This is a genomic window from Streptomyces sp. NPDC052023 (assembly GCF_044548465.1).
In the GTDB taxonomy this organism is placed as follows: Bacteria; Actinomycetota; Actinomycetes; order Streptomycetales; family Streptomycetaceae; genus Streptomyces.
In genome coordinates, this window is sequence record NZ_JBIUBW010000006.1 from 283,261 (window position 1) to 366,142 (window position 82,882).

The 82,882-nt window shown below is 68.9% G+C and carries 83 protein-coding genes and 4 tRNA genes (1 of these 87 cut by a window edge); 45 read left to right on the plus strand and 42 right to left on the minus strand.

Features of this window, described 5'->3' with window-relative positions; genetic code table 11:
* From ACIHCM_RS16150 to ACIHCM_RS16170, 5 genes are all read left to right on the plus strand, one after another.
* Window positions 1-64 carry the final stretch of a hypothetical protein gene (locus tag ACIHCM_RS16150; protein WP_399895320.1) on the plus strand. The gene continues 353 nt to the left of window position 1, outside the view, so 64 of the gene's 417 nt are visible here — the last part of the coding sequence; its start codon lies off the left edge, out of view; the stop codon is at window positions 62-64.
* 131 nt (window positions 65-195) lie between these two features.
* Window positions 196-795 (plus strand): phage tail protein, encoded by a 600-nt coding sequence (locus tag ACIHCM_RS16155; protein ID WP_399895323.1) that lies wholly within the window; start codon window positions 196-198, stop codon window positions 793-795.
* Between the two features lie 90 nt (window positions 796-885).
* Window positions 886-1,176 (plus strand): hypothetical protein, encoded by a 291-nt coding sequence (locus ACIHCM_RS16160; protein WP_399895326.1) that lies wholly within the window; start codon window positions 886-888, stop codon window positions 1,174-1,176.
* Between the two features lie 215 nt (window positions 1,177-1,391).
* Window positions 1,392-1,634: a hypothetical protein gene (locus ACIHCM_RS16165; protein WP_399895329.1), complete on the plus strand. Its 243-nt coding sequence runs from the start codon at window positions 1,392-1,394 to the stop codon at window positions 1,632-1,634.
* Between the two features lie 875 nt (window positions 1,635-2,509).
* The gene (locus tag ACIHCM_RS16170; RefSeq protein ID WP_399895332.1) at window positions 2,510-2,719 is read left to right on the plus strand and encodes a hypothetical protein; all 210 of its coding nucleotides are present in this window, start codon (window positions 2,510-2,512) and stop codon (window positions 2,717-2,719) included.
* A gap of 67 nt (window positions 2,720-2,786) precedes the next feature.
* Here the strand turns inward: ACIHCM_RS16170 and ACIHCM_RS16175 are convergent, their stop codons facing one another.
* Window positions 2,787-3,167 (minus strand): DUF3592 domain-containing protein, encoded by a 381-nt coding sequence (locus ACIHCM_RS16175; protein WP_399895335.1) that lies wholly within the window; start codon window positions 3,165-3,167, stop codon window positions 2,787-2,789.
* 70 nt (window positions 3,168-3,237) lie between these two features.
* Here ACIHCM_RS16175 and ACIHCM_RS16180 point away from each other — a divergent pair, with 70 nt between their 5' ends.
* From ACIHCM_RS16180 to ACIHCM_RS16240, 13 genes are all read left to right on the plus strand, one after another.
* Window positions 3,238-3,888, plus strand: coding sequence for a hypothetical protein (locus ACIHCM_RS16180; RefSeq protein WP_399895338.1), 651 nt, complete (start codon window positions 3,238-3,240; stop codon window positions 3,886-3,888).
* A gap of 31 nt (window positions 3,889-3,919) precedes the next feature.
* Complete coding sequence (locus ACIHCM_RS16185; protein ID WP_399895341.1) at window positions 3,920-5,125, plus strand: phage tail protein; 1,206 nt, start codon at window positions 3,920-3,922, stop codon at window positions 5,123-5,125.
* Window positions 5,122-6,381: a tape-measure protein gene (locus ACIHCM_RS16190; protein WP_399895344.1), complete on the plus strand. Its 1,260-nt coding sequence runs from the start codon at window positions 5,122-5,124 to the stop codon at window positions 6,379-6,381. The genes ACIHCM_RS16185 and ACIHCM_RS16190 overlap by 4 nt, the downstream gene beginning before the upstream one ends.
* Before the next feature lie 16 nt (window positions 6,382-6,397).
* Window positions 6,398-7,318 carry a phage distal tail protein gene (locus ACIHCM_RS16195; RefSeq protein ID WP_399895347.1) on the plus strand — a complete coding sequence of 307 codons (921 nt, stop codon included), beginning with the start codon at window positions 6,398-6,400 and terminating at the stop codon, window positions 7,316-7,318.
* A gap of 31 nt (window positions 7,319-7,349) precedes the next feature.
* A complete protein-coding gene (locus ACIHCM_RS16200; RefSeq protein ID WP_399895350.1) occupies window positions 7,350-8,567 on the plus strand; it encodes a hypothetical protein in 1,218 nt (405 codons plus the stop codon).
* A gap of 19 nt (window positions 8,568-8,586) precedes the next feature.
* Entirely contained in the window at window positions 8,587-9,654 is a 1,068-nt protein-coding gene (locus tag ACIHCM_RS16205; RefSeq protein ID WP_399895353.1) for a hypothetical protein, read from the plus strand.
* 27 nt (window positions 9,655-9,681) lie between these two features.
* Window positions 9,682-10,785, plus strand: coding sequence for a hypothetical protein (locus ACIHCM_RS16210; protein ID WP_399895355.1), 1,104 nt, complete (start codon window positions 9,682-9,684; stop codon window positions 10,783-10,785).
* Window positions 10,782-11,885, plus strand: a complete 1,104-nt coding sequence (locus tag ACIHCM_RS16215; protein WP_399895358.1) for a hypothetical protein — start codon at window positions 10,782-10,784, stop codon at window positions 11,883-11,885. Before ACIHCM_RS16210 ends, ACIHCM_RS16215 begins: the two co-directional genes overlap by 4 nt.
* Window positions 11,885-12,604, plus strand: coding sequence for a hypothetical protein (locus tag ACIHCM_RS16220; RefSeq protein WP_399895361.1), 720 nt, complete (start codon window positions 11,885-11,887; stop codon window positions 12,602-12,604). The genes ACIHCM_RS16215 and ACIHCM_RS16220 overlap by 1 nt, the downstream gene beginning before the upstream one ends.
* 20 nt (window positions 12,605-12,624) lie before the next feature.
* The gene (locus ACIHCM_RS16225; protein WP_399895364.1) at window positions 12,625-13,026 is read left to right on the plus strand and encodes an ATP-binding protein; all 402 of its coding nucleotides are present in this window, start codon (window positions 12,625-12,627) and stop codon (window positions 13,024-13,026) included.
* A gap of 78 nt (window positions 13,027-13,104) precedes the next feature.
* Window positions 13,105-13,965: a peptidoglycan-binding protein gene (locus tag ACIHCM_RS16230; protein ID WP_399895367.1), complete on the plus strand. Its 861-nt coding sequence runs from the start codon at window positions 13,105-13,107 to the stop codon at window positions 13,963-13,965.
* Between the two features lie 10 nt (window positions 13,966-13,975).
* Entirely contained in the window at window positions 13,976-14,218 is a 243-nt protein-coding gene (locus ACIHCM_RS16235) for a hypothetical protein (protein WP_399895370.1), read from the plus strand.
* On the plus strand, window positions 14,205-14,468 hold the full coding sequence (locus ACIHCM_RS16240; RefSeq protein ID WP_399895373.1) for a hypothetical protein: 264 nt from the start codon (window positions 14,205-14,207) through the stop codon (window positions 14,466-14,468). Before ACIHCM_RS16235 ends, ACIHCM_RS16240 begins: the two co-directional genes overlap by 14 nt.
* Before the next feature lie 65 nt (window positions 14,469-14,533).
* Here ACIHCM_RS16240 and ACIHCM_RS16245 read toward each other — a convergent pair whose 3' ends face one another.
* The 10 genes from ACIHCM_RS16245 to ACIHCM_RS16290 all read right to left on the minus strand — a co-directional run bounded on the left by ACIHCM_RS16245 (window position 14,534) and on the right by ACIHCM_RS16290 (window position 27,932).
* Complete coding sequence (locus ACIHCM_RS16245) at window positions 14,534-18,433, minus strand: DNA-directed RNA polymerase subunit beta' (RefSeq protein WP_399895376.1); 3,900 nt, start codon at window positions 18,431-18,433, stop codon at window positions 14,534-14,536.
* A gap of 101 nt (window positions 18,434-18,534) precedes the next feature.
* Window positions 18,535-22,020 (minus strand): DNA-directed RNA polymerase subunit beta, encoded by a 3,486-nt coding sequence (gene rpoB, locus ACIHCM_RS16250; RefSeq protein WP_399895379.1) that lies wholly within the window; start codon window positions 22,018-22,020, stop codon window positions 18,535-18,537.
* A 623-nt stretch (window positions 22,021-22,643) separates the two neighbouring features.
* Window positions 22,644-23,027: a 50S ribosomal protein L7/L12 gene (gene rplL / locus ACIHCM_RS16255; RefSeq protein ID WP_399895382.1), complete on the minus strand. Its 384-nt coding sequence runs from the start codon at window positions 23,025-23,027 to the stop codon at window positions 22,644-22,646.
* 114 nt (window positions 23,028-23,141) lie between these two features.
* Entirely contained in the window at window positions 23,142-23,672 is a 531-nt protein-coding gene (gene rplJ, locus ACIHCM_RS16260) for a 50S ribosomal protein L10 (protein WP_053762845.1), read from the minus strand.
* Between the two features lie 290 nt (window positions 23,673-23,962).
* Entirely contained in the window at window positions 23,963-24,931 is a 969-nt protein-coding gene (locus ACIHCM_RS16265; RefSeq protein WP_399895386.1) for a hypothetical protein, read from the minus strand.
* A gap of 223 nt (window positions 24,932-25,154) precedes the next feature.
* Window positions 25,155-25,880: a 50S ribosomal protein L1 gene (gene rplA, locus ACIHCM_RS16270; protein ID WP_399895389.1), complete on the minus strand. Its 726-nt coding sequence runs from the start codon at window positions 25,878-25,880 to the stop codon at window positions 25,155-25,157.
* A 77-nt stretch (window positions 25,881-25,957) separates the two neighbouring features.
* Window positions 25,958-26,392, minus strand: coding sequence for a 50S ribosomal protein L11 (rplK, locus tag ACIHCM_RS16275; protein ID WP_033528316.1), 435 nt, complete (start codon window positions 26,390-26,392; stop codon window positions 25,958-25,960).
* Window positions 26,393-26,560: 168 nt separating this feature from the next.
* On the minus strand, window positions 26,561-27,391 hold the full coding sequence (gene nusG, locus ACIHCM_RS16280; RefSeq protein WP_399895393.1) for a transcription termination/antitermination protein NusG: 831 nt from the start codon (window positions 27,389-27,391) through the stop codon (window positions 26,561-26,563).
* A 78-nt stretch (window positions 27,392-27,469) separates the two neighbouring features.
* Entirely contained in the window at window positions 27,470-27,754 is a 285-nt protein-coding gene (secE, locus tag ACIHCM_RS16285; protein ID WP_393106315.1) for a preprotein translocase subunit SecE, read from the minus strand.
* A gap of 105 nt (window positions 27,755-27,859) precedes the next feature.
* A tRNA-Trp gene (locus tag ACIHCM_RS16290) sits at window positions 27,860-27,932 on the minus strand.
* Between the two features lie 307 nt (window positions 27,933-28,239).
* Between ACIHCM_RS16290 and ACIHCM_RS16295 the strand changes: the two genes are divergently transcribed.
* Together ACIHCM_RS16295 and ACIHCM_RS16300 are read left to right on the plus strand one after the other, a co-directional pair.
* On the plus strand, window positions 28,240-29,466 hold the full coding sequence (locus ACIHCM_RS16295; RefSeq protein WP_399895398.1) for a pyridoxal phosphate-dependent aminotransferase: 1,227 nt from the start codon (window positions 28,240-28,242) through the stop codon (window positions 29,464-29,466).
* A 148-nt stretch (window positions 29,467-29,614) separates the two neighbouring features.
* Window positions 29,615-30,670, plus strand: coding sequence for an adenosine deaminase (locus tag ACIHCM_RS16300; protein ID WP_399895401.1), 1,056 nt, complete (start codon window positions 29,615-29,617; stop codon window positions 30,668-30,670).
* Here ACIHCM_RS16300 and ACIHCM_RS16305 read toward each other — a convergent pair.
* The 8 genes from ACIHCM_RS16305 to ACIHCM_RS16340 all read right to left on the minus strand — a co-directional run bounded on the left by ACIHCM_RS16305 (window position 30,660) and on the right by ACIHCM_RS16340 (window position 35,716).
* A complete protein-coding gene (locus ACIHCM_RS16305; protein ID WP_399895404.1) occupies window positions 30,660-31,715 on the minus strand; it encodes a UDP-N-acetylmuramate dehydrogenase in 1,056 nt (351 codons plus the stop codon). The two genes, ACIHCM_RS16300 and ACIHCM_RS16305, sit on opposite strands and share 11 nt — an antisense overlap.
* 181 nt (window positions 31,716-31,896) lie before the next feature.
* Window positions 31,897-33,327, minus strand: coding sequence for an MFS transporter (locus ACIHCM_RS16310; protein ID WP_399895407.1), 1,431 nt, complete (start codon window positions 33,325-33,327; stop codon window positions 31,897-31,899).
* 124 nt (window positions 33,328-33,451) lie between these two features.
* Window positions 33,452-34,027, minus strand: a complete 576-nt coding sequence (locus ACIHCM_RS16315) for a TetR/AcrR family transcriptional regulator (protein WP_399895410.1) — start codon at window positions 34,025-34,027, stop codon at window positions 33,452-33,454.
* 129 nt (window positions 34,028-34,156) lie between these two features.
* On the minus strand, window positions 34,157-34,585 hold the full coding sequence (locus tag ACIHCM_RS16320; protein WP_399895413.1) for a MaoC family dehydratase: 429 nt from the start codon (window positions 34,583-34,585) through the stop codon (window positions 34,157-34,159).
* Window positions 34,586-34,589: 4 nt separating this feature from the next.
* Window positions 34,590-35,042, minus strand: coding sequence for a MaoC family dehydratase N-terminal domain-containing protein (locus tag ACIHCM_RS16325; protein WP_399895416.1), 453 nt, complete (start codon window positions 35,040-35,042; stop codon window positions 34,590-34,592).
* Window positions 35,043-35,272: 230 nt separating this feature from the next.
* Window positions 35,273-35,437, minus strand: a complete 165-nt coding sequence (gene rpmG / locus ACIHCM_RS16330; RefSeq protein WP_003948671.1) for a 50S ribosomal protein L33 — start codon at window positions 35,435-35,437, stop codon at window positions 35,273-35,275.
* An 88-nt stretch (window positions 35,438-35,525) separates the two neighbouring features.
* A tRNA-Met gene (locus ACIHCM_RS16335) sits at window positions 35,526-35,598 on the minus strand.
* Window positions 35,599-35,643: 45 nt separating this feature from the next.
* A tRNA-Thr gene (locus ACIHCM_RS16340) sits at window positions 35,644-35,716 on the minus strand.
* A gap of 297 nt (window positions 35,717-36,013) precedes the next feature.
* Between ACIHCM_RS16340 and ACIHCM_RS16345 the strand changes: the two genes are divergently transcribed.
* Together ACIHCM_RS16345 and ACIHCM_RS16350 are read left to right on the plus strand one after the other, a co-directional pair.
* Window positions 36,014-37,291, plus strand: coding sequence for an amidohydrolase family protein (locus ACIHCM_RS16345; RefSeq protein WP_399895419.1), 1,278 nt, complete (start codon window positions 36,014-36,016; stop codon window positions 37,289-37,291).
* A 320-nt stretch (window positions 37,292-37,611) separates the two neighbouring features.
* The gene (locus ACIHCM_RS16350) at window positions 37,612-38,268 is read left to right on the plus strand and encodes an SDR family oxidoreductase (protein WP_399895422.1); all 657 of its coding nucleotides are present in this window, start codon (window positions 37,612-37,614) and stop codon (window positions 38,266-38,268) included.
* Window positions 38,269-38,310: 42 nt separating this feature from the next.
* On the opposite strand, the gene ACIHCM_RS16355 is transcribed toward ACIHCM_RS16350, so the two are convergent.
* Together ACIHCM_RS16355 and ACIHCM_RS16360 are read right to left on the minus strand one after the other, a co-directional pair.
* On the minus strand, window positions 38,311-38,532 hold the full coding sequence (locus ACIHCM_RS16355) for a hypothetical protein (RefSeq protein ID WP_365458367.1): 222 nt from the start codon (window positions 38,530-38,532) through the stop codon (window positions 38,311-38,313).
* Window positions 38,533-38,634: 102 nt separating this feature from the next.
* Window positions 38,635-39,645, minus strand: a complete 1,011-nt coding sequence (locus ACIHCM_RS16360) for a hypothetical protein (protein WP_399895426.1) — start codon at window positions 39,643-39,645, stop codon at window positions 38,635-38,637.
* A gap of 246 nt (window positions 39,646-39,891) precedes the next feature.
* Here ACIHCM_RS16360 and ACIHCM_RS16365 point away from each other — a divergent pair, with 246 nt between their 5' ends.
* Window positions 39,892-40,149, plus strand: a complete 258-nt coding sequence (locus ACIHCM_RS16365; protein WP_399895429.1) for a hypothetical protein — start codon at window positions 39,892-39,894, stop codon at window positions 40,147-40,149.
* Window positions 40,150-42,723: 2,574 nt separating this feature from the next.
* Here ACIHCM_RS16365 and ACIHCM_RS16370 read toward each other — a convergent pair.
* From ACIHCM_RS16370 to ACIHCM_RS16380, 3 genes are all read right to left on the minus strand, one after another.
* Window positions 42,724-43,401, minus strand: coding sequence for a hypothetical protein (locus tag ACIHCM_RS16370; protein ID WP_399895432.1), 678 nt, complete (start codon window positions 43,399-43,401; stop codon window positions 42,724-42,726).
* 1,440 nt (window positions 43,402-44,841) lie between these two features.
* Window positions 44,842-45,930 carry a DNA cytosine methyltransferase gene (locus ACIHCM_RS16375; RefSeq protein WP_399895435.1) on the minus strand — a complete coding sequence of 363 codons (1,089 nt, stop codon included), beginning with the start codon at window positions 45,928-45,930 and terminating at the stop codon, window positions 44,842-44,844.
* 133 nt (window positions 45,931-46,063) lie between these two features.
* Entirely contained in the window at window positions 46,064-47,020 is a 957-nt protein-coding gene (locus ACIHCM_RS16380) for an HNH endonuclease (protein WP_399895438.1), read from the minus strand.
* 520 nt (window positions 47,021-47,540) lie between these two features.
* Between ACIHCM_RS16380 and ACIHCM_RS16385 the strand changes: the two genes are divergently transcribed.
* Both ACIHCM_RS16385 and ACIHCM_RS16390 read left to right on the plus strand, forming a co-directional pair.
* Window positions 47,541-48,491, plus strand: a complete 951-nt coding sequence (locus ACIHCM_RS16385; RefSeq protein ID WP_399895580.1) for a DNA-processing protein DprA — start codon at window positions 47,541-47,543, stop codon at window positions 48,489-48,491.
* 239 nt (window positions 48,492-48,730) lie between these two features.
* Window positions 48,731-49,243 (plus strand): ComF family protein, encoded by a 513-nt coding sequence (locus ACIHCM_RS16390; RefSeq protein WP_399895441.1) that lies wholly within the window; start codon window positions 48,731-48,733, stop codon window positions 49,241-49,243.
* 33 nt (window positions 49,244-49,276) lie between these two features.
* Here the strand turns inward: ACIHCM_RS16390 and ACIHCM_RS16395 are convergent, their stop codons facing one another.
* Window positions 49,277-50,038 (minus strand): serine protease, encoded by a 762-nt coding sequence (locus tag ACIHCM_RS16395; protein ID WP_399895444.1) that lies wholly within the window; start codon window positions 50,036-50,038, stop codon window positions 49,277-49,279.
* A 289-nt stretch (window positions 50,039-50,327) separates the two neighbouring features.
* Between ACIHCM_RS16395 and ACIHCM_RS16400 the strand changes: the two genes are divergently transcribed.
* A complete protein-coding gene (locus ACIHCM_RS16400; RefSeq protein ID WP_399895447.1) occupies window positions 50,328-50,789 on the plus strand; it encodes a GntR family transcriptional regulator in 462 nt (153 codons plus the stop codon).
* 1 nt (window position 50,790) lies between these two features.
* A complete protein-coding gene (locus ACIHCM_RS16405; protein WP_399895450.1) occupies window positions 50,791-51,357 on the plus strand; it encodes an HD domain-containing protein in 567 nt (188 codons plus the stop codon).
* Here ACIHCM_RS16405 and ACIHCM_RS16410 read toward each other — a convergent pair.
* Complete coding sequence (locus tag ACIHCM_RS16410; protein ID WP_399895453.1) at window positions 51,345-51,818, minus strand: NUDIX domain-containing protein; 474 nt, start codon at window positions 51,816-51,818, stop codon at window positions 51,345-51,347. The genes ACIHCM_RS16405 and ACIHCM_RS16410 overlap by 13 nt on opposite strands.
* Before the next feature lies 1 nt (window position 51,819).
* Window positions 51,820-52,587 carry an XRE family transcriptional regulator gene (locus ACIHCM_RS16415; protein ID WP_399895456.1) on the minus strand — a complete coding sequence of 256 codons (768 nt, stop codon included), beginning with the start codon at window positions 52,585-52,587 and terminating at the stop codon, window positions 51,820-51,822.
* 501 nt (window positions 52,588-53,088) lie between these two features.
* Here ACIHCM_RS16415 and ACIHCM_RS16420 point away from each other — a divergent pair.
* The 13 genes from ACIHCM_RS16420 to ACIHCM_RS16480 all read left to right on the plus strand — a co-directional run bounded on the left by ACIHCM_RS16420 (window position 53,089) and on the right by ACIHCM_RS16480 (window position 63,798).
* Entirely contained in the window at window positions 53,089-53,358 is a 270-nt protein-coding gene (locus ACIHCM_RS16420; protein ID WP_399895458.1) for a DUF6284 family protein, read from the plus strand.
* On the plus strand, window positions 53,355-53,690 hold the full coding sequence (locus ACIHCM_RS16425; protein ID WP_399895460.1) for a hypothetical protein: 336 nt from the start codon (window positions 53,355-53,357) through the stop codon (window positions 53,688-53,690). The genes ACIHCM_RS16420 and ACIHCM_RS16425 overlap by 4 nt, the downstream gene beginning before the upstream one ends.
* On the plus strand, window positions 53,687-54,544 hold the full coding sequence (locus tag ACIHCM_RS16430; RefSeq protein WP_399895463.1) for a protein spdB: 858 nt from the start codon (window positions 53,687-53,689) through the stop codon (window positions 54,542-54,544). Before ACIHCM_RS16425 ends, ACIHCM_RS16430 begins: the two co-directional genes overlap by 4 nt.
* Complete coding sequence (locus tag ACIHCM_RS16435; protein WP_399895466.1) at window positions 54,544-54,879, plus strand: RRQRL motif-containing zinc-binding protein; 336 nt, start codon at window positions 54,544-54,546, stop codon at window positions 54,877-54,879. Before ACIHCM_RS16430 ends, ACIHCM_RS16435 begins: the two co-directional genes overlap by 1 nt.
* An 81-nt stretch (window positions 54,880-54,960) precedes the next feature.
* Complete coding sequence (locus ACIHCM_RS16440) at window positions 54,961-57,141, plus strand: cell division protein FtsK (RefSeq protein ID WP_399895469.1); 2,181 nt, start codon at window positions 54,961-54,963, stop codon at window positions 57,139-57,141.
* A 141-nt stretch (window positions 57,142-57,282) separates the two neighbouring features.
* Complete coding sequence (locus ACIHCM_RS16445; RefSeq protein ID WP_399895472.1) at window positions 57,283-57,552, plus strand: hypothetical protein; 270 nt, start codon at window positions 57,283-57,285, stop codon at window positions 57,550-57,552.
* A complete protein-coding gene (locus ACIHCM_RS16450; protein ID WP_399895475.1) occupies window positions 57,549-57,743 on the plus strand; it encodes a hypothetical protein in 195 nt (64 codons plus the stop codon). The genes ACIHCM_RS16445 and ACIHCM_RS16450 overlap by 4 nt, the downstream gene beginning before the upstream one ends.
* Window positions 57,744-57,756: 13 nt before the next feature.
* Window positions 57,757-58,206: a hypothetical protein gene (locus ACIHCM_RS16455; RefSeq protein WP_399895478.1), complete on the plus strand. Its 450-nt coding sequence runs from the start codon at window positions 57,757-57,759 to the stop codon at window positions 58,204-58,206.
* 88 nt (window positions 58,207-58,294) lie between these two features.
* Window positions 58,295-59,398, plus strand: a complete 1,104-nt coding sequence (locus tag ACIHCM_RS16460) for a DNA cytosine methyltransferase (RefSeq protein ID WP_399895482.1) — start codon at window positions 58,295-58,297, stop codon at window positions 59,396-59,398.
* The gene (locus ACIHCM_RS16465; protein ID WP_399895485.1) at window positions 59,395-60,243 is read left to right on the plus strand and encodes a bifunctional DNA primase/polymerase; all 849 of its coding nucleotides are present in this window, start codon (window positions 59,395-59,397) and stop codon (window positions 60,241-60,243) included. The genes ACIHCM_RS16460 and ACIHCM_RS16465 overlap by 4 nt, the downstream gene beginning before the upstream one ends.
* 2 nt (window positions 60,244-60,245) lie before the next feature.
* Window positions 60,246-61,724, plus strand: coding sequence for an ATP-binding protein (locus ACIHCM_RS16470; RefSeq protein WP_399895583.1), 1,479 nt, complete (start codon window positions 60,246-60,248; stop codon window positions 61,722-61,724).
* A 460-nt stretch (window positions 61,725-62,184) separates the two neighbouring features.
* Window positions 62,185-62,370 carry a helix-turn-helix transcriptional regulator gene (locus ACIHCM_RS16475; protein ID WP_399895488.1) on the plus strand — a complete coding sequence of 62 codons (186 nt, stop codon included), beginning with the start codon at window positions 62,185-62,187 and terminating at the stop codon, window positions 62,368-62,370.
* Between the two features lie 60 nt (window positions 62,371-62,430).
* Entirely contained in the window at window positions 62,431-63,798 is a 1,368-nt protein-coding gene (locus tag ACIHCM_RS16480; protein ID WP_399895491.1) for a tyrosine-type recombinase/integrase, read from the plus strand.
* Window positions 63,799-63,962: 164 nt separating this feature from the next.
* On the opposite strand, the gene ACIHCM_RS16485 is transcribed toward ACIHCM_RS16480, so the two are convergent.
* Window positions 63,963-64,044 (minus strand) — tRNA-Tyr (locus tag ACIHCM_RS16485).
* Window positions 64,045-64,269: 225 nt separating this feature from the next.
* Here ACIHCM_RS16485 and ACIHCM_RS16490 point away from each other — a divergent pair.
* Window positions 64,270-64,758 (plus strand): YajQ family cyclic di-GMP-binding protein, encoded by a 489-nt coding sequence (locus ACIHCM_RS16490; protein ID WP_393106292.1) that lies wholly within the window; start codon window positions 64,270-64,272, stop codon window positions 64,756-64,758.
* Window positions 64,759-65,764: 1,006 nt separating this feature from the next.
* On the opposite strand, the gene ACIHCM_RS16495 is transcribed toward ACIHCM_RS16490, so the two are convergent.
* The 14 genes from ACIHCM_RS16495 to ACIHCM_RS16560 form a co-directional block, all read right to left on the minus strand.
* Entirely contained in the window at window positions 65,765-66,031 is a 267-nt protein-coding gene (locus ACIHCM_RS16495; RefSeq protein ID WP_399895495.1) for a GlsB/YeaQ/YmgE family stress response membrane protein, read from the minus strand.
* Between the two features lie 240 nt (window positions 66,032-66,271).
* Entirely contained in the window at window positions 66,272-66,838 is a 567-nt protein-coding gene (locus ACIHCM_RS16500) for an SMI1/KNR4 family protein (protein WP_399895498.1), read from the minus strand.
* A gap of 92 nt (window positions 66,839-66,930) precedes the next feature.
* Entirely contained in the window at window positions 66,931-67,326 is a 396-nt protein-coding gene (locus ACIHCM_RS16505) for a YccF domain-containing protein (protein ID WP_399895502.1), read from the minus strand.
* Entirely contained in the window at window positions 67,323-68,186 is an 864-nt protein-coding gene (htpX, locus tag ACIHCM_RS16510; RefSeq protein ID WP_399895505.1) for a zinc metalloprotease HtpX, read from the minus strand. The genes ACIHCM_RS16505 and htpX overlap by 4 nt, the downstream gene beginning before the upstream one ends.
* Window positions 68,187-68,424: 238 nt before the next feature.
* Entirely contained in the window at window positions 68,425-69,948 is a 1,524-nt protein-coding gene (locus tag ACIHCM_RS16515) for an NADH-quinone oxidoreductase subunit N (RefSeq protein WP_399895508.1), read from the minus strand.
* Window positions 69,945-71,519 carry a NuoM family protein gene (locus tag ACIHCM_RS16520; RefSeq protein WP_399895511.1) on the minus strand — a complete coding sequence of 525 codons (1,575 nt, stop codon included), beginning with the start codon at window positions 71,517-71,519 and terminating at the stop codon, window positions 69,945-69,947. The genes ACIHCM_RS16515 and ACIHCM_RS16520 overlap by 4 nt, the downstream gene beginning before the upstream one ends.
* 6 nt (window positions 71,520-71,525) lie before the next feature.
* The gene (locus tag ACIHCM_RS16525; RefSeq protein WP_399895514.1) at window positions 71,526-73,520 is read right to left on the minus strand and encodes an NADH-quinone oxidoreductase subunit L; all 1,995 of its coding nucleotides are present in this window, start codon (window positions 73,518-73,520) and stop codon (window positions 71,526-71,528) included.
* Window positions 73,517-73,909, minus strand: a complete 393-nt coding sequence (gene nuoK / locus ACIHCM_RS16530; protein ID WP_399895517.1) for an NADH-quinone oxidoreductase subunit NuoK — start codon at window positions 73,907-73,909, stop codon at window positions 73,517-73,519. The genes ACIHCM_RS16525 and nuoK overlap by 4 nt, the downstream gene beginning before the upstream one ends.
* Window positions 73,909-74,520 (minus strand): NADH-quinone oxidoreductase subunit J, encoded by a 612-nt coding sequence (locus ACIHCM_RS16535; protein ID WP_399895520.1) that lies wholly within the window; start codon window positions 74,518-74,520, stop codon window positions 73,909-73,911. The genes nuoK and ACIHCM_RS16535 overlap by 1 nt, the downstream gene beginning before the upstream one ends.
* Window positions 74,517-75,194 carry a 4Fe-4S binding protein gene (locus tag ACIHCM_RS16540; RefSeq protein WP_399895523.1) on the minus strand — a complete coding sequence of 226 codons (678 nt, stop codon included), beginning with the start codon at window positions 75,192-75,194 and terminating at the stop codon, window positions 74,517-74,519. Before ACIHCM_RS16540 ends, ACIHCM_RS16535 begins: the two co-directional genes overlap by 4 nt.
* 2 nt (window positions 75,195-75,196) lie before the next feature.
* A complete protein-coding gene (locus ACIHCM_RS16545) occupies window positions 75,197-76,165 on the minus strand; it encodes an NADH-quinone oxidoreductase subunit H (protein WP_399895526.1) in 969 nt (322 codons plus the stop codon).
* The gene (locus tag ACIHCM_RS16550) at window positions 76,162-77,595 is read right to left on the minus strand and encodes an NADH-quinone oxidoreductase subunit C (protein WP_399895529.1); all 1,434 of its coding nucleotides are present in this window, start codon (window positions 77,593-77,595) and stop codon (window positions 76,162-76,164) included. The genes ACIHCM_RS16545 and ACIHCM_RS16550 overlap by 4 nt, the downstream gene beginning before the upstream one ends.
* Window positions 77,592-78,248, minus strand: coding sequence for an NADH-quinone oxidoreductase subunit B (locus tag ACIHCM_RS16555; protein WP_399895532.1), 657 nt, complete (start codon window positions 78,246-78,248; stop codon window positions 77,592-77,594). Before ACIHCM_RS16555 ends, ACIHCM_RS16550 begins: the two co-directional genes overlap by 4 nt.
* On the minus strand, window positions 78,239-78,646 hold the full coding sequence (locus ACIHCM_RS16560) for an NADH-quinone oxidoreductase subunit A (protein WP_399895535.1): 408 nt from the start codon (window positions 78,644-78,646) through the stop codon (window positions 78,239-78,241). The genes ACIHCM_RS16555 and ACIHCM_RS16560 overlap by 10 nt, the downstream gene beginning before the upstream one ends.
* A gap of 231 nt (window positions 78,647-78,877) precedes the next feature.
* On the opposite strand from ACIHCM_RS16560, the gene ACIHCM_RS16565 reads away from it, so the two are divergent.
* From ACIHCM_RS16565 to ACIHCM_RS16580, 4 genes are all read left to right on the plus strand, one after another.
* Window positions 78,878-80,068, plus strand: a complete 1,191-nt coding sequence (locus ACIHCM_RS16565; protein ID WP_399895538.1) for a sensor histidine kinase — start codon at window positions 78,878-78,880, stop codon at window positions 80,066-80,068.
* Window positions 80,069-80,376: 308 nt separating this feature from the next.
* The gene (locus ACIHCM_RS16570) at window positions 80,377-81,735 is read left to right on the plus strand and encodes a sensor histidine kinase (protein ID WP_399895542.1); all 1,359 of its coding nucleotides are present in this window, start codon (window positions 80,377-80,379) and stop codon (window positions 81,733-81,735) included.
* 107 nt (window positions 81,736-81,842) lie between these two features.
* Entirely contained in the window at window positions 81,843-82,520 is a 678-nt protein-coding gene (locus tag ACIHCM_RS16575) for a LuxR C-terminal-related transcriptional regulator (RefSeq protein WP_399895545.1), read from the plus strand.
* A gap of 177 nt (window positions 82,521-82,697) precedes the next feature.
* A partial coding sequence (locus tag ACIHCM_RS16580; RefSeq protein ID WP_399895548.1) for a hypothetical protein occupies window positions 82,698-82,882 on the plus strand: 185 nt, incomplete at its 3' end.

Sequence of the window (82,882 nt, forward strand, 5' to 3'; positions counted from 1 at the left end):
CTACCTGTACGCGGGGGCCAACCGTTACGTCTGCGTCCTCAAGGTCGCGGTCACCGTCCACTGACCGCGGCCACGTCACACCGCACCGACCCACAGACCGAAGGCCCCGTCACCCGGCGGGGCCTTCGTCGTGCCGGGGCGAACAGCGCCCACGCGCACGGCACTTCACCACCCTCACCACAAGGAGCACGCATCATGGCAGGCACCAACACCTCCGAGATCCGCATCGCCGGCGTCGGCCGGCTCTACGTCGCCAACGCCGACACGGACGTGCCGACCGCGTTCACCGAGGCCAACCCGGCCACCGACTGGACCGGCTGGACGGACCTGGGGTACACCTCCGGCGAGGGCGTCACCTTCAGCAAGAAGGACAAGCTGGAGCCGGTCGACGTCTGGCAGGCCGTGAGCCCGGTGCACTTCGTCTACTCCGACCGGGACCTGACCCTGAAGTTCTCGCTGCTCCAGTTCAACGAGGAGACCCTGCCGTTCTTCATGGGCGGCGGCTCGGTGAGCCAGGTCGGCCAGTCCGGCGACGTCTACAAGTACGACATCGCGGACCGTCCATACGCCAACGTCCGTGCCCTGGGTCTGGAGTTCACCGACGTCCAGGCCGGGGGCTCCGCCGTGACGTACCGCTTCGGCATCCCGCGCGGCCAGGTCACCGCGGCCGACGACATCAAGCTGGCCCGCAAGGCGCCGGCCCAGCTCGGCATCACCTTCACGGCCATGGCCACGCCGGACGGCTCCCCGCTGGCGACCTTCGTCATGAAGGACAGCTCCTACGCGGCGAGCTGACCCTCAGGGGCGGGGCGGCAGTCCGCCGCCCCGCCCCGTACCGCTCCATCGCTTTCCCCAATGTTTCCCGTCACAGAGGAGTACGCCCACATGACCCGTTTCGACGTCAACGCCGCCCGCGCCCAGCGCCTCGAAGCCCTCGGCCGCGCCTGGTCCTTCGACCTGGACGACGAGGCCTTCACCCTGCCCACCGAGCTGACCCGCGCCACCGCCCGCGCCCTGCGTGAGCTCGACGACAACGACGTGGACGGGCTGCTCCGGCTGCTCATGGGCGAGCAGCAGTTCGCCCGCTTCGAACAGCACGAGGTGACCATGCAGGACATCGCCGCCATCCTGGAGGCCTACGGCAAGGAGACCGGGCTCGGCCTGGGGGAAGGCTGAGCCTCGTCGGGTTCGTCGACGAACACGCCGAGGCACTCGAAGCGGACCTGCTCCGCTACTACGGCACCGACCTGCTCGACTGGCACCGCGAACGCCTGAGCTCACGGCGGCTCGCGGCGCTCATCAAGCACCTGCCGCGTGACAGCGCGCTCAACCGCGAGCTGCACGGTGAGGCCGCGGAGTGGTCGGTCACCGACCACCTCCTCGCCGCGGCCGTGGACCATCTCGCCGCCGCCAACTGGATGTTCGCCTGCGTCAACTCGGCGGAGGAGGGCGAGCAGCCGGAGCCTCCGACGCCGGTGCCCCGGCCGGGGGAAGCGCACGCCGACGCGGAGACCGAGCCGGGGCGCGCCACCGCCGCGGGTCGCGATCCCGGGGCGGACCGTGATACCGGCGAAGCTCGGGAAGGAAGCTCGGCACCGCCCTCACCGGCCCAGCTCGCCCACTTCTTCGGGTGAGCCGGGGCCTGCCGGGCTCCGCCGGGCTCGGCTCGACGCGAGCCCGGTTGCCGCTCCGGCTTCTCGTCCTTGCCCTGTGAAGTCGCCACGGGCCCTGCCTTCGAGTTCGTCGGCGAGAGCACGGGCCTTCTCGGACGGCCGGGGCCGGTCCGGCCCCCGAGGCGCCGACGGCTCCGGCCCTTCGGTCCGCACGCGCTCCCGCGTTCCACTGTTCGATTCGCCGGGCCTGGAGAGGGGAGGCACGCTGGGCCGCCCGTTGCGCCGTACCACCCTGCGCCGGCCGGGCGTGACCGTGGCCGGCTGCCGGCGGTCCGGACATCGCGGGCGAAGACGAGGATGTCATCCGTGAGGTCCTTGCCGGAGCCCTCGGCTCGGCCCTCCACCGGTTCCGCACCTTCGACCCGTTCCACACCCTCGACACGACCGGCCACTTTCGGCCAAGGTACGTTCGCGCTCTCCCCGCTCCTCCACGTTGATGCCGTGCGTCAGCAGGCGTCCGCGTCATCCCCGTTGGCCTTGCTCTCGCCCCCTGCCCTTCCGCGCCCCCCAGCGCGAGGACGGCTGCCGTAGCCGTCCACCGTCCTCGGCAGGCCCTTGGTCACTTTCGGGCGCCCGCCTGTTCACTTTTGCGTCACGACGGCAGAACGAAGCCGGATCTTGGTCGAGCGACCTCGGGACACCTTCACCCGCCCTCCACAAGCGCCCACTTGTCGCCGCAGGTCCGGAGCCGGCACACGACCGAAACCTCTCGACAAACGCCATCGGTGTCCAGAGGATTGCTCGTACACTTCGTACACTAGTTCGAACACAGGAACCGAACACCCCCGTAGGCGCCACCTGTACCACCAGCCCGATGGACCCGAAAGCAGGCCGACATGGCGACTCGCACGAGTGACTCCCGACAGCAGCCGACCGACTCCTACGCCCGCCTCGCCCACCTCCTGCACTCCCCCGCCCCCAACCGCGAGGCCCTGCTGGACCGGCTGTACGAAGAGCTCCTCACCCGCGAGTCCCACGCCTACGCGGCCGGCTGGACAGACGCCTTGACGGAGGCCCGCAAGGTCTCCCGCCCGCGCCACTCCTGAGACCGGGAGGCCCGCGAGCGCGTGGGGGATCGGAGCCCCGCCTCCGGCCCCCGCCCCGCAGGTTGCCTCAGAACGCGAACTCGCCCAGCGCCCCCACGGTGACCAGGGTGACGGCCAGCAGGGTCCAGCCCACCCCCAGCGAGATCCACCAGTTCCGCTCGACCCGCCGCACGGCAGCTCCCTCGTTCCGCCTGTCGTAGGCGACAGAAACAGGGGCCCCCACGGCAGGGAAGTCGGGGGCCGCGGGAACGACCCAGCGCATTTCACGGCCATCGGGCGCCACGTACGCGCAGACCAGCCTCCTCGGATTGGCGGCGTACCCCTCGTAGATGTGGTCGACACACGTCGCCGTCACACGCACGGCGTTCCTCTTCATGCTCCAGTCCACGTAGGCGATGCGCAGGCCGAACGGCAGCAGGAGCAGCCCGATCCCCATCAATGCGCTCATATCCGCCGATTCCCCCTCGTTTTATTTCCCCCTGTTGACACGGCGCAGTATATCCAGGCGGAGGACCGGAATGTCGAATGATGAAAAGACCCCGCTCAAAGACCAAGTGAGCGAACTGAAGGGCCAGATCAAGGCTCTTCATGATGCGGTCGACAAGAAGGCCGAGGCGACCGCACTCGCCAAGAAGGCCGATAAATCAGAGCTTGACAAGAAGGCCGACAAGGAGGAGAAGAAGACATTCCTGGGGTTCGACATAACCCACTTCACTCAGGAATGGAAAACCATGGTCGTTGAGGTCATCGGCCTCAAGCTGGCTATGGACGTCATCAAGTTCGAAATCCCCTCCCTCATCAGGTTCAATGAAGAGGCCTTGATGAGGAGGTTCCACCTCGAATACAGGCAGATCGGCGGGGAGCGCGGCGTGGTCGAACGTTGGGCACGCATCCCGCGCGATCAGAGGCCGGCTCCGCCCGTCGACGAAACCGACGCCCAGCGCGCCACCCGGCTGCAGCGCGAGGCACAGCAGGCCCAGACGCTCTTCAACAGCACTCAGGCCCAGATCACCACACTCCAGCAGCAGTCCCAGGCCGCCATGCAGCAGATCCAGAGCAGTGCCACCGGCCTCCAGGAACTGCAGCGTCGGGCGGCAGCCGCGGCGGCCGCCGTGGGCGGCACCGGTGGGGGTGCGGGAGCCGGTGCCGGTGGCAGTGGCAGTGGCTGACAGCGCACAGGCGATCGTCCGGAGGTAATGAATGTCCCTTGCAGATTCCCTCAGGAGAGCCTCGGGCTCTCTGCAAGATTTCAAGAACAAGGCGTCCTCGGCCGCTTCCGCCGCAAAGGCAGTGGAAGCAGCGAGCCAGGCCGGAGCCAGCCGGCTCAAGTCACTGAAAGCTGCCGCACAGGGTTCCGAGAAGGAACTCAAGGACCTCAAAACAGCCTCCGACCAGGCCGAAAAGTCAATCGGTAGAACCGGCAGGACCGGATCCACGGCCGGCCGGAATCTCGGCAAGTATCAGCAGGGGGCCGAGAAGGCCGCCAAGGGCCAGGACAAGATGAACAAGTCGATGAAGGGCAACTTCCTCGGCATGCTCATGGACCTGCTGGCGCCGCTGATCCAGAAGGTCGTCGACATGGCCACCAGGTCGAAGACCATGCAGAAAGTGCTGAAGACGGCCTTCGACGCCATCAAGTCCGTGATCAGCAAGGTCATGAAGGCGATCGGGCCGATCATGAAGAACGCGGCCAAGCTGATCAAGTCCGTCTGGAACGGCATCAAGAGCGCGATCTCGTCCGTGGTGAAGGCCGTAGCCACCGTCATCCGGACCTACTTCAACCTCTGGAAGAAGATCATCACCACCGCGCTGAACGCCATCAAGAGCGTCGTCAGCAGTGTGTGGCGGGGCATCAAGGCCGTCATCTCCCCCGTCGTCAACTGGGTCAAGTCCGCGATCCCGAACGCCTTCCGTGCCGTGAAGGACAAGCTGTCCAGCATCTGGGGCGGCCTCAAAGGCATCGCCGGCCGCGCCTTCGACGGCATCAAGAGCGCGGTGAGGGGCCCGATCAACGCGGTCATCGGCATCATCAACCGTGCCATCGGCGCCCTCAACGGCATCAAGGTGTCCATCCCCGGCTGGGTCCCCGGCGTCGGCGGCAAGACCTTCGGCGTCAACCTCCCCCGCATCCCCGCCCTGGCGGCGGGCGGTGTCGTGATGCCCCGCTCCGGCGGTGTCCCCGCGATCCTCGCCGAGGCCGGTGAGGCGGAGGCCGTACTGCCGCTCAGCAAGCTGGACCGGCTGCTGCGCAGCGCGGCGGCGCGCGGATCGGCGTACGGACCGGCTCCCGCCCTCGCCGGCGGCGCGCTGCACATCGAGAACTACTACGCCACCGAGTCCAGCAGCCCGCAGCGCACCGCCGACGCCCTGATGTACCTGGCGAAGGCACGCGGGTGGCGCGGATGAGTGCGGCAGCGGCACCACCCCTCAACCCGCTCGCCGGAGTCGTCCCCGCCTTCCGTACCTTCCGCACCCGCCTCGACCAGGGCGCGGGTGCCCTCGGCACCCTGACCGCCCGCGTCAAGGGCGCCGCCGGTGCCACCGACCGCATCCGTGCCGCCACCTCACAGGGCGGCACGGCTCTGCGGCAGTTCAAGTCGGGCGCCGAGGCCACCGCCCGCTCCCTGGGAAAGCTGCGCCAGGGCACGGCCACCACCGGCGTGAAGTCCGTCGGCACCAGGGCGCGAGCGGCCTCCCGCGCCCTCGCCAAGCTGAAGGGGGGCGGGCTGCTCACCCTGATCGGCGGACTCGTCTCGGCCGCCGGTGTCGCCGGCGCCCTGCTCGGCGCCTTCGGCACCGCGATGACCATCGGCGCCGGCGTGATGACCGCCATCAACGTCGTGACCCGCGCCAATCCGCTCGGCTTCGTCCTCGGCCTGCTCCTGCCGGTCGCCGGCTGGCTGATCGACCTCGCGCTCAGCTCCGAGACCGGTCAGCGCCTCATGCGGCAGCTCGCCGGCCTCGTACTGAAGTACGTCGAGGGCTACCTGGCGGTCATCGGGCCGGTGATGAAGGCCGTGGGCTCGGTGGTGTCGACGTACTTCCAGGGCCTTCTCGCTCTCGTCAGGGGCGTGATCAGCGGTATCGGCGCGGTCGTCGGCACCGGTTTCGCCGTGCTGAAGGCGCTCACCACCGGCGACACCCGGGCGCTGAGCGGCCGGGTGTCCGCGGTGTGGCGCGGGTTCAAGGACGCGGTCCGGCCCGCCGTGCGCTGGATCAGCCAGGACATCCCCCGGATGTTCACCCGCGTCAAGGAGGCGACCGCGAGGACTCTCGGCGCCATCGGACGGTTCGTCACCACCGGCGCCCAGACCGTCGCCGGTGTGATCAAGGGCCCGATCAACGGCCTGATCGCCTTCGCCAACTGGGTCGTCGACGGACTGAACAGCCTCAGCTTCTCGATCCTCGGCAAGAAGTTCGGCGTCGACCTGGACAGGATCCCGATGCTGGCGGAGGGCGGCGTCGCCGTCCCCGGTGTCGCCCGCCGCGCCGGCAAGGTGCTCCCGCTCACCGCTCTGGACCGGCAGCGGACCCTCGCCGCCCGGCAGCGCGTCCGGCACCCGCACCGCATCCGGGAGTTCCACGAGACATCGGGCGCGAGGAGCACTGCCGAGGACCTGCTCTTCCTCGCGTCGGCACACACAGGCACCCCATCCCCGTAAGTGAGGTGACGGCCCCATGGCCGAACTGTCCACCACCGCGTACACCGACGACGTACCCCCCGGCTCACTCATCACCCGCGACGGGCAGATGCAGTGGGCCGGACTGCTGCTGGGACCCGGCACGCCGTACGAGATCGACCGTGGCGGCCTGACGGGATGGGAGGACCTGCCGGAGTACGACACCGGGGACGCCGACCACCCGACGGCGCACGGCGCCTGGCCGGGCGCCCGCTACGCCAAGCCGCGCAAGATCGGCGGCACCGTGCACACCCTTCCCTCGGGCAACAGCGCCGAGGCCTCCCTGACCGCGACCCGGATCCTCCGCCAGGCCCTGCTGCTGGGCGACGAGGAGCGCTGGCTGGCGGTCCGGCTGCACGGCGAGACGCTGGCCGTCCGGGCCCGGATCAGCCAGCGGGTGCTGGCCGCGGACCGGACGTACGCCACTCAGGGCGTGTCCCGGGCGTCCGTGCAGTGGTACGCCACCGACCCGCGCCGCTACTCGGTCACCGAGCACACGGCTGTCACCGGTGCCCCGCAGCCGGAGAGCGGCCTGACCTGGCCGCTGACCTGGCCGCTGTACTGGGGCGAGGCGGCCTCCACCGGTGACGTGACCACCACCAACGACGGCTCGGCGCCCACCCACCCGGTGCTCACCTTCACCGGCCCGTGCGCGGGCCCCACCGTCACCGACCGCACGACCGGCCGCAGGCTGCGCTACGGCATCACCCTCGCCGCCGGTGACGAGCTGGTCGTCGACACCGCGGCCGGCACGGTCACCCTCAACGGCACGGCCTCCCGCCGCCACACCGCGGCCGCCGACTCCAGCCCCGAGGAACTGTTCGCCTTCGAACCGGGCCGCGCGCAGCTGGCGTTCCGCCCGGACACGTACGAGGCCGGCGCCCGGATGACCGTCCGCTGGCGCGACGCCGAGTGGTGACCACGCCCCCGCCAGAAAGAGGAGAACATCCGTGAACCTGCGCAGCTCCTGGGTGACCGAGACCGGTCAGACCCGCGAGGACACCCGCCTCACCCAGCTGGGAGCCACCACCCCCAGCAACCCCCTGGAGGTCCGCTCCGGCATCCTGCCCGGCTCCTACGACGGCCAGTACCGTGTCTCCGGCTTCTGGCTGGAGGGTGCGGGCGGCACCATGCAGGCGATCCTCCACGAGGGCCGGGCGGTCATCCAGGCCGACAGCAACCAGGGCGCCTACCCGGTCACCCTCCCCGAGACGCTCGGACTCACCTTCGCCGACGGCGACGCGTCGAACAGCCGCGTCGACCTCGTCGTCCTGCGTATCTACGACGACCTGTACGACGACTCCGGCTTCACCAAGGCCGCCGTCGAGATCATCCGGGGAACGCCCGCGGTCACCCCCGCCGACCCGGCGCTCCCGGACATCGCGCTGCCGGTCTACCGGGTCACCGTGCGGGCCGGCACCAGCGCCGGTACCGGCGGCATCAACTGGAACGACGACGTCGAGGACCTGCGCACGTCCGTCGTCGCGATCGGCGGCATCCTCCCGGCGTACGGCGACACCGGCAACGGTGCCTATCCGGGCCAGTACCGGGACTCCGGCGGCTCCCTGCAGCGCTGGGACGGCTCCGCATGGGTCTCCTACCCGAGCGCGCTGGGCGGCATCGCCCCGGCGGGCACGGTGACGACTGCCAGCTACACGGGGCAGTACCGGGACAGTTCCGCCGGCGTGCTGCAGCGCTGGAACGGCTCGGCCTGGGTGTCGTACCAGCAGGTCCCCACCTGGACCGACTACACGCCCGTCTGGCGCACCGACACCGGCACGGCGCCGAGCGTCGGCAACGGCCAGCTGGTGGGCTCGTACAGCAAGACGGGCACCGTCGTGCACGTCCGGATCTACCTCAGGATCGGCACCACGACCAACCTGTCGGCACTGGCGGCCAACGGCAACTGGTCGTTCTCGCTGCCGGTACCGCCGGTGTCCACGAGCTGGAAGCTCGACGGGCGCGTGCTGACCGCGATCGCCTTCGACGCCTCCGCCGCGCTCAGCTACCAGGGCAGCGCGCTGCTGTCGACCGCGAGCGGCGGCACGGCCACCTCCCTGCGCGACGGCCTGGCCCTCACCAACGACATCTGGGACAAGGGGCATCCCTTCGCCTGGGCGGCCGGCGACGTGCTGTCCCTGCACGGCACCTACGAGTCCGCCTCCTGACAGCCCGGAAGGATCCCCCATGAACGCACGCTCCGTGTGGCTCTCCGCCGACGGTCAGAGCCTTGAGGACACCCGCGTCGCTCCGCTCGGCACCCTCACCCCCACCTCCCCCGTCGCCACCCGCTCGGGCATCCTGCCCGGCTCCTACGACGGCCGGCACCGCGTCTCCGGACTCTGGCTGGCCGGGGTCGACGGCACCATGACAGCGACGGTCAGCTCCGGCCGCGCCGTCGTCCAGGCCGCCGATTCCCGCGGCGCCTACCCGGTCGCCGTCACCGAGGGGATACCGCTGACCTTCGCGGACGGCGACCCCCAGTACGGCCGGATCGACCTGGTCGTCCTGCGCGTCCACGACCACGTCTACGACGGCTCCGGCCGCACCGGGGCCGTCGTCGAGATCGTCCAGGGCACCCCCGCCGCGAGCCCGGCCCCGCCGGCCGCGCCGGCGGTGTCCCTGCCGCTGTTCCAGGTGGCGGTCGCCGCCACCACCTCGGCCGGCACCGGCGGCATCCCGTGGGGCACCGCTCTGACCGACCTGCGTTCCGTCACCGTCGCGGTCGGCGGCATCCTCCCGGCGCTCGCCGGCGACGTGACGTCCGGCGCGTACCCCGGCCAGTACCGCGACGTGAACGGCATCCTCCAGCGCTGGAACGGCGCGGCCTGGCGGACGGCGGCGGCACCGCCGGCCTTCACCGGGTCGGTCGACTCCGGCTCGACCACCTCGACCACGTACACGGCGGCCCTGACGGACTCGGCGGTCACGGCCCTGTCCCTCAGCTTCACCGCTCCGCCCAGCGGGGCGGTGCTGATGAGCTTCGGTGCCCGCATGCAGACCGTGGACAGCGCCACCGCCACGGCGTTCATGGCCCCCCAGGTCACCCAGGGCGGCACCGTTGTGTTCACCGCGAACGACGAGTCCGCGGCGGTCTACGGGGGCGCGGTCCCGGGCTCCGTGGCGACCCAGTTCCGGCTGTACGGCCTCACCGCGGGCGACAGCTACACGTTCACCGCCATGTACCGCACCAGCGACGCCGCCGTGACCTGCTGGTTCGACAACATCTTCCTGCGCGTCGAAGCGAGCGCCTGAACTCACCCGCTCCTGAGAGGAGTTGTCATGCCTTTGCACTTCGGCTGGCTGTCCCCGGACGGCCAGACCCGCGCCGACACCCGCCTCACCGCGCTCGGCGCGCTCACCCCCACCTCTCCCGTCGCCACCCGCTCCGGCATCCTGCCCGGGTCCGGCGACGGCCAGTGGCGCATCTCCGGCTTCACCGCCGCCGGGTCGCCGGGCTCCATGACGGCGACCGTGTACCCGGGCCGGGCGATCGTCCAGGGGACGGACGTCCAGGGGGCCTACCCGATCGCGCTGTCGGACCCCGTCACCGTCACGTTCGCCGACGGCGACGCGCAGTACGACCGGATCGACCTGCTCGTCCTGCGGGTCTACGACGACGCCTACGACGGCTCCGGCCGCACCGAGGCCGCGTTGGAGATCATCCAGGGAACCCCGGCCGCGACCCCGGTGGTGCCCGTCACGCCCGCCCTGGCCACGCCCCTGTACGAGGTCCGCGTCCCGTCCGGGGCGGGCGCCGGCTCCGGCGGCCTCGACTGGGACTCCGCCCTCACCGGCCGCCGCACCGCCACGGTCGCCGTGGGCGGCATCCTGCCGGTCACCACCGACACCTCGAACGGCGCCTATCCCGGCCAGTACCGCGACTTCAACGGCACCCTGCAACGCTGGAACGGCACCGCCTGGAAGGACTACCCGGCTCCCACACCGACCTGGCAGAGCTGGACCCCGGCCTGGACCACCGGCTCGGGCACCGCGACGCCGTCGTACGGCAACGCCACCGTGAACTGCCGGTACGTCAAGTTCGGCACTACCGTCCACCTGAACCTGTCGATCGCGTTCGGCAGCACCACCAACTTCGGCTCCGCGCCCACCACGGGCGACAACTGGCGGTTCAGCCTGCCGGTCGCCGCGGCGGCCACCCATGGCGTCGTAGGCTTCGCCGACCTCGGCGCCGGTGCCAACGAGGTCCGCTCCGTCGCCCGGATGTTCCTGCCGACCACCACGACGTTCGAGATGCAGGTCAGCGCGGGCCGGCCGAACGCCACCCCGATGGCCAACTACGGCTCCGTGGACACCCTCACCCCCTGGACCTGGGCCTCCGGCCACACCATCCGGGCCACCGCCACCTACGAGGCGACCGCATGACCATCACCACCCCGTACCGCGCGATCTTCTGCGATCTGCGCACCGACAGCACCATCGACATCCTGCCCCTGCGCGACGTCACCGTCGACGACTACATCGGCAAGGCCGGCTCCCTGTCCGGCACGATCCCGGTCCCCAACGCCGCGATGGCGGCCCGGGCCCGCCGCATCGAGGAAGGCCGCACCGCCGTCTACCTGGAGCGCGGCGGCGATCTGTGGTGGGGCGGCATCATCTGGACCAGCACCCTGCAGAGCAGCGACCGCGGTGTGCTCACCCTCGGCATCCAGGCGGCGACCTTCGACTCGTACGCGGGCCGGCGCCGGATCCGGGCCGACCTGACCTACACGAACAAGGACCAGCTGGAGGTGGTACGGGGGCTGTGGCGCGACATGCAGACGCTCCCCGGCGGCGACATCCGCGTCGGCGAGGGCGCCGAGAGCTCCGGGCAGACCCGCACCGTGGCCTACCGAGACCGCGACGAAACCCTCTACTCCGAGGCCATCGACGCGCTCGCCGCCATGGACAACGGCTTCGAGCACCACATCTCGGTCTACCGCGACCCGGCCACCGGCGCCCGGATCCGGCAGCTGCGCCTGGGCAGTCCGAGGATCCGCACCGGCACCACCGACCTGGTGCTCGACCGTCCGGGCAGCATCCTGTCGTACTCGTTCCCCCGCGACGCCACCCGTGGCGGCACCACCGCCCGGACGCGCGGGGCGTCGGCGAACGACAACCAGGCGGCGGAGTCCCGCCCGGAGTGCAGCGACGTCCAGGTGGCCACCGGGCTGATCACCGACGGCTATCCGCGCATCGACCTGTCCTCGGACCACAACTCGATCACCGACAGGGCCACGCTGAACTCGCTGGCCGCCGCCGAACTCGCCGCGGCCACCGGCGCGGTGGTCATCCCCGAGATCAGCATCCGCATCGACGACCTGGTCCCGCCCGCGCTCCTCGGCCGCACGGTCCGCCTGCGCATCACCGACGAGTGGTGGACCGAAGGTCTGGACGCCCGCTACCGGATCATCGGCGTCAAGGTCAGCCCGGCACAGCGCGGCCGCCCCGACACCGCCGAGCTCTACCTGGAGGAGGCCTCCTGATGCCCCAGCTCCCCGAGGACATCATCGACCGGCTGACCGCGATGGAACGCCGCATCCAGCAACTGTCCACCGCCGTCAACACCCGGCCGGCGCTCAACAAGGTCTCCGGCGGCGGGGTGGAGATCACCGACGGCGGATACCTCGCCGTACGGCCCCCGGACGGCGGGCCCGCGGTGTTCGCGGTCGGCGCCTGGCAGGGCGAGGAGTACGGACTCGCGATCCGCCGCCAGACCGGCACCCTGGCCATGAGCCTGTACAACGGCGACGGCACCAGCACGTCGCAGCAGCCGCTGCGGATCTACGACAGCCAGGCCCGCGAGATCATCTCCGACGACATCGCCACCGGCGGCCTGGCCCGGCCCTGGCTGGTCATGCTGCCCCCGCAGGACACCGCGACCGCCCGCTGGCCGCAGACCACGGCGACGTCGTGGACGACGATCGCGGTGTCGCACAACCCGGTCTGGCAGCCCAAGATGCGGCTGATGCTCAACACCCGCGTCAGCTCCGGCGCCGCCGGACAGGTGCGGGTCATGGTGGGTGGAGCCCAGTGGGGCAGCACCGTCACGGCCGGTTCGGACTGGGACCACACCGCCCTGATCAGCAACGACTTCCCCGCGATCCAGGGCACCACGGTCAGGTTCGAGCTCCAGGCCATGGTGACCAGCGCCTCCGGCACCGTCTACGCGAACCCCGTTCTCATGTACGGCCGCCAGACCTGAGCACCGAGGAGAAGGCACTCATGGACATCGACCCCACCCAGCCCTGGGGCACCGCGATCGACTACGCGGGCCGCGCCACGATCGTCGAGGACGGCCACACCGTCCACATCAACGTCACCGACACCAGCCTCAGCTCCGTCATCGAGCCCGACCCGATCACCGGCCGCCACCCGGCCGTCTACGTCAGTGCCCAGTTCACCGAGACCGGCGACAGCAACGTCGTCCTGCGCGGCTACGGGCAGGTCAGCGTCCAGCCCACCGACGCGGCACCGGTCACGCCGGACCCGACCGCGATCCAGCGGGCCGTCGCCGCGGCGATCGCCGACTTCCGGGCGAACACCGCTGCCTGTGCCGCACTGTGCGCGGCCTGGACGACTCCGGCACCCCCGCCGGAGACCGGCGAGGAGCCGGCACCGGCCTGACCCACCCGCACAGCACGCCCGCACCCCGCGTCATCCACCGGCCCGGGGTTTTCTCATGCCCGAAAGGCACACCACCCCATGGCCAAGCCCCTCACCCCCGACGCCCTCCTCTCCGCCCTGCGGGCCGAGGGCGTCGCCGTCGACGAACACGCCGGCTGGCGCACCAACAACCGCAACCACAAGGGCGCTTGGGGCCCGGTCAACGGCGTGATGATCCACCACACCGTCACGACCGGGACCACCGCCAGCGTCAACCTCTGCTTCAAGGGCCACGCCGGCCTGCCCGGCCCGCTCTGCCACGCCGTCATCGCCAAGGACGGCACCGTCCACCTCGTCGGCAACGGCCGCGCCAACCACGCGGGCGCCGGCGACCCGGACGTCCTCGCCGCCGTCGCCGCCGACCGCGCCGCGCTCCCCGCCCCCGACCAGCGCACCGCCGACGGCAACGCCCGCTTCTACGGCTTCGAGTGCGTCAACCTCGGCGACGGCAAGGACCCCTGGCCCGAGGCCCAGCTCGACGCCATCGTCCGGGCGTCGGCGGCACTGTGCCGGGCGCACGGCTGGAGCGCGGCCTCGGTCATCGGCCACAAGGAGTGGACCAGCGCCAAGATCGACCCGCGCGGCTTCACCATGGCGTCCCTGCGGGCCCGTGTCGCCGACCGGCTCGACAGCAGGCCCACCACCCCCCGTCACCAGCCTTTCCCCGGCACGGCCTGGTTCAGGAACGGCCCGAAGTCGCCCGTCGTCACCGCGATGGGCAGACGCCTGGTCGCCGTCGGCTGCTCCGCCTACACCTCCGGCCCCGGCCCTCAGTGGACCGAGGCCGACCGCCGCAGCTACGCCAAGTGGCAGCGCAGGCTCGGCTACACCGGCGCCGACGCCGACGGCTGGCCGGGCGAGAAGTCCTGGACGGCGCTGCGCGTGCCGTACAGCTCCTGAAGGGATGACCATGTCAGAGGCTGCCAAGCGAACCCTGCGCACCGTCCTGCAGACCACCGTCGGCCTGTGCGTGCTCCTGCCCACCCTTGTCGACGCGGCCGGCCTGCCCGGGACCCTGCCCGGGGTCGCCGGGGCGCTGGCCGCCGCCGGCGTGATCACCCGGGCCATGGCCGTGCCCGCCGTACAGGCTCTGCTGCCTTCCTGGCTGCGCACCACCGAAACCGCCCCGGGAGGCGCCGATGACCGACCCTGATCCGAACGACCCGATCGCCGTCGCCCTCGAACTCGAACGCCTCCGCGGCTCCCTGGAGGCCGGCTTCGCCCGCGTCGACGGTTCACTCGCCCTGCTGGTGCAGCGCAGCGACCAGACGGACAAGCAACTCGCCGATCACGAACAGCGGTTGGACGCCCTGGAGCGCTCCCGCTGGCCGCTGGCCAGCATGGCCGCGCTGGCCGCCGTCGGGGCCGTCGTGGTCGGCGCCTGGGAGCTGGCGCTGCGCTGAGGAACGCCGAAGGGCGGCCACCCCGTACGAAACGGGGTGGCCGCCCTTCCACTCAAGCGACTCGCTTACTGGTTGTACGGACCGTAGTCGTAGTCCTCCAGCGGCACGGCCTGGCCGGAGCCCGTGCCGAACGGCGAGTAGTCGATGTCGTCGTAGCCCACGGCCGAGTACATCGCGGCCTTGGCCTCCTCGGTCGGCTCGACCCGGATGTTGCGGTAGCGGGACAGACCCGTACCGGCCGGGATGAGCTTACCGATGATGACGTTCTCCTTGAGGCCGATCAGGGAGTCGGACTTGGCGTTGATCGCCGCGTCCGTCAGGACCCTGGTCGTCTCCTGGAAGGACGCCGCCGACAGCCACGACTCGGTCGCCAGCGAGGCCTTGGTGATACCCATCAGCTGCGGACGACCGGAGGCCGGGTGACCGCCCTCCTGGACCACACGACGGTTCTCGGTCTCGAACTTCGACCGCTCGACCAGCTCGCCGGGCAGCAGCTCGGCATCGCCGGACTCGATGATCGTCACGCGGCGCAGCATCTGCCGGATGATGATCTCGATGTGCTTGTCGTGGATCGACACACCCTGCGAGTTGTAGACCTTCTGGACCTCGCCGACCAGGTGGACCTGGACGGCACGCTGGCCCAGGATGCGCAGCACGTCGTGCGGGTTGGTGGCACCCACGGTGAGCTTCTGGCCCACCTCGACGTGCTCGCCCTCGCTGACCAGGAGCCGGGCACGCTTCGAGATCGGGTAGGCCGTCTCGTCGCTGCCGTCGTCCGGCGTGATGACGATCTTCTTGGTCTTCTCGGTCTCCTCGATCCGCACGCGGCCGGAGGCCTCGGAGATCGGGGCGACACCCTTCGGCGTACGGGCCTCGAAGAGCTCGACGACACGCGGCAGACCCTGGGTGATGTCGTCACCGGCCACACCACCGGTGTGGAAGGTACGCATCGTCAGCTGGGTGCCGGGCTCACCGATGGACTGGGCGGCGATGATGCCGACCGCCTCACCGATGTCGACCAGCTTGCCGGTGGCCAGCGAGCGGCCGTAGCACATGGCGCAGGTGCCGACAGCGGACTCGCAGGTCAGGACCGAGCGGGTCTTGACCTCGGAGACGCCGTGCCGGATCAGCTCGTCGATGAGCACGTCGCCCAGGTCGGTACCGGCCGGGGCCAGCACCTTGCCGTCCACGACGATGTCCTCGGCGAGGCAGCGCGCGTACACGGACGTCTCGGCGTCCTCCGCCTTGAGCAGCGCACCGTCGGCGCCACGCTCGGCGATCGACAGCCGCAGACCACGGTCGGTGCCGCAGTCCTCCTCGCGGATGATGACGTCCTGGGAGACGTCGACCAGACGACGGGTGAGGTAACCCGAGTCGGCGGTACGCAGAGCGGTGTCCGCCAGACCCTTACGGGCACCGTGCGTGGAGATGAAGTACTCCAGCACGGACAGACCCTCACGGAACGAGGCCTTGATCGGACGCGGGATCGTCTCGTTCTTGGCGTTCGACACGAGACCACGCATACCGGCGATCTGACGCATCTGCATCATGTTGCCTCGTGCACCCGAGTTCACCATCATGAAGATCGGGTTGGTCTTCGGGAAGTTCTCGTTCATCGCCTCGGCGACCTCGTTGGTCGCCTTGGTCCAGATCGCGATGAGTTCCTGCGTGCGCTCGTCCTTGGTGATCAGACCGCGCTCGTACTGCTTCTGGACCTTCTCGTCCTGCGCCTCGTAGCCCTTGACGATCTCCTTCTTCGCCTCGGGAACGACGACGTCGGAGATGGCCACGGTCACGCCGGAGCGGGTGGCCCAGAAGAAGCCGGCCGCCTTCAGGTTGTCGAGCGTCGCCGCCACGATGACCTTCGGGTAGCGCTCGGCCAGGTCGTTGACGATCTGGGAGAGCTGCTTCTTGCCGACCTCGTAGTCGACGAACGGGTAGTCCTCGGGCAGCAGCTCGTTGAAGAGCGCACGGCCCAGCGTGGTCTTCAGGGTGAAGCTGTCACCCTGCTGCCACTCCGGCTCACCCTCCTCGCGGACCGGCGGCACCCAGCCACGCGGCGGGATGGTGCCCACCGGGAAGCGGATGTCGACGGGCGCCTGCAGCGACAGCTCGCCGGCGTCGAACGCCATGATCGCCTCGGCGACCGAGGAGAACGGACGGTCGGCGCCCTTGATGTCGCGGCCCTCGGCGTCCGTGGTGAGGAAGTACAGACCCAGCACCATGTCCTGGGTCGGCATCGTCACCGGACGGCCGTCGGCGGGCTTGAGGATGTTGTTCGAGGACAGCATCAGGATGCGGGCCTCGGCCTGCGCCTCCGCGGACAGCGGCAGGTGCACGGCCATCTGGTCGCCGTCGAAGTCCGCGTTGAACGCGGTGCAGACGAGCGGGTGGATCTGGATGGCCTTGCCCTCGACCAGCTGCGGCTCGAAGGCCTGGATGCCGAGGCGGTGCAGGGTGGGCGCTCGGTTCAGCAGCACCGGGTGCTCGGCGATGACCTCTTCGAGGACGTCGTACACGACGGTGCGGCCGCGCTCGACCATGCGCTTGGCGCTCTTGATGTTCTGCGCGTGGTTCAGGTCGACCAGGCGCTTCATCACGAACGGCTTGAACAGCTCCAGCGCCATCGCCTTCGGCAGACCGCACTGGTGCAGCTTCAGCTGCGGACCGACGACGATCACGGAACGCGCGGAGTAGTCCACACGCTTACCGAGCAGGTTCTGACGGAAGCGGCCCTGCTTGCCCTTCAGCATGTCGCTGAGGGACTTCAGCGGGCGGTTACCGGGACCGGTGACCGGACGGCCGCGGCGGCCGTTGTCGAACAGCGCGTCGACGGCCTCCTGGAGCATGCGCTTCTCGTTGTTCACGATGATCTCGGGCGCGCCGAGGTCGAGAAGCCGCTTCAGCCGGTTGTTCCGGTTGATCACACGGCGGTACAGGTCGTTCAGGTCGGAGGTCGCGAAGCGGCCACCGTCCAGCTGCACCATCGGGCGAAGGTCCGGCGGGATGACCGGGACGCAGTCCAGGACCATGCCCTTGGGGCTGTTGGAGGTCTGCAGGAACGCGGAGACGACCTTCAGGCGCTTGAGCGCACGGGTCTTCTTCTGGCCCTTGCCGGTGCGGATGATCTCGCGGAGGCGCTCGGCCTCCTCGTCGAGGTCGAAGGACTCCAGGCGCTTCTGCAGCGCCGCGGCACCCATCGAGCCGTCGAAGTAGGTGCCGAAGCGGTCACGCAGCTCGCGGTAGAGCAGTTCGTCACCCTCCAGGTCCTGGACCTTGAGGTTCTTGAACCGGTTCCACACCTCGTCGAGACGGTCGATCTCGCGCTGCGCACGGTCACGCAGCTGCTTCATCTCGCGCTCGGCACCCTCACGCACCTTGCGGCGCACGTCGGACTTGGCGCCCTCGGCCTCCAGCTCGGCCAGGTCGGTCTCGAGCTTCTTGGCGCGGGCCTCCAGGTCGGCGTCACGGCGCTGCTCGATCTGCTGGCGCTCGACGGAGACGTGCGCCTCCAGCGAGGGCAGGTCGCGCGTACGGCGCTCCTCGTCCACGTACGTGATCATGTACGCGGCGAAGTAGATGACCTTCTCCAGGTCCTTCGGGGCGAGGTCGAGCAGGTAGCCCAGCCGCGACGGAACGCCCTTGAAGTACCAGATGTGCGTGACGGGAGCGGCCAGCTCGATGTGGCCCATCCGCTCACGGCGCACCTTGGCGCGCGTGACCTCGACGCCACAGCGCTCACAGATGATGCCCTTGAAGCGGACACGCTTGTACTTGCCGCAGTAGCACTCCCAGTCCCGGGTCGGACCGAAGATCTTCTCGCAGAAGAGTCCGTCCTTTTCGGGCTTGAGGGTGCGGTAGTTGATCGTCTCGGGCTTCTTGACCTCGCCGTGGCTCCACTGACGGATGTCGTCAGCGGTGGCCAGGCCGATCCGGAGCTCGTCGAAGAAGTTGACGTCGAGCACTATGCGTCAATCCCTCTCAGGGTCGTAAGTCTTGGGGTCTGAAACGGGGTCCCGGGGTCGGCGGGCCTTCTGCGGTTGTTCAGAAGGCCCGCCGGACTCCGTCAGACCTCTTCGACGCTGCTCGGCTCGCGCCGGGACAGGTCGATGCCGAGCTCCTCCGCTGCGCGGAAGACGTCCTCGTCGGTGTCACGCATCTCGATGGACATGCCGTCGCTGGACAGCACCTCCACGTTGAGGCACAGGGACTGCATCTCCTTGATGAGCACCTTGAAGGACTCGGGGATGCCGGGCTCAGGGATGTTCTCGCCCTTGACGATGGCCTCGTAGACCTTCACGCGGCCGGTGACGTCGTCGGACTTGATGGTCAGCAGCTCCTGGAGGGCGTACGCGGCGCCGTAAGCCTCCAGCGCCCACACCTCCATCTCGCCGAACCGCTGGCCACCGAACTGGGCCTTACCACCCAGCGGCTGCTGGGTGATCATCGAGTACGGACCGGTCGAACGGGCGTGCAGCTTGTCGTCGACCAGGTGGTGCAGCTTCAGGATGTACATGTAGCCGACCGAGATCGGGTCCGGGAACGGCTCACCGCTACGGCCGTCGAACAGCCGCGCCTTGCCGGACGGGAGCACCATGCGCTCGCCGTCGCGGTTCGGGATGGTGTGCTGCAGCAGACCCGCGAGCTCGTCCTCACGCGCACCGTCGAAGACCGGAGTGGCGACGTTGGTGCCGGGCTCGACACTGTCGGCGCCGATGGCCTGGAGGCGCTGCGCCCACTCGTCCGCGAGGCCGGAGACGTCCCAGCCGCGGCTGGCGAGCCAGCCGAGGTGGATCTCCAGGACCTGTCCCGGGTTCATTCGGGACGGTACACCCAGCGGGTTGAGGATGATGTCGACCGGGGTGCCGTCCTCCAGGAACGGCATGTCCTCGATCGGCAGGATCTTGGAGATGACGCCCTTGTTGCCGTGGCGGCCGGCGAGCTTGTCACCGTCGGTGATCTTGCGCTTCTGCGCGACGTAGACGCGGACCAGCTGGTTCACACCGGGCGGCAGCTCGTCGCCCTCCTCGCGGTCGAAGACGCGGACGCCGATGACCTTGCCGGTCTCGCCGTGCGGCACCTTCAGCGAGGTGTCACGGACCTCACGGGCCTTCTCACCGAAGATCGCGCGCAGCAGGCGCTCCTCGGGGGTCAGCTCGGTCTCACCCTTCGGGGTCACCTTGCCGACGAGGATGTCACCGGCGATGACCTCGGCACCGATACGGATGATGCCGCGCTCGTCGAGGTCGGCGAGGACCTCCTCCGAGACGTTCGGGATGTCCCGGGTGATCTCCTCGGGGCCGAGCTTGGTGTCACGGGCGTCGACCTCGTGCTCCTCGATGTGGATCGAGGAGAGGACGTCGTCCTGCACGAGGCGCTGCGACAGGATGATCGCGTCCTCGTAGTTGTGACCCTCCCACGGCATGAACGCCACGAGCAGGTTCTTGCCCAGCGCCATCTCGCCCTGCTGGGTTGCCGGACCGTCGGCGAGGACCTGGCCCTCGATGATCCGGTCGCCCTCGTGGACGATGACCTTCTGGTTGACCGAGGTGCCCTGGTTGGAGCGGGCGAACTTGGCCAGGCGGTACGTGATGTACGTGCCGTCGTCGTTGGCGGTGGTGATGTAGTCCGCGGAGACCTCCTGGACCACACCGGCCTTCTCGGCCTTGACCACGTCGCCGGCGTCGACCGCGGAGCGGTACTCCATGCCGGTGCCGACGAGCGGGGACTCCGCCTGGATCAGCGGCACGGCCTGGCGCATCATGTTCGCGCCCATGAGGGCACGGTTGGCGTCGTCGTGCTCAAGGAAGGGGATCATGGCGGTCGCGACCGACACCATCTGGCGCGGCGAGACGTCCATGTAGTCCACGTCGTCACCGGCGACGTAGTCGACCTCGCCACCACGGCGGCGGACCAGCACGCGGTTCTCGGCGAACCGCATGTCGTCGTTGAGCGTGGCGTTGGCCTGCGCGATGACGAAGCGGTCCTCCTCGTCGGCCGTCAGGTAGTCGACGTCGTCGGTGACCCGGCCCTCGACGACCTTGCGGTACGGCGTCTCGACGAAACCGAACGCGTTGACCCGGCCGTACGAGGCGAGCGAGCCGATCAGACCGATGTTCGGGCCTTCGGGCGTCTCGATCGGGCACATGCGGCCGTAGTGCGAGGGGTGCACGTCACGGACCTCGAAGCCGGCCCGCTCACGGGACAGACCACCCGGGCCGAGCGCGTTCAGACGGCGCTTGTGCGTCAGGCCCGACAGCGGGTTGTTCTGGTCCATGAACTGGGACAGCTGGCTGGTGCCGAAGAACTCCTTGATGGAGGCGACGACCGGCCGGATGTTGATCAGGGTCTGCGGCGTGATCGCCTCGACGTCCTGCGTGGTCATGCGCTCGCGCACGACACGCTCCATACGGGCGAGACCCGTACGGACCTGGTTCTGGATCAGCTCACCGACGCTGCGGATACGGCGGTTGCCGAAGTGGTCGATGTCGTCGGTCTCGACGATGATCGAGCGCCCGGACTCGCCGACCGTCTCGGTCTCGCCGGCGTGCAGCTTCACCAGGTACTTGATCGTCGCGATGATGTCCTCGACGGTCAGGACACCCGCCTCGAGGCCGGTGTCCGTACCCAGCTTCTTGTTGACCTTGTAGCGGCCGACCTTGGCGAGGTCGTAGCGCTTGGGGTTGAAGTACAGGTTCTCCAGCAGCGTCTGCGCGGCCTCACGCGTCGGGGGCTCGCCCGGACGCAGCTTGCGGTAGATGTCGAGCAGCGCGTCGTCCTGGCCCTGGGTGTGGTCCTTCTCCAGGGTGGCGCGCATCGACTCGTACTCGCCGAACTCCTCGAGGATCTGCTCGGTGGTCCAGCCGAGCGCCTTCAGAAGGACGGTGACGGACTGCTTGCGCTTGCGGTCGATACGGACGCCGACCATGTCGCGCTTGTCGATCTCCATCTCCAGCCAGGCACCCCGGGACGGGATGATCTTGGCGGAGAAGATGTCCTTGTCGGACGTCTTGTCGATGGAGGAGTCGAAGTAGACACCCGGCGAACGGACCAGCTGGGACACCACGACACGCTCGGTGCCGTTGATGACGAAGGTGCCCTTGTTGGTCATGAGCGGGAAGTCGCCCATGAAGACCGTCTGGGACTTGATCTCGCCGGTCTCGTTGTTGGTGAACTCGGCGGTGACGAAGAGCGGAGCCGCGTAGGTGAAGTCACGCTCCTTGCACTCGTCGATCGAGTTCTTCGGCGGCTCGAAGCGGTGGTCGCGGAACGTCAGCGACATCGACCCGCTGAAGTCCTCGATCGGGGAGATCTCCTCGAAGATCTCCTCGAGCCCGGACTTGGTGGGGACGTCCTGACCGTTCTCGAGAGCCTCCTCGACCCGACTCTGCCAGGCCGTGTTGCCGAGCAGCCAGTCGAAGCTCTCGGTCTGCAGCGCGAGCAGGTTCGGAACCTCGAGAGGCTCCTTGATCTTTGCAAAGGAGATGCGCAGCGGGGCAGTGCTGGCGCCGTTGTTCGTATTCGCGGTCGAGGCGTTGCGCGAGGCGGCCAAGAGGGGGTCCTTCCGAGGGCTCGGACTCACTACGCGCGTACCGGCCCCTCACCGATACACAGAGACAGATAGTCCCAGGTCAGGGACGGTCCGATCGTCGGTGCTCAAGCGAGGGCATGCCCCTGGTGACGGGCAGGGGACAGCTAACAGGCAGCGCAAAGGGTCAGTGTAGCCACTTGGCACACTGATGTCCAGTGCGGGTTTTCGAAGACCCTCGCTGCCCTCGTTGTCCTCAACCCCTGCGACAAGGCCACGCCCTCAACGCCACGGTGATACTGCCCTCTTCGCCGTCGATCCATGCCTCGGATTCGGATCCTTGTGACGACGCGTCCTGAGAATTGCGCGCTGCGTGCGGTTCGTCAAGGCCCTCTTACCCAAGCCGGGGTGCTGCGCTCGTCACGTGCTGCCTGCACCGGGGGTTCCGAGAGGCACGACGAAGATCACCTTACTCCTCGCGACCACGGGTGCAAGGCAGCCGCCGCCGGGCCCTCGGGAACGCCGAAGAGCGACCACCCGGATGGATGATCGCTCTTCGGTGCGTTCGCGTTACAGCCCCAGGGGGCTGTTCACGGCTCTACGGCCGCGATCGGCGCGCGCTGGAGTCCGTGCGGACCCGAGAGGTCTTACTTGACCTCGACGGAGGCGCCGGCGCCCTCGAGGGCCTCCTTGGCCTTGTCCGCGGCGTCCTTGGCGACCTTCTCGAGGACGGGCTTCGGGGCGCCGTCCACCAGGTCCTTGGCCTCCTTCAGGCCGAGGGAGGTCAGCTCACGCACGACCTTGATGACCTGGATCTTCTTGTCGCCGGCGCCGGTGAGGACGACGTCGAACTCGTCCTTCTCCTCGACGGTCTCGGCGGTGGGGGCGCCCGGGCCGGCCATCATGACCGGCGCGGCAGCGGCGGCGGTGACGTCGAACTTCTCCTCGAACGCCTTCACGAACTCGGAGAGCTCGATGAGGGTCATCTCCTCGAACTGCGCGAGCAGGTCTTCCTGAGACAGCTTCGCCATGGTGGCGGTCCTTCCACTAATTCGGCTGGTGCCGGATGTACATGTCTGGCGGGCGTACGTCTGGCCCGCTGTGACCGTCGCGTTCAGGCCGCGGCGGTCAATGTGCGAGCCGAGTTACTCGGCACCGCCCTGCTCGGCCTGCTTGGCGCGCAGCGCGTCCACGGTGCGGACGAGCTTCGACGGCAGCGCCTGGAAGACGGAGGCAGCCTGGGACTGCTTCGCCTTGAAGGCACCGGCCAGCTTGCTGAGCAGAACCTCGCGGGACTCGAGGTCCGCAAGCTTCTTGATCTCATCGGCGGACAGCGCCTTGCCGTCAAGGACACCGCCCTTGATGATGAGATTCGGGTTGTCCTTGGCGAAGTCACGAAGACCCTTCGCCGACTCCACCGGGTCACCGGTGACGAAGGCGACGGCCGTCGGACCAGCGAAGAGCTGGTCGTCGAGCGTGATCCCGGCCTCGTTGGCCGCAATCTTGGTCAGCGTGTTCTTCACCACGGCGTACTGGGCGTTCTCACCGAGCGAACGACGCAGCGTCTTGAGCTGCGCCACGGTGAGACCGCGGTACTCGGTCAGCACGGCGGCGTTGGAGCTGCGGAACTTGTCCGTCAGCTCGGCAACCGCGGCAGCCTTGTCGGGCCTCGCCATAGAGCCTCGGCCTCCTTCCGGGTGATTCGGACCGCGCGGACCCGAAGGAGGACTGGGGAAAACGAAACGCCCCGGCGCAGGCGCACGGGGCGGACTCGACCGGCCGTGCATACGCTGTCGTACGCACTCCGGGAGCACTTCCACTGTCACCTGCGCGGGTCGTCCGCTATTCAGCGGATCCTTCGGCCACCGCACCCTCTTCCGAGCGCACGGCAACGACCAGCGGTCTTTGGCTTCTGGGGAAGCGTACGGGACCGGATCGCTGTCAAGCAAATCCGGTCCCGGAGCAGCTAGAACTCGGACCCGGTCTCCGGGCCCTCCAGCCCACTCAGATCCATCTCCGGGGCGTCCTCGCCGAAGGCGCCCTCACCGCTCGCGGCCTCGCCCAGCCCCTCGAGCATCTCGATCAGGTCGAAGGTCTCCGCGGCCGGCGGCACCTCCACCTCGGCCTTGGCGCCGTAGTCGGAGAGCTTCATGCTCATGTCGACGTCCCCTGCCGAGGACGTCATGGTGACGTCCATCCGGACCGGCAGGTCGTCCTCGTTGACCCAGACCTCGGTGTCGTAGCCCTTGATGCCGGACTTCTCGACGTTCTCCAGGAGCTGCTTGCGGTCCCCCGGCTCCAGGAAGTCCAGGCTCTTGTTGCTCTCCATCATCTCCTTGACGGTGAGCGTGCCCTTGTAGTGCTCGGCGTCCACGCCGTCGACCTTCTCGCTGCCGACGTGCTTCAGGTTGGGCGACTCCAGGAGCAGGGCGATTTGCTCGGCCGGGCTCTGGTTCATGTTGTCCAGGCCGGACGTCATCTGGCGGGTCAGAGCCGGGTCCCCGGCGGCCTCGGCGGCGGCCTTGAGGTCCAGCTTCATCCAGCTCTTGCCGTCCATCTCCAGGGCGGCCGAGTCGCCCATGTCCATGTACATGACCTCGTCACGCCAGACCATGCGGACCGCGTCTGGCATGTCCGGCTCGGCACCGAGCATGGAGCCCTTCATGGTCACGTCCATGACGGTCGGGTCCCAGCCCATCACGCCGGACATGGTCATGTCGTCCATGCCCGCGGGCATCGACATGGTCATCTCGACCTTGGCGGACTTGGCCTCGGCGGTCTTCTCGTAGGCCACCGTCAGGACCTGCTGGACGCTCCGCGAGCCGGACGCCCCGTCCCCCTTGCCGGCCCCACAGCCGACTGCTCCGCCGGCCAGCGTCAGGGCCGCCAGCGCGGCGATCCCCGCCCTGTTCCTCGTGCGCGCGGAAAGCTTCATCGATTCCCCCCACGGGAAGTCTCTGCACACCCTGTGGATCACATGTATGAACCATGTGTCTCTGATTGAGCTGTGAGCCTATCCCAGGGGTCCGACAGGGCCCCTGGGATTCACCGCTGCCCCGACCGCACGGTGACAGTCCCTCCGCCGCCGCGGACACGCGAACGGGCCCCGCACCTCGAAGGTGCGGGGCCCGTGACCGACTTCAGCGAGCCTTGGGGGCTCAGACCGCGGCCGGGTCCTCCTCGACGAGGAGGTTGCGGGTGCGGTTCGGGTCGACCGGGATGCCGGGGCCCATCGTGGTGGTGATGGCGGCCTTCTTGATGTAGCGACCCTTGGCGGCGGACGGCTTCAGACGGAGGATCTCCTCCAGGGCCGCGCCGTAGTTCTCCACCAGCTGGGTGTCGTCGAAGGACGACTTGCCGATGATGAAGTGCAGGTTCGAGTGCTTGTCGACGCGGAACTCGATCTTGCCGCCCTTGATCTCGGTCACGGCCTTGGCCACGTCCGGGGTCACGGTGCCGGTCTTCGGGTTCGGCATCAGACCACGCGGGCCGAGGACACGGCCCAGGCGGCCGACCTTGCCCATGAGGTCCGGGGTGGCGACGACGGCGTCGAAGTCCAGACGCCCCTTCGACACCTCGTCGATCAGCTCGTCGGCGCCGACGATGTCGGCGCCCGCGGCACGCGCGGCCTCGGCACGGTCGCCGGTCGCGAAGACCAGGACCCGGGCGGTCTTACCGGTGCCGTGCGGAAGGTTCACGGTGCCACGGACCATCTGGTCGGCCTTGCGCGGGTCGACACCCAGACGGAAGGCGACCTCGACGGTGCCGTCGAACTTGGTCGTGGAGGTCTCCTTGGCGAGACGAACGGCCTCGAGCGGGGCGTAGAGCTTGTCCCGGTCGATCTTGGCGTCCGCAGCGCGGAGAGACTTGCTGCGCTTGCTCACTACTGCTCCTGGGTTTCTTAGGAGTTGTGGTCCGGGCCGAGCGGGCCCTGCCACTACTGCTCTGGGGAGGTTGGGGCTCAGCCCTCGACCGTGACGCCCATGGAACGCGCGGTACCGGCGATGATCTTCGCGGCGGCGTCCAGGTCGTTGGCGTTGAGGTCGGGCATCTTGGTGGTGGCGATCTCGCGGACCTGCGCCTCGGTGATCTTGGCGACCTTGGTCTTGTGCGGCTCGCCGGAGCCCTTCTCGATACCCGCGGCCTTGAGGATCATCTTGGCGGCCGGCGGGGTCTTGGTCACGAAGGTGAAGGAGCGGTCCTCGTAGACCGTGATCTCCACCGGGATGACCCAGCCACGCTGCGACTCGGTCGCGGCGTTGTAGGCCTTGCAGAACTCCATGATGTTGACGCCGTGCTGACCCAGCGCGGGGCCGACCGGCGGAGCCGGGTTGGCGGCACCGGCCTGGATCTGGAGCTTGATGAGCCCCGTGACCTTCTTCTTCTTGGGAGGCATAGCTCTCCGGGTCCTTTCGATTCGGGTCTACCCTCCGCCGAGTCGCGTCTCGGCAGAAGGCATACCGCACAACGATAACGGGTATAGATGCGCGGCCAAAAACCGTGCAGGTCAGACAGGCTCCAAAAGCCCACCTGACCTGCGCGGAAGCGGTACGTCCAGAAGGCGTCAGTTCTTCTGGATCTGGTCGAACGAGAGCTCGACGGGCGTCTCCCGGCCGAAGATCTCCACCAGGCCCTTGACCTTCTTGGAGTCGGGGTTGATCTCGTTGATCGTCGCCTGCAGCGTGGCGAACGGGCCGTCCGTCACGGTGACCGAGTCGCCGACCTCGAAGTCCAGCACCTGGACCTCGACCTTGCGCTGCGGCGCCGGCTTGCCCTCGGCCTCGGCGGCCTCGCGGGCGGCCTTCTCCTCCGCCTCCGGGGCGAGCATCTTGACGATCTCGTCCAGGGTCAGCGGGTACGGGTCGTAGGCGTTGCCGACGAAGCCGGTGACACCGGGGGTGTTGCGGACGACACCCCAGGACTCGTTCGTCAGGTCCATGCGGACCAGGACGTAGCCCGGGAGCTTGTTCTGCTTGATGGTCTTGCGGTCGCCGTTCTTGATCTGGACGACCTCTTCCTGCGGCACCTCGGCCTGGAAGATGTAGTCCTCGACGTTCAGCGAGACGGCGCGCTGCTCCAGGTTGGTCTTCACGCGGTTCTCGTAACCGGCGTAGGTGTGGATCACGTACCACTCGCCGGGCAGGGTCCGCAGTTCCTCACGGAGCTTCTCGATGGGGTCGAGCTCCGGCTCGGGCTCGGCCTCCTCCACGGGCTCGGCCTCGTCCGCGAGCTCGTCCTCGACGTGCACGGCGGCTTCCTCAGCCGGCTCACCCGCGGCGGCGTCGGCAGCCTCGGCCTCGTCCAGGTCCTCGTCCGCACCCTCGACGATGTCGAGCTCGTCTTCCACGGACTCGACCGGCTCGATGGCGTCGTCGTTCACGTTCGGGTCAGACACGGTGGCTGCTTCTTCCTGGATACATAGGGGTGGAACACGCGAAAGGGGCGCCGGATCCCGGCGCCCTTCGCTCTTGGCTCAGCCGAAGACGTACTTGGCGGCGTGGTCGAGCCCATAGTCAATCACGGTGATCAGTCCGATCATGACGACGACGAAGATGATCACGACAGTCGTGTATCGCGTCAGCTGCGTGCGCGTGGGCCAGACGACCTTGCGGAGCTCGGCGACGATCTGCCGGTAGAAGAGGGCAAGGCGCTTCAGCGGGCCCTTCTTGGCACGCTTGCCACCCTTGCGGGTCTTCTTGGACTCCGGTGCCTCATCCTGGGCATCAGGCGTGTCGATGGAGCCCACGGCGTCCGTCATTCGTCCTCACCTGGTCCCGGGTCGTGGCCGTGCCGCGCCCGGTTTGAGCCGCACGGCGGTGCATTGCTGTACGTACCTGCGCACACATCCTGGCGGTGTGTGTAGCAGGGCCGGAGGGACTTGAACCCCCAACCGCCGGTTTTGGAGACCGGTGCTCTACCAATTGAGCTACGACCCTTCGTGTGTCCCCCAACGTACCGCATCCAACCGGGTGCTCGGTGTGCACCGGTCGAGCGCGGGGCTCGGTGGAGGCCAACGAGGTGAGAGTGTACGTGGTCATGAGCCGGGCGTCGAACAGAAATGGCCTGTGAGGTCCGCTCTCCCGGCGGATCGCCGCCCTGCGGCGCGCGGACCGGACCGGGGACCGGCCGAAGATCGCCGGAGCCACCCGGGGTATACGGACTGTTGTTCAACGGTATGCCCTGGGCTGTTCAGTCCGTGAAACCCGTGTGCCGGGCCGGTTTCCGGTCTGAAACGATGGACCCATGAGCGCTGCAACCCCACCCACCGAGCGCCGGGTCTCGGCCCGCATCGGCGCGATCTCCGAGTCCGCCACCCTCGCCGTGGACGCCAAGGCCAAGGCCCTGAAGGCCGCCGGGCGTCCGGTGATCGGATTCGGCGCCGGCGAGCCCGACTTCCCGACCCCCGACTACATCGTCGAGGCCGCGATCGAGGCCTGCAGGAACCCCAAGTTCCACCGCTACACCCCGGCCGGCGGCCTGCCCGAGCTGAAGGCCGCCATCGCCGTCAAGACGCTGCGCGACTCCGGCTACGAGGTCGACGCCTCCCAGATCCTTGTCACCAACGGCGGCAAGCAGGCCATCTACGAGGCATTCGCCGCGATCCTGGACCCGGGCGACGAGGTCATCGTGCCCGCGCCGTACTGGACGACGTACCCGGAGTCGATCCGCCTGGCCGGCGGTGTCCCGGTCGAGGTCGTCGCCGACGAGACGACCGGCTACCGGGTCAGCGTGGAGCAGCTGGAGGCGGCCCGCACGGAGAAGACGAAGGTCGTTCTCTTCGTCTCGCCGTCCAACCCGACCGGCGCGGTCTACTCCGAGGCCGAGACGGAGGCCATCGGCCGCTGGGCCGTCGAGCACGGCCTGTGGGTACTCACCGACGAGATCTACGAGCACCTGGTGTACGGCGACGCCTCGGCCGTGTCGATGCCGGCCGTCCTGCCCGAGCTGCGCGACAAGTGCATCGTCGTCAACGGCGTCGCGAAGACCTACGCCATGACCGGCTGGCGGGTGGGCTGGATCATCGGCCCGAAGGACGTCGTGAAGGCCGCGACGAACCTCCAGTCGCACGCCACCTCGAACGTCTCGAACGTCGCCCAGGCCGCGGCACTGGCCGCCGTCTCCGGCGACCTGGACGCCGTCGAGAAGATGCGCGAGGCCTTCGACCGCCGCCGCCGCACGATCGTGCGGATGCTCAACGACATCGAGGGCGTGTTCTGCCCCGAGCCCGAGGGCGCCTTCTACGCGTACCCGTCGGTGAAGGCGCTGATCGGCAAGGAGATCCGCGGCAAGCGCCCGAAGGACACGGTCGAGCTGGCCGCGCTGATCCTGGAGGAGTCCGAGGTCGCGGTGGTGCCGGGTGAGGCCTTCGGCACGCCGGGCTACCTGCGGCTGTCGTACGCCCTGGGTGACGAGGACCTCGTCGAGGGTGTGAGCCGCATCCAGAAGCTGCTGGCGGAGGCGCGCGACTGACGTTCCGCGACGTCTTCGTGGCGCACGCGCGCGTGACGGGCCGTTTCCCTTCAGGGAGACGGCCCGTTCTTTCGTGTTTTCGTGCGAGCAAGACCACTAACGGGGAAAGCGCTGGAGGGACGGGCAAGCCGTACGGCAGGATCCTGGAATGGAACGTGTACGTGATGTCTCCGACCTCCCGAAGGCCCATCTGCACCTGCACTTCACCGGCTCCATGCGGCCGGGCACCCTGCTGGAGCTGGCCGACAAGTACGGCGTCCGGCTGCCCGACGCGCTGACCGACGCCCTGGTCGGCGGGGAGCCGCCGAGACTGCGGGCGACGGACGAGCGGGGCTGGTTCCGTTTCCAGCGCCTTTACGACGCCGCTCGTTCGTGCCTGAGGCAGCCGGAGGACATTCAGCGGCTGGTGCGGGAGGCCGCCGAGGAGGACGTCAAGGACGGCTCGGGCTGGCTGGAGATCCAGGTCGACCCGACCTCGTACGCCCCGCGCCTGGGCGGGCTCATCCCGGCGCTGGAGATCATCCTGGACGCGGTGGAGACAGCCGCGCGGGAGACCGGGATCGGCATGCGCGTCCTGGTCGCCGCGAACCGCATGAAGCACCCGCTGGACGCCCGCACGCTGGCCCGCCTCGCCGTCCGCTACACCGACCGGGGTGTGGTCGGCTTCGGGCTCTCCAACGACGAGCGGCGCGGCATGGCCCGCGACTTCGACCGCGCTTTCGCCATCGCGCGCGAGGGCGGCCTGCTGTCGGCCCCGCACGGTGGCGAACTGACCGGGCCCGCCTCGGTCCGTGACTGCCTGGACGACCTGCACGCCGACCGGGTGGGGCACGGCGTGCGCGCGGCGGAGGACCCGCGCCTGCTGAAGCGCCTGGCCGACCGCGGCGTCACCTGCGAGGTGTGCCCGGCGTCGAACGTGGCCCTCGGTGTCTACGAGAAGCCCGAGAACGTCCCCCTGCGCAAGCTCTTCGAAGCCGGCGTGCCGCTGGCGCTGGGCGCCGACGACCCGCTGCTGTTCGGCTCGCGGCTTGCGGCGCAGTACGAGATCGCCCGCGAGCACCACGCCTTCACGGACGCGGAACTGGCCGAGGTCGCCCGCCAGTCGGTACGGGCGTCGGCGGCGCCGGAAGAAACGAAGAAGAGGCTCCTGGCGGGCGTGGACACCTGGCTGACCTCAGACGGGACCACTGCCGTCAGAGGCTGACGCCCACCGTCACCGGCTCGTTGACGAGGGTGATCCCGAAGGCCTCACGCACCCCGGCGACGACCTCGCGGGCCAGCGCCAGCAGGTCCTCCGTGGTCGCCTCGCCGCGGTTGGTGAGGGCGAGGGTGTGCTTGGTGGAGATCCGGGCGGGTCCGGTGCCGTACCCCTTACGGAAGCCCGCCTTGTCGATCAGCCAGGCGGCGGAGGTCTTGGTGTGCCCGTCCCCGGCCGGGTACGCCGGCGGCGCCACGTCCTCACCGAGACGCTCGCGCACGCGCGCGTGGAACGCGGCGAACTGGGCGTCCGTCAGGATCGGGTTGGTGAAGAAGGACCCGGCGGACCAGGTGTCGTGGTCCTCGGGGTCGAGCACCATGCCCTTGCCGGCGCGCAGCTTCAGCACCATGTCGCGGGCGTCGCCGAGCGGGACCCGCTCGCCCGGCCCGACCCCGAGCGCGCGTGCGGTCTCGGCGTACCGGATGGGCCCGGACAGCCCGCCCGCGTCCTCCAGCTCGAAGCGGACGCGCAGGACGACGTACCGCTGGGGGTCGGCCTTGAAGCGGCTGTGCCGGTACGAGAAAGCGCACTCGGCGTTCGTCAGGGTGACCGTCCCGCCGGCCTGGCGGTCGTAGGCGATCACCTCGGTGATGGTGGAGGAGACCTCCTGGCCGTACGCCCCCACGTTCTGGATCGGCGTCGCTCCCGCCGAGCCGGGGATGCCGGCCAGGCACTCGACACCGGCGAGCCCGGCCTCCACGGTGCGCGCGACGGCGTCCGTCCACACCTCACCCGCGGCGAGCTCCAGCCGCGTACCGGACAGCTCGCAGCCACGGGTGGCGATGCGCAGGGCGGTCCCGTCGAAGCCCTTGTCGCCGATGACGAGGTTCGAGCCTCCGCCGACAACCAGCAGCGGCGTCCCGGCGGCGTCGGCCTCCCGCACGGCCTCGACGACCTCGGCGTCGGTCGTCGCGGTCACCAGCCGGGTCGCGGGACCGCCCAGCCGGAACGTGGTCAGCGGGGCGAGGGGGGCGTCGTGGAGTACCTGCACGCGCCCAAGACTACGAGACGGCACGGACAGGGCCGACAGGCGCGCGTCCACCCGCGGCGCCGGTGGCGGGGCACGCGCGCGCGTACGGCCCCGTCGCTCTGGACGAGGCCGTACGCGCGCGTGCGGTTCAGTTCAGCGCATCAGGTGGGCCCGCGTGCCGCCCTCCGTGGTGTTCCGCGGCTCAGCGAGCCGCCCCCTCGAACACCCGCGACTCCGCCGCCCGCTCGGCTTCCGCCGGTACGCCTCGCCGGCGCGCCGGGATGACCAGGGCGGCGACCCCCGCGAGGCCCACCACGCCGGCACCCACCACGATCGCCGGGCGCAGCCCGTCGACGAACGTCTGAGCGGACTCGTATCCGCCCTGCGCCGCGAAGATCGAGGACATGACCGCGATGCCGAGCGCGCCGCCCACCTCGCGCAGCGCGTTGTTCGCGCCGGACGCGATGCCCTGCTCCACGGGCGTCACACTGGCCATCACCAGGGCGGACGCCGGGGCGAAGAACAGGGCCATCCCGATGCCGCTGAGGATCAGGCCGGGCAGCTGGGCCGCGTAGGACGCGTCGGCCGTGACCACGGACGCGAGGTAGCCGAGCCCGGCGGCCTGGAGGAAGAGCCCGGCGGCCACGACGGGCCGCCCGCCGACCCGGTCGGAGAGGATCCCGGCGAGGGGCGCGACCAGCATCGGCATCCCTGTCCACGGCAGCATCCGCAGCCCCGCCTCGGTCGGCGAGTATCCGAGCACACCCTGCATGTACTGGCTGAGCAGGAAGATCGACCCGAACATCCCCAGGAACATCAGCATGCTCGCCGCGTTGATGCCGGCGAAGGCGCGGGAGCGGAACAGCCGCATCGGCAGCATCGGGTTCCGCCCGCGTGTGCCGTGCAGCACGAAGGCGGCCAGTAGCGCCGCCCCGGCAAACAGCCCGATCAGTACGACCGGCTCGGTCCATCCCTCGACCGGTCCGCGGACCAGCCCGTACACGATCCCGAAGAGCCCGCCGCTGGCCAGCAGCGTGCCGCGCACGTCCAGGGGTGCGCCGGTGCCGTACGACTCGGTGAGCCGCAGCCGGGCCAGCGGCAGCAGCGCGGCACCCAGCGGAACGTTCAGCCAGAAGATCCACTGCCAGGAGATGTGCTCGGTGAGGGTCCCTCCGATGAGCGGTCCGCAGGCCACGGCCAGCCCGTTGACGGCACCCCAGATCCCGTACGCCGTCCCCCGCTTCTCCGCCGGCACGGCCGCCGTCAGCAAGGTGAGCGTCAGGGGCATCATGACGGCCGCTCCGACGCCCTGCACGGCGCGTGCGGCGATCAGGGAGTCGATGCCGGGCGCCAGGGCCGCCGCCGCGGACGCCACCGTGAACAGCGCGAGCCCGCCGATGAACAACCTGCGCCGCCCGAACCGGTCGCCGAGTGCCGCCCCGAACATCAGCAGCACGGCGAAGGTGAGCGTATAGGCGCTCACGGTCCATTCGAGGTCGTGCAGCGCCCCACCGAGGTCCTCCCGGATGGAGGGCAGTGCGGTGGTGACGACGAGGTTGTCGAGAGCCGCCATGAAGCCGGCGACGCTGGTGATCACCAGCGCCCAGACGGCGTGTGCTTTCTGCTGTGACATCCGCTCCCCCAGAGCTGCTGCTCGCTGATTGATTAGTAATCGATGACTAACTTTTTCGGTCACACGAGTTCCAGTGGCACACACCACAGCGCCGGCCCTCGAAGAGCGCCGCTCCCGCGCCCGGCTACTCCGCCTCTCCGAGCCCTCGCAGGACGCGAGCCGACATGTAGAGCCCCTCCCACACCCGATGGCCTGGCGGGAATCCCATGGCCGCCAGGGCGTTGACGAGCATCCCGTACGCCATGAAGGTCGTGATCTCGTCCACATCGCCGCCCAGGGGCAGATGCACGGTGTCCCAGAGTTCCATCCAGCCCTTGCGGACCATCTCGCCGAACTCGCGGTCCCCGGACACCTCCGCCGCGGCCACCGCGAGGTAGATCTGCAACTGCATCTGCAGTAGCTCCGGCCGGTCGGCGAGCTGACGTGTGTACGCCTCCGCCATGGCGTGCAGGGCCTCCTCGCCCTTCAGTTCGCCGGCCGCCTCCTCGAAGAGCCGGCGCACGTCCGCGAGACAGCGCTCGGCGGCCGCGAGGAAGATCGCCTTTTTCCCTGGGAAGAGCCGGAAGAGATACGGCTGCGAGACACCCACCCGCTTGGCGATGGCCTCGGTGGAGGTGCCGTAGTAGCCGTTCTGCGCGAACTCCGTGATCGCCGCGCGGACGACGCTCTCACGCCTCTCCTCTGCGCTCATCCTGACCATGGCGTCAAGTTAGTACTCAATCACTAACCTGGTCAAGGGATCCCCTTCGGGGGGCGGGGGTGCCGACAGTAAGGGGCGCCCGCTACGGCGGGCGCCCCTTACTTGCGCGTACGTGCATCCACGCAGGTCTCAGGCCAGGCGGACGACCGCCCGGGACATCCCCAGCACCTTCTGCCCGGCGCTCGTCGCCGTGAGGTCAACGCGGACCGTGTTGTCGTCGAGCTTGGCGGCCACCTTGCCGCTGACCTCGATCACGGCCCCCTGGTCGTCGTTCGGTACGACGACGGGCTTGGTGAAACGGACGCCGTACTCGACGATCGCGCCCGGGTCACCGGTCCAGTCGGTGACCACACGGATCGCCTCGGCCATGGTGAGCATGCCGTGTGCGATGACGTCCGGCAGGCCCACCTCCTTGGCGAACTTCTCGTTCCAGTGGATCGGGTTGAAGTCCCCGGAGGCACCCGCGTACTGGACGAGAGTGGCGCGCGTCACGGGGAAGGTCTGCGCGGGCAGTTCGGTGCCGACCTCGACATCGGCGTACGCGATCTGGGCGGTCATCTGCTCACGCCTCCTCGGCCGCGCGGGCCACCAGCTTGGTCCAGGCGGTCACTACGTGCTCCCCGGCCTCGTCGTGCACCTCGCCGCGGACGTCCAGGATGTCGTTGCCGGCCATCGACTTGATGGCCTCGATGGTCGAGGTGACCGAGAGCCGGTCGCCGGCGCGCACCGGGCGGCTGTAGGCGAACCTCTGGTCGCCGTGCACGACCCGGCTGTAGTCCAGACCGAGCTGCGGGTCGGCGACGACCTCCCCCGCCGCCTTGAAGGTGATCGCGAAGACGAAGGTGGGCGGGGCGATCACGTCGGGGTGGCCGAGGGCCTTGGCGGCTTCCGGGTCCGTGTAGGCCGGGTTGGCGTCTCCCACCGCCTCCGCGAACTCACGGATCTTCTCCCGTCCCACCTCATAGGGGTCAGTGGGCGGGTAGCTCCGCCCCACGAAGGACTGGTCGAGCGCCATGGCTCGGCACCTCCTGGTTTCTGCTCTGGTCGACCGGTGAAGGGCGGCCCCTCAAAAGGCTCTGCTCAACGAGCACCGCGCCGGGTCAACCGTATAGAAGGCCGCCGCGGCCGATTGCGCTCGGTGGCCACGCCGACCGAAAGGGTGACCGAAAAATGAGACGAGGCCGCCCCCCTGAACAGCGGGGGCGGCCTCGTCTTGACGAGTCGTACGAGATGTACTGGCCTGCGTCAGCGCGTTTCGCGGTGCGCGGTGTGCGCGTTGCAACGCGGGCAGTGCTTCTTCATCTCAAGACGGTCCGGGTTGTTACGCCGGTTCTTCTTGGTGATGTAGTTCCGCTCCTTGCACTCCACGCAGGCCAGCGTGATCTTCGGGCGGACGTCGGTGGCAGCCACGTGAGTGCTCCTTGACGAACGGGTAGGTTATTCAACGCAAGAAAGAGTAGCCGATCGAAGGACCGACCCCGCAATCGGCTACTGTCAGTAGCGGTGACCGGACTTGAACCGGTGACACAGCGATTATGAGCCGCTTGCTCTACCGACTGAGCTACACCGCTGCGATGCGATCGGACCCGCCTGACGGCGGGAACCTCTCACACCAGAGCCCCAAAACGGAATCGAACCGTTGACCTTCTCCTTACCATGGAGACGCTCTGCCGACTGAGCTATTGGGGCGAGCGATGAAGACATTACACGCTCGGCCGCCGTTCACCCAAATCCGTTTCAGCGCCCCCGTCAGGCCCCCGCCGCGCACCTCTCAGCAGCCCCGGAGGCCCCCTCGGCACCGCGCTCGACCGGCGGACCACACCGGTACGACTATTGCGCTCCTCCGCGCCACGGGCCGAACGCCGCCATAGGCTCGACTCACTCTGCGTGATCTTGCGTGATGGCACGGCGGTGGGTCATTGACCCGGTCCGGACCCCGAGCCCTGATCCCGAGCCCCGAGCCCCGAGCCCGATCCCTGGAGCGCGATGCCCGACAGCCAGCCGCAGCCGCCCCCTTCGTCTTCGTTCCCGTCGGGCTCGGGTCAGGGCGACGGGAACTCCCTGCTGTTGTGCGGCGCGCGACTCACCGACGGCCGGACGGTGGACGTCCGATTGGGCGGCGGGCGCATCGAGGCGGTCGGCACGGCCGGCAGCCTGGGCGGGTCCCGCGGCGGTGCCGGCGGCAGCGGCGGTGGCGGCCGGGTGGACCTCGGCGGCTACCTGCTGCTGCCGGCCCCGGCCGAAGCCCACGCCCACGCCGACTCGGCCCTGTCCGCCGACGGCGGTGGTCCGCCGTCGTACGACACCCAGGACGTCCAGCGCCGGGCCACCGAGGCCACGCTGCTGCAACTGGGGCACGGGGCGACCGCCCTGCGGGCACACGTCCGCGTGGGTGACGTTCCGGGGCTGGGCGCGCTGACCGCCGTACTGCGGGCGCGGCGGTCGTTGCGCGGGCTCGCGGAGCTGACGACGGTGGCGATGCCGCGGCTGCTGACCGGGGTCGCCGGGGCGGACGGGCTCGCCATGCTGCGGGACGCCGTGAAGATGGGCGCCTCGGTGGTGGGCGGCTGTCCGGATCTCGACCCCGATCCGACGGGCTATGTGGAGGCGGTCCTGGAGGTCGCCTCCGAACAGGGCTGCCCCGTCGACCTGCACACCGACGGCACCGACCCGGCCCGGCTCGCCCGCCTCGCCGCGATGGCCGGCGGCCTGCGCCCCGGCGTGACGATCGGTCCCTGTGGCGGCCTGGGCGACCTGCCCACCGACGTGGCGTCCCGCACCGCCGACCAGCTGGCGGCCGCGGGCGTGACCGTGGTGTGCCTGCCACAGGGTGGCTGCGGGGGCTCCGACCGGCGCGGGACGGCGCCGGTACGGCTGCTGCGCGCTGCCGGCGTACGCCTCGCCGCCGGCAGCGGCGCCCTGCGGGACCCCTCGAACCCCGTGGGCCGGGGCGACCCTCTGGAGGCCGCCTACCTGCTTGCCTCCCACCACGGCCTGCGCCCCGAGGACGCCTACGACGCCGTGAGCACCTCGGCCCGCGCCGCCCTGGGCCTCCCCGAGGTCCGGGTGGAGGCGGGCTTCCCGGCCGAACTGCTCGCCGTTCGCGGCGACCGGCTGGCCGGTGCCCTGTCGCTGGCGTACAGCCGGATCGTGGTGCACCGGGGGCGCGTGGTGGCCCGGACGAGTGCGGTACGCGAGTACTGCAACTCGGCCGCGTCGGCGGAGCTGGGGCTGCCGCGGCAGGGGCGGGGGGAGCTGTCGTAGAGGGGCGGGGGAGCTGTCGTACAGGAGCGGGGGGAGCTGTCGTACAGGAGCGGGGGGAGCTGTCGTAGAGGCGCGGGGGGCTGTCGCAGAGGCGCGGGGGGCTGTCGCAGAGGCGCCGGGGGCGTAGAGGTGTCGTCCGTGCGCCTTTGGCCACCGCCGCGCCCCCTTGACCACGGCCGTGCGCCGTCGACCACCGCCGTGCGCCCCTAGGTCACGACTGTGCCCCCCCTGGATCCGCTCCCCGTGGAAGCCGGCCCGGCACCCCCCACGCCACCCGCACCACGCGGCGGTTGCGGCCGTTCGGGCGTACGGTCGGAAGCATGCGCATTGTCATCGCTGGAGGTCATGGACAGATCGCGCTGCGGCTGGAGCGGCTGCTCGCCGCGCGCGGGTTCGAGGCGGCGGGCATCATCCGCCGCCCCGAACAGGGCGACGATCTGCGGGAGGCGGGCGCCGAACCGGTGCTGCTGGACCTGGAGTCGGCCACGGTCGAGCAGGTCGCGGCGCATCTGCAAGGTGCCGACGCGGCGGTGTTCGCCGCCGGCGCCGGTCCCGGCAGCGGGGTGGCGCGCAAGGGCACGGTGGACAAGGGCGCGGCGGTGCTGTTCGCGGACGCGGCGGTCCGGGCCGGCGTACGCCGCTTCCTGATCGTCTCGTCCATGGGCGCCGACCCGAACCACCAGGGCGACGAGGTCTTCGATGTCTACCTGCGCGCCAAGGGCGAGGCCGACGCGCACGTCAGCCGCCAGGAGGCGCTGGACTGGACGATCCTGCGCCCCGGCCAACTGACGGACGACGCAGGCACCGGCCTCGTCCGCCTGGAGGCGCAGACCGGTCGCGGCCCGGTTCCGCGCGACGACGTGGCCGCCGTACTCGCCGAACTGCTCGAGACCCCGGCCACCGCCGGCCTCACCCTGGAGCTGATCAGCGGATCGGCCCCGGTGTCGGTGGCCGTGAAGTCGGTGGCCGGAAACTGAGTTCGGACAGCCGCGGGCTGTTGCGGCGGGGCGGTCGCCGCCTCAGAACAGCGGCAGCTGTCCGGGGAACTCCGGCACGACGTGACCGTCCAATGACGGCTGCACAGCACCCAGTTGCGCCTGGCGACGTGACCCGGGACACGAGACGAGCCGGCCGCTCTCCCGGGCACCGGGCGGGTCGTGCCGGGCGAACCGTCCCGCGACGACGGCGATCTCACGACGGCACTCGGGACAGGTCCTGCGGCGGGAGGAGCGAAAGCTCATGGGGCCAGTGTGCCCCGAACACCTCTTCGCACCCAGCACCCGGACACGGGCAGAGCCGTCTGGGGGCCGACCTCCGGACCTCACCGACCACTTGAAGCGCCGTCAGCCGGTCCTGCGCCTTCGGCGCCGTCGCCACTGCCATGCCGCCGCCACACCGAACGACGCCGTCAGCAGCGTGACGGCCAGAACGGGCCAGCGGCTGTCGGCGACCCGCAGGTCGGCGAGGACGACCACCACGATCAGGCCCACAGGAATCAGGAGCGAGACGAGCGCCTTGACCATGGCTGCCGCCATCCCGGGAACCCCCCTCGTGCCCGGGCGGGGTCGCGCGACCCGCTCACCGAAGTAGAAGACGAGGGCACGGTCCAGAAGGCGATCGGTGGCCCGGCTGTACGACCGGCCCACGTACGGCATCCAGACCAGCGGAGCGACCAGACCGACCAGGAACACGAGTCCGAGCAGGACGTAACGCCCCGCAGCGACCAGCCAACGCCGCACGCCCCCTGCCTTGGCCTCGCCCTTCGGCACGATCAGCCCCAGGACGCGCGCCATCCGCAGGGTCAGCTCGAAGAGCGTCGCCGCGTGCCCTCTGCTCGCCCCGTGCGGCCCTCTTTCCGCTGTTCGCAGGGCCTTCTTCGCGGCTTTGTCCTGCCCGGCGAGAGCCGCGTCCGCAAGCGCGGCCCGCGCCTGGTCGACGTCCCCGTACACCCCCTGAAGGACGAGAAGTTCGGCACTGCGGACGGCAGCGGTGGGGTCCTGTCCTCCCAGAGCTGTGAGTTCCAGGCAGATACGCGCCTGGCTGAGCAGTGCCGCGCAGAACGCGAACGGCGCCATGATCATCATGGGCCCGCCGATGAGGGCCCCCTCGGAGACGACCCTGCGCTTGCCCCGGGTGAGCAGCAGATCCTGCAGTTCGGCCATGGTGGCGTCGGGGTGCGCGGCCCGCGTCATGGTCACCGAGCGGGCGGCGGCGGGGCCCATCTGCTTGACGGCGTAGGACGCGAGGGTCTCAGGCAGTCGCTGCGGGTCCGCGACCGCCGCCTTCAGCACGTTTCGCGTGAGAGCGGCGTCCTGGAGTGCGTCCGTGCCGTCGTCGGGGGTGGGGCGTGGCACGGGTCATCCCACCGCACGGGCGCCGGGCCGTCGCCGTCGCCGTACAGAACGGGCAGGGCGGCAACTACGTAGCGTGAGTGGGTGGTGTGGCGGCACGAGGGACCACATAGGCAGCATAACTCGTATCTAGCACAAATGGGACGCGCGGACGGTCGGGGTGCGGGCCGTCCATCTGGTCGCGTGAGCCCCGGTAGCGAGCGGCCCCTCCGTTCGGAGACTGGAAAACCCGTCCCCGAGGAGACCCTCATGGCGGACCACGCGGCCATGGAGCGTTGCTGGACGGCCCACACGGACGGTGAGTTCGTGAATCTGGACCTTCGGGCCACCATGAGCACGATGGCGGACCACCCGACCGTGCTCCACGTGCCCACCGCCATGGGCGCCAGCGGACGACGCGACATCTCCGACTTCTACGCCCGCTGGTTCATCGGCCACCACCCCGCCGACTTCGCCCTCCGGTCGGTTCCCGCACCGTCGGGGACGAACGGGTCGTCGACGAGCTGATCGTCTCCTTCACCCACGACATCGAGGTCCCTGGATCCTCCCGGGCGTGAAGCCGACCGGCCGGGCGGTGCAGATTCCCCTCGTGGCGAGCGTGGGCTTCCGCGACGGCGCCATCGACAGCGAGCACATCTACCGGGACCGGAGGGCCGTACTCGCCCAAGCCGGCCTGATCGCCCCCGCCCTCACCGCGCAGCGGCCGCTACTGCCGGACCAGGTCACCGCCATGGCACCGGCACCGGTTTCAACGAACTGGCCCTGCGTTCCGTGTGAAGCCTCGTGCGGCCAGCAACGAAAAAACCCCCTCCGACCTGCCATGATGGCTGGTCGGAGGGGGTTTTCCCCAGTGTGGCGGCGCCAGGATTCGAACCTGGGAAGGCTGAGCCGGCAGATTTACAGTCCGCGCAAGACATGACACACGACCTGGACCCTTCCTCGCTCCTCGTGCCGTTGCCCCACAACTGCCCCACGACAGCGAGCTGCAGCAACGTCGACCGCGCGGACATCGCCGGAGCAGACGGCTTCGCCGCCGATACATGGTCGCCTGGTGGATGCCACACCAGTCCATCACGGGCATGCTCAGCGGCAGACATCAATGTCCTCACCGGCCCTCTGTGGCGACTTGTTTGAGCCCGCCTTAGGCTGGTGTTATGGCCAAAGACATGGACATCACATATCTCCCAGATTCGACAGACGAGCGGGGGGTCAGTTTCTCTTTGACCGCCGAAAAAATCGGAGACCTAGCCATACGGGAGGTTCACATCGCCGCCCTCCATCCTGGACACGTACGCGGAAATCACTATCACGCCAAGAAGTCTGAACTGATCACAGTCGTTTACAGCGACAAGTGGTCGCTCCACTGGGACACGGGACCAGACACAGAGAGCCACTGCCAGGAATTTCACGGACGCGGAGCAGTTAGCTTTACTATCCCACAACTTTGGTCGCACGCGGTCAAAAACAACGGAGAGCATGAATTGTGGCTCTTTAATGCCGCCGATAGACCATTCGACCGAGCATCCGACACTACAACCACTCGGGATACCTACCCAAGGATAGTGACATCATAGTACCAGCGGAGCGGAGTATGAATACCGACACATTCTCCACCTTCTGCCACATTAGCCAATACGGCGATACAGGATATCGAGCGCTTCCACGAATGATCGCGATGAGTCGACCTTGCCTGTGGGCGCCATCTAGCGCGATTATAAAATCCCCTTCCTGCCCTTTCTCCCCCAAGACCTTTTTGGGCTACCTAGAGGAAGGGAATATCCGGGTATTCGGCCGCTACAACTGGCTCTACGATCCCGCTTGGCGCAACACTCAGCGCTGGCCCGGAACTACTTGGGACAATGAAATCGACGGGCGAATAAAGCAAATATGCGAGGAGGACGTAAGTCTCCCAAAGAATAAGCAGAGAGTCGTGGCGGTACCTCCTGAGCAAGGGTACGCATGGGCCGATCAATACCTCGACGAGCACCCGCAGGAAGTGACCCGCTGGTTCAATGTGCTCCGCGATAAGTCGCGGAGGCGAGCCATCCCCGGTGGCACACGAGAGGCCGCCCTCGTACATATCGACCAGCCTGCCGAAGCCGCGCGGAGGATCCTTCGGGACGCATACAATCATGGACAGGCAATAGCGTTCGCAGAAGTTGACGCCCCTTTCCTGGCGCAGCGCATGCATCGAGATTTTCTGCGTATTCTCGCCAAAGAGCCACCGGGTACCGGGACGAGCACTCCCGTCCAACCCTCCAGCACGAGCATCTACACAGGGCGGGACCCAGGGCTTGGTGAACTTGCTACGCAGATGCTAGATATCCTTGGCGAGTTGGATATACATGCACGGCGTAGGGCCGACCCCAATATCCTCGACAACTTCATTCACAGCGATGGTAGAAATGATTTGATGCGGTGGATGAAGGGCGTATGTAGACACCTAAGAGGGCACAAACCACAAGAGCTAAACGGGAAGCTCATAGAGGAACTAAGCCATCAGATCCATCATAGCGAGTTCACTGGGATATGGAAGCAAGCACTTCATCGCAAAAGATGACGTTGCAGTTAGCTCTATAGGTGTCGCGAGCACGATAATCGAGGTCACAAACGATCCCCAAGTCGTGCAGGATGTCCTTCACGGGGTGTTCAGCGGCACGTCGGAAGTGGGCCTGTTTCTTTCTGTAGTCGCCTCCGTTTATCCGCTCGGCAAAGGATTGGCGCGTCAGATAGGATTCGCTCCAGCGGAGTTCAATGGCCCCCAATGGCCTTTCCTTTACGCGTATGGAACTCGCGCCAAGCGGAGGCAGCTCAGAGAAATCCGCTTTGTCCTAGAGCAACTCCAGCAACGGGGAGCGGGCCCATTGAGCGCTCAGTGAAGCAGTCACCTACCTACTTAGAGTGAACGCCGAAGGGTCTGCGATCAGCATGGCCTGGGGGGGAAGGCTGAGCCGCCAGATTTACAGCGGGCCTGGTCAGTCTCTTCCACCTGCGGGTTCCCGCCGAACAGCCTCCGCTGGGGGGACGCCTGGGGGAACGAGCACACTGACAGCTGCTTCGACATGCCATCGAGGCCACCGTTCATGTACAACGCGGCTCGTGCAATGTCGAGGGGAACACCACCCGGCCGACCTCGGAGGCAACCACTGCTGCCCCCTTCGGTGCCTCCGCTTCCGCGAGGGCCTTCCAGGCGGCGAGGGTGAGTCGGCTGAGCTCTGGTATCCGCTGCGAATGGATGGCGCCGCGAGAGCGGCTTTGCATGAGGTTGCGCGGCTGCCAGTCGCCGGAAGTTCGGCGTCGGCGGCTGTTCAGCGGAGGGGTTGTCGCCACTTGGAGCGTGTGCTCCAGCGCGAGTCCGCAGACCGCGGAACCCATCGCTTCGACCTCCATCTGCTCGGATGCCGGCGCCTCGGAGAGCAGTAGCGGCCATCGGATCACGACCACCCTCTCCCAGACCTCGGGTGGCACCGTGTTGGCCAAGTGGTGGCTCTCGCCCACTGGAAGGTCACGCAGACGACGCTCCGCCTCCTGCGTCTGCCCTACGTAACAAAGCCCTGCCCCTGACGCGAACACTCCGTAGAGCACCGGGCCCACCGTGACGGAGCAGTCTGCACGCGCCTCGGTCAGGAGGGCACCCACTCGGTGAGCGAACTGATAGCGGCGCTCCTGCCACCACGACAGCAGCGAGGCATCCCCCAGCAGAGTCGTCAGCGACGATCGCCAGGCGCGATAGGCGTCCTCATGCACCTGGTCACTCACGGGGGCTTGCCTCAAGAGATCATCCACACGCCGCAGCGTAGACCTTGCGCCAACGCCTCGAAGCAGCTTTCAAGAGCGTCACGATTCGCGAGATGCCCCAGGATTGACCTGTGCAGACATCGTCCGGGCGGCCCACACATGGCCCACGGCCCTCAAGCGGACGCAGGGAGGAGGCCACGCTCACACGACTACCCCACACGCCTTCAAACGGTCCGCATGACCGTACAGGGGCGTTCGTGGACGCACCAGACAAAGACGCAGGACAAAGCGGTGTCAACCGGTAACGGGTGATGATTCTGAGGAACTTGCACGTGGCGTGACTTTCCGGTGGGTACATTGGCCCAATGGCATCTGCAGATTCCCGTAGCAGGAAAAGTCAGCGTCACAGGCGGAGTTCCTCTGCCACAGCAACGAAGATCGTTGCAGTGTTCGAGTGGTGCACGACTGTTCTGGTGAGTGTTCGAACGTTCTTGAATGAAGCGGCGCATGCTGTAAAGGCTTGGGATTCTCTCCGCCGAGCATGGGCAAGTGGCTGACGATCCGCGAGTTGGCTCGGGCGCTGCCCTGGAACCCTGCTCGCGTGAGGGAACTGCTCGGCAAGCCGGATAGCCGCCCCGTCCTACGACTGGCGTGAGACCGCGCCTAGGGGGCGGAAAACAAATACGGCCCCCGACCCACGTTATGCGTTGATCAGGTCGGCTCAAGACTGTGCGCGGGCCGGCTCCCATGGATCGGTGACCTGGAACACGGGAGGACGGGGCCAGGCGGTAGCACTGTTGGCCACAGGATGGCCCGAGATGCTTTGGAAGGGAGTGCTCGTGATCAGACAGCCCCGTCCGCCTCGCCGTCGTCCGTCGCATCACCGGGCTCTTCGCCATTCATGGAGCTCTGAGGCAAGCCTCGCCGAAGGCGCTCGCGTTGGATTTCAGCATCAATCTGCCTCCGCTTAGTCGCGCCTCGCTCCTTCAGCGCTGTGTTCAAGACGCCAGCGGCAGGAACAGCGAGCGCAACGACAATGGCGGCCCATTCCGTCCCGAAAGACACACAGGGTGCGGCGCTCGGCGGGCCCGGCGCCGCATCCCTCCTACAGGCAGAGCGATGTCTGACGTCAGCACACTGGCCCGGCCCGCGGGCACTGTGGCGGGATACCACTTCGTTGGTGGGTCTGCGAGTGTTTGGCGGACCATCCGCAGCCAACCGAGGTGGTTCTGTGCTGCAGACAGCGTGGCACAGTCAACGTCGCGGCGTACGCAGAACCCAGATTCATCACGGCGCCGCACTCCAAGTGCAGCGTCGTCGGCGCGGTACGACCGACCCGAAGGCCATTCGGGTCGGTACAGCCAGCAACCCACCAGCTCTCTTCAAGCCGGAGCCCAACAACGGCAGACACGGCCGTCATTCGGCGGGACATTAGAACGGTCTCCAGGAGATCGCGATGCGTCACGCCCCCACCAGCACCTCGGCGTCAGACGCGGACGCGGCTTGCGCCGGCAGACGGTGCCACCAGTCGAGCTTAGCCAGCAGCTCCTCACTCGGAGGAGACCAGCCGAAGGCAGCGCTCAGGACATGCATGGCCAGCCGCGGCGGTACTGCGTTCCCGATCTGCTGTCCGATGTCACGACCGGACCACGGGTAATCGGCAGGGAACGTCTGAAGACGTCCGGCCTCGGAGTGGCTGAACCGTTCCAGTTCGGTTCCGTCGAGGGAGACGACACGGTTGCGGCGAATCTTGCCAGTCACAGTTGCAGAGGGCTGCGACGAGGACCTGCGCCCACGCAGCTTTGGGTCACCGCCGGTTCCGTAATTCGAGATGACTTCGAAGGGCGTTCCTCGCTCGATTACGTCGCCCATCGTGCGCCAGGGCTCCTTCGACGCGTCGCCGGCATCACGCGGGAACCCCTTGCGGTAGGTCCGATGGGTAGGGGCGGGCAGCTTCACGTCGTGCTCCCCCTTGCGCGCGATCAGTACCGCCCGCTTCCGCGTCTGCGGAACGCCGTAGGCCTCCGTGAGCAAGAGTCCGTAGTCAACCGAGTAACCCTCGTTCCGGAGAGCTCGGGCGTACGCCTCCCATACAGGCAGCACCGCAGGCACCTGCTCCAGGACGACCGCCTCGTAGGGCTTCCTCTGCACGTCGATGGCTTCCAAGATCCATCGGAGGGGCTCCAGTACGAGGCCGGTCCGCTCGTCGTCCAGGTTCGCGAGATCGCTCACAATCTGCTCGCTGTTGACGCGAGCAGTCATTTGCTCAACGAACTTGAGGACATCGTCAAGGGCCTTACGGCCCGCGCCAGTGCCTGCGACCGTGAATGTCTGGCAGGGCGGGCCGCCAGCGAGCACGTCTGCGTCCGGAAAGTCGGCAGGACCGTACTGCCGCACGTCGCCTTGGACGGTGCCCAGGCCAGCAGCGCGGCGGGTCTCGCAAGCATCGGCATCCCATTCGATGCCGACGGTGGGTACTCCCAACTTCTCAGCTGCCACGTCCACGCCACCAGGTCCGGCGAACAAGTCGACGATCTTGACTGGCTGCACGTGATCTCCAGAGCATCAGGGGGCGGTCCAAGCGGCCGCACTGTGCAGTGCAGCGCCATGCGAGCGTACCGGTGACCACTGACAGCCCAGTGCTGCGCGAGTCTCTCGTGGCTCGACGTAACCGTGTGGAGTGCTAGACGTCCCGCAGGTCTGCCTCGTACTCCGGGTTGAGCAACTCATCTTTCGGAGCACCACCCATGAGGGCATGCCGCCCCCCATGGCACTGAATGCAGAGAGTGATCAGATTCTCTTCGTCATTCTTGCCGCCCTTGTGGACTGGCAGAACGTGATGGATCTGCAGCGAAGCACCCTCGGCTGGAGTCCGCCCGCAGTCCTGGCAGGTGCGCTTGTCTCGATCGAGGATCTTGTAACGAAGCTTGATCGCCTCGCGGACGCGCGGCGGTCGCCTCTCCAGGGTCGGGAGCCTATAGGAGCCTGGAGGCAGAGATGGATCATCGACATTGGAGACGATCTGCCAGCCCTCTTCTTCCAGCTCACGCAGACGACGAGGCCATTCCTGGATCTTGGCAACGTAGGCAAGCTGTTCCTTGTCAGCAGGCCGAGGAGAGATCGCCTTGAGGTAGTGGAGGAGCCTGGCGCGGCCAGCCGCGTCCTTGCCTCCGGGCTTCTTGAGGTTTCGTGCTTCCTTGGCCACCCGCCAGCGGTCGGCCAGGTCCTCATCCGGCTCGTCAGCCGTCAGTCTGTAGTGATCGTAGGGGAGGTCATCGCGGGTGACTCCAGATTCGACCGGCCAGCCAAACTCCACCCGCAGTTCCCGCACCCGCCTTGCCCACTCCACGATGCCCGAGACACCGGCGAGGTGGTCGGCTGGCACAGGTTCGCCTACATGGCGAAGAAGGTAGAGCAGTATGGCCTCGCGCGCCGATGCGATACCAAGGCCCTTGTTCGCCTCGTTCAGTCCGTCGCGGAGACGGGCCGACAAGCCTCCCAGCTCTGCGGCGAACTCCAGCCACGCCTCCCTACCGACCGCGGCGTCCTCGGCTCGTTCCAACACCTTCAGGTATTCGCCGGCGGCGACTCGCATGTTCGAAATCGCTTGCGCAGAGCGTGCTTCGCCCTCAGATGGCATGTCCCCTCCCTGTCATCTTGATCGCTGACGCAGCGTACGACAGCAGAGCCGACCTGCAATCGAGGATGCAGTTCGGACATCTGGGCTTGCCCAGCCAACGCGCCACGAGCACGCGGCGAACGGTGCGCTCGTCATGGTCATTGGCTACCGTCGCCCTGCCTGTGGCAACCAACGCCAATGCTGGTCGGGAGCCCAGCAGATTTACAGCGGGCTCCGTCTACTCCCTGTGACCTGCGACTTCTCATCTTCGGGTCACTATCGGGGGACACCTGGGGGCCAAGCACCCCAGACGCCTCTGCTCAGCAGATAGGGACGAAGCCACCGTAAGGGGCGCGCTCTCACTCCCTCACGGCGACTGGTCCTGCCCGTCGCTCAGCCGTCGCATCAGTCACACCAAGGCGCGACGCGTTCCCTCTGCACAAGGAGAACGGCGTGCGCCATGATGGAACCGGCCCCTCGTACGACCGAAACAGCCTTCGAACATTAGGGCCGACGAGTAGAAGGATGCACCGTGATCAAGATGACACGCGAGCAGAGCGACCTGCTCGCCCTCTGCGCACTGCGAGCGGACAGCAAGTCCATCGACTGGAGCCTGCTCGCACGGACCTGCCAGTCCCGCGAGGCACTGGACATCGTGCTCGGCGGAGACCTGCCTGAGGACTCCACCATCGCTCGACGCAACCAGCCGCTTCTGCGTCAGGCCCTGACCTCTTTGGACGACGCTCGCGCGCGCGTCGAAGCCGAATGCAACGCTGCTGACCGTGCAGGCGCACGATTGGTCACGGTTCTCGATACGGACTATCCGGCAAATCTGCGGGTTATCCCGAATCTTCCACCATTCTTGTTCTACCTCGGCTCTCTGGAGGAGCGGGACGCTCGCTCGGCTGCGGTTGTCGGTACTCGCAATGCCAGTGAGGAAGGACTGCAGCGCGCAGCCCGGATGGCGCGGGGCCTTGTGGAGCATGAAGTCGTAGTCTTCAGCGGTCTCGCCAAAGGCATCGATACCGCTGCACACACCTCGACGGTGGAGGCAGGCGGGCGCACCGTAGCTGTCATGGGAACTGGCATCGCATCTAAAATCTACCCCGCGCAGAACAAGCCGCTCGCTGCACGCATCCTTGATCACGGCGGAGCTTTGCTCTCCCAGTTCTGGCCGACTTCCTCAGCTGCAACTTGGACATTCCCCCGCCGGAATATCGTCACATCGGGCTCAACTATGGGCAGCATTGTCATCGAAGCGTCTTCCACCTCTGGCGCAAAGATGCAAGCACGGATCGCGCATGAACACGGTAAGCGCGTCTTCCTATTGCGCTCCCTAGCCACGAAGGAGCCTTGGGCTGCGAAGATGATTGCCGAGCGTAAGGCCGTCGAAGTGGCAGAACTGACTGACGTGCTGGAACTTATGGGCGAAGCCACACGAGTACAGCAGGCAGGACAGCAGCGGCTTCAGCTTGCATTGGCGGGTCTGTGACGTACGCTGCAGACCTTCCTCAGCCGCTGGGCTTCCCTCGATGCCGAGCCTGCGCCTACCTTCGCATAGGATCTCCCGGCGTCTGCGCAGAATGTGCCCAGAAGACGCTGAACCCTCTTGCTGAATACCATTGCGCCTTGTGTAGCCAAACTCTCAGTTCTCCGGGCGACGAGTGCCGAAATATAATCTGCCGATGGACTCCGCAGCAGAGACACTTCACTCGCGTTGACGCCATTGCGATGTTCGCTGGCTCTCTTGAGGAGAAGATCAAACGATTCAAGTATGACGGCTACACTGGCTGGGGACTAATATTCGGTCGCCTGATCGTCGGCTGGCTTAACGCACATGAGGCCGAAGTTCAGGACATCGACCTCATTTTAGGTAACCCGACAGCGAAAGAACGCACGCCCGTGCGCCATATCGAGGTCATGATGAAGGCCGCATACGCCGAAGATGGCACTGGACGCTGGCCCATTGCCAACCCCGAAAGCCCCGTTCTAGTTAAAGATCACGAGACGGAGAAGTCGGCCGGCAGAGGAAAGAGCTGGTCAACTAAAATGGAATCTGCACGTCAGCACGCTGCAGCATTGCGGTTGCGTCAGAGCATAGAGGGTCAGCGGGTGCTGCTCGTTGACGATATCTTCACCACCGGCGCCACTTTCCACACTATAGGGAAGCGACTCATCACCGAATGGGGAGCTACCGAGGTTCGAGGTCTCGTTCTCGCTCGCGTCCCTTTCGGACTCGGCTAATGCGCGCTTCACTGGCTATCTCAGCAACCAGCATCAAGATTCCGTCGCATCAAAATCTTCTCCCCTTTTAAGCCGCTGCAACTTTTCCTCATCAAAGGGGAAAAAGTCTTCAGCAAGACCCCAACCATGCCTCAACTCGAACATCATGTCTGCGTTAGAGGCGGGGAAGATCCGATTCTCGAACAGCATCTCCCATAGAGGCTCGACGGTCAGAGCGGCTCCAAATCCGAGTTCCGGAGCCGCATGGTCCGTGAGAAGCGACGAGGTGATGACTCCAACAAGCCACCCGTCTTCAGTCAGAACCGGCCCCCCGCTGAATCCGCCACGAGCCATCGGCGAAATTACGAAGAGCGGGTCATGAGAGCCGACGTAGGGGTCAATGATGGCGTTAATCTCACCCCGAACTGCCACGAGTCGCGGGCATGGAGAAGTAGGGATGGGCGGGTAGCCGAAAGCAACGACTCTCGTCAGGATCACGGAATCGTCGAGCCAGTCATTAAGGTGACTGCCAATCTGAATATGACTTACCTTTCTCACGTCATCCCGCCCCCAAAACTTGACCCCTTCCATATATGCATCTAGAGAAAAGTTGGTCTTGAGTATCGCAAGGTCGGTGCAAGGGTCGGATGGAAATATCACCTCTACAGAGTCAAGCGACACAGTCCCGGAATCCGCCGGGATTATGTTTGTCAGGTGTCGCCCCTGGATGACATGACGGGCGGTCACAAGGTAGCCATCTCCGATGTGAAACGCCGTCCCTATTCCGACCTCTCCATTCTCGTCTTGCGTCTCCACGCACACCAAGCATGGACTGTAAAGAGAATAGAAGCCCAGTTGTGGAGAACTCACGGCGCGAGGCGACTCAGCGGGACCCATGATTGTAATTCTAGCGTTGAGCAGGGTACTTAAGATCCGAACTCCGATAAGTACCTTTTATGCGCATTCATGCTAGCGGCGGCGGCGCGCCGAACACACGACGAAGGTCGGACCTGCGCTTGTGCGCCTCCTAGTCCGGGCCCCTCCGCAGTGGCGGCGAGTCGTGGGAGTCTTGGCGTGACGATTGGCGAACGGAGAGGGAGAGCGAGTGTCGCAGCAGGCCAACCCTCGAGGAACCTTCCTGAAGATTGCCGACTCCATGAAAAGGCAGATCCGGGACGACCCGGACATGGTGGAGCTGCCGTCTCTGGCTGAGGTCATGCGCGACCACAAGGTGTCCCGGGGGGTCGCCCTCCGTGCGTTCGGCGTGCTGCGTCAGGACGGCGTGGCCGAGCCGGTACCAGGCGAGCGGTGGCGCGTCGTACGCGCGGGGGCGCAAGTCGACCGACGCCCGCTCGATCAGCGGGTGGCAGAGGTCATCGTGACTGACGGACTGAAAGCAGGGGAAGCGTTCCCGAGCGCCTCCGTGCTGGCCGAACGGTTCGGGGTGTCACGTCCGACCGTGACCAAGGCGCTGGAAAAGTTGGAGGCCGCCGGCGTGCTGGCGGGCGGAGGTCAGGGCAAGGTGCGGACGGTCCGCGCCGTGCCGGCGCGAGAGGGGCGTTCGTAGCTTGTCGACGTTGACGGAGTGGGCCTTTCCCCTGGCTGAGTCCCTGCTCGCTGAGCCGTTGCCGCGGCGCTGGCAGCACTGCTTGGGGGTTGCCGAGAGGGCACGTACGATCGCGCTCGTTCTCGACCAGGACGCGGACCTGTTGGAGGCTGCGGCCGTGCTGCACGACATCGGCTACGCGCCGGACCTGGCCAAGACAGGTTTCCACCCGCTGGACGGGGCCCGCTATCTCCGGGACGTGGCCGGCGCCGATGAACGGGTGACCAACCTGGTGGCTCACCACTCCTGCTCGTGGCTTGAGGCAGAGGCGCGCGGGCTGCATGCGGAACTGGTCGGGGAGTTCCCCCGCGAGAGCGAGCGCCTGAACGACGCGCTCTGCTACTGCGACATGAACACCACCCCGGACGGCACGCCGACGAACCCCATCGACCGGATCAACGAGATCACCGGCCGCTACGGGCCAGACAGTCTGATCGGCAAGTTCATCCGCCGGGCCGAACCGGAGATTCTCGACTGCACAGGCCGCGTCCTCGAACGAGTCGCCGCTGCGAAGCGTCAGCCGATGTAGGGCGTCGTCCGCGTCCGGTCCATCGCGTGCTCGATTCGGAGCCGCATCGTGGGGTGCACGTCCAGCGTCTTCAGGTCCGTTGGGTCGACCCAGCGGACCTGAGTCGTCTCATTGCTCGTACGCAGCTCCCCCCCGACCGGCCGCGCACGGAAACAGATGCTGAACTGCTGGCGGACCTCACCGTCGTCGTACTGCATGACGTGCCCAGGGTCGGTGTAGAGCCCCGACACGTCGACGACTTCGGCCCGGATGCCGGTCTCTTCCCAGACTTCCCGCACAACGGTGTCGCTGATGGTCTCGCCCACGTCATGACCGCCGCCGGGAAGTGCCCAGCGTCCGTTGTCGGACCGCTGGATCATCAGCACTTGCCCTGCGTCGTTCTGCACGAACGCGACGACGGATGGCACGACGGAGTTGGCCGGCGGGGCGTCGGGATCGTGCAAGTAGTCGATGCGTCCCATGTCAGGCTCCCGTGATGCTCGCGATGTCCTGGGCAGTGATCGGTCGGGCGTTCTCCCAGGTGTGTTCGATGCTATTGGCGTAGGTGTCGAAGAGACTCCCGCCCGGGAGCCGGCGCAGGTGCATGACGGGCGCCAAGTAGGCCCCGATGCCGTAGACGTGCGGGTTGACGAGCATCTCGTCATCGGCTCGGTAGATGGAGTTGTAGAGAGTCGAGTCGTGCAAGCGAAAGTCGATGTCTGGGTGACTCCGCATGAGAGGCCGGTACAGCACCAGAGCGTTGCGGATCTTGCCGTCCATGATCCGGTGACCCTCATCAATGCCACGCTGCCGGACGGCCGCACATCCGGGGTCGCCTAGCAGGATGCGCACCTGCGCTCCCGCTTCCACCTTCGCCCTAAGCAGGTCGTGGAACAGGGGATCTTCGGAGAGGAACAGTCCGGAGTAGACCAGCAAGTCCAAGTTCCGGTCAGCTCGCTTGTACAGCTCTCGCCAGAGACCGACCGGCACCGTGTGGCGGTGCGGGTACACGGTCGCAATCTCCGCCTTTGTTAGATCTGTCGCGCTGTCAAGGGTTCGGGTGTCCTCCCACAACGTGGTCACGTCGATGTTGAGCGCTGCCGCCGCAGCGTACTGGTGACGCCGGTACGGCACCTTGCCCTGAGTGATCCAACGTTCGACAGTCTTGGGGCCTACCCCGATCGCTTCAGCCAGGCTCTGCACGGTCATGCCGCGCGCCAGGAGAGCGGACCGTAAGCGCTCGTTCGACATCTGCACCCCCTGAGGGACTTCTAGGGACTTCTTGACCGTAGCCACATGGCCCGGACGTGTCCATAGGTGGGGTGACCAACTCCCCTGACGTGGGCGGATGCTGGGAGCACGCCAAGACGTCCCGGCGAGAAAGCAAGAGATTCCGGCGACATACTTGACAGGCCATCATGCAGTACCTGTAAAACAGGTACTGCAACGCCCGGAAGGAAAACCCCCAGGGGTGAGTACCAAGGAAGCGTCAGCGCCTTGACAACTGCACACAGGGAACTGCCGGTAACCCGTGGTCCGCCTGCCCGAAGGGGTCGGAAACAAGGCGGAGAAGACCGGCGTGCCCCGTACGGCAGCCTGACCGGTTCGAGACCGGTCCGGGGCACTTCGGCCGCTGCTCAGCGGCCAAACCGCGCCATCTGCGCGGCTTCACCTGCAACGGCGCGCGGCCCCGGGTGGCTAGACCCGGGACCGCTGTTGGGGCCGTTTCACCTGCAAGGGAGACCACGACCCATGAACCCCATCGTCACACTTCAGGACGCTGTTACCGCGTTCGCACCGTGGATGGAACCGACCGACGCTGAGCTGGACGCGATCGAGCAGGAGATGCCCGTCATCCTGGCGGACGTCGACCTGTTGGACGCGCACATCACCACCCTGGACCGCGCCCCGACCGAGCTGGACGAGCGGCGTATCCGCCGGGCCCGGCGCCGGGCGCTCGCCGCCCGGGTCGCGCTGGTCAACCGCTCGGCCGGTACGAGCCTGCCCGGGGGTGCGGCATGACGCTGGAAGAACTCGCCATCCCGCTGCGGACGCTGCGACTGCTGGCCGTGGACTTCCCCAACCTGCCCGCCCCCAACGTGGACGTCTCCCCCCTCTACCCGGAGCGGCTGCGGCTGTCCTTCCACGACACCTCGTGCGAGAGCCTGGCCGCGTTCGAGCAGTGGCGCACCGCGCTGCGTATCGCGCCGGACGCGGTCGACGCCCGCACACAGAGCGACGGCCGCACCCGCGTCCTGGCGGCTGAGGGATCGTTCGCCGGCGCGGCCATCGTCCTGACCGCGTACGCCGACCTCCCCGCCGCCGACGGTGCCCCGGCGGGAGGTGCCCGGTGAAGGCCAAGACCGTGCTTCCGGCTGTCGCGATGACGGCCGTGTCGATGGTGCTCACCCTCGCGGTGGTCATGATGTGGCTGGGTGCGGCGGTGCCTTGGCCGGTCGCTCTGATCGTCGGTCTCGGTATCGACGGTGGATGGCTGGCCACCCTCGCCTACGAACGCCGCCTGGCGGCGCAAGGCGACCACAACCGCGCCGTAACGGCGGTCGGCTGGTCCTTCGGCGTCCTGGCCGCCGGCGTCCTAGTCGTCCATGCCCTCACTGCTGAGCATTCCGCCGGCGCGTGGCTGGCTGTGGCGTGGCTGCCGATCGCGGCCAAGGCCCTGTGGCTTGTGCACAGCCTGTGGGAGCGTACGGCGCTCACTCCGCTCGCGCTGGACGCGATCCGGGGAATCCAGCAGGAAGCACGCGACGAAGCGGCCGTGGCCCGTGCCCGGCTGCGGGCGGAAGCCGCGACGGAGGAGACGCGGCTAACGGCCGTGACGGAAGCCGGGGCCCGCGTCGCACGCGTCCAAGCCGAGACCGCGCAGAGGCTCGCGGGAGCGTGGTCGACGCTGGAGACCGCCCGCAAGGGCGAGGAGACCGGCAGGGCCCTGACCAGCGTGACGAGCCCCGTCACGCCCGGCGTCACACCCCGCTGGGAACTCCCTGTGTGGGGCCCGACCGAGCAGGTTCCGGCGCTGGAGACGGGGGCGCCTGCGCTGTCGGATGACGCGCTGGACACGCTCGTTCACGACATCCGGCACAGCCAGACGCCGCCCCTGTCATACCGCGACATGGCCGCCCGCTTCCGCGCCGCCGGCCACTCCGCCTCTGAGGTCCGACTGCGGGCCGCGTGGAAGCGCGTTGCCTGATGGCCTCGCTGCCGGTCTACCGGTGGCGCCTGGCCCCGGACGGCTACGCCACCCGCCGCCAACTCAGAGCACGCGGGCTGCGGCCCGGTGGCCAGGACGTGGCCGCACAGCTCGAACGGCCACGCCGCCGCCGGGGCCCGCTGGTCGCCTACCTCTACCGCATCGACCTCGCCAAACCGGTAAGGCCGATGACCCCGGCCCGGTGGGCGGCGCTCGCCAAGGCAAACACCGCCCGCCGCACCTGCCCTGCCTGCCGACGTGACGCCGGCTACGTCATCCCCACGACGCTCGGCACGTGCGTGCCGTGCGCCTACCCCGAGCAGTACGCCGCCTGAACTCCCGGCGGGGTCCGTCCGCACACCTCCTACAGCGACGGACCGGGCCCCGCCTTCCCTCTGCGAGAGAAGGAAGTCTCAGTGAAGCATCCCGACGACGACCACGAACTGTTCAACCGCCTGGAAGCCGAAATGGCCGCCGACCACGGCGCCGACGTGGTCGACCTGGACAAGGCCCGAGCCGCCCGCGAACCGGCCCCCACCACCGTCCCGGAGCCTGAGCCGGCGGACCCGGACACGCCGGTCGTGGTCGACCAGCCCGCCCCCGCGGCGACCGGTCCCGGCTACCTCGGTCGCCTCGCCGGCGCCCGCCGCCGCGCGGTCGTGCCGGTCTGGCTGAAGTCCGTGGCTGAGCTGCGCACCGCCTCCGCATGGGTGGCCCGCCACTACGCCCACGCCGCGGGCTACCACGCGCTGCGTGCCCCGGTCTACGCCGCTCGCCTCGCCTTCCAGGCACCGGCCGGTGCCGCGAAGGTCGTTGGGGGCACGATGCGGTGGGTGGCCGACCGCGAGGGCGAACCGGTCCGCCTGGCCGCCGTGCGGCGTGAGGACGCTGCCGAGTACCTGAAGCTGTCGCGGCAGCGTGACGGACGGGTTCGGCTGCGGACCCTGGTCGCTGCGCTCGCGCTGTTCACCGGTCTCGGTCTGGCGCTCGCCATCTACGTGCTGGCCCCCGACTGGCTGCAAGCCGTCTCCGTCGGCGCGGTCGTCCTCGCTCTGGGGGCCGCCGGCCGCAAGGCGGACGCCCCGGTCGTGCACCGGGCCGTGGAACTGCCCAAGGCAACCAAGCTCACCAGTGACATCGTGCTGCGCGCGCTGGGAGCGCTGGGGATTCCCGCGATCAATCAGGCGCAGGGCAAGGGCCGGGACGGGTTCGAGTTCACCGCCCCCATCACCCGCGACGGCCCCGGATGGCGCGCAGAGGGCAACCTGCCCTACGGCGTGACCGTGACGGACATCATCGAGCGTCGCGAGCGGCTCGCCTCCGGTCTGCGCCGCCCCTTGGGCTGCGTGTGGCCCGAGGCGGTCCCCGACGAGCACACCGGGCACCTCGTGCTGTGGGTCGGGGATCAGGACATGTCCCGGGCGTCTCAGCCGACGTGGCCGCTGCTGAAGTCCGGCAGCGTGGATCTGTTCAAGCCGGTCGCCTACGGCACCGACCAGCGCGGCCGGTGGACCGAAGTCACGCTCATGTACATCGCGGGCGTCATCGGCGCCATCCCGCGCATGGGCAAGACGTTCCTGCTGCGTCTGCTGCTGCTCATCGCAGCCCTGGACCCGCGTGCCGAGCTGCACACCTACGACATGAAAGGCACCGGCGATCTCGACCCGGTCGGCAACGCGGTCGGCTACCGGCACGCCGCCGGCGACGACGACGAACCCATCCAGTACGCCCTGGACGACTTCCGAGCCCTGCGCGAGGAACTACGCCGCCGCACAAAGGTGATCCGCTCCCTGCCCCGGGACATCTGCCCCGAGTCCAAGGTGACGTCCGCCCTCGCGGACAAGCGGTCGTTGGGGCTGCACCCGATCGTGGTCGGCGTGGATGAGTGCCAGGTCCTCTTTGAACACCCCGAGCACGGCAAGGAGTTCGAGGAGATCATCACCGACCTGGTCAAGCGCGGCCCCGCCACCGGCATCGTGGTCCTGCTGGCCACGCAGCGCCCGGACGCCAAGTCGCTGCCCACCGGAATCTCCGCGAATGCGTCCGCGCGGTGGTGCCTGAAGGTGATGGGCCAGCTGGAGAACGACATGGTGCTGGGCACCTCCGCCTACAAGCGCGGTGTGCGAGCGACCATGTTCGCCTGGGGAGACAAGGGCATCCACTACTTCGTGGGTGAAGGCTCCGACGCCCGCATCGTCCGCTCCGTCTACGTCGACGCCAGCGGCGCCGAAACCATCGCCGCCCGCGCCCGCCGCGTCCGCGAGAAGGCCGGACTGCTCGCCGGCCACGCCCTCGGGGAAGCACCGGAGCCGACCATGGCCGCCTATGACCTGCTGGCGGACATCCTCGCCGTGGTCCCCGCCAAGGAAGCCAAGGCGTGGTCGGAAACCATCGTGGCCCGGCTCGCGGACCTGCGCCCGGAGGTCTACGACGGATGGGACCCCGACGCACTGGCCGCCGCGCTCAAGCCGCACGGCGTGTCCACGATCCAGGTCGGGCGCCGGGTGAACGGCAAGGTCGTCAACCGGCGCGGTGTCGACCGCTCCCACATCACCACCGCCGTTGCGGAGCGTGACGGAAAGCGGGACGCGGGCTGACGCTCCGGGGCCGCTAACGATAGCGGCAGCCCCCGCTAACGTTAGCGGCCCCGCTAGCGCCTCAAACCGCCTCTGATCAGGCCGCTAGCGGATAGCGGCCCACCTGCGCAAACCCCAAAAACCCGCCAGGAAGGGCCCCGCATGACCCCCGCCCTGCTCGCTATCCCCTGCCTACTCGCCGTCACCCTCGGTTACGTCGGGGTGTGTGCCGTGTCGCCGTTCGGTGACTGCCGCCGCTGCCGTGGCATGGGCCACGCGCTCAAGACAGACCGCAAGGGCCGCATCAAGCGCGGCAAGGACTGCCGCCGCTGCCACGCCACCGGCAAGCGCATCCGTACCGGCCGCTGGCTCTACAACCGCTGGGCGCGCATCTACCGCGCCGGCACCGACACCCCGGAAGGGTCCCGATGATCCTCAACATCTCCGCCGTGCTGCTGTTCGGCGCCGCCTCCGTCTTCGCCGTCAAGACCAATTCCGCTGGCGGCGGCGCCGCGCTCGCGCTGTTCCTGTTCGGATTCTTCGCCGCCGGCACCGGCGCCTACGAGCCCATCCACAACCTCGTGCAGGCATGCGCCGACGCCCTGTCCGCCCTCGGCAACTGAAGGAGACCCGGCCATGAACGAACCCACCACCCACCACACCGCGCCCCTCGTGGTCCACCACCCCACCCCGATCACCCCCGCCGTACACGCGGCGCCGGTCGTCCCCATCCAGCCGGGCACCATCCCGGCCGTGGCGAGCGTCGTCCTGCCCGACGGCCGCTTGGTCACCGGCTACGCCATCGAGCCTGCAAAGCCCGAACCGGTCACGGCCAAGCCGGTCGTCTCCCGCGCGGCGGTGAACGTCGCTCTCGGGGGTGTCGGGTTCCTCGCCCTCTGCGGCGGCCTGCTGCTGCTCACCACGTTCATCACCGCCCTGACCGCACTCATCACCCAGCTCATCACCCTCGCCGCCATCTGCTTCGGCGGCTGGATCGCCGTGCAGATCTTCGGACACCACCCCGGCGGCGGGACCACGGTCAACATCCGCAAGGCCGTCATCAAGCGCAACCACTTCCACAGCTAGCTACGCCAAGGGCGGCCCCCCATTCCGCCAAGAACCCGGGGCCGCCCTGACCATCCAGCACGCTGACGACGAACTGGAGACATCCAGCATGACCCAACCCCCCGACATCCGGCGAGCCCTCAGCTCGCCGCCGACGATCGTCGCCCTGTGCGCCGGCTACGGCGGACTGGAAGCCGCGATCCGGGCGCGCATCGGAGGCCAGGTCGCGGCCTACGCCGAGAACGACCCCCACGCCGCCACCGTGTTCGCCGCGCGCCACCCGGGCGTGCCCAACCTCGGGGATATCCGCAACGTCGACTGGGACCGCGTCCGGGATGTGTTCCGGCCGGACGTGATCGGCGCCGGTTTCCCTTGCCGTAACACTTCCAACGCTGGACGAAGGGACGGGATCAATGGGCAGTGGTCGCGGGTCTGGAAAAACGTCGCTGAGGCTGTGGGCGACCTTCGACCGCGCCTCGTCTTCCTGGAAAACGTGGCGGCGCTCCGCTCGCGGGGGCTGGACGTCGTCGCCGCGGACCTGGCCACGATCGGGTATGACGTCCGGTGGACATGCGTACGCGCTGGTGACCCCGAAACCGGGGCCCCGCACGAGCGCGACCGCTGGTTCGCAGTTGCCCATCCCGCTGATGCCGACCCCCACCAGCTCGGACGGCACTGGCGGCCCCGGAACGTCGCCGAAGCGCAGGGGCGGGATGAACCTGCGCACCGCCGTCACGAAACTCCCGACACCCCCGGAGTCGTGACCCTGCTGCCCACACCGGCGGCCCGCGACTGGAAGTCCGGCGCGTCGAACCTGCTCGACCGCAACGCCCGGCCGCTGAACGAGGTGGCCGTCAACCTGCTCGCCGGCGTGGACACCACCCCCACCGGGCCGGTCCCGCTGGACGAACGCTGGGTGGCGAGCGACGGCACCGACTACGGGCCCGCGATCCGCCGTTGGGAGCGCATCACCGGACGGCCGGCGCCGTGCCCGACCGAACCCGGCACGCGCGGGAACCGACGGCTGGCTCCGCTGTTCACCGAGTGGATGATGGGACTGCCCGCCGGATGGGTCACCGCCGTGTCCGGCATCCCCCGCAAGGAACAACTCAGGATTCTCGGCAACGGCGTTGTGCCCCGCCATGCCCACCACGCCTACGGCCTGCTGCTCGGCACCATGGCGGCCACGCCCGCGCTGGGGGTGGCCGCATGAGCACGCTGCCCGAACCCCTGCGGACCGCGCTAAAGTTGTCGGCTAGCGGTGTGCCGGTACTGCCTCTGCGCGCGGGCAAGGCGCCGTTCGGCAACTGCCACCGGTGCGCGAACAACGCGTGCGGCGGCCGGCCGAACATGAAGAACGCGGGCCCGTGCCGGTGCCTCGGCGTCTGCCACGCGTGGGCCGCCGCCACCACCGACCCGGCCGTCCTCACCTCCCCGGCATGGATGACCGCATGGCGGCGGGCCGTCTGCGTCGCCTACCACCCCGGGGCCGCCGGGCTGACCGTGGTCGACCTCGACGACGCGGCGGCCGTCGACTGGGCACGCACTGCCCTGCCCGCCACGCGGACCGTTCCGACGACGCGCGGCGAGCACTGGATCTACCGGGGCACCATGACGTCACACAACGGCGTCCGGCCCGGGGTCGACATCAAGTCGACCATGTCCTACGCACGATGGCTCGGCCCCGGCACCGGCACCATGAGCGCCCTGCCCGATGTCGTCCGTGCGCTGGCCGTGAAAGAACCGTCCGCCGTCCGGACTGCGCCCCGTTCCGTCTCCGTGCCCGCGCGGTCCGGCGACGGGCAGTGCCCACACCGCACGCCGGTCTTCCTGGAGCGCGGCATCGCCATGGCGGAGCAGCGCATCACGCAGGCCCGCAGCACGATCCACGCCACGGTCTACGGGACGTTCCTGGCCGTGCTGTCCACGCACGGCCGGTGCGGCTGCCTCACCGACACCCACATCGCCCGGTTGTTCACCGCCGCGCAAGCCAAAGGCGAGACGGCCCGGCACTGCCTTGACGCATGGAACAACGCCTCCACCACGTTGGGACTGTGACCGTGTCCGACGACGACAAGAACCCCGCACGCGAGGTCATCACCGACTACGCGCAATCCCACTTCCGGTACTTCCGCACCGCCGACGGCACCGTGTACGCGCAGCGCAACGGCCACCCCGTGGCCCGCCCGATCCGCTCCCAGGGCACGACGGGAAGCCACCGGCAGGAACTCATGGTCGGACTGTTCAAGGACGGCATCGGCGTGTTCAACGGCACCGCCATGAAGGAAGCGCTCGACTTGATCGAGGCACTCGCGCTGACTGAGGACGTGCAGCCCGTGCACATCCGCGTCGCCCCCGGATTCGACGGGGCGACGTGGTTGGACTTGGGGCGCAGCGACGGGCAGTCCGTGCGTATCCACCCCACCGGCTGGGACATCCGCACCCCGGACCCGCGTGAGGTGTGCTGGCGCCGCACCCAGCTCACCGGGGAACTGCCCCTGCCGGCCAAGGACAGCAACGGCAAGGGCATCGATCTGCTGATGCGGCTGTGCAACTTCGCCACCGCGGAAACCGAGTGCCTGGCCATCGCCTGGCTCATCGGCTGCCTGGGCCCGACCGTGCCCGTCCCAGCCCCGTTCCTCACCGGACCGCAGGGCGCGGGCAAGTCCACCGGCGGCCGAATGCTCGTGCGGATCATCGAGGGCATGACCGGAGACCTGCGCCGCGCCCCGAAGGATGAAGAGAACCTGATCACGGCGGTCGCGGCCGGTTGGGTCACCGCCCTGGACAACCTCTCCCACATGACCCCCGAGCTGTCCGACGCAATGTGCTGCATCGTCACCGGCGCCGAGAACGTCAAGCGCGCCCTGTTCACCGACGGGGACGTCTTCCGCATCGGCTACCGCCGCCCCCTGCTCCTGACCGGCATCGACGTCGGCGTCATCCGCCCCGACCTCGCCGAACGGCTCCTGCCCCTGCGGCTGGAACGCCCCCGCGTCCGGCGCACCGAAGCCGAGTTGTGGTCGGACTTCGCAGAGGTGCTGCCCGTCATCCTCGGCTCCCTCCTGGACCTCACCGTGCAGGTGCGCGCGGCGCAGGCGGACATCCCAACCGACCTGCGCATGGCCGACTTCGCCCACCTGTGCGCGCAGCTCGACGCGGCCACCGGTCTCGGGGCGCTCGCCGCCTACCGGGCCAGCCTGGACGACCTCAACGACGACGTCATTGAAGGCGACCTGCTGGCGCAGACCGTGCTCAAGCACGCCACCGGCATCGACCCGGGCACCGAGCAGCGGATGACGTCCGCCGAATGGCTGCACTGCCTCACCGGCCTCTACGCTGGCGAGGAGTGCCGTCCCCTGCCCAAAGGGTGGCCGACCACCGGCAAGGTGCTCTCAGACCGCCTCAAGCGCCTTCAACCCACCCTCGCCGCCCGAGGCGTCCTCATCGACTGGGGACGCACCAAAACGTCCCGCTACATCGAAATCGCGCGACCTGACACCGCCCCTACCTCGGCCGAGCAGGAGGCGGCCTTTTAGCCGGACCGCGCCCCTGCCCGCACAAGCAAGAGGAGCACCCGGGCCGCGTGCTCCTCTTGCTGTTCGGCGGCGGCGCCGCCCTGCGATGGTCGCGCCGCGAAGCGGCCCGCTCTTCACTCTCTGAGCCGCGCACCACAACAGACACCACCCCTCTCTTGTCCGAAGTAGAGAGACCCTGCGTCACCTGCGTCACCCACACCCCGCAAACGATCGATGACCTGCTGAAACAGCGGTGACGCAGACGGCCGATCTCTGCGTCATCGTGCGTCACCCACGTCACCCGATGACGAAGGTCTACGTCACCGGTGACACACCCCCAGGGTCCTGCGTCACCCCGAAACCGCAGGTCAGATGCACGAATGACGCAGATGACGCGGGTGACGCAGAAATCCGTACCTCGGACACACGCAGACCCGCTTCCCTTCCCCCTGCCGCTGAACTCTCTGAAGGAGTCTCTGCCTTGGCACGCCCCAAGATGCTCAAGCTCTCCGAAGTCCTCGAAGAGATCGAGATGAGCCGCGCCGCGTTCTACCGCATGCGCGCCCGCGGCAAGGCCCCCAAGCTCATCAAGCTCCCGAACGGGCATATCCGGTGTCGTCGCAGCGACCTGGATGCCTGGTGGGCCACGCACGAAATCGCAGCCTGATCCCTGACCGCACCGACGGGGCCCCGCCATGGCGGGGCCCCTTTCGTAGGAAGGCCCTTGATGGGGAAGACGTACGACGTTCGAATCTGGTCCGTCCGCCAACGGAAGGATCGTGGACAGAGCTCCGCGGAGTTGCGCTGGAAGACGGGCGAGACGCCTCACTCGCAGACGTTCCGCACCAAGACACTGGCAGAGGGCCGACGCGCTGAGCTGCTGCGGGCAGCTCACGCCGGCGAGCCGTTTGACGAGTCCACCGGTGTGCCGCTCTCCGAGTTGCGTCAGCGCAACGACGTGGGTTGGTACCAGCACGCCCGCGAGTACATCGAGATGAAGTGGCAGCTCTCCCCCGGCTCCACACGCCGGACGCTCGCGGAAGCAATGGCCACCGTTACGCCCGCACTCGTCAGGGACGCCAAGGGCATGGCTGATGCTCAGACGGTACGGACGGCCCTCTATAGCTGGGCGTTCAACGTGAGCCGCCGTGACCAGCAACCGCCGGACGACGTGGCCGCCGTGCTGGCGTGGTTCGAGCGGAAGTCCCTGCCCACGTCCGCGCTGGCCGACCGTATGCAGGTACGCGCCGCTTTGGACGCCTTGACCAAGAAGCTGGACGGCACCACGGCGGCGGCGTCGACCATCCGCCGGAAGCGGGCCATCTTTCACAACGCTCTCGGCTACGCCGTTGAGGCTGGCCGCCTGACGGACAACCCCCTCCTACAGGTGCAGTGGAAGTCTCCGGAGCAGGTAGCGGAGGAACTGGACCCCGCCTCGGTGCCGGACCCCCGACAGGCTCTCGCCTTGCTCGATGCCGTGCGCACGCAAAGCCCCCGTGGGCGGCGCCTGGTCGCGTTCTTCGGCTGCATGTACTACGCCGCGGCACGGCCGGCGGAAGTCATCGGCCTGCGCCTCCAGGACTGCGACCTGCCACGCCGGGGGTGGGGCACTCTGCGCCTCCGGGAGACTCGCCCGCGCTCGGGATCGGCCTGGACCGACAGCGGTGAGGCACACGATCGGCGAGGGCTCAAGCACCGGCCCCGAAAAGCAGTCCGCACCGTTCCGATCCCGCCCGATCTCGTGAACCTGCTGCGGTGGCACGTCACGGCGTACGGAGTGGCCTCCGACGGGCGGCTGTTTCGGACGCAACGTGGCGGGCTCATCCAGGACACCGGGTACGGCGAGGTATGGGCGGAAGCTCGTGCGCGGGCTCTCACGCGCGCTCAATGCGCGTCGCTCCTGGCGAAGCGACCATATGATCTTCGCCACGCCGCCGTGTCCACTTGGCTCAGTTCCGGTGTGGAGCCGCAGGAGGTGGCAGCGCGCGCCGGCCACAGCGTGGCCGTGCTGTTCCGGGTCTACGCGAAGTGCCTGGACGGCGGCGCCGCCACGGCGAACGCCCGGATCGAGCGGGCGCTGAAGAATGGCGGCTAGGAGGGGCAGAAGCTGCCCCACACCTGCCCCACACGGACTGGTCAGCACCCGAATCGGGGTGAGACACACTGGGAAAAAGCACCCATAACGATCAGGCCGGGTCCGTGAACGCCGAAAGGGCCTGCGATCAGCATTGCTGCTGGTCGCAGACCCTTTCGGTCTTGTGGCGGCGCCAGGATTCGAACCTGGGAAGGCTGAGCCGGCAGATTTACAGTCTGCTCCCTTTGGCCGCTCGGGCACACCGCCGGGGTTTGCTGCCGATCGAACCGCCTTTCGGCGGCGCTCGCTGGCAACGACGTAAACAATACCCGATACGGAGGGGTGCTTCGCCACCCGATTGATCGCACGCTCGGACGACACGGGGTGGCTAGTCTTGACCGGATGCGGCCCCGGGTCCGAGCCGGGCCCCGCCGCCGCCGCGCGTACGCCGCGACGCACCGAACCGCCCTCTGATACAAGGAGCCACACCACATGGCCGACTCCAGTTTCGACATCGTCTCGAAGGTCGAGCGGCAGGAGGTCGACAACGCCCTCAACCAGGCCGCCAAGGAGATCTCGCAGCGCTACGACTTCAAGGGCGTGGGTGCCTCGATCTCGTGGTCCGGCGACAAGATCCTGATGGAGGCGAACTCCGAGGACCGCGTGAAGGCCGTCCTCGACGTCTTCCAGTCCAAGCTGGTCAAGCGCGGAATCTCGCTGAAGGCCCTGGACGCGGGTGAGCCCCAGCTCTCCGGCAAGGAATACAAGATCTTCGCGTCGATCGAGGAGGGCATCTCCCAGGAGAACGCGAAGAAGGTGGCGAAGATCATCCGCGACGAGGGTCCGAAGGGCATCAAGGCCCAGGTTCAGGGTGACGAGCTGCGCGTCACCTCCAAGAGCCGGGACGACCTGCAGGCCGTGATCGCCCTTCTGAAGGGCAAGGACTTCGACTTCGCACTGCAGTTCGTGAACTACCGGTAGTACGACGCCGCGTGCTGCCGAGGCATCGAGGAGGGGCGGGCGCCGGCGCCATGCAAGGTGGCCCGCCCTTCTCGCCTCCTCGCGGGCGCACTCTTGCCTCCCCGCGGACGCAGTTTCGCCACCGCGCGTCGCTTCTCGCGTCGCGGGAGACCCGCTTCTCGCCCTGTGGCGCGACGTCGTCAATCCTCGCGCGGGTGATCTCTCGGCCCGCGGCGCGTCGGCCTACCTCCCGCGTCGGGTGCCACCTCGCCCAGCGTCCGTCGGCCCCCTCCTTTCCGGCACGGGCTCGCTCTCGCCCTGGGGCGGGAAGGCCTCGCTGCGGTCGCGAGTGGCACCTCACCCCGCGGCGCGACCACCTCACTGCCCCCGCGAAGAGGCACCTCACCCCGCGGCGCGACCACCTCACTGCCCCCGCGAAGAGGCACCTCACCCCGCGGCGCCACGACCTCCACTTGCCGACACTCCCTCGCTTCTTGCCTCGCGGTACGTGGGCTTCACTACTCGCGCCGACAGCACCCCTGGCCCCATCGCAAGTGGGCCTTCACGTTTCCCAACTCGCGCACGCTTCTCGCCCCGCGGGCGCGGCGCTGTCGGTCATCCGTGCCGGCTGCCCCATCGACGCAGCACAGGTCGGCTTCCTCCCCCGGATCACGTATGCCTCTCGCCCGCGGGCCCGGCGCCGTCACTCCTCGTGCCGAACGCCCCATCGACGCACCGCAGGTCGGCTTCCTCCCCCGGCACCCGCACATTCTCGCCCTCAGGCGCGTCACCTTCACTCCTCACGCCAGCTACCCACCTCGCCCCACTCAGCTCTTGCAGTCGGCCCTCCCGACACCCGCGCGCCTGTCCACCCCGCATCCGCAGCCTCGCCGCCCGCGCCGAGTGACCCCCCGTCTGTGGCGCGACGGCCTCCCTCCCCGCAGGGCTGGCTTTCGCCCCGTGCGTCGGCACCTCTCTCCCGCCGGGCAACGCTGGCGCGCCACGCAGCCCGCCCCCCTACGCCCGCTCAGTCGCGTGAGTGGCCGAACAAGAGGCGGTACGCGATCAGCAGGACCAGCGAGCCGCCTATCGCCGCCGCCCAGGTGGCGCCGTCGTAGAAGTCCTTGGTGATCGGATGGTCCAGCCAGCGGGCCGATATCCAGCCGCCGATGAACGCGCCCGCGATACCGATCACAGTCGTGCCGATGAACCCGCCCGGGTCGCGGCCCGGCAGAAGGATCTTGGCTATGGCTCCGGCCAGCAGCCCCAAGATGATCCAAGCGATGATGCTCATGCCGTGAGCCTGCCTTTCCCGCCAGGTCCGCACGGTCCACCGGGAACTGTGATCTCGGCGATCTGCCCTCGGACGGGTGCGGCCGTGGTCGTGCTGTTCGCGTCTGGCCTTGCCGCGTCTCGCCTTGCTGCCGCGGCATGCTCTTCCCTGCGGAGGACGGCCCGGCAGTGCTGCGCGGTTGCGCCGGGCGGCCGGATACGGCGCGAGCCACACCGGCGGCGTGCGGGCCGACCGGGTTCGTTATGGGGCCGGCGTCGGGGTCGTGCGTATGCGGAAGTCTGACCAGGGCGCCAGATCCAACCCCTCGTTGCTCTCCTCGTACCAGCCCGCGCCCTCGACCCAGGCGTGCAACCAGGCGGTGAGGCTGGGAGCGTCCACGAACCAGGCGTGGCCGGCGTCGTCGGCGTTCGGCTCGAAGAGCAGGACGGGGGCCTGCGGGTCGAGGCAGTCCACGCAGGCGTACATCGCACAGCCCCAGTGCGATATCGGCAGCACACCTTCGGGCCAGGGCCACTCGGGGTCCTTGCGGCCGCTCTCGCGGTTGGCGAGGTACTGGACGACGACGGCGGGCTCGTCGGCGGGTGGGCTGTCGAGCAGGGGCAGCAGGCCGTACTCCGGGCCGAAACCGCCGTCTCCTATGCGCATGTAGAGCTGCGCGAGCAGCGGCGGCAGCGGGAATCCGAGTGTGGACTCGGCGCGGGCCACCGCCGCGGGCTCCACGGGCACCGGAAGCGAAGTCCGGCCCCACGGGCGGGTGTTACGGGCCTTGTCCGCCACCCGTGCCAGCAACTGCTCGATCTCGGTCATGGATTCATGATGCAAGCCGGCACCGACAGTCGGGCGGGCCTGTGGATAACTCTGCGGCTGTGGACGACGGGGCGGAACCTCCCGCGTCGGCGTCACCAACCCGCGACGAACGGTTGATCCGTGGAGACGATGTCGCGGCCGAAGGGCAGCAGCGACACCGGGATGAGTTTGAAGTTGGCGATGCCGAGCGGGATGCCGATGATCGTGACGCAGAGCGCGAGACCGGTGACGATGTGAGCCAGGGCCAGCCACCAGCCCGCGAGGATCAGCCACAGGACGTTGCCGACGCAGGAGGGTGCTCCGGCGTCGCGACGCTCGACCGTCGTGTACCCGAAGGGCCACAGGGCGTAGAGGCCGATGCGGAACGCGGCGATGCCGAACGGGATGCCGATGATGGTGATGCACAACAGCACGCCTGCCAGCAGATAGCCCAGGAACAGCCAGAACCCGCTCAGCACGAGCCATATGACGTTGAGGACGGTCTTCATGGGCGACGACCTGCCATCTGTTCGAGGCGAGCGATGCGCTCGGCCATGGGCGGGTGCGTGGAGAACATCTTGGACAGCCCCTGCCCCGGGCGGAAGGGGTTGGCGATCATCATGTGGCTAGCGGTCTCGATCCGCGGCTCGGGGGGCAGCGGAAGCTGCTTGGTGCCGGCCTCCAGCTTGCGCAGGGCGCTGGCGAGGGCGAGCGGGTCGCCGGTGAGCTGGGCGCCGGAGGCGTCTGCCTCGTACTCGCGGGAGCGGCTGATGGCCAGCTGGATGAGGGTGGCCGCGAGGGGGCCGAGCAGCATGATCAGCAGCATGCCGAGGATGCCGGGGCCGTCGTCGTCGTCGGAACGGCCGATCGGGATCAGCCAGGCGAAGTTGACCAGGAACATGATCACGGAGGCAAGGGCACCGGCGACCGACGAGATGAGGATGTCGCGGTTGTAGACATGGCTCAGCTCGTGTCCGATGACGCCGCGCAGCTCACGCTCGTCCAGGATGCGCAGGATGCCTTCGGTGCAGCACACGGCAGCGTTGCGCGGGTTGCGGCCGGTCGCGAAGGCGTTCGGCGCCTCCGTCGGGGAGATGTACAGGCGGGGCATGGGCTGGCGGGCCTGTGTGGAGAGGTCGCGGACCATGCGGTACAGCGCGGGGGCCTCGAACTCGCTCACCGGGCGGGCCCGCATCGCGCGCAGGGCCAGCTTGTCGCTGTTCCAGTAGGCGTAGGCGTTCGTGCCCAGGGCGATCAGAACGGCGACGACGAGACCGGCCCGGCCGAAGAAGCTGCCGATGAGAATGATGAGCGCGGACAGTCCCCCGAGGAGTACTGCGGTCCTGAGCCCGTTGTGCCGGCGGTGCACGGTACGCCCTCCAAGTTGTGCAGCAGGGGAACCCTTTGCCAGTTGATCTTCGGTCCCGCTGGTGCCGTGGTGACACGTCCAGTGGACCCTCCCGATTTGGACAACGCGAGGCGAGGGCAAGCAGTTCCCTTGTACGCGCGGCGGCGCACGTCGGCCGTACGGGTGAGGGCGCCCGGCCGTCCGGGTGGTCGCCGGAAAGAGCCCCCTGGTGTGCCCCGTGAAGGACCCCGAGCCGCCCCTAGAAGAGCCCCGTGTCGGCGAAACGCAGGATCAGCTGCGGTGCCCCGGACAGGCCGATACCGAGGACGGCGGTCAGCCCGATGGCGGCAGTGAGGGGTGCCGGGACGAGGTGCTCGGCAGGCTCTCCCTCCGGGGCGCGGAACAGCAGGGCCGTCCACTGGAGGTAGTAGTACAGGGCGATCACCACGTTGACGGCCATCACTACGGCAAGCCATCCGAGGCCCGCGTCGACAGCCGCGGAGAAGACGGTGACCTTGGCGAACAGACCGATGATGCCAGGCGGCAGTCCGGCCAGGCAGAGCAGGAAGAAGGCCAGCAGCAGCGCCGTCACGGGGTTCGTGGCGTACAGGCCGCGGTAGTCGCTCACGCGGTTGAGGTGCCTCGTACGGCCCACCAGTGCGGCGACCGCGAAGGCGCCCAGGTTCACGGCGGCGTACATCAGCGCGTAGGCGAGCGTGGAGCCGATCGAGTGCTCGGGGTTGCCGGAGTACGCGGCGGCGGCGATCGGTACCAGGAGGTAGCCGGCCTGGCCGACGGACGACCAGGCGAGCAGGCGGACCGCGCTGTACGCGCGCGTGCTCTGCTGCCGGAGCGCGCCGACGTTGCCGACGGTCATGGTGAGGGCGGCCAGGGCCACCAGTGCCGGGCCCCAGACGTCGGCGTACGACGGGAAGGCGACGACCGTGACGAGGATCAGCCCGGAGAAGCCGACGGCCTTGCCGACCACCGACAGGTAGGCCGCTACCGGCAGCGGGGCACCCACATAGGTGTCGGGCACCCAGAAGTGGAAGGGCACCGCGGCCGTCTTGAAGGCGAAGCCGATGAGGGTGAGCGCGACACCGGTCTGGGCGAGGGTGTGCAGCTGCCCGTCGACCCCCTGGATGCGTTCGGCGATCTGGGTCAGGTAGAGCGTGCCGGTCGCGGCGTACACGAAGCTGATGCCCATGAGGCTGACGGCGGTCGCGGTGACCGACGACAGGAAGAACTTCAGGGCTGCCTCGGAGGACTTCCGGTCGCCGTGCCGGAGGCCGACCAGGGCGAACGCCGGCAGAGAGGCGACCTCCAGGGCGACGATCAGCGTCGCGAGGTCGCGGGAGGCCGGTAGCAGGGCGGCGCCAGCCGCGGAGGAGAGCAGGAGGAACCAGAACTCCCCTTCGGGAAGTCCTCTGCGCGCGTCCTTGAGGGCCGTGACGGACAGCAGGGCCGCCAGGAGCGCTCCGCCGAGCACCAGGAACTGGATGACGAGCGTGAACCGGTCCGCCGTGTAGCTGCACACATCAGCGTCGCCGGTGAGGCAGAAGGTGGACCGGTCACCGTCCAGGATCGGCAGCAGCATCAGCGTGGACACGGCGAGACCGGCCACGGAAACCCACCCGAGGAGCGCCTTCCTGGCATCCCCGACGAACAGGTCGGCGACCAGGACGGCGAGGGCGACCACGGCCGCGACGGTGGGCGGCGCGATGGCCGTCCAGTCGACGGACTGGACCACGGACTCGGCCGGCGGCTGGGCCAGGGAGCTCATCGGGTGCCTCCTGCGAGGAGCTGCTGCACGGCCGGGTCGGTCAGGCCGAGGAGGGCCTTCGGCCAGAGCCCGGCAACGACGGTGAGGGCGACCAGCGGGGTCCACGCCGCGTACTCGTACGTGTGTATGTCGTCGAGCCTGGGTGCTTCCTGCGGGACGACGCCCATGCAGACCCGGCGGACCACGACGAGCAGGTACGCGGCGGTGAGCAGGGTGCCGAACGCGCCGATCGCCATGAAGGTGAGGAAGGCCGGGCGGCTGAGGCCCGCGGCGGGCTGGAAGGCGCCGAACAACGCCAGCATCTCGCCCCAGAACCCGGCGAGGCCCGGCAGTCCGAGGGAGGCGACGGCGGCGAAGGCGAGCAGGCCGCCGAAGCGCGGGGCCTTGCCGTACAGCGCCGCGCCGGTCGTGTCGGCCAGGGCGTCGAGGTCGGTGGTGCCGGTGCGGTCCTTCAGCGCGCCGACCAGGAAGAACAGCAGGCCGGTGATGAGGCCGTGGGCGATGTTGGCGAACAGCGCGCCGTTCACACCGGTCGGAGTCATCGTGGCGATGCCGAGCAGCACGAAGCCCATGTGGCCGACGGAGGAGTAGGCGATGAGGCGCTTGAGGTCGCCCTTCGCCCCCTGCTTGGCGAGCGCGAGACAGGCCAGGGATCCGTAGATGATCCCGACGACGGCGAAGGCGGCGAGGTACGGGGCGAAGGTGCGGAACCCGTCCGGTGCCACCGGCAGCAGGATGCGGACGAACCCGTACGTACCCATCTTCAGCATCACGCCGGCCAGCAGGACCGAGCCGACGGTCGGCGCCGCGGTGTGGGCGTCGGGCAGCCAGCTGTGCAGCGGCCACATCGGCGTCTTGACCGCGAGTCCGAGCCCGACCGCCAGAACGGCGATGACCTGCACGGATGTACTCAACGACCGGCCGTTGTCAGTGGCGAGTGCCACCATGTCGAATGTGCCCGCCGTGATTCCGATCAGGAGCAGGCCGAGCAGCATGACCACGGAACCGAGCAGCGTGTAGAGGATGAACTTCCAGGCGGCCTGGGCCCGCCCCTCGCCGCCCCAGCGGGCGATGAGGAAGTACATCGGGATGAGGACCATCTCGAACGCGAGGAAGAACAGCAGCAGGTCGAGGACGGCGAAGGTGGCGAGGGTGCCGGACTCCAGGACGAGCAGCAGTGCGACGAAGGCCTTCGGGGCCGGACCCGAAGGCATCTTGAAGTACGAGTAGAGCGCGCAGAGGAAGGTCAGCAGCGCGGTCAGGACGACAAGGGGGAGGGAAATGCCGTCGACGCCGAGGTGGATCCGCACGTCCAGTGCCGGGATCCAGCTGATGTCCGTGCTGGCCTGCATCTTCGAGGGCTGGTCGTGGTCGAAGCCGAGCGCCAGGACGATCGCGGCGATGAGAACCACGCCGGTCACGGTCACGCCGTGCCGCAGCACCGCCTGCTCAGGGGACTTCCCCTTCAGCCCGGGCGGGGCGGGCAGCAGAGCCGCGACGGCACCGAGGAGCGGGCCGACGACGGCGAACGCCAGAAGGAACTGCATCACGGACTCGCTGATATCGATCACGCCTGCTCACGCTCCCGTGGCGACGAGGACGGCGGCGACCACCAGGACGACGGTGCCGGCGAGCAGCGCGCTCACATAGGTCTGCACATTGCCGGTCTGAGCGCGCCGGACGGCTGCCCCCAGCCAGCGGGGCAGGGCTCCCGCCCCGCGTACGTAGGTGTCGACGACCTCGCGGTCGAGGAACCGCACCAGACTGGCGCCGCCCTGGACCGGGCGGACGAACAGCGCCGAGTACACGGCGTCCAGGTGGAAGCCGACGGCCGCGTGCCGGTGCAGCGGGCCCAGCAGCAGGCGTCCGGGGTCCGCCGGGTCGGATGCGTGCGCCACGTCGCCATAGGCGGGTTCGTGGGTGGCGATGGCCTCGGCCTCGACCTGCCCGGCGTCGCCCTCCGGGTGGGCGGCGACCGCACCGAGCGGGACACGGGCGGCGCGTGCGGCGGTGTGCCGCCAAGCGGCGTAGGTGAGCAGGCCGCCGGTCAGGGCCAGGCCGGTGCCCAGCACGGACGTGGTGAGGGTCGGGGTCAGTTCACCGCCGTCGAACCAGCCGGGCAGCGACTGGTACGCCAGTCCGCCCAGGGCCAGGGACGGGGCGGCGAGCACCCACAGCACCACGGTCATCGTCAGCGGCTGCCTGCCGTGGTCCGGCACCTCGGGGCCGTGGCCGCGGAAGGCGAGCAGCCACAGGCGCATCGCGTAGGCGGCGGTGAGGAGGGCCGTGACCAGGCCGGCGACCAGCACGATCCAGCCGGCGGCGCCGGGCACGTGCTCGGTGTGCCCGGTGGTGACGTGCTCGGCGGCGCCGAGGACGGACTCCTTGGAGAAGAAGCCGCTGAAAGGCGGGATCGCGGCGAGCGCGAGGAGCGCGACGGTCATCGTCCAGTAGGCGTCCGGGACGCGGTCGCGCAGGCCGCCCATGCGGGCCATGGCGGCCAGCGAGTTGGTGCCGGCGGCGTGGATGATCACGCCCGCCGCGAGGAACAGCAACGCCTTGAAGGCGCCGTGGGACAGGAGGTGGAAGACGGCGGCGCCGCGGTCACCGACGGCCAGCGCGCCGGTCATGTAGCCGAGCTGGCCGATCGTCGAGTAGGCGAGGACACGCTTGATGTCGTCCTGCGCGAGCGCGGCGATGCCCGAACCGGCCATGGTGACGGCGGCCATGACGGCGAGGACGACCATCGCGGCCGCGGAGGCCTGGAAGACGGGAAGGAGACGGGCGACGAAGTAGACACCGGCGGCGACCATCGTCGCGGCGTGGATCAGCGCGGAGACCGGCGTGGGGCCCGCCATCGCGTCGGGAAGCCAGGTGTGCAGGGGGAACTGCGCCGACTTGCCCGCCACGCCGGCGAGGAGCAGCAGGGCGATCACCGTGGGGTGGTCGAGCCCCCCGCTGGCGACCGCGCCGAGCACGCGTGTGATGCGGAAGGACCCGGCGTCGACGGCGAGCGCGAACAGGCCGATCAGGAAGGGGACGTCACCGAGCTTGGTGACGAGGAATGCCTTGATCGAGGCGGCGCGGGCCTCCGGCGTCTCCCAGTAGTGCCCGACCAGGAAGTAGGAGCAGATGCCCATGACCTCCCAGCCGACCAGCAGCACCATCAGGTCGCCCGAGTAGACGACGAGCAGCATCGCGGAGGTGAACAGGGAGACGAGCGCGGCGTACGAGGGATAGCGCGGGTCGTCCTGCAGATAGCCGGTCGAGTAGATCTGCACGCAGAGCGCGACGAACACCACCAGGACGGCGACGAGGGCGGCGAAGCCGTCGATGTACAGGGCGAGTTCGATGGGGATCGAGCCGGTCGGCGTGAGCTCGGTGGCGGAGGTGATGGCCTCGTCGCCGCTCTGGCGCACCGCGACCAGCACGGCGAGGACGAGCGAGGCGAGCGTCGGCAGGACGGCGACGGGGCGGACGAATCCGGGAGCCGTGCGCCCCAGGAACAGCCCGGCGGCCGCGCCCAGGAACGGAAGGAGAGGAACGAGGTAAGCGAGGGTGGTCGTCGTCACGCGGTGGCCTCAGCCTTCTCGGCGTCCGGCTCGGCCGCGCCGGCCTCGCCGTGGGGTCCATCGGTCTCGCGGCCCTCGGCGGTGTCGCGGAGCTTGTCGATGTCCGAGGTGCCGCGGTTGCGGTGGACGGCGAGGACGATCGCGAGGCCGATACCGATCTCGGCTGCCGCGATGGCGATGGTGAACAGGGTCAGGGCCTGGCCGGAGTGCAGGGTCTCCTGGGCGGTTCTGCTGAGCCAGACGTCGAAGGCGACCAGATTGAGGTTGACGGCGTTGAGCATCAGCTCGACCGACATCAGGACCAGGATCGCGTTGCGGCGGGCCAGGACGCCGTACAGGCCGGTGCAGAAGAGGAGGGCGGAGAGTACGGCGGGGTAGGCGAGATGCATCAGCGGGCACCGCCCTTGCCGCTCCGGGCGCCGGGGGCCGACGGGTCGTTCGCGGCGCCGGCCACCGCCGCGTCGGCCTTCGCCTTGCGGGACAGGACGATCGCGCCGACCAGCGCGGCGAGGAGGAGCACGGAGAGGGCCTCGAAGGGGAGGACCCAGTTCTGGAAGAGGGCCGCGCCGGTGGCCTTGGTGGAGCCGGCGGGGGCGCCGTCCAGGTCGATCCAGGTCGTGCGGAAGGCGTCGACGACGACCCAGATCAGGGCGGCGGCCGCGCCGACGGCCACGGTGAGGGCGGCCCAGCGGTTGCCGGAGTCGGCGTCCGGGGAGCGGCCGATGGGGGCCCTGGTGAGCATCAGACCGAACAGGAGGAGGACCACGACGGAACCGACGTAGATCAGCACCTGCACCCAGGCGATGAACTCGGCTGTGAGCAGGAGGTACTCGACGGCGAGGCCCCCGAGGGTGACCACCAGCCACAGGGCGGCGTGCACCAGCTGCCGGGTGGTGACCGTGACGATCGCGGAGCCGAAGGTCACCACACCGACGATCAGGAAAGCGATCTCGACGCCGGTCGGGGACAGGAATCCGTGCTGGGTCGCGGCGAGGGTCACGAGGCTCCCCCTTGGGGGTCGTCGGTCGGCTCGGTGCCCTCCGGACCGGCGGGTCGCGTGCCCCGCGGGCGGGGCTGCCCGGCCGGCTCGGTTGGCTCGATGGGCTCCGGGGTGGGTTCGGCCTGAGCTGTGGCGGCCAGCTTCTCGGCGGTCTTGCGGGCGGCGGCGATCTCCTTCGGTTCCTCCGCGCCGGGGTCGAGGGCCGGCGGGGCGGGCACCGTCCACATCCACTCGCGGAGCTTGTCGCGCTCGTGGGTGAGGTCACGGATGTCGGTCTCGGCGTACTCGAACTCCGGGGACCAGAACAGGGCGTCGAAGGGGCAGACCTCGATGCAGATACCGCAGTACATGCACAGGGAGAAGTCGATGGCGAAACGGTCGAGGACGTTACGGCTGCGCTCACGGCCGCCCGGGGCTGCCGGGGGCACTGTCTCCTTGTGGGAGTCGATGTAGATGCACCAGTCCGGGCACTCCCGGGCGCACAGCATGCAGACCGTGCAGTTCTCCTCGAACAGGCCGATCACGCCGCGGGTACGCGGCGGGAGGTCGGGCTGGACGTCCGGGTACTGCTCGGTGACGGTCTTCTTCGTCATCGTGCGAAGGGTGACGGCCAGGCCCTTGGCGAGGCCGCTGCCGGGAAAGCGGGACCGGGTGGGCGGGAGGGACTCTGCCATGGCTACTGGTTCACCACCTTGACGATGCCGGTGAGGGCGATCTGGGCGAGGGAAAGGGGGACGAGGAGGGTCCAGGAAAGCTTCTGGAGCTGATCCTCGCGCAGCCGCGGGTAGGTGACGCGCAGCCAGATCACGAGGAACGCGAGGGCGGCTGTCTTCAGCAGCGTCCAGACCCAGCCGAGGCCGTCGGCGCCCCAGGGGCCGTGCCACCCGCCGAGGAAGAGGACGGTGGTCAGGCCGCACAGGACGACGATTCCGGCGTACTCGGCGAGGAGGAACAAGGCGAAGCGCAGACCCGTGTACTCGGTGTACGCACCGAAGATGATCTCCGAGTCGGCGACCGGCATGTCGAACGGGGGGCGCTGGAGCTCGGCGAGTCCCGCGACGAAGAAGACGATCGCGCCGACGATCTGCCAGGGCAGCCACCACCACTGGAAGGCGTCGAGGATGCCGGTGAGGGAGACCGTGCCCGCCGCCATGGCCACGGAGGCGGCGGTGAGGAGCATCGGGAGTTCGTAGGCGAGCAGCTGGGCGGCGGTGCGCAGGCCGCCGAGGAGGGAGAACTTGTTGGCGCTGGCCCAGCCCGCCATGAGCGAGCCCAGGACACCGACGCCCATGACGGCGAGCACGAAGAAGATGCCCGCGTCGATCAGTACCCCCACCGCGCCCTCGCCGGGGCCGATGGGGATGGCGAGCAGGACCAGCAGATACGGGAGGAGGGCTACGGCAGGGGCGAGCTGGAAGATACGGCGGTCCGCGCCCGCCGGTACCACGTCCTCCTTCTGCGCGAACTTCACGCCGTCCGCGACGAGCTGGGCCCAGCCGTGGAAGCCGCCGGCGTACATGGGGCCGAGGCGGCCCTGCATGTGGGCCATCACCTTGTGCTCGGTCTGGCCGATGATCAAGGGGAAGGTGAGGAAGACGACGAAGACGACCAGGAGTCGCAGAGCGACGTCGAGCACGTCGTTCATTCTCGGCCTCCTGGGGGGCCCTCGGGGGTGGGGGTGGGGGGTAGGGGGTCGTCGGGTGCGGAGTCCTTCGGAGCGGACTCCTGGGGGCCGGGGGCGTGTTCAGGCTCTGCCTTCGGACCGGGCGCAGGCTCCGCGCGTCCCGGAGCGTCGGCGTCCTCGGGGGCCGAGGCGTCGGCGTCCTCAGGGGCCGGCTCGTCGAAGGCAGGGCGGGCGTGGTGCCAAGGGGCGTCGGAGCTGCGCGGGGTGACCGGGCTGGTGGGCTTCTCCGTCCCCGGTTCACCGGCGGCGCGCTGCGAGGCCGAGCCCTGGGATGCGCTGCGGGCGCGCCGGGGTCGCGGGCCGGCAGGAGCCTCCGTACCTCCAGAAGCTCCAGCTCCCGTACCGGTCCCAGCCTCCGGTCGTTCCGCGGCTTCCGTACCGGTCCCAGCCTCCGGTCGTTCCGCGGCTCCCGTACCGGCCCCAGCCTCCGGTCGTTCCGCTGCTTCCGGCGCCTTCGCGGGCTGCGTCTCCTGCGCGGGATCCTCCGTACCTTGCGGCGCAGCCTCAGCGCCCTCCTCGCGGCGCTCCGCGCGCTGGGAAGCCGAGCCCTGGCTCGCGCTGCGGGCCCGACGAGGGCTTGCCGGGGCGGTGGGAGTGTCGGCGGAGTCCGCCGCGCGTTGCGAAGCCGACCCCGCGCTCGCGCTCCGGGCGCGGCGGGGGCCGGCGGTGGGCGGTAGCGGAGTTTCAGTCGACGTGCCGGCGGCGGCCGACTGGCCGGCGGAGCCCTCCGCCGTGGTGCGGGTCCGGCGTGCGGGGCGGTCGGCCGCGGCGCCCGCGGCGCGGGCGGTGCCGCGGGCCGGGCGGGCGGGGGCCGCGGGGAGTTGGCCCTTGAGGGGGCCCCATTCGTTGGGATCGGGCACGCCCGGCGGGAGCATCTGGCGGCGCCGGGGACCGCCGTGCTCGGACTCGCCGGGCTCCTTCGCGCCGGGCCATGCCTTGGCGACCCGGGCGGCGAGCACGAAGTCCTTACGCAGAGGGTGGCCTTCGAAGGTGTCGGGCAGGAGGAGGTGGTCCAGCGCGGGATGGCCCTCGAAGCCGACGCCGAACATCTCGTGCGTCTCACGCTCGTGCCAGGCCGCGCCCGCGTACACGTCGACCGCGGAGGCCAGGACCGGAGCGTCGTACGGGACGGTGGTGCGCATCAACAGGCGGCGTACGGGGGCAAGGGCGACCAGGTGGGCGGACACGCGAAAGCCCGTGCCCGGTTCGTCGACCGCGCTCAGCCAGTCGAAATAGGTGCAGCCGAGCTCGTCGCGGGCGGTGCGCAGAGCGGCCGTCCAGGACGCGGGCGGTACGTCCACGGTCAGCAGCCCGTAGGACTCCTCCGCCGTGGCCTCCGTACCGAAGAGGTCCTCGGCGGGGGCGGGGAGCCAGCCGACGGCGCCGTTCATCGGGCCTCCCCCGTGCCGGTGCCGCCGGTGGCCGGCGGTGAGACCAGGCCACTCTGCAAGGCCGCCGCCGACGGACGGGTGGCACCGTAACGCTCCCCCAGCGACTCGCGGGCGATCTTCTCCTGCAGCTTGAGGATGCCTTGGAGCAGCGCCTCGGGGCGGGGCGGGCAGCCGGGGACGTAGACGTCGACGGGGATGATCTGGTCGACGCCCTTGGTGACGGAGTACGAGTCCCAGTAGGGCCCGCCGCAGTTGGAGCAGGCGCCGAACGAGATGACGTACTTCGGCTCGGGCATCTGTTCGTAGAGACGCTTGATGGCGGGCGCCATCTTGTCGGTGACCGTGCCGGACACGACCATCAGGTCGGCCTGGCGGGGGCCCGGCGCGAAGGGGATCACGCCGAGGCGGATGAAGTCGTGGCGGGCCATCGACGCGGCGATGAATTCGATGGCGCAGCAGGCGAGGCCGAAGTTGAAGACCCAGAGCGAGTAGCGGCGGCCCCAGTTCAGGACGACCTTCATGGGCTCGGGGGCGAGGCGCGCGAGGGCGCCGAGGCGCTTCGGCTCCGGGAGCAGGACGGGCTCAGCGACGGGCCCGGCCTGTCCCGCGTCCACCGGCGGCACCGAAGGAGTCGTTTCTGGCGTCACGTCCATGCCAGGACACCCTTCTTGTATGCGTAGAGCAGGCCCACGGCAAGGAAGCCGAGGAAGATGAACATCTCGACGAGCGTCGTCGCTCCGTACTCGGGTTCGGCGAAGACCGTGGCCCAGGGGAACAGGAAGATCGAGTCGATCGCGAAGATGACGTAGAGGAACGCGTAGACGTAGTAGCGGACCTGGGTGTGGGCCCAGCCCTCCCCGACGGGGTCCACGCCGCATTCGTAGGTCAGAAGCTTCTCGGGGGTGGGCGCGACGGGGCGCAGCAGCCGGCCCGCGCCGAAGGCGATGGCCACGAACAGCACGCCGACGGCGGCGAGCAGTCCGACGACCGAGTAGGACTGGAAGTAGTCCGCCGCGATGACTGCGGTCGGTTCGACGGTCGGTTCCCGCACGTCCGTCCCCTCGCTCCCCTGGCCTCGACCCTGACGACTGTTCGGGCGGCCTTCCGGCCTGGCGACGTCATGCCGCCGTTCGACGATCTGTACGCAACGTGAGTCTAGGGCCTGTTAAAGAGGCGGTAAGCAGCCCATCACGCCCGGCGGGGCAGGGGTGGGGTTTTCCCCCGCGGAACGTGGCGGCGCACCTCATGGCGCGGGCGCGTGCCGCCGGGCACGCTAGCCCATGTGACCGAACAATTCCCGCCCGCGAGCGCGGCGGCGGCCGACCTGGACACGGACCGCCCGCCGCCGCCCCGCCTTGCCTACGACAGCCACACCTGGAAGGAGATCGCGCATCTCCTGGCGAATCTGCCGATGGCCCTGGTGGGCTTCGTCTACGTCGTCACCGTGCTGTCCACGGGTGTCTTCCTGACCGTCACGGTGATCGGCTTCCCGCTGCTCGCCGCGGGTCTGCTGGGCGCCCGGCAGCTCGGCCGGCTGGAGCGGGCGAGGGCGAGGAAGCTGCTCGGGGTCCGCGTGGAGGAGCCGAGCCGTATGCCGGTGCGTGCCGCGGGCGGATTCCTCCCACGGCTGTGGATGGCGCTGAAGGATCCGGTGGGCTGGCGGACCGCCCTGTACGACTTCATTCGGCTGCCGTGGGGCATCCTCACCTTCACGGTCACGCTGACCTCGCTGTTCGTGCTGTGGCCGGTGCTGCCGTTCATCGCGCGCGGGCTGGCCAACGCGGACCGGGCGATGGTGCGCGGACTGCTGTCGCCCTCCGACGAGCTGGAGCGGCGGATCGCGGAGCTGGAGTCCGACCGGGGGGTCGTGGTCGACACGGCCGCCGCGGATCTGCGGCGTATCGAGCGTGACCTGCACGACGGGGCGCAGGCCCGCCTGGTCAACCTGGCGATGGGCCTCGGCCTGGCCAAGGAGAAGCTCCTCGAGGACCCCGTCTACGCGGCGGCCATGGTCGAGGAGGCGCACGGCGAGGTGAAGCTGGCCCTTCAGGAACTGCGGGACCTGGCCCGCGGCATCCATCCGGCGGTTCTGACCGACCGCGGCCTGGACGCCGCCCTCTCCTCGGTCGCCTCGCGCTGCACGGTGCCGGTGAAGGTGACGGTCGACCTGGAGGCCAGGCCGGCCGAGGCCATCGAGGGCATCGCCTACTTCACCGTCTCGGAGCTGCTGCAGAACGTCAGCAAGCACAGCGCCGCGAAGTCCGCGTCCGTCGACGTGTGGCGGGCCGAGGAGCGGCTCCTCATACAGGTCGCCGACGACGGCCGTGGCGGTGCCGACCTCGACGGCGGCACCGGAATGCGCGGTCTGTCGGAGCGTCTCGGCGCCGTCGACGGCCTGTTCGTCGTCGACTCCCCGGCGGGCGGCCCCACCGTCGTCACCGCGGAACTGCCGTGGCGGGACCGCCGGGCCTGAGGTTCCGGGAGTCCGCAGCGCGCTGGGGGTAGGGAAAACCCCCCGTTCAAGATGCCGACGGCCTCCATGGTCCACGGTCCCCGCACACAGCAGGCTGAGAGCTACGACGGCACGTCCATGGACACCACGCACACCACGGACAACACGGCCACCACGGCCACCACGCACACCGCGGCCACCACAGACACCGCGAGCCCAGACCAGCCAGACCAGCCAGACCAGCCACGAACACAGCAGACGCCGCAGCTGCCGCAGACGCTGCAGACGCCCGCAGACGCTGCAGACCAAGAAGAACGGGGACCAAGCCCATGGCCACGGAGTACGGGCACGGCTACGGACAACGCAACGGGACGTCCGACTGGGGCACGCAGGGAACCGCCGGACGGCGGCCCAGGCTGCCGGCCGGGCTGCGGGCGCCGTTCGAGGGCCGCACCTGGCGTGAGCTCGCCTATGTGCTGCTCGGCCTGCCGATCAGCGTGCTGATGTTCACGTACGCCGTGACGATGGTCGCGCTCGGCGCGGGTCTGCTGGTGACGTTCCTCGGGATACCGGTGCTGGCGGCGGGGCTGGCCGGCTGCCGCGGGCTCGGCGCGCTGGAGCGGGCGCGGGCGCGCGGGCTGCTCGGGCTCGACGTGGCCGCCCCGGAGCCGCTGCGGCCGCGCAAGGGCAGCCTGATGGGATGGGTCGGCGCGGTCCTCAAGAGCGGGACGTCCTGGCGTCACCTGCTGTATTCGGTGCTGCACTTCCCGTGGGCCGTCTTCTCCTTCGTCGTCGCGGTGAACTTCTGGGCGTACGGCTGGGCGCTGCTGACCTACCCGGTCTGGTACTGGGTCTTCCCCCTGTACGGCGGCCAGGACGGGCTGCAGTTGTACGGCGACGAGACGCACCGGATCTACCTCGACAACCCGTTCGAGATCACGGTGACGGCGCTGGTGGGCCTGCTGTTCACACTGGCCACGCCGTGGATCGTGCGGGCACTGACCCTGGTGGACCGGCTGCTGGTGCACGGCCTGCTCGGGCCGTCGCGGTTGGCGACGCGGGTGGTGGAGCTGGAGTCGGACCGTGGGATCGTGGTCGACACCGCCGCCGCGGACCTGCGGCGCATCGAGCGCGATCTGCACGACGGGGCGCAGGCCCGTCTGGTGGCGCTCGCGATGGATCTGGGCCTGGCGAAGGAGAAGCTGGCCGAGGACCCGCGGGCGGCGGCGCGGATGGTGGACGAGGCGCACGGCGAGGTGAAGACGGCGTTGCAGGAGCTGCGGGACCTCGCGCGCGGCATCCACCCGGCGGTCCTGACCGATCGTGGCCTGGACGCCGCCCTGTCCTCGGTCGCCTCACGGTGCGCGGTGCCGGTGCAGGTGGACGTGGACCTGCAGTCGCGTCCGGCGCCGGCGATTGAGGGGATCGCGTATTTCACGGTCTCCGAGCTGCTGCAGAACATCAGCAAGCACGCGCGGGCGACCTCGGCGACGGTGGACGTCTGGCGGTCGGAGGACCGGCTGATGCTGCAGGTCACGGACAACGGCGTGGGCGGGGCCGGGGCGGGCGTCGCTTCCGGGCTGGCGGGGCTCGCCGAGCGGCTGGACGCGGTGGACGGCATATTGGTGGTCGACTCGCCGGCGGGCGGCCCTACCCGGGTCACCGCGGAACTGCCCTGGCGGGGCTGAGCCGCCGAAGACCTGACAACCAGGCTCCCCGCACCCACCCCCACCCTCTTCCAAAACCTGGAATGCTTGACGGGTCTTTGGGGCGAAGTCGAGCAAACGGGGGGCCGATGAGCGTGGAGGACAGGGTGCGGGTGGTCATCGCCGAGGATTCGGTGCTGCTCAGGGAGGGCCTGACCCGGCTCCTCACCGATCGGGGCCACGACGTCGTCGCCGGGGTGGGTGACGCGGCGGCGCTGATCAAGACCATCACCGAGCTGGACGCCGAGGGCAGCCTGCCCGACGTCGTGGTCGCCGACGTGCGGATGCCGCCGACGCACACGGACGAGGGCGTCAGGGCGGCGGTGCAGCTACGGAAGGCGCATCCGGGGCTCGGCGTGCTGGTGCTGTCACAGTACGTGGAGGAGCGGTACGCCACCGAACTGCTGGCCGGTTCCAGCCGCGGCGTCGGGTATCTGCTGAAGGACCGTGTGGCCGAGGTGCGGGAGTTCGTGGACGCGGTCGTGCGGGTGGCCGAGGGGGGTACGGCCCTCGATCCGGAGGTCGTGGCGCAGTTGCTCGGCCGCAGCCGTAAGCAGGACGTGCTCGCCGGGCTGACGCCCAGGGAGCGGGAGGTCCTGGGCCTGATGGCCGAGGGCCGGACCAACTCCGCCGTCGCCAAGCAGCTGGTGGTCAGTGACGGGGCGGTCGAGAAGCACGTCAGCAACATCTTCCTCAAGCTGGGGCTGTCCCCCAGCGAGGGAGATCACCGCCGGGTCCTCGCCGTGCTGACCTATCTGAATTCCTGAGTCGGCCCTCCGCCCCTCCCGTTCGGTGCGTCCGAACGGGAGGGGCGGAGGGCTACTCGGGCAGGGAGTCATCATGCAAATGGCCGAGGGATGGCGAGCCGTGCAGTCGTAGGGTTGGTCCTGGGAGGACCCTGTGGGGTCGGTCCCCGACAGCCGCCTCGAAGGAGGTCCACTTCAGTGACGAGCCAGGTCAGTAGCCCAGCGGAGCAGGCCGACGGAGCGGTCGTGGGAGAGCAGCGCAAAGCGGCCGGCGTCAAGGACGTCCGCCGTCTGGACCGGGTGATCATCAGGTTCGCGGGGGACTCGGGTGACGGTATGCAGCTCACCGGTGACCGTTTCACCTCGGAGACCGCGTCGTTCGG

Excerpts from the sequence above, each read along its gene's own strand:
- ACIHCM_RS16555 (WP_399895532.1), bottom strand. The coding sequence starts at position 78,248 with ATGGACGTGACGCCAGAAACGACTCCTTCGGTGCCGCCGGTGGACGCG.
- ACIHCM_RS16480 (WP_399895491.1), top strand. The coding sequence starts at position 62,431 with ATGGGGAAGACGTACGACGTTCGAATCTGGTCCGTCCGCCAACGGAAG.
- ACIHCM_RS16220 (WP_399895361.1), top strand. The coding sequence starts at position 11,885 with ATGCCCCAGCTCCCCGAGGACATCATCGACCGGCTGACCGCGATGGAA.
- ACIHCM_RS16310 (WP_399895407.1), bottom strand. The coding sequence starts at position 33,327 with ATGTCACAGCAGAAAGCACACGCCGTCTGGGCGCTGGTGATCACCAGC.
- ACIHCM_RS16160 (WP_399895326.1), top strand. The coding sequence starts at position 886 with ATGACCCGTTTCGACGTCAACGCCGCCCGCGCCCAGCGCCTCGAAGCC.
- ACIHCM_RS16500 (WP_399895498.1), bottom strand. The coding sequence starts at position 66,838 with ATGACCGAGATCGAGCAGTTGCTGGCACGGGTGGCGGACAAGGCCCGT.
- secE (WP_393106315.1), bottom strand. The coding sequence starts at position 27,754 with ATGACGGACGCCGTGGGCTCCATCGACACGCCTGATGCCCAGGATGAG.
- ACIHCM_RS16215 (WP_399895358.1), top strand. The coding sequence starts at position 10,782 with ATGACCATCACCACCCCGTACCGCGCGATCTTCTGCGATCTGCGCACC.
- ACIHCM_RS16235 (WP_399895370.1), top strand. The coding sequence starts at position 13,976 with ATGTCAGAGGCTGCCAAGCGAACCCTGCGCACCGTCCTGCAGACCACC.
- ACIHCM_RS16490 (WP_393106292.1), top strand. The coding sequence starts at position 64,270 with ATGGCCGACTCCAGTTTCGACATCGTCTCGAAGGTCGAGCGGCAGGAG.
- rplL (WP_399895382.1), bottom strand. The coding sequence starts at position 23,027 with ATGGCGAAGCTGTCTCAGGAAGACCTGCTCGCGCAGTTCGAGGAGATG.
- ACIHCM_RS16515 (WP_399895508.1), bottom strand. The coding sequence starts at position 69,948 with ATGAGCTCCCTGGCCCAGCCGCCGGCCGAGTCCGTGGTCCAGTCCGTC.
- rplK (WP_033528316.1), bottom strand. The coding sequence starts at position 26,392 with ATGCCTCCCAAGAAGAAGAAGGTCACGGGGCTCATCAAGCTCCAGATC.
- nuoK (WP_399895517.1), bottom strand. The coding sequence starts at position 73,909 with ATGCATCTCGCCTACCCCGCCGTACTCTCCGCCCTCCTCTTCTGCACC.
- ACIHCM_RS16570 (WP_399895542.1), top strand. The coding sequence starts at position 80,377 with ATGGCCACGGAGTACGGGCACGGCTACGGACAACGCAACGGGACGTCC.
- ACIHCM_RS16240 (WP_399895373.1), top strand. The coding sequence starts at position 14,205 with ATGACCGACCCTGATCCGAACGACCCGATCGCCGTCGCCCTCGAACTC.
- ACIHCM_RS16170 (WP_399895332.1), top strand. The coding sequence starts at position 2,510 with ATGGCGACTCGCACGAGTGACTCCCGACAGCAGCCGACCGACTCCTAC.
- ACIHCM_RS16195 (WP_399895347.1), top strand. The coding sequence starts at position 6,398 with ATGGCCGAACTGTCCACCACCGCGTACACCGACGACGTACCCCCCGGC.
- ACIHCM_RS16205 (WP_399895353.1), top strand. The coding sequence starts at position 8,587 with ATGAACGCACGCTCCGTGTGGCTCTCCGCCGACGGTCAGAGCCTTGAG.
- ACIHCM_RS16505 (WP_399895502.1), bottom strand. The coding sequence starts at position 67,326 with ATGAAGACCGTCCTCAACGTCATATGGCTCGTGCTGAGCGGGTTCTGG.
- ACIHCM_RS16390 (WP_399895441.1), top strand. The coding sequence starts at position 48,731 with ATGTTCGCTGGCTCTCTTGAGGAGAAGATCAAACGATTCAAGTATGAC.
- ACIHCM_RS16320 (WP_399895413.1), bottom strand. The coding sequence starts at position 34,585 with ATGACCGCCCAGATCGCGTACGCCGATGTCGAGGTCGGCACCGAACTG.
- ACIHCM_RS16365 (WP_399895429.1), top strand. The coding sequence starts at position 39,892 with ATGGCGGACCACGCGGCCATGGAGCGTTGCTGGACGGCCCACACGGAC.
- rplJ (WP_053762845.1), bottom strand. The coding sequence starts at position 23,672 with ATGGCGAGGCCCGACAAGGCTGCCGCGGTTGCCGAGCTGACGGACAAG.
- ACIHCM_RS16425 (WP_399895460.1), top strand. The coding sequence starts at position 53,355 with ATGACGCTGGAAGAACTCGCCATCCCGCTGCGGACGCTGCGACTGCTG.
- ACIHCM_RS16325 (WP_399895416.1), bottom strand. The coding sequence starts at position 35,042 with ATGGCGCTCGACCAGTCCTTCGTGGGGCGGAGCTACCCGCCCACTGAC.
- ACIHCM_RS16300 (WP_399895401.1), top strand. The coding sequence starts at position 29,615 with ATGGAACGTGTACGTGATGTCTCCGACCTCCCGAAGGCCCATCTGCAC.
- ACIHCM_RS16225 (WP_399895364.1), top strand. The coding sequence starts at position 12,625 with ATGGACATCGACCCCACCCAGCCCTGGGGCACCGCGATCGACTACGCG.
- ACIHCM_RS16455 (WP_399895478.1), top strand. The coding sequence starts at position 57,757 with ATGAACGAACCCACCACCCACCACACCGCGCCCCTCGTGGTCCACCAC.
- ACIHCM_RS16345 (WP_399895419.1), top strand. The coding sequence starts at position 36,014 with ATGCCCGACAGCCAGCCGCAGCCGCCCCCTTCGTCTTCGTTCCCGTCG.
- ACIHCM_RS16355 (WP_365458367.1), bottom strand. The coding sequence starts at position 38,532 with ATGAGCTTTCGCTCCTCCCGCCGCAGGACCTGTCCCGAGTGCCGTCGT.
- ACIHCM_RS16350 (WP_399895422.1), top strand. The coding sequence starts at position 37,612 with ATGCGCATTGTCATCGCTGGAGGTCATGGACAGATCGCGCTGCGGCTG.
- ACIHCM_RS16380 (WP_399895438.1), bottom strand. The coding sequence starts at position 47,020 with ATGCCATCTGAGGGCGAAGCACGCTCTGCGCAAGCGATTTCGAACATG.
- ACIHCM_RS16460 (WP_399895482.1), top strand. The coding sequence starts at position 58,295 with ATGACCCAACCCCCCGACATCCGGCGAGCCCTCAGCTCGCCGCCGACG.
- ACIHCM_RS16445 (WP_399895472.1), top strand. The coding sequence starts at position 57,283 with ATGACCCCCGCCCTGCTCGCTATCCCCTGCCTACTCGCCGTCACCCTC.
- ACIHCM_RS16190 (WP_399895344.1), top strand. The coding sequence starts at position 5,122 with ATGAGTGCGGCAGCGGCACCACCCCTCAACCCGCTCGCCGGAGTCGTC.
- ACIHCM_RS16495 (WP_399895495.1), bottom strand. The coding sequence starts at position 66,031 with ATGAGCATCATCGCTTGGATCATCTTGGGGCTGCTGGCCGGAGCCATA.
- ACIHCM_RS16420 (WP_399895458.1), top strand. The coding sequence starts at position 53,089 with ATGAACCCCATCGTCACACTTCAGGACGCTGTTACCGCGTTCGCACCG.
- ACIHCM_RS16435 (WP_399895466.1), top strand. The coding sequence starts at position 54,544 with ATGGCCTCGCTGCCGGTCTACCGGTGGCGCCTGGCCCCGGACGGCTAC.
- ACIHCM_RS16185 (WP_399895341.1), top strand. The coding sequence starts at position 3,920 with ATGTCCCTTGCAGATTCCCTCAGGAGAGCCTCGGGCTCTCTGCAAGAT.
- ACIHCM_RS16155 (WP_399895323.1), top strand. The coding sequence starts at position 196 with ATGGCAGGCACCAACACCTCCGAGATCCGCATCGCCGGCGTCGGCCGG.
- ACIHCM_RS16180 (WP_399895338.1), top strand. The coding sequence starts at position 3,238 with ATGTCGAATGATGAAAAGACCCCGCTCAAAGACCAAGTGAGCGAACTG.
- ACIHCM_RS16210 (WP_399895355.1), top strand. The coding sequence starts at position 9,682 with ATGCCTTTGCACTTCGGCTGGCTGTCCCCGGACGGCCAGACCCGCGCC.
- ACIHCM_RS16175 (WP_399895335.1), bottom strand. The coding sequence starts at position 3,167 with ATGAGCGCATTGATGGGGATCGGGCTGCTCCTGCTGCCGTTCGGCCTG.
- ACIHCM_RS16410 (WP_399895453.1), bottom strand. The coding sequence starts at position 51,818 with ATGGGACGCATCGACTACTTGCACGATCCCGACGCCCCGCCGGCCAAC.
- ACIHCM_RS16450 (WP_399895475.1), top strand. The coding sequence starts at position 57,549 with ATGATCCTCAACATCTCCGCCGTGCTGCTGTTCGGCGCCGCCTCCGTC.
- ACIHCM_RS16295 (WP_399895398.1), top strand. The coding sequence starts at position 28,240 with ATGAGCGCTGCAACCCCACCCACCGAGCGCCGGGTCTCGGCCCGCATC.
- ACIHCM_RS16265 (WP_399895386.1), bottom strand. The coding sequence starts at position 24,931 with ATGAAGCTTTCCGCGCGCACGAGGAACAGGGCGGGGATCGCCGCGCTG.
- ACIHCM_RS16415 (WP_399895456.1), bottom strand. The coding sequence starts at position 52,587 with ATGTCGAACGAGCGCTTACGGTCCGCTCTCCTGGCGCGCGGCATGACC.
- ACIHCM_RS16575 (WP_399895545.1), top strand. The coding sequence starts at position 81,843 with ATGAGCGTGGAGGACAGGGTGCGGGTGGTCATCGCCGAGGATTCGGTG.
- ACIHCM_RS16550 (WP_399895529.1), bottom strand. The coding sequence starts at position 77,595 with ATGAACGGCGCCGTCGGCTGGCTCCCCGCCCCCGCCGAGGACCTCTTC.
- ACIHCM_RS16315 (WP_399895410.1), bottom strand. The coding sequence starts at position 34,027 with ATGGTCAGGATGAGCGCAGAGGAGAGGCGTGAGAGCGTCGTCCGCGCG.
- ACIHCM_RS16545 (WP_399895526.1), bottom strand. The coding sequence starts at position 76,165 with ATGAACGACGTGCTCGACGTCGCTCTGCGACTCCTGGTCGTCTTCGTC.
- ACIHCM_RS16465 (WP_399895485.1), top strand. The coding sequence starts at position 59,395 with ATGAGCACGCTGCCCGAACCCCTGCGGACCGCGCTAAAGTTGTCGGCT.
- ACIHCM_RS16385 (WP_399895580.1), top strand. The coding sequence starts at position 47,541 with ATGACACGCGAGCAGAGCGACCTGCTCGCCCTCTGCGCACTGCGAGCG.
- ACIHCM_RS16230 (WP_399895367.1), top strand. The coding sequence starts at position 13,105 with ATGGCCAAGCCCCTCACCCCCGACGCCCTCCTCTCCGCCCTGCGGGCC.
- ACIHCM_RS16540 (WP_399895523.1), bottom strand. The coding sequence starts at position 75,194 with ATGGCAGAGTCCCTCCCGCCCACCCGGTCCCGCTTTCCCGGCAGCGGC.